Here is a 115,343-nt window from a genome sequence, read left to right as displayed (position 1 = left end):
AAAGAGAGAAGGGGAAGAGATGACAGAAAAATATAGCAGCCAGCCCGGACATTCAAATCAACCTCCAAGGAAAACAAGCATTACCCAGTTAAGGGCAGCAATCGGCGGAAATGCTTATGGCCATGTGCTGGAAATTGGATCCGGCACAGGTGCGAACTTTCCTTTTTATAAAAATGCGTTAAGGGTAGATGCCATTGAACCGGATGAAAAGAGAATTAACCGGTCGCGCAATCAAGTTAATAAGGCAAAAGCGCCTATACACCTCCATATTGCGGGAGCAGAACGCTTGCCTTTTAATGAGAATGTGTTTGATACAGTAGTAGCGACTCTCGTATTTTGTACAATTCCTGAACCTCAAAAGGCGCTTGAGGAAATTCAGCGTGTAGCGAAACCTGGTGCAAGGATCTTTTTTCTTGAACATGTGCGGATGCCGCAGCCAATAATGGGAAAAGCACAGGATTTGATGACGCCGCTTTGGAAAAAAGTATTTGGCGGTTGTCATTTAAACCGGGATACACTAGCGTTGATACAAAATTCGAAACTGTCGATAACAGAAATAGAAACGTATTATAAAGGCTGGGTTTTGAAAATTGACTGTTTAAACGACTCTCTGCCTTTACAGTGAAATACAAAAAAGGCTGCCGGCGTATTCGCGGACAGCCTTTTTTAAGTTACTCGCGATGTTCTTTATATCGGTCTTGTTTGGTGATGCTCCTGGCCTGCTTAATTTGTTCAGGTGACACAGCCGTTTCATAGGCTTGCAATGTAGCATCTATTTGAGAAGGGGAACTGGCGCCTGCGACGACGGAAGCGATGGCGGGCTGCTCCAGCACAGAATGCAACGAGAGGGCATGGAGGTTCGGATGGATACCCATCAATTCCTCAACCATATTCACAAGTTGTCCTTCTTGATAAGTCAGATAGCTGCCTGCTTTTGTTGCACGCTTCAACCCTTCGCTGGTCAAAATTCCTTTTGCAAGGCTGCCGCGTGTAACGACAGAACGGCCAGCCGACTCGATATCCTCTAAATATTCCTCAGGTCTCCGGTCCAAAAGACTGTATTGCATCATGATCGAGGCGATATTACTTTTTTCAAGATAACGCTTTATAACATTCGGCCGGATAGATGAAATGCCATATTCCCGAATCAAACCTTCTTTTTTCAACGATTCGAACGCTTCAATTGTTTCATCGATATGATCTGTAATCATTCCGCCGTGAAGTTGATAAAGATCGATATAATCCGTTTGGAGGCGTCGCAAGCTATTATGCACTTGCTCCAAAATATAGGATTTAGTGGCGTTCCATTTCACATCGTCTGAACCGGGTTCCCACTGATTGCCGACTTTGGTTGCAAGGACAATGTTCTGACGGTGAGGTTTTAACAAGTTGCCGACTAACTCCTCGTTTTTGCCTTTATTGTACAAATCAGCCGTGTCAAAATAATTGATGCCGGAAGAAACAGCTGCGTCGATAATGGCCCCAGCTTCTTGCTGATTCTGCGGCAATGACATACAGCCAAAACCGATCTCGCTCACTTGGATGTTGCTTGACCCTAAAGTTCTTTTCTTCATCGTTACACCTCGTTTAATTTGTTGTTTTCCTTATGGTATACTTTGCCATAGAGAAATCACAAATGAAAAGAGGCAAAGCATGAGTAAATTTGAAGAAAAAACGATCCAATCCGAAAGAATTTACGAAGGGAAAATCATTAACTTGAAAGTTGATGATGTTATTTTGCCGAATGGCAACCAGTCGAAGCGGGAACTGATCGAGCATCCAGGGGCCGTCGCGTTAGTGGCCATTACGGAAGAACATAAAATAATTATGGTAGAGCAATTCCGGAAAGCACTCGAACGGACCATCATCGAAATTCCGGCTGGGAAAATTGAAAAAGGCGAAGATCCGAAATACACAGCGATGCGTGAATTGGAAGAAGAAACCGGATATTCTGCAGATAACCTTGAACTGATCCAATCATTTTCGACTTCACCAGGATTCGCAGATGAAGTGATTCATCTCTACTCCGCAACAGGTTTAAAGAAATCGACTTCAGGCGCGGTTTTAGATGAGGATGAATTTGTGGAACTATTAGAAGTGACAATTGAAGAAGCAGAGCAATTGATGAAAGAGAATCGGATTTACGATGCTAAAACAGCCTTTGCTGTATTATGGGCAAAACAGAAAATCGCAAATGAGAATTGAACTCCTTCTTATTTATAATCATTCTTAATAAAGAATGGTTGTATCTGTTGTAAATGAGAACTGTCTTTTGATATAATGAAGACAGTTTAGGGGAGGGCGTCGCATGGAAACTAGGATTGACCGTATAAAAAAACAGTTGCACGCTGCGAGTTACAAACTGACGCCACAGCGTGAAGCAACTGTCCGAATCTTGTTAAACCATGAAGAAGACCATTTGAGTGCAGAAGACGTCTACCTATTAGTGAAAGACATAGCACCGGAAATCGGATTGGCCACTGTGTATCGGACATTGGAATTACTCACAGAGTTGAAAATTGTCGATAAAATCAATTTTGGTGACGGAGTTTCACGCTACGACTTACGCCAAGAAGGCGCAGCGCACTTCCATCACCATTTAGTTTGTATAGAGTGCGGAGCAGTAGACGAAATACAAGAAGATTTGCTTGAAGATGTGGAGGCCGTTGTAGAAAAACGGTGGAATTTCCAAATTAAAGACCACCGTCTCACGTTTCATGGCATTTGCTGGCGTTGCCATGACCGCAACTCACAAGATTCGTCCCAATGATTAGTGAGAAAAGGAAGGACGGCCGTTTACAGGTCATCCTTCCTTTTCTATTTTGGATTAGGAGGGGAAAAGATGAAATATGCACAAGATGCGTTAGACGATTATTTGCATTTCCTGCGGGTAGAACGGCAGCTGGCAGCGAATACGCTGGTTTCATACGAACGTGATTTAAAAAGCTATTTGCATTATTTAAAAGAAGTCGAGCAATTGGATTCTTTAAGAAAAGTGGAACGCGTACATATCTTAAACCATTTGCGCCATTTGAAAGAAAATACGAAAACGTCTAGGACGGTTGCCCGCCACATTTCTTCAATCCGGTCATTCCATCAATTTCTAATTAGGGAACGGGTGGTCGACAACGATCCCACCGTCCATTTAGAAATGCCGCAAATGGATAAAAAATTGCCGAACGTCTTATCTATTGAAGAAGTGGATGCGTTGATCCAAGCGCCGGATACAAAAAAAGCGAATGGAATCCGCGATCAGGCGATGTTGGAACTTCTCTACGGAAGCGGCATGCGGGTCAGTGAATGCATAAATTTAAATATAGACGACATCAATCTGACGATGGGGTTTGTCCGTTGCTTTGGCAAAGGCGGAAAAGAACGAATCATTCCATTGGGGAAATCAGCCTTAAGTGCTTGTAAAGTTTATTTAGATGGACCGCGCCAAGAACTTGTGAAAGCGGAAACAAAAACCGATGCGCTCTTCATCAATCAACGCGGGAAACGCTTAACTCGCCAAGGGTTTTGGAAACTGCTCAAGCAGCATGCCCAAAAAGCCGGCATCCAAAAAGAGTTGACGCCGCATACGCTTAGGCATTCATTTGCGACTCATTTAATTGAAAATGGGGCGGATTTGCGGGCAGTTCAGGAAATGCTTGGACATGCAGATATTTCTACTACACAAATCTATACGCATGTCAGCAAAACGAGATTAAAAGACGTGTATACGCAATTTCATCCTCGTGCTTAAAAGTATAGGTCAGACTTCTGACAATACAAGAAAATATGTTACTATAGAATCGTAAACAAGGAGGAAGAAATATGACTAATAAACCGTTTAATCGCATACATTTAATCGTACTTGATTCTGTAGGAATTGGCGAAGCGCCTGATGCTGAAGCTTTTGGCGATGTAGGCTCTAATACGGTAGGCCACATAGCAGAAGCTATAGGCGGGCTTACTATGCCAAACATGGAAAAATTGGGCCTTGCCAACATTGTTCCTGTAAAAGGGTTGGAAGCTTCTGAAAGCCCTTCCGCTTACTTTGGGAAATTACAAGAAGCCTCTGTAGGCAAAGATACAATGACAGGCCACTGGGAAATCATGGGCTTAAATATTGATACCCCTTTCAAAGTGTATCCTGAAGGTTTCCCGGAAACCTTGATCAAGCAATTAGAAGAAAAAACAGGGCGCAAAGTGATCGGCAATAAACCGGCCAGCGGCACTGAAATTTTGGATGAGCTTGGCGAAGAGCATATGGAAACAGGAGCAATCATCGTTTATACTTCTGCAGATCCGGTTTTGCAAATAGCGGCTCATGAAGAAATCATTCCGTTGGAAGAACTGTATAAGATTTGTGAAATTGCGCGAGAATTGACGCTTTCTCCTGAATTTTTGGTTGGACGAGTTATCGCACGCCCATTCTTAGGGGAAAAAGGCGCATTCAAACGTACTTCAAATCGCCACGACTATGCGTTGAAGCCATTTGAACGTACAGTAATGAACGAAATGAAAGATATCGGCAAAGATGTCATCGCAATCGGCAAGATCAACGATATCTATAACGGTGAAGGTGTAACCAAAGCCATCCGTACGAAAGACAATATGGACGGAATGGATAAGCTCGTCGAGGTGGTAAAAGAAGACTTTAACGGCTTAAGCTTCTTGAACTTAGTGGATTTTGATGCGCTTTACGGCCATAGAAGAAACCCGGAAGGCTACGGAGAAGCTCTTGAAGCTTTCGATAAGCGCCTGCCGGAAGTGCTTGAGCAAATGAAAGAGGATGATCTATTGATCATTACTGCTGACCACGGCAACGATCCGACGTTCCCGGGCACTGACCATACACGTGAATACGTTCCGCTTCTTGCTTATTCTCCGCGCTTTAATGGTGGAAAAGAGCTCGAACTAGGAAAAACTTTTGCAGATATCGGAGCAACGATTGCAGAGAATTTTGCGGCGCCGATGCCGAAATTCGGTTCAAGCTTCTTATCTAAACTAAACTAAAAAAGGCGGTAATCGTTCATGAGAATGGTTGATTTAATTGAAAAGAAAAGAGACGGTTTTGAACTGTCCACTGAAGAAATCCAGCATATTATTACAGGCTATACAGCGGGAGATATTCCCGATTATCAAATGAGTGCTTTCCTTATGGCTATCTATTTTAAAAACATGACAGACCGCGAACGTGCCGACTTGACACTCGCTATGGCCGGTTCAGGGGATCAAATTGACTTGTCGGCTATTGAAGGCATTAAAGTTGATAAGCATTCAACTGGCGGAGTCGGCGACACAACCACTTTAGTGCTGGGTCCTTTAGTAGCGGCTTGCGGCGTTCCGGTTGCAAAAATGAGCGGACGGGGCCTTGGCCATACAGGCGGTACGATTGATAAATTAGAAGCAATTGAAGGCTTCCATGTTGAATTGTCAACTGAAGAATTCATCAAGCAAGTAAATGATATTAAATTGGCGGTAATTGGCCAAAGCGGAAATTTGACGCCTGCAGATAAGAAATTGTATGCACTTCGCGATGTAACCGCGACAGTCAACAGCATTCCTCTAATCGCGAGTTCAATCATGAGCAAGAAAATTGCTGCTGGTGCAGATGCAATCGTCCTTGATGTTAAAACGGGTGAAGGCGCATTCATGAAGACGGCGGAAGACGCTAAGGAACTGGCGCATGCCATGGTTGGAATCGGTAATGCGACTGGGCGTAAAACAATGGCCATCATTTCAGATATGAGCCAGCCGCTTGGATTTGCAATCGGCAATGCGCTTGAAGTTAAAGAAGCGATTGAAACATTGCAAGGAAACGGTCCAGAAGATTTAACGGAATTATGCTTAGTTCTCGGCAGCCAGATGGTAGTAGTCGGCGGAAAAGCGGAAACTTTGGAAGAAGCCCGTGCGATGCTTGAAGAAGTGATTGCGAACGGCGAAGCCTTGAAAATCATGAAACAATTCATCGAGAACCAAGGTGGAAACCCTGCGATTGTCGATGATGTCAGCTTATTGCCGCAAGCAAAATATGTGAATGAAGTTCCTTCGGAAAAAGAAGGCTATATTTCATTCATGGAAGCGGATGAAATCGGAACGGCTGCAATGGTTCTTGGAGCTGGACGTGCGACGAAAGAATCGGAAATTGATTTGGCTGTCGGCATTGTGTTGAATAAAAAAGTGGGAGATTTCGTGAAAAAAGGCGAATCGATTGCTACAATTTATTCGAACACGGAAGAACTCGCAGAATGCATGAAGATGATATATAATAGTATCGAATATACAAGCGAACCGGTTGAAACGACGCCGCTGATTTCAGCGCTGATCACCGATTGACAAATCTTGCTGAGATTATTCTCAGCAAGGTTTTTTAACATCCGCCATTCGCGCAACAGGAGGGAAATCATGTATCTATACGGAACACAAACGATTAACGAAGAAGGACATTTAACAATCGGAGGCACAGATTCTATCGATCTAGTGAAAGAATATGGAACACCGTTGTATGTATACGATATTCAATTATTCCGTGACCGTGCAAAAGCATTCCAGAAAACATTCGAAGAAGCCGGCATTGGCTATCAAGTGGCATATGCGAGTAAAGCATTTTCGACAATCGCGATCTACCAAGTGGCGGCTGAAGAAAATTTATCGCTTGATGTCGTTTCTGCCGGAGAATTATATACAGCCATCAAAGCCGGGTTTCCAAAACAAAAAATCCATTTCCATGGCAACAACAAAAGTTTTGAAGAGCTGCAGATGGCATTTGAAGAAGGCATCGGCTGCATCGTCGTCGACAACTTTTATGAGATTGAATCGTTAAAAAGACTGTCAGAACAACGTCAGCAGCGGATGAATATTTTGCTTCGCGTAACTCCAGGAATTGAAGCGCATACCCATGATTACATTACGACTGGCCAAGAAGACTCGAAATTCGGGTTTGATTTAATGAATGGCCAAGCAGATCAAGCTTTTCAGGAAGTTTATCAGCATGAATTTTTGAATTTGCTGGGCTTGCATTGCCATATAGGATCCCAAATATTTGATACCGCAGCGTTCCGTTTAGCTGCTGAGAAATTGGTCGGGAAAATGGGGCACTGGAAATCGGAATTCGGTTACACATGCCCTGTCCTGAATTTGGGCGGCGGTTTCGGCATCCGTTACACAGAAGATGACGAGCCATTAGAACCTTCTGTTTATGTGAAGGAAATGATTGAAACTGTAAAAGATACGACAAAGGCAATGGATTTTCCAATCCCTGAAATCTGGATTGAACCCGGCCGTTCATTGATCGGCGATGCCGGGACCACGCTTTATACCATCGGTTCCATGAAAGAAGTTCCTGGAACGCGGAAGTATGCGGCAGTGGACGGAGGCATGTCGGACAATATTCGTCCGGCATTATACGGGGCGAAATACAGTTCGATCCTGGCGAATAAAGCCGATCAAGCGATTAATGAGCAATATACAATTGCCGGGAAATGCTGTGAATCGGGTGATAAATTAATCGAACAAGCAGATCTGCCGAAAGTTGAGTCTGGAGACATACTGGGTGTTTTCTGTACGGGTGCATACGGCTATTCGATGGCAAGTAATTATAACCGCATTGCCCGCCCTGCAGTGGTTTTTGCAGAAAATGGTGAACATCAATTAGTCGTTAGACGGGAAAACTTAGACGATTTGATCAAACAGGACATGTCTTATAAACAACAGGTGAAACGTTAATGAGAAAAACCAATATCCTCTTGATGATCTTGCTTTTAGCTATGGCAATTGGATGGGGCGTCATCTACTGGCTATTCTTTGCAGACGGCGTCATCAACGGATAGTGCTGACCGAACTTGAGTTATTTCCGAGTTTATAGTAGGATAAAAAAAGCCGCTTAAACATGAAAATGAGGGATCGGATATGTTATTCAGATATAAGAAATCATTTGAGAAAATCGCTATGGGTCTGTTATCGTTCATGCCGAAAGAGCGAGAGTTGAAGAAACTGCAGCAAACGATGCATATATATGAAGAGAATCCGGATTGGCAGCTATACCTCTGGAAAAAAGGCGAAGATTTTGTCGGGCTTTTAGGTGTTGAAGTGCAAGAAGATTACTTTGTTATCCACCATGTTTCAGTAAATCCGTCACATAGGGGCGATGGAATCGGCCGGGCAATGGTTGAGAAAATCCAGCAAACCATGCAAGGCAAAGAAATGCGGGCAACAGAAGAAACCCAGTCTTTTTTAGAAAAATGCCCTGAAAAAAAAGCTGAGTTATAAGTTAAGCGGTTTTCTAAAAACAGAATAGAATAAAAAAGAAAGTGCTGGTGATGCACTTTCTTTTTTTATGGTAATTATTATATCTATAAAATGTTTACAGCCGTTTTTAACCAAATAAAAAAGCACTGCTGAGATAGCGCGTGCATTTTCTAGTAAAAAAGATTCAACAACTGACTATATTAAAATCATTAAAGTTCTAAATTTCTGCGCTTGCGTTGTTCGCGAAGGTTGATGATGGAGGAGCGGTCGCGCAGGCGATGCTTATGCATGAGATAATAAGGGTCTTGAGCAGCATTTGGATGCTGTTGCCGGTACTCTGACACTGCATTTTCAAGCTCTTTTGATGTGATGGCTACCTTGAATGGAGCAAAAGGTTTTCGTTCTGTGACGGCATCTATCGCATGTGTCAGGCAATCAATCAATTGTTGTTCGTCGAATCCCTCTGTCCAGACGCCAGCGCCTGTAAGTTTTACCCTAGAGCGGATAAATGAGCGCAATGCCCCTGGATAATTGCTTCTTCTCCAATGGTACATCCCGACTGCCAATTGGATCCAGCCGGTCAAGGGGTGCGTTTTATCTTTCGGAGCTACTGTTTTCCAATACTCTTCTCCTACTTCATGGCATTCGAAATAATCTTCTTCATAATTGAAATGGATAATAAATTCAATAAAAAGTGTATGGTGGAGTGGGTGCATTTTAATCCCCTTTCTACTATAATATAATGAAGTTGATTGAATCGAAATGCAACTTCATTTATATGGATTAGGCGCTAGCCGTAAGCAATCTATTTATTCAATATTACTGAAATTAACAGTCAGGTGGTCAATCATGTCTTATGAAGTGAAAGTAGAGGCTTTTGAAGGTCCTCTTGATTTATTATTGCATTTAATACACCGTTTGGAAATCGATATTTACGATATTCCAGTTTCTGAGATCACTTCTCAGTATATGGAACACATTCGCGCGCTCCAAGTCCTTGAATTAAATGAGGCGAGCGAGTACTTAGTAATGGCCGCTACATTGCTGGCAATCAAAAGTAAAATGCTGCTGCCGGTCCACGAAGGGGACATAGAAGAGATTGACTACGAATTCGATGAGCAAGACCCGCGGGATGAGCTGGTTTCCAGGTTGATCGAATACCGCAGATTCAAAGAAGCTTCCATAAAGTTAAAAGAGCTGGAAGCGAATCGGTCGGCCATTTATACAAAAGCGCCGATGGATTTAAACGAACTTCAACCAAACCTTTCCAATGAGAATGTAGATTTGGAAGTCAACGCCTATGATATGCTTGGTGCATTCCAAAAAATGCTTCGCCGCAAGCAGCTTAAAGCACCGCTCTCGGCCCGGGTCACACGCCAAGAAGTATCTATTAAAGATCAAATGGGGTCGATTGTCAATCGGCTGAAGAAAGCGAATGGCCGGACCAACTTTGCCGATCTTTTTTCTTCCGATGATAAAACGGTATTGGTAGTATCGTTTCTCTCTATTTTGGAATTGATGAAACGGCAAGTGGTAAAAGTAGAACAAGAGAAGAATTTCACCGATTTAATGGTGGAATTAAAAAAGGAGACGTGGGATTATGATGACGACTCTTTCGAGTAAAATAGAAGCATTGTTGTTTGTGACAGGTGATGATGGCTTGACCATGAAGCAGCTTCAATTTTTGACAGAGGCTGAAGAAAATGAAATTCAAGAAAGTGTCGAGGAATTGACACATAAATATAACAAGGACGATTCAGGAATCATGCTGAAAGAATTAGCTGGAGTTTATCAGCTCGTAACCAAACCGGAAGTGGCAGAAACGATCCAGAAACTGGTCGAAAATCCGACTAGCCAAGCGCTTTCGCAAGCGTCACTAGAAGTATTGGCGATTGTTGCTTACAAACAGCCGTTGACACGGTTGGAAGTGGAAGATTTGCGGGGAGTGAAAAGCGAAAAGCCGCTGCATACATTGGCAGCAAAAGGGTTGATTCAGGAAGTGGGCCGTGCTGAAGGCGCGGGTAGAGCGATTCTTTACGGCACAACCAAAGAATTTCTAAATTATTTCGGCTTGAAAGACATCAGCGAATTGCCGGCATTGCCGGAAGAGGCAAATGAAAGCCAAGATGAAGAAACAGACCTGTTTATGACAAGATTCCAAGACGCTTTTAAAGAAGAAGTAAAAGCATAATGGGTTTGAGGCGGCCGATATTCGGCCGCCATTTTTTGTTCGTTCAAAAAAGCGGCAACTGTGGTTTTCTTTTGATGGAATGGCATTCAAAAGCTCACATCGCATTTTTTAGGCGGCTATCGACCTCATTTTCTTGTTAGCCGCAATGCGGAGCACTTTCTCTTTTCTTCGAAATGTGACATAATTCCGAGTGAGACTACGGGAACAAGAGTGTGCGAAAGCAGGCGCTTCCGCTTTTCAATGTCTAGTTGCAGCGCCTAGCTCCTCGGGATCTTAAGGCAATACACTCCGGAAATCAAGATTTCTTTCGTGTATTGCCTTAAGCCTGTCGGAGCTGACCAGGCGCTTCCGCTTTTCAAAATATATCAATGAGGTGAACTTATGGAGAGATTACAGAAAATGCTTGCGCATGCAGGCGTTGCTTCAAGACGGAAGTCGGAGCAATTGATTTTAGATGGCAAAGTACGGGTTAATGGAAAAGTGGTAAAAGAATTGGGCACTAAAGTTTCCCAATCAGACACTATTGAAGTAGAAGGCGTTCAATTGGAAAAAGAGCAAAAAGTTTATTATCTACTATACAAACCACGCGGTGTGATTTCAGCAGTAAGCGATGACAAGAACCGCAAAGTAGTGACGGATTTCTTTGATGATATCGATAAACGGATTTATCCGGTAGGGCGTCTGGATTACGATACTTCTGGACTATTGCTGATGACAAATGACGGCGAATTTGCCAACATTCTTACGCATCCTAAATTTGAAATCGATAAAACATACGTAGCCCGCTTGAAAGGAATCCCGACAAAAGAGGATTTACAGAAATTAGAGCGCGGCATCAAACTGGAAGACGGTATGACAGCACCAGCGAAAGTTAAATTATTGTCCGGGGATAAAAAGACAGGCAAAGCGATTGTTCAAATTACCATCCATGAAGGACGGAACCGACAAGTGAGAAGAATGTTCGATGCAATTGGTTTCCCGGTCCAAAAATTGAGCCGTGAACAATTCGCGTTTTTGACATTAAAAGGTTTGAATGCAGGCGAATCAAGAGAGTTGTCTGCTCATGAAGTAAAACTGCTGCGTGTAATGGCAGAGACTGGTAAGCGCCACTAACGTTCACAAACCCTTCAAAACTCCATCCATTACAAGTATGAAACTTTGCTATAATTGGATTTGCATTCTAAACCTCGAAGGAGGAATAAAATTGAACGAAAAGAAAAACAAGAAGAAGCAAAATAGGCTCATCATGAGATCGGCTATTTTGCTTGTTTTAATCGCTGCAATCGGCTATACCATATACAATAGTGCGACAGCAGACGACGTGACCGTACTGGAAGTTGGGGATAAAGCTCCTGATTTCGCATTAGCGGACCTAGAAGGCAATGACCATAAATTGTCCGATTACAAAGGGCAAGGGGTATTCTTGAATTTCTGGGGAACTTGGTGCAAACCGTGCGCCAAAGAAATGCCGGCGATGGATAGACAGTTTGATGTATTTAAAGACCAAGGCGTTCAAGTGTTGGCTGTGAATATAGCACAGTCCGATTTTGAGGTGCAGTCTTTTTCAGATCAATACGGCTTATCATTTCCGATTGTGATCGATAAAACCAAAAGTGTCATGACCGCTTATAATATCCGGCCGTTGCCGACAACGGTGCTAATCAATCCAGAAGGTGAAATTGAACGGATCGTCACGGGTGAAATGACGGAAGAGGATATCAAAGGTTTTATGGAAGAAATCAAACCTGAATAAGGAGTTTTTTTCGGATGGAGAAAATGCAATGTCAATGCGGTCATCTAAATCCGCCCGGAACAGTATTGTGTGAAGCGTGCGGACGCTCGTTGACTGAAAAAGAACAGAACAGCAAGCTTGTGGATATGAGATATGAAGGAACTGCCAGAAGATCGCAAACTTACAATAAGTCGATAATCGATAAAATCTGGAATTTCTTTTCCAGTGTTAAAGTAGGAGTCAGTTTAATTGTTCTCTTGCTTGTTGCAGCGGCAATCGGAACCATTTTGCCTCAAAAAGCTTATATTCCGGCTACAACAGCAGCGGATATTAAAGATTACTATGCAGATGTCTATGGAAGCGTTGGACGTGTTTACCATTTTCTCGGATTCCATGACATGTACAGTTCTTTCTGGTTCATCCTTTTAGTCGGTTTACTGGCAATTTCATTGATTGTAGCGAGCCTGGACCGTTTCGTTCCGCTCTACCGCTCATTAAAGAATCAGCGTGTGCTGCGGCATATCAGTTTCATGAACAAACAGCGGATTTTCGCAGACGGCCCTGGAGCTGAAGACAGCTTGCAAAAAGCCGAAGCGAAGCTGAAAGAACTTAAATACAAGGTCACCACAGACAAAAATGGTTTACTGGCTGAAAAAGGCCGGTTTTCTAGATGGGGCCCTTATGTCAACCATATCGGTTTAATCATTTTCCTTTTCGGGGTCATGCTGCGGATGATGCCGGGCTTTTATGTGGATGAAAGTCTTTGGCTGCGTGAAGGAGAGACAAGAGCCATTCCGGAAGCACCGGGTTATTCCTTGGAAAGCAAAGGCTTTGAAATGGAGACTTATACAGGTGAAGATGACGAAGCGGTCTTTAATGAAGCAATCGACCGTGTCGGTTCGGTAGCGAAAAACTATCAAACGGACATCGTTCTTTATCAGAAGCCTGAAGATAGCTTGCCCGGTGCAACAGATCTTGAAAAAGTGAAAGAATCCTCTATCCGCGTTAACGAACCGTTAAAATTTGATGGATATGCAATTTATCAAATGGATTTCCGTTTAGATGAGCTGAAAGCCATGAACTTTGAGTTAACAAACAAAGAGACAGAAGAATCACTAGGGGAATTGACGATCGATTTGATCAACCCTGAAAAAATATATGAATTTGAAAATGGCGCTACTGTGAATTTATTGGGTTATTATCCGGACTTTTCGGGCTTTGAAAATGGAGAACCCCAAACTGCCACGCCATTGCCAAATAATCCAGGGTTTTTAGTAGAAATGAAAACACCCGAAACCCCTGATGGGGAAACCAGTTTTATCACGATTAAAAATACAGTAGAACCTTTTGGGGAAAACAAATATAAACTTACTTTCCAAGCAGCGGAAACTCGTGATGTCTCCGGATTGACCATCCGTAAAGACCGCACTTTGCCGATTCTCGGTTTAGGTGGGCTGATCTTTATGATCGGGGTTGCACAAGGGATGTACTTTAACCACCGCCGTTTCTGGATTCAGCAAAAAGCGGATGGCGAAATCATTCTAGCAGGCCATACCAATAAAAACTGGTTCGGCTTGAAGAAAGATCTTGACCAAGTGACGGAATATGCATCGCTTCCTGCGTATGTAGACCAGCAGGAGGAAATCGAGAAAGCAGAGAAATTGGAAAGTGAGGAACAGTCATGAGTTTAACTGATTTAAGCGCAAACCTTTTATATGTCGCATTTTTTGCTTATTTAATTGCGGCAATCGTATTTGGGGGAGCAGTAAAAGGAAACAAAGAAGGTTCATTTAAATCCGAAGGCCGATGGGGCAAGATCGCTTTCATCATTACCCTCGTCGGCTTTATCGCCAACTTAGGTTATTTCTTTACCCGTTGGGGCGCGACGGGACATGCGCCATTGAGCAATATGTTCGAATTTACGACAGCATTCGGTATGACGCTTGTCGCGGGATTCATCGTGATCTATGCATTATATAAAACACCGGTTGTCGGGATGGTCGTATTGCCTGTCGCATTATTGATCATCGCATTCGCAAGCATGTTCCCGAGTGAAGTCAGCCCGTTGATCCCGGCGCTTCAGTCTAACTGGTTGGCAATCCATGTCAGCACCGTAGTTCTTGCCGAAGGGGTGCTGGCGATCAGCGCTGCTGCCGGATTGATTTACTTGTTGAAAGTGGTTGATCTCAATAAAAAATCCAAGCAGCGATTTTGGCTGGAAGCCATTATGTATTCATTGGTCCTTGTTATCGGATTTGTTGTAGCAAGTTCGTATTTTTCATTAACAGGCTATGAATCAGATTTCACTTATGTGGATAAAGAAGGGTCAGCTGCTGAAATTACGTATCACATGCCGGCCATTTTCGGAATGCATGAATACGAGCAACTGTCTGCAGACAAAATGACGCCGTTGATTGAAACTCCTGCAGTAGTAAATGCCGGCAAATTGACGACTGTTACTTGGTCCTTTATTGTCGGAACGATCATTTACTGGTTGATCCGATTAATTGCACGGAAAAGAATTGCAGCAATCTTCAAGCCATTTGTTAAAAATGTCAACTTGCAATTAATGGATGAAATCGGATACCGTGCCGTAATTATCGGTTTCCCGCTCTTCTCGTTAGGTGCATTGATCTTTGCTATGATTTGGGCGCAAATCGCTTGGTCCCGCTTCTGGGGTTGGGACCCGAAAGAAGTATGGGCACTCGTTACTTGGTTATTCTATGCAGCGTATCTCCATCTCCGCCTAGGAAAAGGCTGGCACGGAGAAAAATCAGCATGGCTTGGTGTGGTCGGTTTTGCCATCATCATGTTCAACTTAGTCGCAGTAAACTTAATCATTGCTGGTTTGCATTCTTACGCATAACAAAGAAAAGCGGAAACAGCCGATTAGGTTCGACAGGCATAAGTCGAGCTGGCGAAGCGGCGTACTTTGCCGCACAGCCAGAATGGCTTATGCCCCGAGAACCTGGCTGTTAGAGTCTGGACAAAGAAAAGCGGAAACAGCCGATTAGGTTCGACAGGCATAAGTCGAGCTGGCGAAGCGGCGTACTTTGCCGCACAGCCAGAATGGCTTATGACCCGAGAACGTGGCTGTTGGAGTCTGGACAAAGAAAAGCGGAAACGCTTGGAATACTCAGCAACCTTACAATAAAAAGCCTTTTCCGCCTTGGAAAAGGCTTTTTATTTATTTTTACAAATGTTGACGGTACAATGAAAACTAAGAGACAAAAGTTGGAGGGATTACGATGTCAGAAGAAATTACGATTTTGGTGGTAGATGACGAAGAAAGAATCCGAAGATTGTTGAAAATGTATTTAGAGCGTGAAGGCTATATTGTAGAAGAAGCTGAAAACGGCGTGCAAGCGCTGGAAATGGCTTTCGAAAAAGATTACCATTGCATCTTGCTTGATTTGATGATGCCGGAAAAAGACGGCATTGAAGTGAGTACGGAATTGCGCGAGAAAAAAATGACCCCGATTATCATGCTGACGGCAAAAGGGGAAGAGGCTAATCGTGTGGAAGGTTTTGAATCGGGCGCAGATGATTACATAGTCAAACCTTTCAGCCCTCGTGAAGTTGTACTGCGGGTGAAAGCGATTCTGCGCCGATCTTCTGCTTATTCTCCGGTGGCGAATTCATCTGTCTCGAAAGATCTGGTTGTCTTCCCTCATTTAACGATTGACCATGATGCGCACCGTGTCACGGCGGATAATGTGGAAGTGAATCTGACGCCGAAAGAATATGAATTGCTTTATTTCCTGGCAAAATCACCGGACAAAGTATTTGACCGCGAACATTTGCTGAAAGAAGTTTGGCATTATGATTTCTTTGGTGATCTGCGCACGGTGGATACCCATGTTAAACGGTTAAGAGAAAAATTGAACCGGGTCTCTGAATCCGCAGCGAAAATGATTGTAACGGTTTGGGGCGTCGGTTATAAATTCGAGGTAAATAATGAATAGAATATGGAATAGTGTCGTCGGGAAGCTGTGGATCACCATACTGCTTCTCGTTTCATTTGTCCTGTTTATTGTAACGGTTCTGTTGCTCGAGTTTTTGGGGAATTACCACAGCGAAGCGGTGGAAGAAACCTTGAACAAAGAAGCGGCCACCATTGCCAGGATTTTTAACGACCATGGAAATCTGAACATCTCGCTTACGATTATAGAAGATATTTTAGGTCCTGAAACGAATGCGGTAATTGCCGAAGTGCCTTATGAAAGCTCTTATTTTATCCATGATGGCAAAAATGGTGATGAAACAAGGGAGAAAATCCTTAACGAACCAGCCTTCCAAAAAGTTTTTGAAACGGATGAAACCGTGATGAAAGAAATGCTTTTGCCATCACTGACTGAAGAAAAACGGATGGAATCCTATATCGTATTAGCTAGTCCGCTTCAAACGGGCGATGAAGTCCATGGCACTGTCTTTATCTATCAGTCGTTAGAAGTGATGGACCGTACAGCTAGCCGCACAACCAATATTGTTTTTCTTTCGGCTTTTATCGCATTTATTCTAACAACTTTTTTTGCATTCTTTTTATCATCCAGAATCACATCTCCCCTCCGCAAAATGCGCGAAGGTGCATTTGAACTTGCGAAAGGGAATTTTGATACAAAAGTCCAAGCCACTTCACGAGATGAGATCGGCCAGTTGGCGACGGCCTTTAACCAGATGGGGCAACAATTAAAGCATCATCTTGAAGTGATCGGACAAGAGAAAGAACAATTATCAAGTATATTAACGTCAATGGCGGATGCCGTCATCACCTTTAACCAAGACCGCACAATTTTGCTGAGCAATCCGCCGGCTGAAAAATTATTGCAGCATTGGCTCTTTAAAAACGGCCCTGAAAAAGGACAGCCGCTTCCAGCTGAATTGCTTCATATGCTTGAGCATGTGCTCGATTTCGAAGAAGAAATTGAAGAGGAACTGGAAATTAAAGGCGCATATTATGGCGTTTCTTTCAGTCCGTTATATAGCGGGGAATCTATTCGCGGAGCGGTAGCCGTCTTGCACAATATGACGGAACAGCATCGCTTGGAAAAACTGAGAGAAGATTTTATCGCCAACGTTTCGCACGAATTGCGTACGCCGATTGCCATGCTGCAAGGCTATAGCGAAGCGATCCTCGACGATGTCGGAGCCTCCGAGGAAGATCGCCGCGAAATGACGAAAATCATTTACGAAGAATCTCAGCGGATGGGTCGTCTGGTTACCGATCTCTTGAATTTGGCCCGGATGGAATCCGGCCATATGCGATTGTATAAAGAGTTGGTTCAATTGAACGGAATTGTGGAACGAATGACGATGAAGTTTTCGCAAGTAGCAAAAGAAAACGGCATCCATTTATCTTTTGAAACGGACATGGACGATTGGGCGGCAGCTGAACTTGATGAAGACCGCATTGAACAAGTCATGACGAATCTGATCGATAATGCGATGCGCCACACTCCTGAAGGCGGAGATGTCGTCGTAAAAGTCGAACAAGAACAGGGCTATGCCAAAATCTCGGTGAATGATACCGGCGTCGGAATCCCGGAAGAAGATCTGCAATATGTCTTTGAACGGTTCTACAAAGCCGATAAGGCTCGTACATTAGGCAAAGGCGGAACCGGCTTAGGTTTAGCGATTGCCAGCAATATCATTGACTCCCATGGAGGCAAGATTTATGCAGAGAGCAAAGTGGGTGAAGGTACTTCTTTCATTTTCTTATTGCCTTTGAAAAAAATGTAACTTTGCTGGACTGAAAAACGACTAATCTAAGAACGGGGGGAGCATATGAATGACTCCGTTTTCCATCGGCTTTACGATGAGTACCATCAGGATGTCTTTCAATTTCTAATATACTTAGTGAAAAACCGCCATCTGTCGGAAGATTTGATGCATGAAGTCTATATACGCGTCTTTAAAGCATATGACCGGTTTGAAGGGAAAAGCTCTGAAAAAACGTGGCTTTTTTCGATTGCGAAAAATGTAGCGATTGATCATTTCCGAAAAGTTGCGGTGCGCCAGAAGCATTCGATGGAACATTTCGATTGGGAAACCCAGCAATTGGTTTCCCCGGAGAAAATACCGGAAGAAGTTTCGTTATTGAATGAAGATAAGATTTTACTGTATAAAACTTTGGATTTGTGTACAGGCGATCAGAAAATGGTTATCATTATGCGCTTTTTCCAAGATCTATCGATCGCTGAAACGGCGGAAGTCCTCGGCTGGACCGAAGGCAAAGTAAAGACGACGCAACACCGTGCAATTAAGTCGCTCCGTGAAAAATTATCCTCTATGGAAGGGGGAGAAGCGCATGCCGAATAAGCAATGGGACGATGACCAGATTGAAAGTATGCTGAGGGAGTTCCCGCAGATTAAAGACGAACGGTCTAAAGAAGAAGTTTATATGCGCTTAAACCAGGTCGCACCTGTGAAGAAAAAACCAAAGCGGTGGCTGCCATTTTTGGTCGCGGCTTTGGCATTTATCACGGTTGGCGTTTTAATCGCCTCCATTATCAGCCAAAATGGCATGAATAGCGCATCTGATTCCAGCGGTTCGGAAAGTTCAAAAGATGAAGCGGTCACATCGGATGTAAACAATGTAAACGAACAGGCTATACCGGAAGCGGAAAGTTCAGAAGGTGCCAGTTCAATCGAAAGTTTCGGTGTAGAAGAAAGCGGAGAAGCTGCCGGAACACAGGCAATATATGAAGATGATTTGAACGGCAACACGCTGTTTACGATCGGCTTGACCGAAAATGCATTTGTTATCCCAGTGTCTTTCCTAATTCCGGACGAACAGATTGCCCAGGATTTTTCGCAGGAAAACCCTTCATCCATTGACTTGTATAACAGCTATGCGAACCAATTGGATGAGCAGGCTTTAGGATTTGATGAGTACCATCCTTTGCTTGGCGAACTTTCTGCAAATGGAAGAGTGGCAGAGCACGTGCTGCCGGCCGATCACCAATACGATATGGCCTCGGCAAGCATCGAAGTCTACACACGAACCCTCAAGGAAACTTTTAAAGACATGGATGAAATTCGGGTGACTGATGAGCAAGGGAACCCTGCTGAGTTCAGTCAGGTAGGAGCCATGGAGCCGATTCAGACGGCTCTGAAAAAGCATGCCTATTATTCTTATACGGCTGCTGACGGCAAGGTCTATTCTGTACCCGATTATGGAGTGGTCTATGAGTCAGCTTCTGAAGCGCTAGCTGCACTTGGAAATTCACCGAATGATTTTCTCGAAAACCCCATTTTGCGAGATGTGGAATATGAAGCTTTAGAAAATGAAGAATCGATAACGGTCAATTTTTCTGAGTTGCTGGATTTGAATAGCTTCGATGAACAGGCCGTTCGGAAAATGATTGAGAATTTGTCATTGACTGTGAAATCGTTCGGAAAACCAGTTGAATTAGTGGGAGTAGAGCAAAGCGAGTGGCAGGAGTTTAATTTGCAGGAGCCGCTTCCCGTACCGGAAGCGCCTAACCACCTTCAATGGACCTTGAATTAAAAGAAAAAATAAATAAAAAGGCATAATGTGAAGCATTTCTGTTTACATTATGCCTTTTTTCTACTAATATTAGGACATAACAAAATATCGATTCATCTTCGGGGCAGGGTGCAATTCCCTACCGGCGGTAATTGGACAGCAGTCCTTAAGCCCGCGAGCCGTAAAACGCAGGATTTGGTGAGATTCCAAAGCCGACAGTATAGTCTGGATGGGAGAAGGTGAAGGTGCGGACGTGTATCGTTTACATATAAACGGAACGCTATTTTAAGTGTGCCTTTTCTCCCTTAAGTGAAGTTTGCTTAAGGGATTTTATATGTGGCAGCATAGTCCAAGCCTTTCTTCTGGTGAATCACGACAAGGAGAGAGGAATATGAAGAACAAAAAATTACAATCCATGATTGTAATCGGAATGTTGAGCAGTATTTCATTTATTTTGATGCTCTTTAACTTTCCATTACCAGCATTACCCGCATTTTTGAAAGTTGATTTCAGTGATGTGCCGGCTTTGATTGCCGCAATCACAATGGGTCCGGTTGCCGGAATCCTAGTGGCGTTTTTCAAAAACGTACTGGACTGGTTATTTGCAGGAAGCCCGACAGGAGTGCCGGTTGGCCATTTGGCAAACTTTGCGACAAGCATTCTGTTCATTACACCTGTTTATGTGATTTACCGCAGAATTGCTTCTAAAAAAGGCATGATCCTCGGTTTAACTGCTGGAACATTATCCATGGCTATCGGTATGAGCCTCTTGAATTATTTGGTTTTCTTGCCGATGTACACTTACTTCTTAAATATGCCGGCTGAAACAGGCAATGCCCTATTCGGCACAATCGTGCTCGGTATCCTGCCTTTCAATCTGATTAAAGGAATTGCACTTGCTGCTGTTGTCTTATTGATTTTTAATAGCATGTACTCCTGGATTGAGAAACAGCGGCTTTATTACCAATCATAAATCATAGAAAAGCAGGAAACCATTGACCGAAGCTTGCGAGGTCAGTGGCTTCCCTGCTTTTTTTACTGCAAAAAAAAACGCATGCAAGGCAAAAGCCTTACATGCGCGTATTTATAATCAGTCTTCGTATTTTAATGGATTGCCTTCAAACGGGGCATCCGCAACTTTAATGGAGTCAGTTGGGCAGCCTTCAAATGCATCTTCCATGTCTTCTTCCAATTCGTCTGGAACTTGCTCAGTCCCCATGTTATCATCTAGAATAACAAACGCAATTCCTTCGTCGTCGTAGTCATAAATGTCAGGTGCAGCAGCTCCGCAAGCGCCGCAAGCGATACATGTATCCTTATCGACAATGGTATACTTAGCCATAATTATTTTCCTCTCCTTTATCTCCGAACAAGTTCAGTTATACTATCGTATTCATTCTAAAGGTGTTTGTGAAGATTTTCAACCAAAAACGCTAGGGGGACCGCTCTTGTTATTTGATGAACTTGTAATTGCCATCATGAAAACCATAAATCTGGAGCGGACGTTATCAGCTCCTTACCATATTATTAAAGGGAAAAAGTCAGGTCAAACAATTCAAGATGTCGGTTATTATAAATTGCATCCTTATTTTGGCTTGATGCCAAAGTTGGAGAAAAAGGTCTACGATCAAGTAGTAAAAGGTTTGATCAGCAAAAAATACATACGCTTCAATGAAGATGTCATTGATTTGACTGAACAGGCATTGACCCTTCCGCTGCCTGCTACAAGCTTAAATGGCTGGAAGTACAGAGGAAATGAGATGATTTTCTTCAATCGCCTGTCTTTGGTGATCCAGACTCTTTCCCATACGAGCCAATCGATCAATAAATTCGATCCGATTGACAATTCTGACGACATCCAAGGATGGGTGAAAAGGTATTTAAAGGCTATCCATTTCCGTGACTTGGGATCCGTTGCTAAGTTAAAGGCAGAAATTCTAGATAGCCTTCAAGCCCTTGAAGTAAGCGATGGCCATAAAAACGCGCTGATGCAGCGTTTAAGCGGTTTCGGATGGAGTGGGCTTACTTGGGAGCAAATAGCGGATATCCAAGGGATACATGTCTTAGATGCCCGATTAGCGGTGATTGAAACCTTGCATGCTTGGCTGGAAATGATAGAAGAAAAGCGGCATCCCTTATTAAGTAGGATGAAAGAAAATATTGTCGAATTATCAGCATTGACAGAATCCACGAGAAGAACGGAGAAACTGTTCAAAGAAGGGCACTCACTGGCTGAAATAGCTTCAATCCGGCAGTTGAAAACCAGTACCATTGAAGATCATTTTGTTGAACTCGCTATGAACGATCCGCTATTTGATTATTCGGCGTTCCTGAGCCCAGAATTGTACGGGGAAATTACAGAAATCAGCAAAGCCGAACAGACAAAGAGATTGCGGAATATAAAAGACAAGGTTCCTGCAGCCAGTTATTTTCAAATTCGTCTAGCTTTAGCTATAAAGGAGGAAGTGAAATGAAACTGGAGGAATTGCTCCATCAGACATACGGATTCACATCTTTTCGGCCTGGCCAAAAAGAAATCATCGAACAAGTGGTGGCAGGAAACGATGTGATCGCTTTACTGCCTACTGGGATGGGTAAATCGATGTGCTATCAATTGCCCGCCTATCTGCTGCCCGGCAGTGTTCTTATTGTGTCGCCGCTCTTGTCGCTAATGCAAGACCAAGTCGCCCAGTTGAAAAAAATGGGCGAAAAATCAGTGGTGGCCCTCAATTCATTTTTGAAACGGGAAGACAAAGAAAAAATCTGGCAATCGCTGAACCAATACCGCTTTATTTTTATTTCGCCTGAGATGCTTGTTCAGCCTTTTGTCAAAAGACAATTGGAGCAGCTTAACATTTCCTTGCTAGTGGCGGATGAGGCGCATTGCATCTCGCAATGGGGCTTTGATTTCCGTCCTGACTATCTGCGGATCTCTGAAATTTTGCCTGTGCTGGGCAATCCCCAGGTGTTGGCATTAACCGCAACAGCCACTGCCAAAGTCACCAATGAAATAAAAACTTATTTGAAAATTGACGAACCGTTTGTCTATACCCATCCGATGGACCGGAAAAATATCGCCTATGACATCAAGCGTTTTGAAAATACGGGAGAAAAGCTCCAATGGCTTCAGGATTTTGTACGGAAATTTGAAGGGCCCGGAATCATTTACGCGGGCACACGCAAGAAATCGCAGGAACTCGCAGCTCTCTTAAATGAATCCGGGATTTCGGCAGCCTACTATCATGGAGGCATGGAGCACCAGGACCGGATATTCGTCCAGCAGCAATTCCAAAATAAAGAATTGGAGTGGGTTTGTTCGACAAATGCATTTGGAATGGGTGTCCACATTCCGGATATTCGACACGTAATCCATTTTCAGTTGCCGACTTCAATCGAAGGCTATGTCCAGGAAGTCGGAAGGGCAGGACGCGACGGCAAACAAGCGCTTGCGACTTTATTGCTGGCGCCTGGCGACGAAGGGCTTATGGAAAGCATCGTGCTAGAAGATCTTCCGACCAGAAACGAAATATATGAGGTCCATCAATCGAACGATCCAAAACGGTTAGTAAGCGATGGGATTGTACGTGAAACGGCTTACCGGGTCATTGACTATTGGTTAAAGCAATTGTCGGTCGAAGAGACATACAAGCGAATAGAAATGCTTCAACAAGAAAAAGTGAAACAAGCCGGAAAAATAAAAAAGCTCGTAACCATTACATCCTGTATTCGTCAATATCTAATAGAGAGCTTTGATCAGGAAATGACTCAAAAACCGGAAAGCTGCTGCGTGAATGACCGCATCGATTATGAAGCTTTTGAGCTGCGCAATGAAACGGTTAAAAAGAGGGATCCGTTAAGTTGGCAAAATCGGCTAAATGCACTATTGCCTTTATGACAAACTATGGAAGCCTCATTTACAAACTGGATATTTTTCGGCATAATAAAGATATTAGTTAAGATAGGGGTAGTCTACTATGGGAAAACAGAATTATCGTGAATCAGTTGAAAAAGACCGACAGGAAATTGCCGTAGAACGAGGCTCCGCTCCTTCAAGACGAGCGCAGCGAAATGCAGTCAAAGAAAAACCGAAGAAGACCAAGAATATGTTATTGCCGGCTTTATTTTTCATCTTCATTTTAATCCCTGTTACCATCCTGTTTTATGTGGCCTTCTTATTTGAACCCGATGATACATTGCCGATGGATGAAACTGCGAACGAAGTAAGTGTTGAATCAGGATCGGCTTCGCCGGATACTGCTGCGATTCCTGGTGAAGATGAAGAACAGGATGAAACTTCAGCTGCAGATGAGCAGGCTGAAAAAGAAGCAGCGGCGAAAGCGCAGGCTGAAAAAGAAGCGGCGGCGAAAGCGCAGGCTGAAAAAGAAGCGGCGGCGAAAGCGCAGGCTGAAAAAGAAGCGGCAGCGAAAGCCCAAGCGGAAAAAGAAGCGGCAGCGAAAGCCCAGGCTGAAAAAGAAGCGGCAGCGAAAGCCCAGGCTGAAAAAGAAGCAGCTGCGAAAGCCCAGGCTGAAAAAGAAGCGGCAGCAAGAGCGCAGGCTGAAAAAGAAGCAGCTCAAAAGCCAACACCGCCAGCATCTTCAAAGTCCCATACAGTTCAAGCAGGTGAAACTTTATACCGCATAGCTGTAAATACTTACGGAGCAGCCGGAGCCAGCGTGGGAGTAGAAAAAATCAAACAAGCAAATGGATTGCCTTCGAACGAAATCAGTGTTGGCCAGACTTTAGTCTTGCCGTAAAAAGGAATTCCAGCGGTACACGTCGAAATATAATTAAAGAGAGACAAGAATCTAAAGTAGAGGTGAACTGCATGTTTGTGAAAAGCGTGATGGTCAAGAGAGAGAAATGCATAACAGTGACAATGGATGATTCCATTGAAAAAGGAATGGATTTGCTCGAAAAGCATACAATAGATGCACTTCCGGTCATAGATGGAGTAGAATATAAGGGAATCTTTACGTGGTACCATGCTTACCGTGCATTTTTCCACTCAGGGAAGACGAAGGAAGAATTTATTAAAACAGCTAAAGTCAGCGACGTTGTCGTTAATCAGGACGTGTATTTAGGAATAGATGATGTCTACGAAAAAGCGATCCTTGAATTGAATGATTTTCCGATTATTGCGGTAGTCGAAAAATCAGAATTTCTAGGAATCGTTACACGTTTTGATATTATGAACCAATTGCAAAGTGCATTCGGCATGAACAAAGAAGGCGTCCGCATCACTTTCACGTCTGTTGAGTCAGAAGGCCGAATTGGCCGTCTCGGCGAAATCATTGAAAAACACAAAGAGTCGGTTATTTCATTAGTGACATTTGATGAAACGGACAAATTGGTCCGCCGGATCGTTTTAAAAGTACGCAAAAAAGACAATGTCGATAAATTTAGAAAAGAGTTGGAGAAATCCGGATTCCGGGTACTCGATGTTTCAGAAGATTGATCTTATAAAATAATAGTTAAAGAGGCGGAAGCAGAGCTTTGCTTGTGCCTCTTTATTGATTAGAAAGGATTCTTTAAGTGAAACTGATTTTGAAATTCGGGTTGGCGGCTATGGGGCTGCTTCTTTTTATGTTCAGGAACGCCCATGTCCATACCTTAAAGCGACAAACTCTTTACCTGAAAGCAAAACAGCCGTTCAAACCGTTTGAAATGGTTTTTATTTCAGATATTCATCATCGGGTCCTTTCTGAAAAGATGATTGATTTTCCTGTCGATCTTATTGTCATCGGTGGCGATATTGCTGAAAAAGGAGTACCGTTAAAAAAAGTGGAACATAATTTAAAGGTTTTAAGCTCTCTTGCACCGGTATATTTCATATGGGGCAATAATGACCGGGAAGTCGATGAAACGGAGTTGAGAAGCTTATTCGAGCGTTATCATGTGCGGTTGCTGGAAAATGAAGCGGTCCCGCTTTTTGGAAATAGCCGACTTAAATTAGTGGGCTTGGATTATTTCGCTTTCAGGGAAAACCCATTGGATTCAAGCTTTGAGAATGTGGATCCTGATGACACGGTCATTTTTGTTTCGCACACGCCTTTCATTTTTCCGCGGGTGAAGGCGGATTATCCAGTAGACTTCATGCTGGCTGGCCATACACATGGCGGCCAGATCCGGCTCGGGAAGTGGGGACTCTATAAAAAAGGCAGCCTTACAGAAGAAGACGGGGTTTACCGGCTTGTCAGCAATGGCTATGGTACGACCCATCTGCCGCTGCGTTTAGGGGCGGAAGCTGAATATCATTTATTTACTATTAAACCAAAAGAAAGCACCAAATCGATTTAAATCCGGGAGATGTTAGATGTGGAAACAAAAGACGTTGTAATTATTGGTGGGGGTCCTTGTGGTCTCGCTGCAGCTATTGCGATACAAAAAATCGGATTGCAGCCAGTCGTAATTGAAAAGGGCAATATTGTAAATGCCATTTATCATTACCCGACCCATCAGACTTTTTTTAGTTCCAGTGAAAAACTTTCAATCGGCGATATTCCGTTTATTACAGAAGACCGAAAAGCGAAGCGCAACCAGGCTTTAGTCTATTACCGAGAAGTTGTGAGACGGAGCGGAATCGATGTCCGGCCGTTTGAAAAAGTGTTGGGCGTTACTAAAGATGGTCTCTTTAAAGTGGAAACAACGAAAGGCGTATACGAAGCGAAATATGTAATTGCTGCTACAGGCTACTATGATCAGCCAAACCAACTGGACGTAGAAGGGGCAAAGTTGCCAAAAGTTATGCATTATTTCAAAGAAGGCCATCCGTATTTTGACCAAAACGTGCTGGTAATCGGCGGCAAAAACTCTGCGGTTGATGCAGCGCTTGAACTGCATAAAGCGGGCAGCCATGTTACCGTGTCTTATCACGGGACAAGTTACTCGAAAAGCATCAAGCCTTGGATTTTGCCCGAATTCGATAGTTTAGTACGCAAAGGCGAAATTACAATGTTATTCGATTCGATTGTGGACCGAATCTCAGAAACCGAAGTTGAGCTTACGGTAAACGACCAAAAAGAAGTGATTCCAAACGACTTTGTTTTTGCGATGATCGGCTATCATCCGGATCATGAGTTTTTGACGAAACTTGGCATTACGATCGATGGAGCAACAGGCCGCCCGGAAATCAACGAAGAAACATTGGAAACCGGAGTGGCAGATCTCTACATAGCGGGGGTCATTGCAGCTGGCAATAATGCCAATGAAATCTTCATTGAAAACGGGCGATTTCATGGCGATCAGATTGCCCAGTCCATAGCGAGTAAAGAAAAACTCATTTAAAACTGTATATGTTACTTAAACTTTAGGGTGAGCTTTAAGGTTCTGGAATTTTCCAGAACCTTTTTCTATTTATTTCATGAAGAAAGCCTTTTTTGCCATCTGGAATAGTGTAAAATATAGGGGGGAAAGGGTGTATATACGATGAATAAAAAAGTTTCTTTGATCACTACAGGGGGAACAATCGCGAGTAAGGAAATTTCGAAAGGGTTGTTGAAGTCCGGTGCTATATCCGGTAGGGAATTAGCGGCATTATGCCAGTTGCCGGAAGAAATCGAAGTAAATGTAATCGATGTTTTCCAATTGCCGAGCATGCATATCGGCTTTGAGGAAATGGAAATAATTAAACAAGCGATCGATAAAGAATTGCAAGATGAGAATGTGGATGGAGTAGTAGTGACGCACGGTACGGATACATTAGAGGAGACTTCTTACTTTTTGGATTTGACGGTGGACGATGAACGTTCGGTAGTTGTGACGGGTTCGCAGCGTTCACCGGATGATGTCGGAACAGATGTCTATTCGAATCTGCGGAATTCCATTTACGTGTCAGTCGATGAAACTTTGCGCGGTGTCGGAACGGTAGTCGTCTTTAATGAACGGATCTATTCAGCGAAATACGTTAAAAAAGTCCATTCGAGCAACCTTCAAGGATTTGACTCTTTCGGACACGGCTATTTAGGGATAATTGATAATGATGTTGTGAGTGTTTATCAAAAGCCGATTTCACGGGAAGTCCATTCCTTAAACGGGGTTCTCCCGAAAGTGGATATTGTAAAATGCTATTCAGGCCAAGACGGCCGTCTGGTTGATTTATTGGTTGAAAGCGGTTCTAAGGGGATTATTCTGGAAGCGGCAGGAAGAGGCCAAGTATCGCCGCATATGGTCGATGCAATAGAACGTGCTGTGAAAAAAGGCGTAATAGTAGTTTTAACAACGAGTGCCGAAGAAGGAAATGCTTATCCAAGTTACGGCTATCCAGGAAGTGCACATGACTTGTTGTTAAAAGGCGTTCTTTTGGGAAGTGATTATGACAGTAAAAAAGCAAGGATTAAATTAGCGGTAATGCTGTCTGAGAAGAAAGAAATAGATATCAATAGCTTTACTTATTGAATTTCAACTAGGACAGATTCGGCTAAAATTTTCCAGTGAATCGTGTTATACTAAAGAGACTTTAAGCAAAGGAGCAGGCGTATGATTATTTTACTGACAGTTGCAATTGCTCCCAGTTTAGCTTTGTTTAGTTATTTTTATCTCCGCGATCAATTTTCGAGTGAGCCATCACGGCTTTTGCTGAATTGCTTTATTTACGGCGCAGTCCTAACTTTTCCAATCATGTTTATCCAATATGTTTTCCAGACTGAAGGCGTTTTTACCCATTTGTTTGCTCAAAATGTTCTTTTCGCAAGTGCTGTAGAAGAGTTTTTTAAATGGCTGGTATTGATTATAGCAGTTTACCGGCATATTGATTTTGAAGACCCGTATGACGGAATTCTTTACGGAGCAAGTGTCTCTCTTGGGTTCGCGACGGTTGAAAATGTGCTTTACCTGTTGGAATTCGGATTACAGACAGCTTTTATACGGGCTTTCCTTCCGGTTTCAAGCCATGCGCTATTCGGAGTAGTGATGGGCTATTATTTAGGAAGAGCAAAATTTACAAATTTAAATGATGGCCGCAAATGGCTTTTCTGGAGTTTATTGGCTTCATTGGTGCTCCACATTCTTTATAATTCAATCTTGTATTCAAATACGAGTTGGTCGTATGGAGTTATTCCGTTCATGTTGTTCCTTTGGTGGTTTGGCCTCCGGAAAGTCAAGCAAGCGCATCAACTGTCTTTAACGCATTATCACGACAATACTTCGCTGCATCCTTAAATTCGGATGCGGCGATTTTTTTATTTTCCTTGGAAGTCTATCTAGCTATAATGGGCGCTTGCACTTTTTAACTTTCTGGACTCAGGCGCCTTCGCTTTTCTTGTCTAGCTCCAGCGCCCAGATTCTCTAGGTCATAAGCCAATCCCTCTATGCGGCTGAAGAGACGCCGCTTCGAGCAATTGTCTTATGCTCGTCGAATCTACACGGGCACTTGCGCTTTTCTTGTCTAGCTCCAGCGCCCAGATTCTCTAGGTCATAAGCCAATCCCTCTATGTGGCTGAAGAGACGCCGCTTCGAGCAATTGTCTTATGCTCGTCGAATCTACACGGGCACTTGCGCTTTTCTTGTCTAGACTCAGACTGCCTAGCCCCTCGAGACGCTTCGGACTTTCAGTTAATGGCAAAAAGCGCCATTAACTGAAAGTCCTCCAGCGCTAGTCGGTGCTGGATAGGCGCCTTCGCTTTTCTATGTTAAAATAAATCGAATACATATGATGAGGTGACTGTTTTGGCTAAACCGATACAAATTGCGATCGACGGACCTGCGGCGGCAGGAAAAAGTACGATTGCTAAAATTGTGGCAGAGAAATTAGGGTATATATATATTGATACGGGAGCGATGTACCGTGCGATTACGCTGAAAGCGATCAATCAAGGCATTGATCTTTCGAGCAATGAAGAAGCGGGCGCTTTGCTGTTGGAAACGGCAATTGATCTTCAGCCTTCAACGAACGGACAGCTAGTATTTTTAGATCGAAAAAATGTGACGGAAGAAATCCGGACGCAAGTTGTGACACAAGCCGTATCGCAGATGTCTGCACACGGGCTTGTACGTGAGCGCATGGTTGAGTTGCAGCAGCAATTGGCTGAAGGGCGCGGTGTCGTAATGGACGGCCGTGATATCGGCACACATGTGCTGCCGAATGCTCCGCTGAAAATCTTCATGTCAGCAAGTGTAGAAGAACGTGCAGCGAGAAGATTCAAGGAAAACAAAACGCGCGGAATCGAAACGCCGCTTCATGAGCTTCAGGCTGAAATTGCCAAACGCGATAAAATGGACAGCGAACGCGAAGTGGCGCCTTTGAAAAAAGCGGAAGATGCTATTTTCTTGGATACCACCACTTTAACGATACAAGAAGCGGCTTCAGAAATATTGAAATTGGCAGAAGAAAGGTTGAGTTAAAGTGAACTTATATGCATTTGGTAAAGCATTGGTTAAAACAGCATTAACTCCTTTGTACCGATTTGAAGTGATCGGTGCTGAAAAATTCCCTAAAGAAGGTGGAATCCTGCTTTGCTCGAATCATATTCATGCACTGGATCCGCCGGTCGTCGGCATGACAGCTCCACGAACTGTCCATTTCATGGCTAAGGAAGAATTATTTAAGCTGCCGGTGCTTGGCGGCATTTTGCCGAAAGTAAATGCTTTTCCTGTGAAGCGCGGAATGAGCGACCGGGAAGCGATGCGGACAGCATTAAAAGTGCTGAAAAGCGGAGAAGTGGTCGGCCTTTTTCCGGAAGGCACCCGGTCAACTGACGGGGTTTTGAAAAAAGGCTTGAGCGGGGCAGGTTTCTTTGCTCTGAGAGGCGATGCAGACGTGATGCCGTGTGCGATTATCGGACCTTATAAAACGTTTAGAAAAGTGAAAGTGGTCTACGGTGAACCGATTCAAATGGCCCCGTATCGAGAAAGAAAAGCTTCAGCTGATGAAGTGACCGAAGTGATAATGGCAAGCATCCAAGATATTCTAAATGAATACAGTAAAAATAAGTGATTATTTTTGTTTTTATTAGAGAATTCGAATAAAATAGGAAGTGGATAGTTTGTGAAGGAGGGCTACTTATGTCTGAGGAAATGAATATGATGGAAAACAGTGATTTCCAAGTCGGAAGTCATGTAAAAGGTATAGTTGCTAAAATCGAAGAAAAAGCAGTAACCGTGACAATCGAAGGAGCACCTTTTGATGGGGTTATACCGATTAGCGAATTGTCGAGCCTCCACATTGAAAAAGCATCAGATTCAGTACAAGTAGGTGATGAACTGGAATTGCTCATCACAAAAGTCGAAGATGAGAACTTCGTATTGTCCAAGCGCAAAGTCGATGCCGAACAGGCATGGGACGACTTGGAGAAAAAGTTCGAATCCGGCGAAATCATCGAGTCGGAAGTGAAGGATGTCGTAAAAGGCGGATTGGTCGTAGATCTTGGCGTCCGCGGATTTGTGCCAGCTTCACTGGTTGAAGATTATTTCGTCGAGTCCTTCGAGGACTATAAAGGGAAAGTCATGACTTTTAAAATTGTTGAGATGGAAAAGGAAAATAACCGTTTGATCCTTTCCCACCGCGCAGTAGTAGAGTCTGAAAAAGAATCCCAAAAAGTTGAAGTGATGGAAACCATCCATGCTGGGGATGTGTTGACTGGCAAAGTCCAGCGCATCGCTTCATTCGGCGCTTTTGTGGACATTGGAGGAGTAGATGGCCTTGTCCATATCTCTCAATTGTCGCACGAGCATGTCGAAAAAGTTTCAGACGTCGTTACAGAAGGCCAAGAAGTGCAAGTAAAAGTGCTTTCTGTTGACCGTGATTCAGAACGGATTTCTTTATCAATTAAAGATACGCTTCCTGGACCGTGGGATTCAATTGAAGAAAAAGCCCCGAAAGGTTCGGTCCATGACGGCAAAGTGAAGCGTCTGGTGAGTTACGGAGCATTCGTAGAAGTGTTGCCAGGGGTAGAAGGCCTTGTGCATATTTCTCAAATTGCCCATAAGCACATCGGAACGCCGCATGAAGTGCTGTCTGAAGGCCAGGAAGTCCAAGTGAAAGTTCTGGATGTTAACAAAGAGGATAAACGCCTATCCCTTAGCATCAAGGAACTTCAGGAAAAAGAGCAGGAACAAGATTTTTCTAATTATGAAATGCCTGAAGAGTCAAGCGGATTTTCCATTAGCGATGTCATCGGCGACAAATTAAAAGGATTTAAATCTGAATAATATGTCGAGAGCAGAAAGAAAGATGGATCATATTCAATTTGCGCTGTCCACTGGCCAAAGCGATGAGACAATGTTCGAGGATATTCGCTTCGTTCATTCTGCGTTGCCTGGGGTTGGCCTATCGGACGTCAGCATTCATATGGAAACAGGTGATTTGCAATTCGAATCACCTGTTTTTATTAATGCCATGACAGGTGGCGGCGGCAGTGAAACTGCAAAATTAAACGGCATGCTTGCAAGAGCTGCAAAAGAAACTGGTCTAGCCATGGCGGTAGGCTCACAAATGGCTGCCTTAAAAGATCCCAGTGAAAGGGCAAGCTACGAAATTGTCCGTAAGGAAAACCCGTCTGGTTTTATCATGGGCAATCTCGGAAGTGAAGCAAGCATTCAACAGGCGCAGGAAGCAATTGAAATGCTCGAAGCAAATGCACTCCAAATCCATTTGAATGTAATTCAGGAATTGACCATGCCAGAAGGGGATCGGGATTTCAAAGGTGCATTGGAACGTATCGGCTTAATCGCTGAGTCCGTAGAAGTGCCGATCATCGTCAAAGAAACCGGGTTTGGCATTTCTAAAGAAACAGCAGAATTGCTGGCGTCAACACAAATTGCTGCTATTGATGTCAGCGGTTACGGCGGAACGAATTTTGCTTCGATTGAAAACGAGCGCCGTCAGCGCAAATTATCGTATTTTCAGGATTGGGGCATTCCGACTGCAGCGGCGATTGTTGAAGCGAAATCGGTCTTCCCAAAAACGGTTCTTGCTTCCGGGGGCATCCGCAATGCGCAAGAGATGATCAAGTCTTTCGCGCTTGGGGCTTCAGCAGCCGGTCTTGCCGGATCTTTTTTAAAGACGGCCTACCATAAAGGGGAAACAAGTTTAATAGAAGAAATTCAACTGTTGCTGGAAGATCTTAAAATGATGATGACTGCATTAGGGGCAAAAAAATTGAGTGATCTTGAAAAATGTCCGTTAATTATTTCGGGAGAACTTTATCATTACCTTGAAATTCGGGGATTAGATCCCAAATCTTTTGCAAGGCGTAAGAAAAACTGAATATTACACCTTTTAAGGTGATGGACATTTACAAGATGCCATCACCTTTTTCGTGTATAATAGGCATATCAGAAGTGGAAGGATGAACTAATTATGTCAAAACCGGTAGTAGCAATCGTTGGCCGGCCGAACGTTGGGAAATCGACAATCTTTAATCGGATTGTTGGAGAACGCGTTTCTATAGTGGAAGATATTCCAGGAGTAACACGTGACCGTATCTATAGTTCGGCAGATTGGCTGACACATGAATTCAATATCATCGATACAGGCGGAATCGACCTTCGGGACGAACCGTTCTTAGAACAGATCCGCCAGCAAGCGGAAATCGCAATGGATGAGGCAGATGTTATCATCTTCCTTGTAAACGGACGCGATGGCGTCACAGCTCAAGACGAGCAAGTGGCGAAAATTTTATACCGCACAAAAAAGCCAGTCATTTTGGCTGTCAATAAAATTGACAACCCGGATATGCGCCACATGATTTATGACTTCTATACTTTAGGAGCAGGCGAACCATTCCCGATTTCCGGTTCACATGGGCTAGGACTTGGAGATTTATTAGATGAAGTAGCTAAAAACTTCCCGAAAGAAGATGAAGAGGAATATCCGGAAAACGTGATTAAATTCTCTTTAATCGGACGTCCGAATGTCGGCAAATCATCACTTGTTAATGCATTTTTAGGTGAAGAACGCGTCATCGTCAGCGATGTTGCCGGAACGACGCGAGATGCGATCGATACACAGTATACGTATGAAGACCAGCCTTATGTCATCATTGATACTGCCGGCATGCGCAAAAAAGGGAAAGTCTACGAAACAACAGAAAAGTACAGCGTGCTTCGCGCACTTCGCGCAATTGAACGTTCTGACGTTGTTTTAGTCGTTTTAAACGCGGAAGAAGGCATTCAGGAACAAGACAAGAAAATTGCCGGATATGCGCATGAAGCAGGGAAAGCAATTGTTATTATCGTCAATAAATGGGATGCGATTGAAAAAGATGAGAAAACGATGAATGTCATGACGCGTAAAATACGTGAACATTTCTTATTCTTGGATTATGCTCCGATTATGTTTGTTTCAGCAATTAGCGGAAAACGTGTCCACAATATTTTGGAAGTTGTCAATAAAGTCAATGACAACCACTCACGCCGCATCCAGTCCAGCATTTTGAATGAGGTTATCGAAGATGCAGTGGCCATGAACCCGGCACCATCTGACAAAGGCCGTCGTCTGCGCCTTTATTATGCGACGCAAGTGGCTATTCAGCCGCCGACATTTGTCGTGTTTGTCAATGAACCTGAATTGATGCACTTTAGTTATGAACGCTTCCTGCAAAACCGCATTCGCGAAAGTTTTGATTTCGAAGGAACACCGCTCCGACTGATCACGCGTGCTCGGACATAATTGTTTAAAGGTGGTGCGATAAGATGGAAAAAGTATCTGTATATGGTGCTGGAAGCTGGGGTACAGCGTTAAGTTTTGTTCTTGCTCAAAATGGCCACGACGTTCTGCTTTGGACTCACCGTGCCGAGCAAGCTGATGAAATTAATGGACATTCGAATGAGAAGTATCTGAAAGGGATCAAATTGCCTGTCAATCTAAAGGCGACGAGTGACTTGGCAGAAACCGTCCATCATTCGAAAGTTTTTGTCTTAGCAGTTCCTACGAAAGCAATCAGAGAAGTTTGCTTAAAAATAAAAGAAAACTTAACCGAAAAGGTTTTATTTGTCCATGTCTCTAAAGGCATTGAACCTGACTCGTTAAAACGCATCAGTGAAATGGTCCGTGAAGAAATTCCGGAACAATGGATTGAAGACGTTGTCGTTCTTTCGGGGCCAAGCCATGCAGAAGAAGTGGTGCTTGAACATCCGACGACTGTGACTGCTGCCTGTGAGAATACGGCTTCAGCTGAATTTGTGCAAGATCTGTTCATGAACCACTACTTCCGTGTTTATACGAATACGGATGTCATCGGTGTTGAAATTGGCGGGGCTTTGAAGAATATCATCGCCTTGGCTGTCGGGATTACGGACGGCCTTGGATACGGCGATAATGCCAAAGCGGCTTTAATGACCCGTGGCCTTGCGGAAATTGCCCGTCTAGGAGTGAAGATGGGGGCCACGCCACTCACTTTCTCCGGACTATCCGGCGTCGGCGACTTGATCGTTACATGCACCAGTCCGCATTCCCGGAACTGGCGGGCAGGCAATATGCTCGGCAAAGGCAAAACGATTGAAGAGGTTCTTGAAGAAATGGGAATGGTGGTAGAAGGCATTCGGACGACGAAAGCGGCATTTCAGCTAGCGAAAGCCTATGATGTCCCAATGCCGATCACTGCGGCTCTTTATGCCGTCCTGTTTGAAGAAGTATCGACCAATGAAGCTGCTGAAAAGCTAATGGGCAGAATGAAGAAGAATGAAATGGAAGATTTAATCAACTTGCTTTAACCGCTAAAAGAGAAGAGCTGCAATATTGCGGACTCTTCTTTTTTTGTTGCAGAGAAATTTAAGGGGGCTTGGGGCATGCGGAAATAGGAGAGTTTTTCTGGATGCGGAAATTGTCCCAAGGCCGTCAAATCTGAGCAGGCACCTGTGCATTTCTTATGCTATACTATGGACTGAAACTGAACGAAAGGCGGGCAATTATGAGTTCTTTAGACAAGATGTGGGTCTCTTTTGCAGGAATTGCTTTTTTAATGATTTCCATGGGAATGATTTACTTGAGCAGATACAAGCTGAATAACGGCTTCTTAAAATTTATTTTCGCGTTGATTGCATATATTTTGCTGATCTTAGGATTCTTCATTATGGTATTTATTATATTCAGCGGGCCGACAGGCGGCGCTTGAGGTGATAAAAATGAAAAAAGTTTCAATGCTCATTATGTTTACGATTATTGCACTGCTTTTGAGTGGCTGCATGTTTCCTGAAAGCGAACGGGCTGAAAATCAGATTCCTTATGAGGAACAAGTTAATTCCGTACAAAATGCAGTCAAACAGTATCAAGAGGAAAGCGGCGGATTATTGCCGATTAAGACGAGAGATATGGATGTGGACCAATACATCAAATATCCAATCGATTTCTCGAAAATCGTTCCGAAATATTTAGCTGAAATTCCTTCCAATGCTTTTGAAACAGGCGGAATCTTTCAGTATGTGTTGATGGATGTGGAAGAAAATCCGATGGTGAAATTGGTCGATCTGCAAGTGGCTGAAACGATTCGTTCCATCAACGTCCGAAAAAGCGCTAACGGCGGTCAAGCTCCAATCTCTGAAATTATTGCAGATAATGTTTACCGGTTAAACTATACAGCAATGGGATTCAGGGAAGAGCAAGTGGCTGTGAGCCCTTATAGCGGCCGCAATTTGCCGTTGGTGGTCACTGGTAAAGGCGATGTTTACGTCGATTACTCCATGGATTTGTATACGGAATTGCAGGAATACGAAGGAACGATTGAAGAGGGGCAGGATATCCGGTTCTTGTTATACGATGACAGCCCGATTGTCCCCGCCTATTCGCTTCCGTACACCGTCAACGAAGAAATGGAACCGATCTTTAATAACGAGTAATTTATTGATTTAACAAGATTTCTGCTAAAAAAGAGCCGCATTTAGAATATTTTGTAAGTATTTTACTGTTTAATTGCTAAAGCGCTCTATTAGTTGTTGCTATGCGATTTTCGATATGATACTCTTTTTACAGGATTGATGGTTTGCATCCCCTTTGAGAGGAGGTGAATGGCATGAACAAAACAGAATTAGTGAACTCTGTTGCTGAAGCAGCTGAGCTTTCTCGTAAAGATGCTGCGAAAGCAGTTGACGCTGCATTTGAAGCGATTCAAGACGCTCTAACTAAAGGTGACAAAGTCCAATTGATTGGATTCGGTAACTTTGAAGTACGCGAACGCGCAGCCCGCAAAGGACGCAACCCGCAAACTGGTGCTGAGATCGAAATCGCAGCTAGCAAAGTACCTGCATTTAAACCAGGTAAAGCGCTTAAAGACGCAGTGAAATAATCTACAGTGCAGTACATAGAATGGCTTTTGTGTGATTTGTCACGCAAAAGCCATTCTTTTTTTAAGCATACATTTTTGCGAATCCCGAACGTATATGCTACGATTCATGTGAGAAAAGCGGAAGCGCCTGTTTGGTCCCGACAAGCTTAAGGCAGAGCACGTAGGAAATTCTGATTTCCGAAGTGGGCGGACTTAAGACCTCGAGGGACTAGGCGCTGGAGCTGGACAGAGAAAAGCGCAGGCGCATGAACTAGACTAGAGAAAAGCGGAAAGAGCCGCTTAGGTTCAGCCAATTTGAAATAGAGCCGATTAAATCATGAACATATGATACTTAATAACAGAATTCAAAATAAAGAAGCTGCTAACGGGTAGACCGAATCCGTTTATACAGGAGGAAACAGAGTGATCGATTTAGATACGCAAAAAGTGGACTTAGATAAAATTGAAAAAGCGGTAACAATGATATTGGAGGCTGTGGGTGAAGACCCGGGCCGTGAAGGTTTGCTTGATACCCCGAAGCGGGTTGCTAAAATGTATGCGGAAATCTTCTCAGGCTTAAAAGAAGACCCAAAGGAATATTTCAAGACGGTTTTCCATGAAGGGCATGAAGAGCTTGTATTAGTGAAGGACATTCCATTTTACTCTACTTGTGAGCATCATTTAGTTCCATTCTTCGGGAAAGCGCATATCGCTTATATTCCTCGGGACGGAGTGGTGACGGGCCTAAGCAAATTAGCGAGGGCAGTTGAAACGGTAGCAAAACGTCCGCAGCTGCAAGAACGCATTACTTCGACCATTGCAGATTCTTTAATGGAGACGTTGAATCCCCACGGCGTCTATGTAATGATTGAAGCTGAGCATATGTGCATGACGATGAGAGGCATTAAAAAGCCTGGAGCGAAGACCGTAACGGCTGTGTCGAGAGGCATCTACGAAACGGACGATGTAAAGCGTGCTGAAGTTATGACTTATATTAATATGAATTGAAAATTACAGAAAAAGCAGGTGTGGAAATGGCTCAACCAGAATACATTGTGATCCGTGCGCAGGAAGACGGCGTAAATGTGATCGGATTGACACGGGGAAACGATACGAAATTCCATCATACAGAAAAGCTGGATAAAGGCGAAGTGATGATCGCCCAATTTACGGAACACACGTCAGCGATGAAAATTCGCGGAAAAGCGGAGATTCAAACTGCTCATGGCGTTATTGAAAGCGAAACGAAAAAATAGGGTCATTTGGGTGAAGGCAAGGCTTTGCCTGTGATATAATAGTCTAGTATGGCTAAATCATGAATGGAGCAAGCAGTATGAATGAACAACAAATACATTCGAAAATTACTTCCCTGGAAATCGAAGTCTTAAAAGCTGTAAAACAGCGGACACTCGAAAAGTACACGGAAGGTCCATCCGTCGAGCGGGAGCGTTTGTTTTTCTTGCTGCTGCCATTTTTAGACGGAAAGCAATGGTCTGCAGACATAGAACAGACGGCTAAAACCGTATCTATCGTCTATGCGGCGTTGCATGCCCATGACCAAGTAAAAGAAGATGTTCTGGCTTCGAAAAAACAGCAGCTGACCGTTTTGGCTGGTGATTTCTATAGCGGAATTTATTACCAAATGCTTTCGAACATGGAGAACTTGACAATGATTAAGCACTTGGCTTCGGCAATCATTAGTGTGAGCGAAAGAAAGGCTTCTTTTTACGACGAAGTGGTGCGCCCAATTAAACTCGTCGATGAGCAAATCCAAAAAAATGAAATTGAATTGATTGAAACGTTCTACAACTTCTATGGGTATCAAGAATATACGAAGTTGGCAAAAGCAATGCTGAGCTACGTCAGATACGAAGAAGAATTGAAATGTTTGAAAGAAGGCGGAAAAAGCCGCATTCTTCAAGTATTAAACAAGTCTCTCCAGTATTCTGTCGATACAGAGGCATGGCTTTTGGAGAAATTGGACGTTCTGCATGATCAAGTGATTGAAACTGTGAGAGACGCTAAATTTGATTATGAATTAAAGAATTTCATGCTCCATAAAATAACCCCGCACCAGCATAGAGCTGAGCAGCTAACCCGAGAAGGATGACTGATATGCAAAAAACAAAAGAACAGAAAGTCCACGAAGTTTTTGAGAAAATTTCCGACAATTACGACCACATGAATTCTGTTATCAGTTTTCAACAACATAGCAAATGGCGTAAAGATACAATGCAGAAGCTTCAAGTGCCAAGAGGCGCTTCTGTACTTGATGTCTGCTGCGGCACTGGAGACTGGACAATCGCACATGCAGAAGCGACAGGTGAACAAGGCCATGTAGTGGGGCTGGATTTCAGCCAGAACATGTTGAATGTAGGGATTGAAAAAACAAAGCATCTTCCTCAAGTGAAAATGATCCAGGGCAATGCGATGTCCTTGCCTTTCCCTGATAATTCATTTGACTTTGCCACGATCGGTTTTGGCTTGCGGAATGTACCGGATTATCGCCAAGTCCTTTCTGAAATGCATCGAGTGCTTAAGCCGGGCGGCGTAATCGCTTGCCTCGAAACTTCCCAGCCGAATAATTTATTGTTCAAACCCGTCTTTAGGTTCTATTTCAGATTCATCATGCCCGTATTCGGCAAATTATTCGCAAAAAGCTATAAAGAGTATTCTTGGCTGCAAGAATCGGCTAAAGATTTCCCGGGGATGAAACCATTGGCAAAATTGTTCACCCAGGTAGGATTTGTAAAAGTTAAGTATAAGCCCTATACCGGAGGAGCTGCAGCTCTTCATTTAGGGATGAAAAAAGTAAATTAGCGGGAGAAGGTTATTTAGTGGAAAAGGTGAAGTTGAAATTGCTCTATTCCGATATCAAGCCGGAATTGGATATGATCGAAAAAGAATTAGAACAGGCAGTGGATTCCGAATCTCCCTTACTAAATGATGCTTCTCTTCATCTATTGCAGGCTGGAGGAAAACGAATCCGACCTGTTTTTGTTTTGCTTGCCGGCAAATTTGGAACTTACAATATTGATGTGATGAAGCGTGTCGCTGTACCTTTAGAGCTGATCCATATGGCTTCATTGGTGCACGATGACGTAATCGATGATTCTGAGCTTAGAAGAGGCAAACCGACAGTTAAAGCGGAATGGAATAATAGCGTCGCAATGTATACAGGAGATTTCATTTTAGCTCGGGCATTGGAATATATTACAGAAATTGAAGATCCAAAACTTCATCAAATTTTGTCGAAGACTATGATTGAAGTATGCCGCGGCGAAATTATCCAAATTGAAGACAAGTTCAAACTGGATCAGAATTTGCGTGATTACTTGCGCCGAATCAAACGGAAGACGGCTTTGCTCATTTCTTCCAGCTGTGAACTCGGTGCCTTGGTTTCTGGAGCAGATTTAAAAACGGTTGCCCACTTGAGAAGGTTTGGCTATTTTATCGGCATGTCGTTTCAGATTATTGATGATATTTTGGACTTCACTTCTTCGGATGAAGAATTGGGAAAACCAGCCGGAAGCGATTTTATGCAAGGCAATATGACGTTGCCGGTTCTATGTGCCCGTAAAGATCCAGAGACCTACGAGCTATTGAAGAAAAATCTTCAAAAGGAAATGTCTGATGAAGAGAGGCTGAATATTGTCAGAACGATTCGCAACAGCCCCGCAATTGAAGAAGCAAAGGAAATCAGTGAGAAATATTTAGAAAAAGCATTAGAAGAATTATCCTATTTGCCGAAAAGCTCAGCCAGCAAAACGATGCGCAAAATCGCGTTCTTCATTGGCAAGAGAAAGTTTTAGAACAGAGTTGACAAATAGGTTCAAACTGATAGTATTTTTTAAGGTGGGCAAAAATGCCTGAGCTTTTAATAGAGGAGTGTTCATAATGGAAAAAACTTTCTTGATGGTTAAACCAGACGGAGTACAACGCAATGTAATCGGTGAAATCGTAGCACGTTTTGAGAAAAAAGGTTATCACTTGGTTGGCGCTAAATTGATGCAAATCCCAACTGAATTGGCTGAACAGCATTACGGCGAACATAAAGAGCGTCCGTTCTTCGGCGAATTAGTTGACTTCATCACTTCAGGTCCTGTATTTGCAATGGTATGGGAAGGCGAAAACGTTATTTTGACTGCACGTCAAATGATGGGCGCTACAAACCCTAAAGATGCAGCTCCAGGAACAATCCGTGGAGATTTCGCTGTAACTGTAGGCAAAAACATGATTCACGGTTCTGACTCTGCTGAGAGCGCTGAGCGTGAAATTGGCTTGTTCTTCAAAGAAGAAGAATTGGTAACTTACGAAAAAACAATGAACAACTGGGTTAACTAATCCAGCTTCTGAAAAAAAGCGGCGTATGCTGCTTTTTTTTTTGCTCATTTTTGTTTTTGCCTAATAATTTTTGGACAGTTTAGTTTTATCTAAATTTAAGATAGAATTGAGGAAATGCAATATGTTATAGTGATACATAAATACTTTAGTGCGTTGAAGGGAGAAAGTGCAGATGCGTTATTTAACAGCAGGAGAATCACATGGGCCACAGCTTACAGCTATTATTGAGGGGTTGCCGGCACAAATGCCTTTAACGGCAGAAATGATTAACAAAGAGCTTAAAAGGCGACAAGGCGGCCATGGCCGCGGTAGACGCATGCAAATTGAGAAGGACACAGTGGAAATCGTATCAGGAGTGCGCCACGGGAAAACGCTGGGTTCTCCTGTCGCTTTAGTCGTTAAGAATGATGACTGGAAGCATTGGACGAATATCATGGGAATCGAACCGATTGATGAAACCGATGAAGTAAAACGTCAAATTTCACGTCCACGTCCCGGACATGCAGACCTTAATGGCGGTATGAAATATGGCCACCGGGATCTTCGGAACGTTCTAGAACGCTCGTCTGCGCGGGAAACAACGGTTCGTGTAGCTGTTGGTGCAGTAGCCAAACAATTGCTTTCACAATTAGGAATAGAGATTGTTTCCCATGTAACGGAAATTGGCGGCATAAAAACGAATCCGGAAAGCTATACCGGAAAATCAGCAGCAGAAATTCGGGAAATCGTTGAAAACGATGCGGTTTACTGTGCAGATCCGTCCGTTACAAAACAAATGACTGATTTAATAGATGAAACGAAAAAGAATGGCGATTCGATAGGCGGTACGGTTGAAGTTATCGTTGAAGGAATGCCGCCTGGAATCGGCAGCTACGTCCATTATGACCGGAAGCTGGATGCCAAAATTGCGGCTTCGGTTATGAGCATCAATGCATTTAAAGGCGTGGAATTCGGCCTTGGATTTGAAATGGCGAGAAAACCTGGCAGCCAAGTCCATGATGAAATCCTATGGTCAGAAGAACAGGGCTATACGCGCAAAACAAATAATTTAGGCGGTTTTGAAGGCGGTATGACGACGGGCATGCCAATTATCGTCAGAGGCGTCATGAAGCCGATTCCGACTTTGTACAAACCGCTTCAAAGCATTGATATTGAAACGAAAGAGCCTTTCCAGGCAAGCATCGAACGCTCCGACAGCTGTGCAGTTCCAGCTGCGTCGATTGTGGCGGAACATGTTGTTGCATGGGAAGCTGCTAATGCGCTATTAGAGCAATTTGATGCAGATCAGCTTCCGAGGCTCAAAGAAAACTTGCAGAATTACTTAGATTATACAAAGGGGTTCTGATTATGCCGACCATTCGAGTAGAAGCCGGACGGCCCTACAGTGTACATATTGGAACGGATGTCTTTGATTTATTTAATACCGAATACCATGAATTGCTTGGATCTGCCGACCGTATTATTGTAATTGCGGATGAAAAAGTTGCTTCACTTCATTTAGACCGATTATTGCCGTATTTAGAATCATATAAAGTGGATGTTTTTAAAGTGCCTGCAGGTGAACAGGCAAAGTCAATTGACGTTTTCATGGACTGCCATAGCTTTTTGCTAGCAGAGGGCTGTTCAAGAAAAACCTTGATCCTTGCTTTTGGTGGAGGTGCGACAGGCGACCTTTCCGGTTTTGTCGCATCCACATTTATGCGCGGCATCCCTTATATTCAAGTGCCTACGACTATTTTGGCTCATGACAGCGCGGTTGGCGGCAAAACAGCGATTAACCATGCTTTAGGGAAAAATATGATTGGCACTTTTTATCAGCCTGAAACGGTTCTTTACAATGTCCAGTTGTTAAAAACTTTACCGGATCACGAATGGCGGTCGGGCATGGCAGAAGTCATCAAACATGCTTTTATTTCAAATGGACAATGGTTGGATGAGTTACTGGCTGTGGAGTCTTTCAAAGATTTAACCGAACAGCAATTAATAGCGCATCTTGAAAAAGGCATTGCGGTCAAAGCTGCTATTGTAGAAGAAGATGAATTTGAAAATGGGATGAGAAAGTTTTTGAATTTTGGGCACACCTTGGCACACGCTTTAGAAGCGCATCTTGGCTACGGAAAAATCACGCACGGAGAAGCTGTCGTGCTAGGCATGGCCTATGCCCTTCATCTATCAGGCAACGATAAGTTCGCTGTATTTTTGGAGTGGGGATTCCGGCATGGCTATCCATTTGAGAAGATAGTGGAAATTTCGTTTGAAGACTTGCTGCCTTATATGAAAAAAGACAAAAAGTCATCGAATGGAAACTTGAATTTTGTCATGCTTCACCAAATCGCGCAGCCTCAAATGGAAAAAATCGAAGAGCAATTTGCTGCAAAAAGTTATGAAGAATTACGTTTGAAGATTGGAGAGATGACGAAATGATTCGTGGAATTCGAGGAGCCATCACGGTTTCAGCAGATAAGCCTGAGGAAATTTTAATGGAAACAAAAAAACTTGTCACAGAGATGGCCATGGAAAACCGAATCGATCCGGATGCTGTAGCATCGGTCATTATTTCAACAACTACTGACATCTCCTCCGCTTTTCCCGCAAAAGCTGTACGGACTCTTGAAAATTGGACCTATGTTCCAGTAATGTGCACGCATGAAATGGATGTTCCCGGAAGTTTGCCATTATGCATCCGTGTCATGATGCACGTGAATACGGAAGTCGCTCAAAATGAAATCCAGCATATTTACTTGAATGATGCAGTTAAGCTTAGACCGGATCTAGTGAAGAAAAGCCAGGTGGAAGCGAAATGAACGTTCATGTCCTAATCATCGGCCTCGGATTGATTGGCGGGTCGTTGGCAAAGGCCCTTCAACGCCATCCAGAAGCGCATATTTCCGGATACGATGCGGATGCTCTGACAGCTAGAAAAGCTTATAAAATGGGAATCATACATAGTTCTCCACCATCTGTGGAAATTGCAGCCAAGGAAGCGGATGTGATCATTTTTGCGACGCCGGTGGCGACAACCTTGAAATTGATGGAGCAAAGCAAGTACTGGGATTTGAAAAATGGCGTTATCTTGACGGATACCGGCAGTACGAAAAAAACGATCATGGAAGCGGCAAAAAATCTTGATCGCATCTTTATCGGAGGACATCCCATGGCGGGATCCCATAAAAGCGGAGTGGAAGCAGCAAAGGAAGTGCTATTCGAAAATGCATTTTATGTGCTGACGCCAAACGAAGGAACTTCAACGGAAAGCATTGCGTTTTTGAAAGAACTTCTTTCGGTCACGAAAGCAAAAATTGAAGTTCTGTCAGCAAAAGACCACGATCATATGACGGCCATTGTCAGCCACTTCCCGCATCTGATTGCTGCATCGCTTGTGCACCAATTGGCGAAAGAAGAAGAATATCCTTTTACTCGTCAACTGGCTGCGGGCGGATTCCGCGACATTACGAGAATCGCTTCGTCGAATCCAGAAATGTGGCGGGACATCACAACTCAAAATAATGCAATGATTGTACAGCAAATGGATAATTGGATGGCGGAAATGGCGGAGCTTCGGGAGTTGTTGGTCGAAAATGAAGAAACCGCCATTCAACATTATTTCCAAGAAGCAAAATCATTCCGCGACGAATTGCCGATTGCAGGGCATGGGGCATTATACAGTGCATATGATTTGTATATCGACATTCCGGATATTCCCGGTATTCTTTCTGAAATTACGGGTTATTTAGCTGAAGAGCAGATCAGCATAGTCAATCTGCGGATCATCGAGACCCGTGAAGATGTCTTCGGTATCCTCGTCATCAGTTTCCAGACACCGGAAGATCGGGAAAAGGCTCGGGCTTGTTTTAATAGAAGAACATCTTATGATTCTTATATTTCGTAAAAGGAGGCGGCATTGTGGCATTGACTTTAACTTTTTCAAAACCATCATTAAAAGGTGAAATTCAAGTACCAGGCGACAAATCCATCTCCCATCGTGCCATCATGTTCGGTTCGATTGCAGAAGGTACGACGACAGTCGAAGGGTTTTTGCTCGGGGATGACTGTTTGAGCACCATCAGTTGCTTCCGGAAGATGGGGGTGGAAATTGAGCTGAACGGAAAGTCGGTCAGCATTAAAAGTGGAGGCGAGGCATCTTGGAAGGAACCTTCAGAAGTTTTAGATACGGGAAACTCTGGAACCACGACCCGCTTAATGCTGGGGCTGCTTGCCAGTTCTTCGTTCCATTCAGTCGTAGCAGGAGATGAATCGATTGCAAAACGGCCGATGAAGCGGATCATCAACCCGCTGCGTGAGATGGGGGCGGATATAAGAGGCCGCCAGGATGGCCAATTTACGCCTTTAGCCATCCAAGGCACCCAGTTAAAAGCGATCGAATACACCTTGCCTGTAGCAAGTGCCCAAGTCAAATCGGCTATATTGCTTGCAGCATTGAAAGCAGAAGGCAAGACGGTCGTCATAGAACCGATGCCGACGCGTGACCATACAGAAATTATGCTGGAGCATTTCGGAGCGAGCATCAACCGAACAGCAGACGGCCGCATCGAAATCGAAGGCGGGCAAAAGCTGACAGCCGCGCATGTTGAAGTGCCAGGTGATATTTCGTCAGCTGCATTTATGATCGGAGCAGCCTTAATCACGGATAAGAGTACAGTGAAATTGACAAATGTGGGAGTAAATCCGACACGTACAGGGATTCTCGATGTGATTGGACAGATGGGTGCCGACTTTGATGTCGAAGAACTTGAAACGGCAGGTGAACCAGCTGCAGACTTGACAATCCGCTCATCCCGCTTGAAAGGGATTGAAATCGGCGGTGATTTGATTCCCCGCTTGATCGACGAAATTCCGTTGATTGCTTTGATTGCAACCCAAGCTGAAGGACAGACGGTCATTAAAGATGCTGAAGAACTTCGGGTAAAAGAGACTGACCGCATTTCGGCGGTTGTCGCAGAATTGTCTAAAATGGGTGCAGATATTACCGCTACGGAAGATGGCATGATTATTAACGGTCCGAGCAAATTGCACGGTGCGTCCATGAAGTCATATGGAGATCACCGCCTTGGCATGATGGCTGCTGTCGCAGCATTGATTGCTGATGGAGAGGTGGCAATTGACGACCCGGATTGCATCGCTGTGTCGTTTCCAAATTTTGTCGAAGAGATGAATTCTTTGCTCCAATAACTCTCCTTAGGGGGAGTTTTTTATTATGATTCGAACAAACTTTCGTGTAGGATGGAAGTATGAAACTGAAAAGAATAGGTGATTGCATGGCAAGTATAAAGGATATTCAAAAAGCGGTGGAACTGGGAGATCCTGATTCCGTCAATAATTTACTGGAGGCTTATCTGCTCAGCGGAGATCCCGATGAACAATACGGATTGGCCGAATGGCTGGCGGAAATCGGCTACGTAGAAGAAGCGATAAAAGTGCTGGAGCATCTTCAGTACATTTTCCCTGAAGAAGGGCAGCTTAAGATTGACCGCGCCAATCTCTTGATCGAAATCGACAGGGAAGATGAAGCGCTGAATAGTTTGATGGAAGTTTCAAAAGAAGATGAATTGTATCCACAAGCGCTTGTTACGCTTGCCGATCTATTCCAATTGCAAGGGTTGCTGGAAGCTGCAGAAAGCCGGCTGAACGAAGCAATCGACTTGCTGCCGGATGAGCCTTTGCTTATGCAGGCGAAAGCGGAATTATTGCTGGATTCAGGAAGGTACCTTGAATCAGCTAAAATTTATCAGGATTTAAAAGATCAGGAAGTTGTGATAGAAGGCATCGATCTGTCTGAAAGGCTGGCTGAAGTTTACAGCGCTGGAGCTGCATACGAAGAAGCGCTGCCCCATTACCAGGCAGCTTTAAAACAGCAAGTACAGCCGGATGTATTGTACCGTGCAGCTTTCGCTGCGTTTCAGACGAAACAATACGAACTGGCCGTGCGCCAGCTGAATGAACTGCTTGAAATTGATCCGGATTATTTCTCTGCCTATCTGCTTCGGGCGCAGAGCTATAATTTGGCCGAAGATTATGAAGCGGCTTATAAGGCGAGTCTAGAAGGGATAGCCCGGGATGAGTTTGGCAAAGAACTTTATTTATTCGCCGGAAAATTAGCCATGAAGCTTGGGCATACAGAAGATGGTGTGAAGTATTTGCGTGAAGCCATTGCGTTAGACCCGGAATACATGGAAGCCATTTATACGCTGATTTCATACTTCCTTGCGGAAGAATTGGATGAGGATGTATTGGAGCTGGCGGAAAATGTCATTGCCAACGAAGATGATTGGGCCGGACTTTATCCTATGCTCGCTGAATCTTATGAACGGACTGAACAATTCAATCAAGCAACGGTATATTATGAAAAAGCCTATCCTGCTTTTCAAGATGATCCGAACTTCCTTGAAAAATTCGCACGCTTTTTAATTGAAGAAGGGAAAAGGGAGCGAGCTCTCGAAATCATTAAAGAGCTGCAGGTTTTAGAACCTGAAAACCCTGAATGGTTTGACTGGCAGCAGTCATTCGAATGAAAGGAGGTTGGCCAATGACCGCTTATATCTCTGTTGGGGAGAAAAAGCAATTCGTCAAATGGTTTTTGCAATCCTACAAGATGAAGAGAAGGGAATGCATCTGGATTCTTAACTATATGCTAAGCAATGAAGAGCTTCTGGAAAAAACACATTTTGTGGAAGAAGCGCATTATTGTCCACGTGCTATGGTGATGTCTTCTACAGAATCCGAAGAAATTCCTTTCCGTTTTTATAAAGGCAATCTCATGACGGCTGATGCTGAGAAATCTTTTCATGATTTGCGGCTGAATCCCAATGAAGATCTGTATGTGCAATTGAACTTTCCGAACCGTCCGCCTTCGCCTCTCTATATATCGGTGCTTGAAGAAAATCCGTATATGCCGAAGAATGCGTCGATTACGGATCAGGACCGCCTAATTGCAGAAAAAGTTCTTGAAGAAAGCATGTCTACATTCCAGGAGGAGAAAATCCTCCAGCAAATTGATGAAGCATTGGATTCGAATGACCGGGAACGTTTTTTTGAATTGTCTGCTTTGCTTCATTCTGTCAAGACTTTAAAGAAAATGGAGAGTGAATGAGCTTTATGCATTTTACAGGTAAAGATATGGATCAATACGTACAGCAAAAAGAGTATGTCGATACTGCTGTTGTGCCTTTGGTTCAGTTGGACCTTAGCCCAGGCGGATTAAAGCCTAGCGCTAGCGCCTCCGACTATTTGCAATCATTGACCAATCTATTAGAAAAACAATTTAAAGGACGTGTGCTGCTTTTTCCGCCGCTTTCCTACAGCAAAACTTCAGACCGATCCCGGCTTGCTGCGGAGATTTCCGCTGAAATAAACCACACAGAATTTAAACATGTATTTTATGTCACAACTGACCCGGAATGGCGAGCCATTGAAACTGCGCCAAATGTCATCTGGCTTCCAGCCATTCCGACGGAAAACATGGATCAATCTTTCAAGCTATCGGTCATGGAAGACCAACTGCGCCAGGTATTGCCTGTTTTCTTAAAAGAATGGTCGAAGCCTTCATGAAATGTTCACAAACTGTCATATTCGCTTCATTGCGATATTGACCTTAACATTTGATTGATATATCATTAGGTTGTCCTAGTAATTATATTTGAAATGAGTATGTCCATTGGACTGACCTTGAATGTTAGAGGGGGGATAAGGATGAGTAATAATCGTGTATCACGACGTCAATTTTTGGGCTATACGTTAACAGGTGTTGGCGGATTTATGGCGGCAGGTATGCTAATGCCAATGGTTCGTTTTGCAGTTGACCCAATTCTCCAACAGCACGATGCTGGAGATTTCATATTGACTGACACAGCAGTAGCTGATTTATCAGAAGAACCTGTACGCGTTGACTTCGCTTATGAACAAGTAGATGCATGGTATACATCTGAAGTAACTAGTTCAGCGTGGGTGTACAAAGAGGGAGATAAAATCGTTGCCCTTTCACCAGTCTGCAAACACTTAGGATGCACAGTAAACTGGGCAGCCGACCCGGAACACCCGACCCAATTCTTCTGCCCATGCCACGCAGGGCGCTATGAGAAAAATGGTCAAAACGTCGCTGGAACACCGCCACTTGGGCCGCTCGATGAATTCGAAGTTGAAGACAGAGATGGTTTTGTGGCTCTAGGGGCAGTAAAAGCGAACACAATAGTTTAATAGTTAGGGGGTACGACACCAGTGCTAAACAAGTTATATGATTGGGTTGATGAGCGATTGGATATAACGCCTATCTGGCGCGATATCGCTGACCATGAAGTACCGGAACATGTTAACCCCGCACACCACTTCTCAGCATTCGTTTACTGTTTCGGAGGACTTACGTTCTTCATCACAGTAATTCAGATTCTATCTGGTATGTTCTTGACAATGTATTACGTACCTGATATTGAAAATGCTTGGCAGTCGGTTTATTATCTTCAAAACGAAGTCGCTTTTGGAGAAATTGTGCGTGGGATGCACCACTGGGGAGCTTCTCTTGTAGTTGTAATGATTTTCCTACATACACTACGAGTATTCTTTACGGGTTCTTACAAAAAACCGCGTGAATTGAACTGGATCGTCGGCGTAATGCTATTTGCCGTTATCCTTGGTTTAAGTTTCACTGGTTACTTGCTTCCATGGGATATGAAAGCATTGTTCGCAACAAAAGTTGGTATTGAAATTGCCGCTTCTGTACCGGTTATCGGTGAGTCAATCAAAATTTTGCTTGCTGGGGATTCAACAATCCTTGGTGCTCAAACATTGACACGATTCTTCGCGATCCATGTATTCTTCTTGCCAGCTGCTTTGCTTGGGTTGCTTGCAGCGCATTTTATCATGATCAGAAGACAAGGTATTTCTGGCCCGCTATAAGACTAGCGGCCACAAGGATTTATTTAAGGAGGGGACACTATGCATCGCGGAAAAGGGATGAAATTCGTTGGGGACTCCCGTGTTAAAGGCTTACAGCATCGTATGCCGAACGTTCCCAAAGATTACTCCGAATATCCTGGCAAAACAGAAGCTTTCTGGCCAAACTTCCTTTTGAAAGAATGGATGATTGGTGCTGTCTTCTTAATTGGTTATTTGCTATTGACTGTCGCACACCCGTCACCTCTTGAAGGCCAAGCGGATCCGACAGATACAGGCTATATTCCATTGCCAGACTGGTATTTCTTATTCTTATACCAATTATTAAAGTATGAATTTGCATCTGGTCCATTCAACATCGTCGGTGCCATCATTATGCCAGGTCTTGCATTTGGTGCGTTGGCTCTTGCGCCGTTCTTGGATCCAGGTCCAGAAAGACGCCCTTCAAAACGTCCGCTTCCAACAGGATTTATGCTTCTTGCAGTGGCTTCAATCGTTTTCCTTACTTGGGAATCTGTTGCGAACCATGACTGGGAAGCTGCTGAAGCACAAGGACAAATCGTGGAAGAAGTGGAAATCGATACAGCCGACCCGGGGTATGAAATTTACTCAGGCGCCGCTTGCATCAGTTGCCATGGCGATAATTTAGAAGGTGCAGTTGGACCGGCTCTTACTGCTACTGGCCTTTCAGCTGAAGAAATTGCTGAAATCGCTGTAAACGGTATTGAAGAAGATGGAGAACAAAAAATGCCGCCGTCTTGGGATGGTTCAGAAGAAGACCTTAAAGTCATGACTGAATTCATCGCTGGACTTGGCGGAGAAGAATAATAGCGAAAAAGAGCCGGGAAACCGGCTCTTTTTTTCTATCTGAAGGGGTGAGCCAGTTGATATCGTTTATGCAAAAAATTTCTGCATGGCTGATGTTCCGGCCATTTTTGTTCTTAGTATTTCTGATTAACTTAGGCGGGACTGTCTATGGCTTCATTTGGTATAAATGGCAATTGGACATCACCGAGCCCAAATTCCTTATTTTCGTGCCAGACAGTCCAACCGCGAGTATGTTCTTTACCATTGTCTTAGGGCTTTGGCTCATTGGCAAAAGGAATGGCTTGATCGAGGCTTTAGCGGTAGTCACATTGATTAAATATGGTTTGTGGGCAGTTGTGATGAATCTGCTTACACTGGTTGAAACCGGTTCGATCGGCTGGATGGGATGGATGCTGATCGGTTCGCATTTTGCTATGGCACTTCAAGCTGTATTGTATATTGACCATTATCGCTTCGGCTGGATTTCTGCTTCGCTCGCTGCCATTTGGACATTGCATAACGATGTTATAGATTATGTCTTTGGCCAGATGCCCATTTATCGCAGTTTAGATGCCTATAGTGCCCAGATTGGCTACTTCACTTTCTGGCTTTCGATTGCATGCATCGCCTTTGCATTTTTCGTTGTGAACCTCAATAAACCTCGCGCCGTATCAGTTGACCATAGCTGACCAATCCTTGTAAAATAAGGAGAGAGGAATAAAAGAGAGGTGTGATAATTAGATGGGTTTTATCGTCTATTTTATAATTTTGCTGATTATTCCAATGTGGGCACAGTTTAAATTAAAACGGACCTACGGTAAATATTCAAAAATACGGTCAACTTCCGGGATTACTGGGGCACAAGTTGCACGAACTATATTAGACCGCAACGGATTAACGGATGTACAAGTAATTGAAAGCCGCGGAATGTTAAGTGACCATTATAATCCACTCACAAAAGTTGTTGCGTTAAGCAGCCATAACTATCACGACGCTTCTGTAGCGGGTACAGCAGTTGCTGCGCACGAAGTGGGTCACGCGATCCAAGATGCTGAAGATTATTCATTCTTGAGATTGCGCCATCGTTTAGTTCCGATTGTAAATATTTCGTCGAATATGTCATGGGTCTTCATCATGATCGGTTTGTTTACTTATTGGAGCGGGGGTTTGCTGATCGGAATCATCTTGTTGGCAGCTGGGGTATTATTCCAATTGATTACGTTGCCGGTAGAATTCAACGCATCTAGCCGGGCGATGGACCAGCTATTGGAGCATAATATCATCCGCAACGACGAGGAACGCCATGCGAAGAAAGTATTGAGTGCCGCTGCCATGACCTATGTCGCAGCCACTGCAGTAGCTGTATTGGAACTTGCACGGTTATTGCTTATTTACACAAATATGAACAGATCTTAATAGAAAAAGCCGGCCCGAGAATGGGCCGGCTTTTTCTATGTTCAGCCAATTGGCTGTTTTTGTTCGTCCAGCGTGAATCCTTCACCCATGACGTCATGGACTTCCGTCAAGGAAACAAATGCATGGGGGTCGACGCTGTTGATAATATTCTTAAGCCGGACAATTTCGTTTTTAGCTACAACACAATAGAGCACTTCCCGCTCTTCTTTTGTGAAGTGGCCATAGCCGCGGAGAATGGTGATGCCTCGATCCATTTCATTCGCAATGCGCATGGCGATTTCTTCTTGGGAATTTGAAATGATCATGGCCCCACGTCCGGAATAAGCGCCTTCCTGTACAAAGTCGATGACGCGTGCCCCGACAAAAACGGCGACTAAGGTATACATCATCGTCCGGTTATCGAGGAACGTCAAGCGTGAAAGGACGATAACACAGGCATCGAATAGAAACATCGTTTTTCCCATGCTCCAGCCGCTGTATTTCTGCACCAAACGGGCAATGATATCCACTCCGCCCGTAGTCCCGCCGTAGCGGAAAATGATGCCAAGGCCGACACCGACAAACACTCCGGCAAATAAAGTAGCCAAGAACAGATCATTATGCAAATCGATTTGGATTTCGTAGACCAAAAAGATTTTTAAGAACACCGAAACCGCAACCGTGCCGATGATCGTATAAAGGAAAACCTTCCTTCCAAGAAGTTTCCAACCGATGAAGAATAAAGGGATGTTTAATAATAAGTTCATCAACGCAGGGTCCCAATTAAAAAGGAAAAATAAAATCAAGGTAATTCCGGCAAATCCTCCTTCACCCAATTCATTCTGGATATTGAAATGGACAAAACCGAAACTATAAATAGCTGCACCAAGCAAAATGAAGAATATATTCTTCAACTGTAAACCTTTCATGACACCGAACCAACTCCTTTTGGAAAAACTCAACTTCTGTATTATCGTTTATTATTCTGATTTTGACAACAACTCTAGTTTTCTTTACGATGAGATGAGGAGTGTGATGATATGAGCGGAGATAAATCAATGAGACAATTGCAGCAAGATGTGGATAATTATATTGGACAATTCAAAGAAGGGTATTTCACCCCGATGGAAATGATGGCACGGATGACAGAAGAGCTTGGAGAGTTGTCACGCGAAGTCATGCATCAATTCGGCCCGAAGAAAAAGAAATCCTCCGAACAAAAGAATTCCATTGAAGAAGAAATGGGCGATGTTCTATTTGTCCTGATCTGCATGGCGAATTCAATGGATATCGATTTGGCAAAAGCCCATGACGGTGTCATGGAGAAATTCAATACGCGGGATAAAGACCGTTGGACGAGAAAGGAAGGAAATTAATGGCAATTCGAGTAGCGATAGCAGGTGCCCGAGGGAAAATGGGCCAGGAAGCTGTACATACGGTCATGAAAAATGAAAATATGGAATTGGTAGCCGCTTTGGATTACAAAGAAATCGGCGAAAGTTTGGCGGATACGTCTTTATTTCCGGATACTTATCAAGTTCCCGTTTATGTGGATTTGGAAAAATTGCATGCCGAAACAAAACCGGATGTACTAGTGGATTTGACTTCTCCCGAATCCGTCTATGAACATACGAAAACGGCGCTGCAGCTAAATATTCGCCCAGTGGTCGGGACTACGGGTTTCTCGGATGAGGAATTGGACGAACTTACCCAATTGGCAAAAGAGGAGAAAATTGGCTGCATTATTGCGCCAAACTTTGCAGTAGGTGCTGTTCTGATGATGAAATTTGCGGAACAGGCAGCTAAATATCTGCCGGACATCGAAATTATCGAAATGCATCATGACCAAAAATTAGATGCCCCTTCAGGTACTGCGATGAAGACAGCGCATTTGATTTCCGATCAGCGCCCGGTTCATGGACAGGGCCATCCGAAAGAAAAAGAGACTTTAAGAGGCGCTAGAGGTGCTGATTATGACGGCATGCGAATCCACAGCGTCCGATTGCCAGGATTGGTTGCCCATCAACAAGTATTGCTTGGAGGAGAAGGGCAATTGCTGACAATAAGACACGATTCTTTTAATCGCGGCTCGTTTATGTCCGGCGTTGTTCTTTCAATAGAAACAGTGATGGAAAAAGAAGAATTGATCTACGGTTTGGAACATATCATTTAAAAGGGGAAGATTTAATGAAAATCGCTTTAATTGCTCATGACCGGAAAAAAGACGATTTAATTCAATTTGTTACAGCCTACAAACCGATTTTAACCGAACATACATTATATGCAACGGGCACTACAGGTAAGCGCATTATAGACGGAACAGGACTGGATGTCATCCGTTTCCAATCCGGCCCTCTAGGCGGCGACCAGCAGATTGGAGCCATGATCGCAAAAGATGATATGGACATGGTGATTTTTTTCAGAGATCCGTTGACAGCACAGCCGCATGAACCGGATGTAACCGCATTGATCCGTTTGTGTGATGTTTATAATGTTCCCCTTGCAACCAATATGGGCACGGCTGAAGTTTTGCTGCAAGGCTTAAAAGAGGGATTTGTGGATTGGCGCCTGATACAAGGGCGCAGAAACTAGGGGGAGATACAGGTGCGAAAAATGAAAATTGGGATTACCTGCTACCCAACTGTAGGGGGTTCTGGAGTAGTTGCGACAGAACTGGGGAAAATGCTTGCAGAAAAAGGGCATGAAATCCACTTTATCACCTCTAGTACCCCATTCCGTTTGAACGGAATGGATGCGAATATTTATAGCCATCAAGTAGATGTCAATAGTTATTCGGTATTTCAGTATGCCCCTTATGACATCGCTTTGGCTACGAAAATTGCAGAAGTGATCAAAAATGAAAATTTGGATTTGATGCATGTGCATTATGCGATTCCGCATGCGGTATGTGCGATTCTCGGCCGGGATATGGCCGGATCGGATATCGGCATCGTGACCACTTTGCATGGGACGGATATTACAGTGCTTGGAACGGATTCTTCATTAAAAGAAGCAATCCGCTATGGCATTGAGAAATCCGACGTTGTGACAGCTGTATCGGATTCGTTAAAAAATCAAACCTATGAAATGATTAATCCCGATAAAGAGATTCAAACCGTTTACAATTTTGTCGACGAAAGGGAATACAGCCCGAAAGATTCAAGTGGGCTAAAAGCGGACTTGGGACTAAGCGAAGAAGCGAAAATTCTAATCCATGTATCTAATTTCCGGAAAGTAAAACGGGTTATGGATGTTGTTGAAACTTTTTCTAAAGTAAGCCGGGAGATGGACACGCGATTATTGCTGGTTGGAGATGGACCGGAGATGGGCCGGATTGTCCAGCAGGTAAGAGAGTTAAACCTTGAAAAACAGGTCCTGTTTTTAGGGAAGCGGGACAACCTCTCGGAACTTTATAGTTTAAGCGATGCCAAATTATTATTATCTGAGAAAGAAGCGTTTGGCCTCGTGTTATTGGAAGCGATGGCTTGCGGGGTTCCTTGTGTGGGATCTTCTATCGGCGGGATTCCTGAAATCATCAACCACGGAGAAAATGGCTTTTTGGTGGAGTTGGGTGATACGGACCAGGCTGCAGAATTCATCATAAGTATGCTGAAAAACGAAGAGATGCACAGAAAGATGAAGTTGGCGGCTTACGCTACCGTCAAAGAACGTTTCCATTCGGAACAGATACTGCAGCAATATGAAAAAATCTATGAGCATTTATTAGATAGAAGGAAGTTGCAATGAAAACAGCCATTAAAGTGATTGAACAGCTTGAGAAAGCAGGGTTTGAAGCATATATGGTAGGCGGTGCGGTACGGGATTATTTGCTTGAAAAGACGCCGCATGATATTGATGTGGCAACCAATGCTTCACCGGAGCAAGTGAAATCCCTATTCGAAAAAACGGTTGATACCGGCATTGAACATGGAACCGTTCTTGTTTTAAAAGATGGAAACGGGATTGAAGTGACGACATACCGGACGGAAGGAACCTATTCCGATAACCGGCGGCCCGACTCTGTGGAATTTGTCCAATCGTTGGAAGAGGATTTGAAAAGGCGCGATTTCACCATTAATGCCATGGCTATGGATAAAAAAATGGACATCACAGATCCTTTTGGCGGAGCACATGATTTAGAAAAAGGGTTGATCCGGGCCGTTGGGAATCCGGATGAACGATTTCAAGAAGATGCGCTTCGTATGCTGCGGGCCATCCGGTTCTCCAGCCAATTGGATTTTCAAATCGACCCGGCTACCTTAACTTCCATTGGGCATCAGGCACATTTAATCGAATCGATTGCGATTGAACGCATCAAGAGTGAAATCGATAAGATTATGCTCCATGAGAAAGCTTGGCGAAGTTTCGATTATTTAACGGATACTGGGTTAGCGCAGCATCTGCCTTCAGGTTATTTGTTCAAGGCCGATTGGACGAAGTTTCGTCCAGTTGATGCGGCTGTTGCCGGCTGGTCATTTATGCTATTTGAGCACATGAAAAACATAGAAGAAATTTTACCGTATCGTTTTTCCAACGAAGAAAAACAGACGATCAAAAGGGCATTAGAAGCCGCTCGCCTTCCGGAATGGAATGAGTGGGTTTTTTACAGTTATACAGCTCCGCAGTTAACGATTGCCGCTTCACTGCAAGGTCGTAAAGAGGACATTGCTCAGGAGAAATCCAAGTTGCCGATCCGAAATAAGGCGGATATGGCGGTAAATGGTTCTGATTTAATGAAGTGGAACAGCCAAAAGCAAGGTCCCTGGATAAAACAATGGCTCGCACAAATCGAGCGGATGATTGTCTTTGGGGAGTTGGCCAACGATAAAGAACTCATAAAGGATTGGTTCATGCATGAATATCACAATCACCAATAAATTAGCAGAGCGATTAATAGAAGCCCAAGGCGAACCGATTTCGGGACAGCAGCTCGCCGATGAATTCGGTGTCTCACGGACAGCAATTTGGAAGCATATTAAAGAGCTAGTGGAGCAAGGATATGGCATCGAGTCCATTAAGAAAAAAGGCTATTATTTAACTTCCGCCCCGGACACGCTCGATGCAACGGCGATTGGTGCAGGACTTAATACAAAGAAGCTCGGACAAGTTATCCACTACGTGGAATCTTGTCCATCCACTCAGATCATAGCGCATCAACTCGCTCAAGAAGGTACCCTTGGTGGAACCATCGTGTTGACGGAAGAGCAGACAGCCGGAAGAGGAAGATTGGCGCGGAAATGGGATTCTGCCGCTAAAAAAGGGATTTGGATGAGTGTCGTCCTGCGTCCGGATGTCGTGCCGCAAAAAGCGCCTCAATTTACATTAGTCGCAGCCGTTGCAGTCGTTCGGGCGATTGAAGAGGTGACCGGCTTAAAACCGGAAATTAAATGGCCCAATGATATTCTGATAAAAGGCAAAAAAAGTACGGGAATCTTGACGGAATTGCAATCGGATGCTGACGGCATACAAGCATTGATCATCGGCATCGGGCTGAACGTCAATCAGTCGCTCCAGGATTTTCCGGAAGAATTGCAGGACATTGCCACATCACTAAGTATTGAAAGCGGAATGCCGGTAAATCGGCAAGAATTGGTACGGTCGCTTCTTCATCACCTTGAAATTTATACGGATCTGTACATCGAAACCGGATTTGGTGTGCTGAAAGTGTTATGGGAAAGCTATTCATCGACCATCGGCAAAACGGTGCGTGCAAGAATGGCAAAAGAGACTTTGACTGGCATCGCAGAAGGCATCACAGAAGATGGCGTGCTCCAGCTCCGCACGGCTGATGGCAAATTGCATGGGATCTATTCTGCGGATATCGAAATGACAAACTGAAGTGTTTTGTTTTTTTAACATTTCTGCTATAGTATTTTTAGTTGGATGAACGGGCAGTATCGCTTGCGAACTGCACCTGAAATCTAGGGCTATTTTGCAAGAAAATACAATTTGATAATCAACATCTGCCTTGATCTACTATATGACAGGGACGGAGGAAACCACACTCGAATTTACTGTCCTTCTGTCTTTTTTTTGATGGAAGGGCTTTTTATATGGTTTTCTTCCCGAGAGGAGAGAAAAGTTTTGCGTACAATCAATACCGTCACAGAATTGAAAAAATGGGTCCGCGATCAAAAAAACGATGGGCGATCTATTGGCCTTGTTCCCACAATGGGCTTTTTGCACGAAGGGCATTTATCGCTCGTCGAAAAAGCGAAAGCTGAAAATGATTTGGTCGTCATGAGCATCTTCGTCAATCCGGCTCAGTTTGGACCGAATGAAGATTTCGACCGTTACCCAAGAGATTTGGAGCGTGATCAGCAGCTGGCTGCTTCAGCAGGAACAGATATCATTTTTGCGCCATCGGTCGAAGAAATGTATCCAAAAGAATCATCGATTTCATTTTCTGCAGGAAAATTGGCTGATACGATGTGCGGGGCCTCCCGTCCTGGCCATTTCGACGGCGTTTTAAAAGTGGTCACGAAATTATTTCATTTAACTGAAGCGGACCGGGCATATTTCGGCCAAAAAGATGCACAGCAACTGGCCATTATTGAATCACTCGTTTCAGACTATAATTTCCCGGTTGAAATTCGCCGGGGCGAAACAGTACGGGAAGAGGATGGCCTAGCCAAAAGCTCGCGAAATGTTTATTTGAGTGAAACAGAGCGCAATGAAGCGCCTCATCTGAATAAAGCGCTGCAAGCTGGAAAACAAGCGGCTTTAGCAGGCGAAGACCCGAAAGCGGCAGTATCAGCCTATTTTCAACAGCATACATCCGGCAAAATTGATTATATTGAATTCTTATCATATCCGGCTTTAACTTCAGCCATTGAAGGGGAGGCCATTTTGGCCCTGGCTGTCCAATTTAAAAAAGCTCGTTTGATCGACAATATTATTTTTAATCCAAAGGGGAACTGAACATGTTACGTATGATGTTAAATTCGAAAATCCACCGCGCGACAGTTACGCAAGCAGACTTGAATTATGTGGGAAGCATCACGATCGACCAGGATCTGCTGGATGAAGTCGGCATGCTGCCAAATGAAAAAGTGCATGTCGTCAACAATAACAATGGCGCACGCTTTGAAACGTATATCATTGCCGGCGAACGCGGCAGCGGAGTAATCTGTGTGAACGGTGCAGCAGCCCGCCTCGTGCAAAAAGGCGATATCGTGATCATTTTGACATACGGCTATGTCATGGATGAAAATGCGAGAAGCCATAAACCGACAGTAGCCATCATGGATGAGAACAATAAAATCCGGGAGATCATCAATTATGAACCTGAAGCTACAGTGATGTAAACATCTAAGGTTCAAAAAGGCTGATCCAAAGCCAAGGGGGAAAAGCATTGCTTTTCTTCTTTGGCTTTTTCTGATTTTTTTGTTCACGTACCTGTAAAGAGAATGTCGGTTGAATTAGCCAGTCCGTAAGACGGAATGCGCCTGGATATGTTACAATTTTTGAAGAGAGAATCACCCGAGAAAGAGGGCTTGTGATGAACACGCAAAAATATGTCGTTGTCGATATTGAAACTACAGGCCATTCCCCTGCTAAAGGTGACCGGATTATTCAAATAGCGATGGTAACGATTGAAAACGATAAAATTATTGATACATATACTGAATTTATCAATCCGGAAAGAAAAATTCCGTTGTTTATTCAGGATTTGACGAATATTACGGACGCTGATGTGTCAGGTGCACTTCCATTCGAAGCCCATGCTGACACCATTTTCGATAAAATGCGCGATGCGATTTTCATTGCCCATAATACGAATTTTGATCTGCCATTCCTGCAGTCGGAATTCAAGCGCAGCGGATTGCCGGCTTGGCAAGGATTGACGATGGATACAGTCGAACTTGCCCGTTTGATGTATCCGACATCATTCAGCTATAAATTGCAGGATATCACTTCGGAGCTTGGCATCCCTCTCCAAAGTGCCCACCGCGCAGATGATGACGCCATGGCAACAGCGCTTTTGTATTTACAGGCGAAAAAAGATATGCACCGGCTGCCTTATGAAACCTTAGCGCTTTTGCACAGACGCTCGTTTCAATTAAAATCTGATTTGTCCCGGCTCTTTTTCGAAATGACCCAGCAAAAACGAAATGGGCAAAGTGAAGCTTTTGAAAACTTCAAAGGCGTCCCCTTAAAAGTCCGTACGAATTATTCACCGACTTCAGAAAAAGCCTATTCTGCGGTATTTGACTGGGAAGAGCGCCTGGAAACGGCCTTTCCGCATTTTGAACGGAGACAAAGCCAGTTCGATATGATGGCTTCCATCCAATCGGCTCTTCAAAATAAAGAAGAATTGGTCATTGAAGCTTCCACGGGCATGGGAAAAACGATCGGTTATTTATTGCCGGCTGTGAATCATTCCATTCAGACTGGAAAACAAGTTCTTATCAGTACGTACACGACGCATCTGCAAGACCAGCTGGTCCAAAAAGAAGGCGGGATTGTTGAACAGCTGGTCGGCGGGCCGGTGCGCATTTCACTTATCAAAGGCTTGAGCCATTACATCGATCTGGGCCGTTTTACGGAATTGCTGCAGGGAGAAGATGAATCTTACGATGAAACGTTCACCATCATGCAAGTATTGGTGTGGTTGACTTCGACGGAAACCGGTGACTTGAATGAGTTGAATACTTCGAGCGGTGGACAGTTCGTCTTGGATAAAATCCGGCGCTCGCATTTGCGCAAATTGTCTCGAGAAGAAAAAGCGATTGATTTTTATGAATACGCACTGGAACGTTCTAAAAACGCTCATGTCATCGTGACAAATCATGCATTTTTGTTAAACCAGCGAATGACCAACCAAAGCATTTTGGAGAACGTCGATGCCTATATTTGGGATGAAGCGCATCAGGTGGTGCAAGCAGCTGTTTCCCAATACGAAAAGACCTTTGTCTATACACAGTGGAAATATATATTCGGCCAATTGGGAACGTACGATGATCAGCAATTATTCTACGAACTTTATCAAGCGGCAGAAACGAGTGGATTTTCCAATGTCCCTGAAATGCTGCATCTAGAAGCGCTATTCAATAAATTCACGGCCATTTTTGATGAGTTGGCCTTATCGCTGACTGCTGCTTTCCAAAAACGGTTCCAAGGGAGCCGCCATAAGAAATGTGCTTCGCTGTTGGCGGAACTTCCTTATGAGAAAGATCGTTTTATGGATATGCTTCGCTTTTTGAATGAATGGATCGATTTATCGCAATTGATTCTTCAAAAAGCTGAGCGCTTGACAGAAACGACCATTCAAGATCGCTTGACGATTACAGACTGGCGTTATTGGACAGAAGAGTTGATGGTCAAAGCAGTCGAGTTCAGTGAAATCTTTGTGTTCCCGCTGGAAGATGAAGTCAGTTGGATTGAAGGAGATTTGAGAAGCCTTCCAACGAGTCTGTCCTTATACAAACAGCCGTTTGAAGTGACTTCGATTGTTCAGCGCATCGTTGCCCCGATACGGGGTGAAAAAGCGGTAATTTGGTTATCCGGCACCATGAGCGTGCCATCAAACGAACGCTTTATCGTCAATCAGCTCGGCATTCCTTATGAAGTGCCGATAACGAAATTTGAACCGCCGAAAGAGTTTTACCAAGGAGCCCGGGTTTTTGTCGTCGAAGACATGCCAGACATCCAGCAAGTTTCACAAGTCGAATACATTGAATCAGTAGCTGATGCGGTCATTCAGACCGTGCTTGTCACCGAAGGCCGTTGTTTTGTTTTATTCACTTCGCAAGACATGCTGCGAAAAACGGTGGACTTGATCCAAGACACCGGGCTTCTCGATGAATACATGCTGTTTGCCCAAGGAATTTCTTCCGGCAGCCGTATGAGACTGTTGAAATCATTCCAGCGCTTCCAGAAATCTGTACTATTTGGAACGAATAGCTTTTGGGAAGGCGTGGATGTGCCGGGGGATGCGCTCCGTGCTGTTGTCGTTGTTCGCCTTCCGTTCACATCTCCGGATGAACCGATCTTCAAAGCGAAATCCGAAATGATTTCCAGGGAAGGCATCAATCCTTTCATGCATTACGCATTGCCGGAAGCAGTATTGCGTCTGCGCCAAGGATTTGGACGTTTGATCCGTTCAAAAAACGACCAAGGAATGTTCATTGTCCTTGATCGGCGAATTGAAACGAAGTCGTATGGAAAAGAATTTTTAAATGCATTGCCGAAAGTGAAAGTCTCGAAAGTGTCTTTAGAAAAGATGGTAACCGATATTGAACATTGGTATAATAAGCAATGAAATAAAGAACGGCATATAGAGCCAAAGCTTTATCAGCTAAACACAGCAGACAAAATGAAAGGAAGGTCGCTTTGCATGGAATCGAAAATAGAAGTGCTCTCCACTGTAAATGTGAAATACCAGCCAGATTTGTATAAAGTGGTTGATGCTTTAAATCGAACGTTAAAACACAACGATCTGATGTTTGGACTTGCATTGGATAAGGAAGATCCGGAACAAGCGATCTTTACAATTTATAAGACTTAGGTGATCAAATGAAGCAATGGGTTACTTTTATACTTGGATTTTTATCTTTTTTGGCTGTCGCTTTAATGATCATTGTCATTGTAGCTGGCAATAAGCCGTATTCCGATGTGGAACAGCGAGCGATTGAACGGGTCAAAGATGAAAATTTGCTGGCAGAAGTGAAACAGGCTTATGTGTATGCCAATAAGCAAACTTCTGTAACCGTAATTGGAACTGATGCCAAAGGAAAACTAAATGCCATTTTTGTACCAACTGGCGAAGGGGAATTGAAAATTGCTTCGCTTGACGATGCAGTGACGGCAAAACAGGCCCGAAAAGCAGTGGCTGAAGAAGCGGATGTCGAAGAATTCCTGCATACGCGGCTCGGCATGGAAAAAGACGGTGCCGTTTGGGAAGTCGCTTATAAAGATAAAGAAGACCAGTTGAATTATATTTATATTATGGCGAGTGATGGAAAACAGTGGAAGAAGATTTTGAATTTGTGAAAGGGTTGAACAACTTTGATTAACTTAGCAAATCGTGTACAGACTTTAACGCCTTCAACTACTCTAGCGATCACAGCAAAAGCGAATGAGCTGAAAGCCAAAGGCGTTGATGTGATTGGATTAGGAGCAGGAGAACCGGATTACAACACTCCTGAAAATATCTTATTGGCTGCTTATGAGTCGATGAAGGAAGGGAAAACGAAATATACGCCTTCTGGCGGACTTCCGGCATTGAAAAAAGCGATCATCGATAAACTTCAGCGCGATCAGCAATTAAGCTATCAGCCAAACGAAATCATGGTCGGCATCGGTGCAAAACACGTGCTTTATACGCTGTTTCAAGTATTGCTCAATGAAGGCGATGAAGTCATCATTCCGATTCCTTATTGGGTCAGCTATCCTGAACAGGTGAAATTGGCTCAAGGTGTTCCTGTATACATAGAAGCTACAGCCAGCCAGGAATATAAAATTACTGCCCAGCAGCTGCGCGAAGCGATTACAGACCGGACAAAAGCGATTATCTTGAATACGCCAAGCAACCCGACGGGCATGATTTACACAAAAGAGGAATTGGCGCAACTAGCGGAAGTTTGCCGTGAATTCGATATTTTAATCGTTTCGGATGAAATTTATGAAAAGCTGATTTACGGAGAAGCGAGCCATACATCCGTTGCCGAATTGTCAGATGATGCGAAAAAACGGACAATCGTCATTAATGGCGTTTCGAAATCCCATTCAATGACAGGATGGCGCATTGGCTATGCAGCAGGAGATGCGGCAATCATCAAAGCGATGACAGACCTTGCAAGCCACTCGACATCAAATCCGACAACGACTTCCCAATACGCTGCAATTGAAGCATATAACGGGACGCAAGAACCTGTAGAAGAAATGAGAAAAGCGTTTGAGAGCCGTTTGGAAACGATTTTCCCGAAAGTCGCAGCCATTCCAGGATTTAAAGTGCTTCGTCCGCAAGGCGCTTTCTACCTCTTGCCGGATGTTTCGGAAGCAGCGCAAAAAACTGGCTATAGTTCGGTAGATGATTTTGCAACTGCATTGTTGACTGAAGCGAATGTAGCCGTAATTCCAGGTTCTGGATTCGGTTCGCATTCAACAATCCGCCTGTCCTATGCGACGTCGCTTGAAGCACTTGAAAAAGCGGTTGGACGCATTCACGAATTTGTCCAATCAAAATGGAACGATTAAACGACAACTATTGACTTAAATTTTTGGAGGCTATGATGAAAAAGATTACAATTGCCGAGATGGCTAAATATAATGGACAAACAGTAAAATTAGGCGCTTGGGTCGCTAACAAACGCTCAAGCGGAAAAATCGCTTTTCTTCAATTGCGCGACGGATCTGGATTCGTTCAAGCAGTTGTTGTAAAAGAAGAAGTTGGAGAAGAGCTTTTTGCAACAGCAAAAGGGTTGACTCAAGAAACTTCATTGTATGTAACAGGTGAAGTAAAAGAAGACACACGTTCATCTTTCGGCTATGAACTGGCTGTAAGCGGCATTGAAGTTCTTCACGAAGCGAAAGATTTCCCGATTACGCCAAAAGAGCATGGTACGGAATTCTTGATGGACAACCGCCATTTGTGGCTGCGTTCGCGCAAGCAGCATGCCATCATGAAAATCCGCAATGAAATCATCCGTGCTACGTATGAATTCTTTAACGACAACGGATTTGTGAAAGTGGATCCACCGATCTTAACAGGATCTGCACCAGAAGGAACTTCTGAACTTTTTGCGACGAAGTATTTTGATGAAGACGCATACCTTTCGCAATCCGGCCAACTTTATATGGAAGCTGCTGCCATGGCATTAGGAAAAGTATTTTCATTCGGTCCGACGTTCCGTGCTGAAAAGTCAAAAACACGTCGCCACTTGATCGAATTCTGGATGATCGAGCCGGAAATGGCTTTTGTTGAGCATGCGGAAAGCTTGGAAGTCCAAGAGCAATTTGTCGCTCATCTTGTACAGTCCGTATTGAAAAACTGCAAATTGGAATTAGAGCGCCTTGGCCGTGATACATCGAAACTTGAAAACATAAAAGCACCATTCCCGCGCATCACTTATGATGACGCCATCAAATGGTTAAACAATAACGGCCATGATGATATCAAATGGGGAGACGATTTCGGAGCACCGCATGAAACAGCAATTGCTGAAAGCTATGACATGCCGGTATTCATCATCAATTACCCGATCGGCATCAAACCATTCTACATGCAGCCGCATCCAGAACGCGATGACGTCGTGCTTTGTGCAGATCTTATTGCACCGGAAGGGTACGGAGAAATCATCGGAGGTTCGGAGCGTATTTATGACTACGAATTGATGAAGCAGCGCATCCAAGAGCATGGCCTCGATGAAAAGGCATACGCTTGGTATTTGGAGCTGAGCAAATACGGAGCTGTACCGCATTCCGGATTTGGATTAGGACTTGAACGCACAGTGGCTTGGATCAGTGGCGCAGAACACGTCAGAGAATCGATTCCATTCCCGCGTTTATTGAACCGTCTATACCCGTAATAACCTTTGGAATAACAGATAGAAGTTCGAATGAAACAGAATAGAAAGGTGGTTGGGATATGAAACAGCCGGATCGACTACAAACTTGGATCGAGCAGGGGAATGTTACCATTTCCCAGCTTTTTTTTCGATTCTATAAAGAATTGAAAATAACAGATGAAGAAGCCATGTTAATCATGCATGTCCATGCTTTTCTGGAAGCCGGAAATCCATTTCCGACGCCAGACGAAATTGGCAGCCGCATGATGACTTCTCAAAACCATGTAACCACTATGATTCAAAAATTGATGCAGCAAGGCTATTTGGCCATCGAACAGGAAAATGACAAAGAATTGATTACAGAGCATATTTCCTTGCAGCCTCTATGGGAGCGCTTATTGGATTGTGTCTATAAAGAAAAGCAGGAAGAAAAAGAACTTTCCCAAAAAGCATTGGAAGGCGAAGTATTCCAGTTGTTTGAACAAGAATTCGGCCGCTTTCTTTCACCGATGGAAATTGAAACGATTTCGATGTGGATGGACCAGGACGGCCACAGTCCGGCAATTATCCGCATGGCGTTAAAAGAAGCGGTCATTTCTCAAAAAATCAGCCTCCGCTACGTGGACCGCATCCTATTTGAATGGAAAAAGAAAAACATCAAAACATCAATGGAAGTATCACGCCATGCAACTTCGTTCAGAGAGAAAAATATCCAGCTTCAGCCAGCAGCGAGCACAACAAAAAAAGTTCAATTTTACAATTGGTTGGAGGACCGGAATTAGTAGGTGAATGCAATTGATGACGAAAAAAGAATGGCTCCTATGCCTGGAAGAAATGGATCGCATGTTTCCGGATGCGCATTGCGAATTGATCCACCGGAACCCTTTCGATCTGTTGATCGCTACATTATTGTCTGCCCAGTGCACCGATAAACTGGTCAATAAAGTCACTGCGACGCTTTTCCAGAAATACGAAACTCCGGAAGACTATATTTCCGTGCCACTAGAAGAGCTTCAGCAAGACATCCGTTCTATCGGCCTTTTCCGGAACAAAGCTAAAAACATCCAAGCGCTCAGCCGGATATTGATTGACCAGTACGGCAGTGAGGTTCCGCCAGACCGCGACTTGTTAATGACGCTGCCGGGAGTTGGGCGCAAAACGGCCAATGTCGTCGTGTCGGTGGCCTTTGGCATACCTGCACTTGCAGTCGATACCCACGTCGAGCGCGTCGCAAAAAGGCTGGGGTTGAACCGTTGGAAAGACAATCCGCTTCAAGTAGAAGAAACGATCATGAAAAAAACGCCAGCGGAAGACTGGTCGAAGACCCATCATCAAATTATCTTTTTTGGCCGCTACCACTGCAAATCCCAAAACCCGGGATGCCATATCTGTCCGCTGTTCGAGCGCTGCAGAGAAGGGAAGAAACGGGAAAACAAAGGATTGGTCAAGCGTGAAATTATCACAGAAGTTAACTAAAGAATCCGTCTCTCCGTATTTTGATCAATGGGCTGTATTAACTGCAGAGATTTCAAGCCTGCATCAAAATCGCAGCAATCAAACAGCAGCGCAAATGCTGCAAGGCTTGGAATTGTTTAAAGCGCTGCTCGCTCATTGTGAAAATCAAATTCTTCCGATGAACGGTCACGAGCGAATTCACTTTATCGAACAGCATCTGGCAAACTACGCCGCTTTTCGCCAATTGGATGAATTGTTTTCCGAGATGAAAAAGAAAATAGCTGCGAAAAGGATTCAAATGAAAAACGGATTAGTGTAATGCAGGACCTGCTGAAAGTCAGCAGGTCTTTTATTATAGGATTCAAATGATAAGGCAGAGCAGAATTTGCTTTTTTCTCCTGGTCATCATTTGGCATGGTAAATGAGGTGTACGGAGAAGCCCTGGTCCCGTACGAAGAATTGAAGCTGAACATTGAATGTTACGTCCACTACTACAATCACGAACGCATCAAGCAAAAATTGGCCGGCATGAGCCCGGTGAACTACCGAATTCATGCCAGCCAATTCGCTGCATAACTAAAACTCTAACTTTAAGGGGTCACTACCCTATGTGCTTTGTCTTTTTGCTTTAAGGAAATTAAGAATTTCCGCCGTTGCTGTTTTCTCCGCCTTTTCGGCCAGCTTCTTCTTTGCTCATTTTGCCATCATTGGAGTTGTTTCCGCTATTATTACTGCTGTTTTGGCCGCCGCTATTGCTGTTCTGGCCACCTTTAGAACCGATTTCTTCATAGAATTCCTTGCCGTGGCTGTCAGATGTTGCTTCACCGCCCATGCGGCCAGCTTCTTCTCTGCTCATTTTGTTATCATCGTTTTGATTTGCCATTTCAATTCCTCCTAAAATCGTATTTTGTTACATTAATTATCTACCTCAAATAAATTACATTAAAACACAATAATTGAATTTGTTACCAATTTGTAATAATTTCCACCAGTATGTCCTCATTTTGCGGAAAACGAATTCTTAAACTTTTTTTAAGCCTATTTCTCCAAACTTTCTTTTAACGGATATTGATTTGCCCAACATTTTTCAAGAAAATCTTTCGTCTCATGTGTGGAACACATTGCCAATGTCTCATGCAGCTGTTGAACTTTTTCAATCATTTTTTGGCCAATTCCTTCATTTCTGAATGATGGATTAACGGCCGCGTGGTGGACCGTGAAAGTCAATTCGTCTAACTCGATCCCAATGACTCCGACCAAATCTTCGTCTTGTTTCCACAGATATAATTGCCAGTTAGGGTCCTCTGTGTATCTATCCATTGAATTCTGTAAAGTTTGCAAATCATGTTCGCGGGGCATAAAAGAAAGCAGCCCCATTGCGATTTTCTCATTTAATTTTTTATATTTAACTAGCAAATTAACATCCTCCAGGTACTTAAAATTGAAAATCATTTATAAGAGCTATGGGCAGGAAATAAAAAAACGCCAAAAAGAATGGAACATTCTTTTTGGCGTTATTGCCAGCACTATTGTCTGGAATACACTGCCTGCAGTTTATGGAATTGATCTAGTCATAAATCATGAACCAACTTTTGCTTATAATGATTTTGCGAGTCGGCTCTGTACATCTTATTCAAGACCATAATACCTATCTTCATTTATGAAGTAAAGTAAAACGCTTGTCATAAGTTTTTAAGAATCGATGCATGGATGATGGTAAACTGATAGTAATGAGCCAATTGAGGTTTCACTTGAGCCGCTGGAAGGAATACGGGTAGCAAATGAAGCCAGAGGCTCTAGAAATGGAGAACTATCATGAAGAAATTTGGATGGATACTGGCTGGACTTGTAGCTGCAGTAATATTGATACTATTTTTAAACAGTAGAGCGTGTCTCTTCAACTGCGCTTTATTAGCCGAACCGGAAAATATTGATGCAAACTATGAACTGAAACTTGTGTTGGATAAAGAAGACAATGTGAGAGTTGATGCTTCCATCACCGTCACTAATTCATCTGACCAGTCTTTAAAAGATATCGGCTTTTTTTTGGTGCCAAATGCGATGAATTCAAAAGAAACACCTTTTTACGAATACGATGATGCCGCTCTTAAGCTTGCTTCAGTTTCAGTTAATGGGAAAAAGGCAGAGTATCAATTAGACAATAATGGCTTGCTGGTAGAATTGGACCAAAACCTGGAACCACAGTCGACAGTCGTAGTGGATATCAACTACAGAATGCGTCTGCCCGAATATGGCATGCGGTTATCCCAAATAGAGAATAATTTTTATTTGGCCCATTGGTATCCGATGCTTGCGATTTATAAAGATGGATGGGTAATAGAGGATTACGACCCAAAAGGGGAATCCTATAATACGGGCTACGGGAATTACCTAGTCAGTTACCGTTTGCCGGAAGAATATTTGGTCGCCACTTCTGCAGAAGACGGCCAAATGGCACCGGCCGATTCAGGAACAGTGAGAGGTGAAAATATCAAGGATTTTTATTTGGCATTACTGGATCCCGATGATTGGGAAACGCAGACCATCACAGCCAATGACACAGAACTAAGGGTGTTTGCGCCGATGGGTGCTGGAATTCTCGAAACAACGGCTGAAATGGCTGCGGACGCCTATATATATTTTGAAGAACAGATTGGCGATAATCCGAACGGTGAATTGGATATTATCGCAAATGACGGCTACATGGAATATCCGAACATTATTGAAGTGGCATCCGAACAGGAAGCGCTTGAATCCGTGTTGATCCATGAAATTGCCCATCAATGGTTTTATTACCTCGTCACGAATGACCCTTTCCGGGAATCATGGCTTGATGAGAGTTTAACGGAGTTTAGCAGTGCGTTGTATATTAGCGAACAGAACGGGGATGCAGACAGCGGATTTGATGACGCCGCGTTTGCCGAAGCGGCTTACCCGACAGAAAAATATGCCAATATTCCATTGGACGATTTTGAAGAACCGACCTATTATTCCACGATTTACGGTAAAGTCCCGATGCTCTTCAAAGAGTTTTTTGATGCGAATGGAGGGACGGAAGCAGCATTTGGATTTTTATCTGCCTATTACAAGGAATTTCAATTCAAGCAAGTCGACAGCGAAACGTTCAAACAGTTTTTTGAAGCCTATTTTGAAGGGGATCAAAGTGAGTTCTTGGACAGCTGGCTGAAATAAAAAATTTAAGATGATAGTAAAAGACGACCGGAAAAGGATTCCGGTCGTCTTTTTCGTATTATGGATTTTAAAGTTGCTGCGGACGACACAAGAGGACTCTGCCTTTAAAGGCGATCAATCCAACAACCAAGAGCAGAAAGCTGGAAAGCATAAATACAGCGCGAATCCCGAAGGCATCTGCGATGATTCCCATCAAAAGAGATGCGATGCCGAATGTGCCTGTCCCAATCGCACCTAGAGTGGTGAAAACAGTCGGCAAGTCGGATTCAGATGTGCTGGATTGAATCAGCGTCTGTTGCGGGATATTTTTGATTTGACCGGCCACTCCTACCAAAAAAGAAAAAAGCAAAGCCAGGACAGGAAAACCGGATAAACCGAAAAGAAACGTCGTGATGCTGCTGATAAAAGTGCCTAAAAAAATGAACCAACTTAATTTCTCCTCGAATACTCGAGAAAACGACAGGCATAATAGGCTGCCAACGATCAAGCCAAGGAAAAAAGAGCCGTTAATGAATCCCCACCATGCCTCACCCTTCAAAAGGGCCTCTTGAACGAATACTAAAAGAAGGGCGGCAATCCAGACAGTGCCTGCTGCCGTTTCCAAAAAATCCATCCAAGCAATACGCTTTAAAAGAGGCGATTTCGCTACGAGCTTCCAGCCATGGCTAATTTGCTGCCAGTTAGTTTGGCCGCTGTCCGGCTTATGAGCAACAGGAGACAAGCAGCAGAGCAACACGCTTGAAATTGAAAATAAGCCGGCAGACAGCCAAAGAATGTCATTTGCAGCCAACCAAAACAATAGGGAACCGCCGATAAACCACATCACGGTCTGAATCGATTGGGTGATGGCATCATTCACACCATTCGTTCTTAGGAGCCGCGTTTTCTCCACATAAATAGGAATCAGCGATTGGGTGGCTGGGCTCGCGCAGCCGTCCAATAAAGAGATTAACCCGATAATGAAGAAAACGAAATAATAATTGGAAAGTGAAAACAGCGGCATCCCATAGGCTAATCCAAACAATAGCGCTGTTTTGCCGATCTGCGAGCCTGCAAGCAGCCATTTTAAGTTAAAGCGTTGCATGAGAAGAGGCGTCAAGGCATTGGAAACAAACATGGAACTGGTGATAATAAAAGGAACAAACGCAGCAGATGCTGCAGAGCCGATCAATTCATAAATCACATAAATAATGCTGACCATATAAAGCACATCGCCAATATTGGCGAAAGATTGGCCGGTTAAAAGAATGTTGAAATTGCGATTCAGTTTCATTAATAATCCCCCAAGAATTCATTTCTTAACTGAAATTCTAATTAAGAGGGGAAATCAAATTGGACGTTTCATTGGCAGCGGCTTCCTTTCTATGTTGAGACAAATCCAGGGGGGATTCAGATTTATCAAACTACTTCTAGATTGTATTATACGCATAATCAGAAAAAACGGAAAGAACTGCTTTGACATGAAAGAAAAGACATGTTATTCTAATTATAGACAATGAGAGTCTTTAATATCTTTTATTGTAAGGAGGAGTAAAAATTGAAGTATTCAAATGCGACTAATTACGCACTTCATACGATGGTCCATTTAATGCGTGTTCCAAAAGAGAATGCTGTAGGGGTACAGGAATTGGCTGAAATGCAGAAGCTGTCGCCAACCTATCTTTCAAAGATTTTAACCAAGCTGACAAAAGCGGGGTTAATCGAATCGACACCAGGTGCGAAAGGGGGATATAAAATCGCTCGAAATCAAACCGATGCCTCTTTTTTTGATGTGATCAAAGCAATTGAAGGAGATGCGAATCTCTTTGATTGCACAATTCATCATGAAGGCTGCCTGATTGAGAAAACGATGCGGGAAGCGGAAGAGAATATGAAACTAGAGCTTCAGGAGAAGCGCTTGTCTGATCTTGTAAAGGAAAGTGAACAACATAAAAAAGCTTAGAGGAGATGATGAGATGTTATTGGATTGTGCAGTAGTAGGGGGAGGTCCGGCCGGGTTGAGCGCTTCGCTTGTCCTTGGCCAGGCCCGTAGAAAAACCATCCTTTTTGATGACAACAAACCAAGAAATGCCGTGACAAATGAAGCCCATGGCTATTTGACAAGAGATGGCATCAACCCTCAGGAAATGAAAAAAATCGCTCATGCCGAACTGAGCCATTATCCAGATGTACGGATCGAAAAGCAGCGTGTTGAGGAAGTCAAAAAGGTAAATGGGCTATTTCATCTCACAACGGAGGATGGAGAAAGTTTTCAATCGAAAAAGCTGATATTGGCAACAGGATTAAAGGAAATTCTGCCGGCAGTAAAGCATGTGGAAGAGTTTTACGGAACGAGTCTATTCAATTGTCCGTATTGCGACGGATGGGAACTGAAAGACCAGCCGCTTGCCATCATTTCTGAAAGCCAATGGGCATTCCATATGGCTAAGATGGTCTCGAATTGGTCAAATGATCTTATTGTTTGCACGAATGGTAAGTCGAAGCTGACAGATGAAGAGAAAAGGATTCTAGAAAGCCAGGGAATTATCATCAGGGAAGAAAAAATCAAATCGTTAAGCGGAAAATCTGGGAAGCTGGAAGAGATTGAATTTGATGGTGGACAAAAAATTCAGCGTACAGGTGGATTCGTTACACCGGACTGGAAACAAGCTTCTTCTATTGGAGAATCACTCGGATGCCGTCTAAATGATAGAGGCGGAATCGAGGTTGATTCTTTCAAACGAACTACAATTGATGGTGTTTTTGCTTGCGGAGACACAGTGATCGAAGGACCGGCACAATTGATCATCGCTGCTTCGGAAGGCAGCATGGCCGCTTTTGGTGTAAACGCGGATCTTGTGGAAGAAAAATTCGCTAAAAAAGAAGGAGCTGGCATTAATGGAAAATAATTTTTCGAAATCTAAGCATACCCATCATCACGGTGGAAAAATCGCTTATTTGGAAAGTGCAGCTAGAAAAGCGGAGCTTTCCCTTGAACGATTAATGGATATAATCCCCCTCAAGAAAGCTGACCAAATCTTGGATTTCGGAGCTGGAACAGGCTATTTCACGCTGCCATTCGCTAAAAAGGTGGAAGGGATGGTCTATGCGCTCGATATCGATCAAACCATGCTCGAAATGATTCGTTCAAAAGCAGAGCAGGAACACATCACCAATATCCAACTTATTCGGGGTGGAAGTGATAGCATACCTCTGCCAGACGCTTCAATTGATGTAATCATGGCGTCCTTAGTGCTCCATGAAGTGAATCCACTGGAGAAGACCTTGCAGCAATTCATGAACGTTTTGAAAAGAAACGGCCATCTTATCTGCATTGAACTTGAACCAAAACAAGCAAGCGAAAGAGCACCACGGATCACCTGTGCAAAAATGGAAGAAAAATTGGTGAAAAGTGGCATGCAGATCATCGAAAAAAAATTCCTGACCGAATTTCTCTACATTCTTATCGCTAAGAAACAATAAATTTTTTTATGTATATTATAGATATCATGAATCTTTAATAGATTTTATTGGAATAGAAAAGCGTCCCTTCATCATAGAAAGGACGCTTTTTTTCGGTTAACTTGCTGCACCAACAGAAACTGGCTTTTCTATGGCAACAGGTTCTGAATCCAGTTGGAAATAGCGTTTATGCCAGATCAGGAAAGTGAAGATGGTCCAGATTTTACGGCCGTTATTGGCTTTTCCTTCGTAATGGTCATTCAGCAGCTGCATGATGTCTTCAATACTGAAAAATTCTTCTGCTTCTGCACTTGTGAAATATGTTTTAATCTGGCGATAAAACCGTTCATCGCGGATCCAGTTGCGGATTGGCACCGGAAAACCGATTTTCTTTCTGGCAGCAGATGCTTCCGGCAAGGCTTTTCTTGCAGCCAACCGCATCGCGTGTTTCGTTTCTGTCCCATTGATGCGGTAGGAAGCGGGTATTTTTGAAGCAATTGCCATGACATGCTTGTCTAGGAACGGAACACGTACTTCCAGTGAATGGGCCATGCTCATCTTATCTGCTTTCAACAAGATGTCTCCAACGAGCCAAAGGTTCATGTCCAAAAATTGTTTTTTCGTCAAGTCGTCCTGTCCTTTTACTTGATTGTAATAGGGGGTGACGATGTCCTGGATTGAAGGGGCTTGATGAAAAGCTTCTTTTACAATTTTTTTGGCTTCAGCTTCACGGAACACTTTTGCTTGTCCGATAAACCATTCTTCTACCGGCAACCCGCCGTGCATCAGGAATTGCTTGCCGCGCATTTCAGGAAGCTTAGCGGCGGTTTTTGCTGCTAGTGTCCGGATGAAGCGCGGGACTTTTTGATATTTTTTCATCCCAGCAGACAAATCATAGGCTTCGTAGCCGCCAAATAATTCATCGGCTCCTTCCCCCGACAAAATTACGGTAACGTCTTTCTTGGCCAGTTCCGCTAAGAAATACAAAGGAACAATTGAAGGATCGGAATGCGGTTCATCCATCAAATATTGGATGGTCTCTAACTTTTCAAAACATCGATCGGCATTTAAAATTGAATGCTTATTTTCGATATTGAGCTCATCGGAAAGTAGTTTCGCGTTATCAATTTCAGAGAAATTCTCATCGCTGAAGCCGACAGTAAAGGTCTGGTCAGGCTTTAAAACAGAGGCTACATAACTGCTGTCAACGCCGCTTGATAAAAAAGATCCGACTTTGACGTCGCTGATGCGGTGGCTCAAGATAGATTCCTGGATGGTCTCGTCGATTTCTTCTACTAGATGGCTAAGTTTCAGATCTTTTTCTTTGAATTCCGGAGCCCAATATCGCTTAAGCGTAGTTTTGCCTTTTTGATGGATTAAATAATGCGCAGGCGGCAACTTGAATATGCCTTTGAAAAACGTTTCTTCCAAAACGGAATATTGGAATGATAGGTAAGGCATCAATGCCTCTTTATTTAATTCTTTTTGAAAACTGGGGTGGGGCAGGAAACTTTTGATTTCCGATCCAAAGAAAAACGTATTATTCATTTGGCCATAGTAGAGAGGCTTAATGCCGAACATGTCACGGCCTGCGAATAATTGTTTCTTTTTTCGGTCCCAAATGACAAAAGCGAACATACCGCGCAGTTTGGAAAGAATCCCTTCACCATATTCTTCGTAGCCATGAAGGATCACTTCACAATCAGATTCGGTTTGAAAGACGTGTCCTTTGTTGATCAATGTACGGCGAAGTTCGATAAAATTATAAATTTCTCCGTTCACCATGGCGACTAGACATCCGTCTTCACTGTAAAAAGGCTGTCCGCCGGTTTCCAATCCAATGATGCTTAATCGACGAAATCCGAGCGCTGCTTCTCCTTCAACGAATTCACCTGCTGAATCGGGTCCTCTATGAATAATGCGATCCATCATCTTATGTAAAACCATTTCTGGCTGTTCGACTGCTCCTAAAAACCCTGTAAATCCACACATACTTATGCACCTCTTCAATGAAATTTATGAGCAATAAGACGGAAAATGATCAGAAATTTCATCCGCTTTTGCTTACTTTGGATAGACGCTTGAAGGGGTAAAAAGTATCGGTAATTTGACAAAAAAAGAATGCTCAATAAGAGCATTCAGAAATTGCAAATCATGTTTTTAGCCGCAGAAAAATTTAAAATAAAGGGAATCGACATTAACTCTCTCTAGAGGGATGAACTCCTTCAAGATGCCATGTTCTTATGCTCGGAGTCGAATGGAATTTAAAAAATCGATTGAGGAACTTAAAGTTCCGGGTTTGCGTCTGATTGACTAGAGAAGTAAAGCACATGAATTAGACAGAAATGCGGCGGGACAAGTGTTAGATGTTCTCTAAAATCGTCACGCTTAAGCCTTCTGGATCTTCAAATTCAATATCCTGAAGTTTCCCGCCATCTCCAAATTTAGCGATGCCCGCCATTGGGAAGTTTTCGGAAACGCCAAAGCTATTGGTAAATTCAACTTGGAAATCAATTTGGTATTGGGACGGTGCGTCATTGGTTTTTTTGATTTCTACAGATCCCAGCGTGAATTGATAAGAAGAGGACTCTTCTCCTAAATGATAGAAATAGGCATACGGCACGAAATTATCAAAGCCGCTTTCCGTGAAGTAAGGTCCATATGTTTTTTCAAGAAATTCATATAGATAAACGGTGTCAGAATCCTCGGCAGATGTGGAGCTCCCATTTAAAACATTGGCGGGATTGGTTTTAAGCTTTATAAATTCCTTGTTCGGGCCATTAAATTCTTCGTTTAGTACGTGAGTGATTGCGCGTTCTTCCATTTCATTAGGAGTGCCGACGCCTGATTGGCTATCCAGAGCAGGGGATTCGCCTGTAGTAAATGTCAAAAAAAGAAGAGCCGCGACAATCAGCATGCCAAATGAAATGAAGGCAGGGGCCAAATGGAATTTCTTTTTCTTTTGCACGCGTGCCCGTAGTTTCACTAAACCTTCTTGCCGCGCTTTTTTAGACCGGTCGACTTCTTTCATTTGCTGAAAAAGGTCATCGAGTTGTTTGTTCGGATCCATGCAAGCCACCATCCTTTCCGATAAGTTCCTTTTTTAAGGACTCGAGTGCACGTGAAGTTTTTGTTTTCACTTTTGCCTCAGTCCATCCCAATATGTAGGCAGTCTCTTTAATGGAGCATTCGTTTATTTTTCGGAGAAGCAATACTTCCTGGTAATCCTTTTTCAAGGTTTTCATCGCTTTGTATAATTGGCTAGTTTGTTCTTTCTGTTCAACCAAGTCTTCAAGAGCGGGAAGGTTGCCATTTAGATCATCTTCGTTTTCCATACTGAAAAAACGGATAATCTTTTTTCTTCTCAAAAAATCATACGTGACATTGCGCGCTATTTTCAATAGCCAAGTGGAAACGGATGATTGGTGGTTGAATGACTTTAAGTTTTTAAACGCTTTATAAAATGTTTCTTGTGTTAAGTCTTCTGCATTTTCTTTATGTCTGATCAGCAAAAAAATATAGCGGTAAACCCGATCGCTGTGATCAAGGTATAATTGTTCAATTTCTTCTTCCATAAATTTCACTCCCCGTGTAAATAATAGACGAAGATCACAAAAAAAAGTATCGTTTTTTAATTAAATTGCTAAATGGAAAGAAACTGTTTATATTTGATTCGATAGGAATAAACAGAACAAAAGTAACGATTTACCCGTTGGAGGTCCGTATGAAAAAAATTATTTATCTACTTATCGCTGCAGGATTACTGAGCGGATGCAGCGATACCGGAAAAGACAATGTTGAAACACTGCCAGCTGAAGAAATTCCTGCAGAAACGGCAGAGCCGGCAGAAGAAAATCTCGCTATACCGCTTACCGAAAATCAATCAACCAAGCGGGCACCTATGGATGAAAATCCAAAAGTCTATTACTTGCTGGAACTTGAACGGATTGACTTAGCCCTTACGAAACTTGAGAATTCGTATAAGAACGGCTCAACCGCTGCTTTGAAGGCAGGAGAGGCAGAATCGCTTAGAAGATGGGATAAAGCTTTAAATGAAATCTACGGCGTGCTTAAAACCCAATTAACTTCAGAAGAAATGGAAGATTTGCGGCTTAAGCAATTGGACTGGATTTCACTGCGCGACCAGGAAGCGGCAGAAGCCGCGGCTGAGTTTGCCGACGGCACGCTTGAAAGCGTTGCAGAGCTTTCTAAAGCCCGAGAATTGACAAAAGAAAGATGTTTTTTCCTCGCGAATACGTACTTGAAAGAAGAAGCGAGCTAAAGTGCAATGCCAGTGTTTCGAGAGTAAATGTATGCAGCTGAAAAAAAGACCGGCCAGATCTGCTTTTGCAGATTGGCCGGTCTTTTTCAATTTAATTCTTATGGCTGGTCATTTTCTTCAGGAGGGGTTGCATCTGGAACAGAGGCCGGATTGGCATCTCCTTCGCCATCATCGTCTTCAGGTGGTGGTGGAGGGACATCGCCATTGCCATTTCCATTCCCGTTGCCATTATTCCCGCCATTGCCGTTATTGTTCCCGTTGCCATTGCCATTGTTTCCGCCATTGCCATTATTCTGGCCATTGCCGTTATTATTCTCATTGCCGTTCGAATTGCCGTTGCCATTATTGCCGTTTTCATTGCCGTCCGGATTTTCATCTTCCGGCGTTTCTACTGGCTCTTCCGGCTCTTCAACCGGCTCTTCTTCTACGGGTTCTTCTTCTTCGACTTCTTCTTCAGGAGCGCCAGCAACTTCTACTGCGACAGAAGCGGGATCGCTTCGAAGATCATCGCTGACCGCTGTTACGCGGAATGTATAAGTTTTGCCTTCTTCGAGGCCGCTGAATGAATAAGCACGGTCGCCGGTTGTGGTCAACACGGAACTATTGCCATCCACTTCAACCGCCACTTCGAATGCGACTCCTTCGGTATTGTCGTAATTCCAAGAGAGGTTAGCCGTTTGGCCCTCTACAGTTGCTCGGAGGCCAGAAGGTGTGTCCAACTCTTCTTGGACGAATTGTTCGGATACTTGCGTCGGTTCAGTGCCGCGTACGAACAATTCAGTGGATCTTAAATTATAAGGCGTGAATGCACTTGCCAATCTTAATGGTGAACTTCCTGCTTCAATTTCAAGCTCGACAACAGATTCCGGTTTTTTGAAATTGTCTGTATCGGCACTTGAAGAGATTTTGGACATCGCACTCGTAAATAAACGCTGTGCGAGTAACCGTTCATTTGAAGCGGTATCGATTCCAATCTCTCGAGTAGGGTAGCCGCTCCATACTGAAACGGAATATTTAGATGTATAGCCTGCGAACCAGACATCCGGTGCAGAAGAGGAATCCAGCCCATATTTAGCTAAATCGTCTGCTGAATAGTTGGATGTACCGGTTTTGCCGGCAAGGTCTAATCCGCTAAGAGCGGCTTCTTTTCCGGTCGCTCCAGGTACATTCAAGTCCACAACATCACGGAGCATATCTGTCACCATGTAAGCGGTACTGTCTTTCATTGCCGGAATCGATTCAGGTTTTACTACTTCTTCGGTCGTGCCGTCACGGAAAACGAGTTTCGTGATCGTATGCGGTTTTGTATAGATGCCGTCATTTCCAAAGGCTGCAAATGCACCTGCAAGATCGACTGTCGAGATGCCGTCAGAACCAAGGGCAGTGGATTCGAAGACTTCGATATCCAGTCCAAGTTTACGGACAAAATCTTTTGCATCTTCAGCGCCGACTTCTTTCAAGGTTTTGACCGCTGGGATATTGCGTGAGCGGTAAAGCGCTTCACGGATCGTCATTCCGCCAAGGAAATTGCCATCAACGTTGCGAATTTGTTTTCCGTCTTCATAAGAATACGGTTCGTCGACAATCGGCTGACCGGTCGACCAGTCTAAATATTCAATTGCCGGTCCGTAAGCGATTAGCGGTTTGATGGTTGAACCGATGACCCGATCGCGTGATGTAGCGTAATTGATGCGGACATCGCCGGAATAGTCGCGGCCAGCCCCAATTGCTCGGATTGCACCCGTTTGCGTATCCACAATTGTCATCGCTGATTCGACTTTGTCGTCAAAGAATAAATCGGATGACATTGTTTCATTGACTGCTTTTTGGACGTCGGGTTCAAGTGTTGTATAAATGGTCAATCCTTCATCAAGCGAGTAATCGCCGCTCAATGATTCCAATTCACTTTGGACCATTTCCATGAATGCTGTATATTCACCCGTTGGTGCTTTCGGTCGGTTTTCTTCCGCCAGCAGCATTTCAGTCACAGGTGCTGCTTGAGCTTCTTCTTTTTGTGCAGTGGTGATTTTTTCATGCTGCTCCATTAAGCTAAGCACAATATTGCGACGCTTTTCTGCAGCTTCCGGATGGTTGAAAGGGTTGTAGTTGTTTGGGCTTTGCGGCATGCCGGCAAGCAAAGCCATTTCAGGCAATCCCAATTCAGAAAGGGGCTTGCCATAAAAATGTTCTGCCGCAGTACCGAAGCCGTACGTATTGCCGGACATCAGGATTTTGTTGAAATACATCTCGAAAATTTCTTCTTTCGTGTATTCCTGTTCAAGTTTATAGGCGAGGTAAGCTTCTTGGGCTTTTCGCTTCAAGGTTTTTTCGTTGGATAAAAACGAGTTTTTGATGACTTGCTGGGTAATGGTACTTGCACCCTGTGACCCGAAGCCGCCTGTAATATTCGCAATCACAGCGCCGCCTAAACGGATCACATCAATTCCGGAGTGTTCATAGAAACGGTTATCTTCAGTTGCGAGAATGGCAGCTTCCATCTCTTTCGGAATTTCTTCGTAATTGACATAGGTTCGGTCCTCTACCGTCATAAATGGAATTTCCGTTTTGCCGTCAGCGGCTAAAAATTTCGGGCTAATCGGGTCCCGCAGCAATTCTTCGTCGAGATCCGGAGCTCCGCTCGCGTAATATGCGAATAATCCTAAACCGGATAACAATCCGACGACGCCAATCAAGACGATGGCTAGGACAATCCGTTTAATCCAGCTTGTGCCGGAAGAGGCTTTCTTTTTCTTTGGGCCTGGCTTTTTTCGTGCTGTTTTCTTTTGTTGCTCGAGTGCTTTTCTGCGTTGTTCACGCGAAACTGGTTTTTCGCTCACAATCGGTTCCTCACTTTCGTAAATGCTTGCATTTAAAGATTTTGCAGAATAGGCAGGTAATCCAGGCGCGGGAAAGCGCCGGGTTTTACTTCTATTGCAGTTGCTTCCAATTCATCTAAGGCGATGGATTTTCTTCCACCTGTAATCATCCGGTTCCAAAAAACTTCGAGATCTTCAAAGCGAATGATGAAGTAACGCTGCAATGAAGAGAATCGGATGATCATGAAGGCCACCCCTTTTTGTTTGACGACTTGGGCCATATGATGAATTTGGTGATCATGGATGTTTTTCAAAGGAAAGGACGTTTTATTTTCAGTTTCTTTCGCTTCGAAATCGATATATTTGCCGTTCCAAACGCCATTGTAATCAGTGGTAGAAGGGGCTCTGAAATAGGCCTCGCGAATAACCGCTGCACTCCTGGACGGATATTCCACTTTTACAATCTGGACTGGCACCGGCTTTTTATGGATGACGGCTAGACCCATTTGCAAGTAATAGTCATTTGTTTCGTTTAATTCATCCTCTAATGTCTTACCCCGGTTACTGAAGGAAAAATCCTTCTTCTTTTTGGCGACAGGCTTTTCTTTAGAAGGAATGAACTTTTTTCCGTTTGGATAATTTATTGCCATCGTGATACACCTCACTCCATCTATCATATCACACGGATTTAGACGCTGCCGATGTGGAAAGGTTTCAAAAATTGCTAGACTTATAATAGCGGAACTCTTCCCAAATGCCAACTGAAAAGAATGTCTGTTCGATAATATTCGTCTGCCTAAAAGGAATATGATAAACTATTGGCAACGGAGGTGGCAGATTTATGACAGTAAGAGAACTTTCTTCCACGCTATTCGATGAATGCGGGAAATGCCAAGACCGGTTTTTTGACATGCGCGAACGCGATGCCGAGCCGGATTTTTATAACGATGTAAAACCATATGCCGATCACTGGCATGAATTGATAAATGAGTGGCAGCGGGAGTCGCTGCTCTATATACAGCAGGAACGGCCGAAGCATGTCCACAAGCCGCAAATCGACACGGCAGCAGAAGGGATGACGCAATTTTTTGTCCAAAGCTTTTATAAAGATACCAGCAAAAAGCGTTTTATCCAAACCATACAAGCTGCCCAGTATACTTTGCAGACATTTATACGAGCGATAGACGAAAAGGGCGACCGCAATGATTAAACGAAAAAAGCTTCCCGAGTTGATGGAAGAATGGAAAACGGAACCTGATATGATGGAGCGCATCGTCCATTGGCATACAAAAGAGGAAAAGCCGGCGATGTATGCGGAATTTCCAGAAGCAATGCATGACAGTTTAAAACAGGCGCTAAAGAAAAAAGGGGTGGATAAATTATACACCCACCAGCGTGAAGCGTTTGACCTCGCTGTGAGCGGCAAGTCATTTACTGCAGTTACGCCAACTGCTTCCGGCAAATCGTATTGCTATCATTTGCCGGTGATCCACAAAATTTTAAATGATCCAGGCGCACGTGCCCTTTATCTTTTCCCCACAAAGGCGCTGGCGCAAGATCAGAAAAGCGATCTCCACGATTTGATCGAAAAAATGGACCAAGATATTTTATCGTATACCTACGACGGCGATACGGCACCGGCAATCCGGACGAAAGTCAGAAAAGCGGGCCAAATCGTCATTACGAATCCGGATATGCTCCATTCAGCGATATTGCCGCACCATACAAAATGGGTTTCATTATTTGAAAACCTTCATTATATAGTTATTGACGAACTTCATACGTATAAAGGGGTGTTCGGAACGCATGTAGCGCATGTCATCCGACGCTTAAAGCGGATTTGTGAATTTTACGGCAGCAATCCGGTCTTTATCTGCACATCGGCAACGATTGCAAACCCGAAAGAACTTGCAGAGAATCTGACAAATACGGAGCATGTGCTCATCGACCAAAACGGAGCCCCGTCCGGTAAAAAACACATCGTATTCTATAATCCGCCAATCATCCATCCAACATTCGGAGTGAGAAGAAGCGCAGTGCTCGAAGTTCGGGATTTGGCGACGCATCTCGTCAAACAAAATATCCAAACAATCGTTTTTGCAAAAAGCCGGGTGCGGGTGGAAATGCTCGTCACGTATCTAAAAGCCATTACAAAAACGAAGCTTCAAGACGAATCCATAAAAGGCTACCGTGGAGGTTACTTGCCGACTGAGCGGAGAGCCATCGAAAAAGGGCTGCGCGACGGGACGATCAAATGCGTCGTTTCCACAAATGCACTTGAATTGGGAGTGGATATCGGACAGCTGCAAGCGTGTATTATGACCGGTTATCCTGGAAATATCGCAAGCGCCTGGCAGCAAGCTGGACGGGCAGGGAGAAGGCAGGATGAATCGCTTGTGGTTTATGTGGCGCAATCCACTGCACTCGACCAATACATCATCAACCATCCTGAATACTTGCTGGATCAGACGCCGGAAGAAGCGAGGATCCATCCGGAGAACATCATCATTCTCATGGATCATCTGAAATGTGCTTCTTTTGAATTGCCTTTTTCGACAGATGACCAATACGGAGAATTTGATGTCCAGGAATTGCTGGAATATTTGCAGGAAGAAGGGGTCCTTGTCCGGACTTCTGATCGCTGGCATTGGATGAGCGACCGTTTTCCTGCCCATGACATTTCACTGCGCTCGGCTTCTCAGGAAAATGTGGTCATCATCGATCAATCGATTCCTGCCAATACAAAAGTAATCGGGGAAATGGACCGTTTCAGCGCAATGACTTTATTGCACGAAGAGGCCATTTACCTTCATCAAGGAACCCAATTCCAAGTGGAGATTCTGGATTGGGAAGAAAAGAAAGCCTACGTCCGTGAAGTGGACGTAGATTATTTTACCGATGCGAATTTAGCGGTTGAATTGAAAGTGATGAGTGAAGACAAAACACGGAAACTGCATACTGCTGATGTCCAATTCGGTGATATTGCCGTTCTTGCGATGCCGACGATCTTCAAAAAAATACGTTTCGACAGCCATGATAATATCGGTTCCGGACCTATTTCATTGCCTGCCGAAGAATTGCATACTTCTTCTACATGGCTAAGCTTTGAAAAGCCGGTAGACTTTTCCGATTCCGAACTGTCGGACACGATGACCGGCGCTGCATATGCCATTGAATCGTTTATCCCGATTTTCGTCCAATGCGACCGCAGGGACGTTCATGTGGTGCCTCAAGTGAAATCGCCGCATAACGGCATGCCGTCTTTCTTTATCCATGATTCCTATCCGGGCGGCATCGGCATCAGCGAAAGAATTTACGATCTCTGGCAGCCGCTGCTCGACAAAGCCCAGCAGCATGTGGAAGAATGCCCATGCCTTGATGGATGCCCGGCATGCATCGGCGCGCAGGAAGCGGCCATCAGCATGAAGAGCCACGTAATCGATTTACTGAGCGAGCTCCGCAAAGAGAGGTGAGCAGCGAATGTCATTTGAAAGCAAACTACTCCAGATGAAAGGCATGCTGAAAAAGCAGCCAGTGAAAAAGAAACAGCCGACAGCAAACGAGCGTCCGCTGCACGAAGAGAAATGGAACAGCATCGGATTAAAACTGAAAGAAAATAAATTCGGATTTGTTTACGAGAAAAAAATCACGTACCCTTTAGATACACAGCATGGCAAAGTGAAGCTCAACGAACTTGACCGGGTGCTTAAGGCATGGGAAGACGTTTCTTTCGATCATCCATTTAAATTGAATGTGGATGACAAGATTGTTTTCTTCGATACGGAAACAACCGGACTTAGCGGAACAGGCGCCTATATTTTTTTGATCGGCTTATTGGTTAAAAAAGAGAATTGTTTCGAAATGATTCAATACATTATGCCCGATCCATCCAATGAAGCGGCATTTCTTTATGAAACAAGGCTGTGGGAAGAAGAACAGCCCATCATCTTTTCCTACAACGGGAAAAGTTTTGACTGGCCGCAATTGATGTCGCGCTGGACGATGCATCGCCAAATTTTGCCGAAGCTCCCGACGCCGGTCCAGATCGACTTATTCCATGGCACAAAACGGATATGGAAAAATGAACTGGAACGAATGAAGCTGAGTACGATTGAAGAAGAGAAGTTGGGCTTTGCCAGAGAAGGAGACGTCCCGGGCTATCTGATCCCGCCGATTTATCTTGATGCTGTGAAAAGCGGCTATCCGGAAGGCTTAGGAAAAGTTCTTTTCCACAATGAATTGGATATCTTGTCGTTGGTTTCTTTATACGTTTTGTCGTCGGATCTGTTAATGGAAGATTTTGAAACGGAGACGAGCGGCGCCTACACGAACATCGGCAAATGGTATGCGGATTTAAAACAATACGACCAAAGCGCAGCTTATCTTGAACACGTCGCTTTAGAACGTGGAAGTTCTGCTGCGATGGCCAGATACCTGCTCGCCATCCAGAAAAAGAGATCCGGCCTATACGAAGAGGCCGTCCGCTTATTTAAAGAAGCAGCGCCTCATTTAAGAGGCACAGTCGAAGTGGAAGCTTGGATCCATGCGGCAAAATTGTATGAGCATCAACTGAAGGACCTTCAGCAAGCGGCGATTATGGCAGGCTTTGCCAAAGAAGCGAGTGAACATACGAAAGTGCGCAATTCGATTGTCCTTGATCTGATCAAACGGCAAGTGCGTCTGGAAGAAAAACTTCGAAAAAAACGTCCCGAAGTGAAGAAGATATAAAGACCTATAACTTGCCTTATGCTATACTTAGCGTATGGCAGGCTTTTTACGGAAGGACGATTAAAATGGACAATAAATTTACAGCTAAAGATATCTTAGAAAAAGATTTTAAAACAGGCATGCGCGGTTATAACCAAGACGAAGTAGACCATTTCCTAGATGAAATCATCCAGGACTATGAAATTTTCGCAAAAAAAATCGAGCAATTGCAAAATGAAAACAAACGCTTAAAAGCAGAATTAGAAGACATGCCGCGGAAGCAGGCGACACCAGCTCCTGGGACAACGAATTTTGATATCCTTCGCCGGTTATCCCATTTAGAAAACCATGTGTTTGGCAACAAATTGAATAACGAGTAATTTCGTTGTAATCTTTCCCAGAATAACGTATACTAGTAAAGCCATTTGAAATTCTGGCAATCGCTCCGGATCCTATCCGGAGAGGAAAGTCCATGCTCACACGGACCTGCGATGGCCGTAGTGATCGCGCTTAGCGAAACAATAAGCTAAGGCAGCTTTACAGCTGACGGCGGGTAGAACGCCTAAGTCTTCGGATATGGCCGAAATACCCTGAAGGTGCCACAGTGACGGAGCTGTATAAGAAATTATACAGGTGGAACGAGGTAAACCCCGCGAGTGAGAAACCCAAATTATGGTAGGGGCACTTTTCTGAAGGAATTGAACTGAGGAAGAGGCAGGCTTAAGCTTGCAGATAGATGGTTGCCGTCCACTAGTACGAGGGTCAAACCGTTCGAGTACGTGGAAGACAAAACATGGCTTATAGAATTTCTTTTGGCTTTAAATTGCTTATTAAAAGCTCTCCGGAAGGGGAGCTTTTCTTCTTATACTATTAGAATCGTGGTGCATGATTTTGGTCGAACAAGCTTTCATCAAAAACTCCGCAATTTCAATTTCCAAATTCCCTCAAGATTTGCCTGAGAAAGTTTTTACTAAAGTTTCAGAAGGTATTATGGTGACGGACCTCCACAAACGCATTGTGCATGTGAATCCCGCATTTGAACTTGTCACTGGATTTGAACGGGAAGAAGTTTTAGGCAAGACACCTAAAGTCCTTCAGTCTGGCATTCATAAACAAGATTTTTATCAAACCATGTGGGAAAAGATGAATACAGATGGTGAATGGAGCGGGGAAATATGGAATCGCCGGAAAAATGGCGAAATCTATCCAGAATGGTTGAACATCACCGCGATAACAGATGAAAATGGAATTGTCCGGAATTACTGCGGGATCTTTTCTGATTTGACCGACCGGAAAACTTCCGAGGACGAATTAAAGAAAATGGCGCTGACAGATTCGCTGACGGGCACGTCAAATCGCTATGATTTTACAGAGCGGATGCAGCAATTGATCAAGACTTCCCAAAAATATGAACTTAGCCACGCCCTCTTATTCCTGGATTTGGATCGTTTTAAACAGATCAATGATTCTTTAGGACATGATATTGGGGATTTATTGTTGATGAGCGTTGCAGAACGGATTAGAGGGCTCTTGAAAAACAAGGATATTTTAGCACGTTATGGGGGAGACGAGTTTGTCGTTGCCTTGACTGCTATCAAACACCCCCGCGAAGCGGCCAATATGGCTGAAAAAATTATAGAAGTTCTTGAAACACCGTTCCACTTGGCGGATGAAGAAATCTACATTTCGACAAGCATCGGAATCAGCCTTTATCCGATAGATGGCATGACTTTGGATGATATGCTCCGGAAAGCTGATAAGGCAATGTATTATGCCAAACAAAATGGCAGAAACCAATACTGTTTTTATTTCGATGATTTAAAAACAGCATCGAAGCGCCTCGTCTTAATGGAGGCTGAATTGCGAAAAGCGATTGAAAATCGGACATTTATGATGCATTATCAGCCAAAAGTCGATATTCAGACAAAGCGAGTGACTGGATTTGAATCGTTGATCCGGTGGGAAAGCGAAAAGCTCGGAGTAGTGGCGCCTTCTGAATTCATCCCATTTGCGGAAGAAACCGGACTGATCATTTCTCTCAGCGAAGCGATTATTGAAACAGTTTGCCGGGATTTTATTGTCATGAATTTCAATGACAGCTTGAATGTTCCGATTTCCATCAATATTTCCAGCCTGCATTTTCAGCAGCCCAACTTCGTCGCTTCGATAAAAATGATTTTTGAAAAGATGAATTGCCAACCGAGTTTTTTTGAACTCGAATTGACTGAACATACCATTATGGACAATGTGGCAGAAACTACAGTAAAACTCCAGGAATTAAGAGATCTTGGATTTTCCATAGCTGTGGATGATTTTGGGACCGGTTATTCGTCTTTAAGTTATTTAAGCCGTTTTCCGATTGATCAATTGAAAGTGGATAGCAGCTTTGTGAAGGAAATTGTCTCCATCAAAGAAAACGAATTCATTGTAGATGCCATCATCAATTTGGCGCATAGCCTCCGTTTAACCGTTGTAGCAGAAGGGGTGGAAACGCCTGAACAAGTGCAACTGCTGACGGAACTCGGCTGTGATATGATACAAGGATATATCTACAGTAAAGCAATGGCAGCAGAAGAACTGCTCGCATTTATCGAAATTTGGAATATTAAGCAACAGGAAAGGGCGTCAATATGACCACATTTAAATTACTGGCTACGGCTGCAATGGGGCTAGAATCAATTGTAGCGGATGAAGTGAAAGAATTAGGATATGAAACACAAACAGATAACGGCAAAGTGTTTTTCGAGGGCGAAGAACGCGATATCGCAAAAGCCAACCTTTGGCTGCGTACAGCTGACCGTGTGAAAATCATTGCAGGGGAATTCAATGCCTATACGTTTGATGAATTGTTCGAACGCACCAAAGCGATTGAATGGGAGAAATTCCTTCCGGTCGATGCGAACTTCCCGGTGCAAGGGAAATCAGTGAAATCTAAATTATACAGTGTGCCGGACTGCCAGTCGATCGTCAAGAAAGCAATTGTTGAGCGCTTAAAAAAAGCGTATCACCGCAACTCATTCTTGGACGAATCAGGCCCGCGCTTTAAAATTGAAGTTTCTATTTTAAAAGATAAAGTGCAGCTTTCGATCGATACGAGCGGAGCCGGCCTTCATAAGCGCGGTTACCGGTTGGACCAAGGGGAGGCGCCGCTGAAAGAAACTTTGGCTGCGGCTCTTGTGAAATTATCGCGCTGGACACCGGACCGTCCCTTTATCGATCCGTTCTGCGGTTCAGGTACGATCGCTATTGAGGCGGCCATGATCGGGCAAAATATTGCACCGGGCTATAACCGGGAGTTCGACAGCGAGCATTGGCCGTGGATGAAACCGCAAATGTGGGAAGAAGTGCGCAATGAAGCGGAAGAACTGGCAAATTACGATCAGCCATTGGATATATTAGGGACTGACATTGATCATCGCATGGTGAAAATCGCAGAAGCGAATGCGTTAGAAGCTGGCTTCGGCGACTTGATCCAATTCCAGCAGCGCCAGCTGAAAGATTTCACAGCGCATGGTGAAAATGGAGTCGTTGTCGGCAACCCGCCATATGGTGAGCGGATCGGAGAAATTGAGGAAATTGAAGAAATGATCGGCGATATGGGGCGGATTTTTGCCAAATATCCGTCATGGTCCGTTTATATGCTGTCATCAATGCCGCGTTTTGAGACATTGTACGGACAGCCTGCTACCAAGAAAAGAAAATTATTCAACGGATTTATCCGCACCGATTTATTCCAATTCTGGGGCGAGCGTCCAAAAAATAAATGACAGGATAACGGAAGGGCGATAGCCCTTCCGTTTATCTGTGAGGAGAATATATGAGACAACCTATACCATTTCCGTTATCGAAAGATAAAACTTTCTTTGAATCCTTGAATGATTGGATCGGCGATATTTTTTATGATGAACTTCCGGACAAAGGTTTCGACCTTCGGGATGAACAAATTTTCATGGCTTTTCAAATTGAACAGGCGTTAAAAGAAAAATCGTTGTTATTTGCGGAAGCGGGAGTAGGGACTGGAAAAACACTCGCTTATCTTTTGCCTGCAATTGCATATGCTCGCTACACGGGTAAACCGGCACTCATCTCTTGTGCAGACGAGACTTTAATCGAGCAGCTCGTGAAAAAAGGCGGCGACATCGATCGCTTGAACTCCTTATTCGATCTGAAAATGGATGTCAGGCTCGCTAAATCGAGAGACCAGTATCTATGCCTTCAGCGCCTTGAAGGAGCCCAGAAGCGCAGCGATGCGGATTTCTTGGACGATATCGAGTTCAGTCTGCCGGAATTCGTCAACAAAACTTATTCGATGCAAAACACCTACCCTTATGGCGAACGCTCAAGCTATCCGGATGTGACCGATGAAGAATGGCAGCAAGTCAATTACCATCCCATCCAGAATTGTGCAGCTTGCGAGCTGCGCAATAAATGCGGACAGACGATACACCGCAACCATTACCGCCAGGCGACCGATTTGGTTATTTGTTCGCATGATTTCCTAATGGAGCATATTTGGACAAAAGAAACACGGACGCGGGAAGGCCAAACGCCGCTGCTTCCGGAAACGTCATTGATCGTTCTTGATGAAGGGCATTTGCTTGAATTTGCAGCGCAGCGTGCTTTGACGTATGAAGTGCAGGAAATGACGCTGTTAAATGTGACAGAACGTATCATGGTCGACGGTGTCCGTGAAAAAACCTTGAGTATGATTGAGCGGACAATCGATTTGCACAATGAATTTTTCCGGGAACTTCGAAATTGTGCCATTCCAAGCGATGAAGACCGCCAAGGCATCCGTAAAACGGGTTCGCTTCTAGGATTAGGAAAAGAATTGATTGCGCTCATTGATGATTTGATGGAAGAATTCGTATTTGAAAGTGAGCTCTATACCATCCCGGAATACGATTTGAAAATCGCAGAAGAATATTTCGAGCTCTATAATTTCTCGATGCGTCTATTTGTAGAAGAGGGCGACGCTGTCAACTGGCTGGAAGTCAAAGATGAAATTGAAACTTTGGTCATCATGCCTCGTCTCGTAACCGATATTTTGGACGAAAAATTGTTTGATGGAAAAACGCCGATCATCTTCTCATCTGCGACTTTATCGGTTCAAAAAGATTTCACTTATATCGCAGATAGCCTTGGAATCGATGATTTCCAATCATTTTCTGTTCCATCACCTTTTGAATACGAAGAAGTGATGGAAATCGTCAAACACCCACTTCAGCAAACAGATAAATTTGAACGGGTATATGATTTGTTTTCATCAGGAGACCAAACACTCGTGCTTTTCAAATCGAAGATCGATATGGAGCATTTCAAGCAATCCTTGCCGCTCGATCATCAATATGCGATTGAATTCGAAGGAGACCGGGAATTATCGACGGTCGTCAAAGAATTCCAAGAAGGCAAATTCCAAGTGTTGTGTTCGTACCACCTTTGGGAAGGACTGGATCTGCCAGGAGAAGCATTGACGAAAGTGATCATCGTCGATTTGCCGTTTCCGCCGAAAGATCCGGTATATGAAGCGAAACGCAATTTCAGCTTGAATCCGTTGGAGGAAATCGATTTGCCATTCATGCAGCTGCGCATCCAACAAGGCATCGGCCGATTGATCCGTACGTCAAACGATCACGGGGAAATCCATTTGTTGCTGAATGAAGATGAGCTGGCAGTAGAGCATCTATGGCAAGGGATTTTGCCAGTTGCAGCGGAAAATTTCTAATCCCTTCTTCCTGCTTATGATACAATTATTAGGCAAAGAAGATGTGGGGGGATTATGTTGACACTTGAAAAACAGTATAAAGACCATGTAAGTAAAATGCAGGCGTACAATGAAGCACTGTCCTTATTGTATTGGGATCTCCGTACCGGAGCGCCTAAAAAAGGAACGGATCTTCGTTCTGAAACAATCGGGACTTTGTCTTCTGAATTATTCGCTTTATCAACATCTGATGAGTTCGGACAATTATTGGCTGATTTGGAAGCAGATAAAGCGAAACTGAGCCATGTGATGCAGCGATCAGTTGAAGAGTCGCGCAAGGAATACGATTTAAGCAAAAAAATTCCACCTGAAGAATACAAGAAATTCGTCATTTTGCAGTCCAAAGCGGAGTCGGTTTGGGAAGATGCAAAAGCAGCTGCTGATTTTTCTTTATTTGAGCCTTATTTAGAAGATTTGGTGTCGATGACAAAGAAAATGATCGGCTATTGGGGCGAAAAGAACGGCAGCGCTTATAATACGCTGCTTGATCAATACGAGCCGGGCATGACGACAGAAATTCTTGATGAAGTTTTCGGCAAGCTGCGAAACCGCATCGTGCCATTGGTGCAAAAAATAGCTGCTTCTGAACATAAACCGGAGACCGGTTTCCTTTATGGACATTTCCCAAAAGAAGCGCAGCGGGGTTTAAGCATCGAAGTATTGGAGCAATTAGGCTATGATTTTGAAGCTGGCCGTTTGGATGAAACAGTCCATCCATTCATGACCACAATCAACCGCCGAGACGTTCGGGTCACGACGAAATACGATGAAAACGATTTCCGAACAGCTGTTTTTGGAACGATCCATGAAGGCGGCCATGCTCTTTACGACCAGAACCTGGGAGCGGACCTTTCCGGTCTTGCGATTGAAGACGGGGCTTCGATGGGAATCCACGAATCCCAATCGCTTTTCTTCGAGAACTTCATCGGCCGCAACGAAAGCTTTTGGACAAGCAATTATGATTTATTGAAAAAATACGCTCCGAAGCAATTCGAATCTGTGAGCCTAGAAGATTACGTGCGGGCAATCAATGAATCGAAGCCTTCCTTGATCCGGATTGAAGCGGATGAGCTGACTTATGCACTGCATATCATGATCCGTTATGAGCTTGAAAAAGGGTTGTTCAATGGAGATTTAGCTGTCAAGGATTTGCCGAAGCTTTGGAATGACAAATACGAAGAATATTTAGGCGTGCGTCCATCAAATGATGCCGAAGGCGTATTGCAGGATGTGCACTGGGCAGGAGGAAGCTTCGGCTATTTCCCTTCCTATGCACTCGGCTATATGTATGCAGCCCAGTTTAAAAATGCCATGCTAAAAGATTTGCCGAATTTTGACGAGTTGCTTTCAGCAGGCAATATCACACCGATCCGCGAATGGCTGACTCAAAACGTGCATCAATACGGCATGTCGAAAAAGCCGCTGGAAATCCTGAAAGACGCCACCGGCGAAGGATTGAACGCTGATTACCTAGCAGCTTATCTGGAAGAGAAATATTCAAAGATTTATCAGTTGAATTAAGATGGAAAGTGAGCCCGAAAGCATATGCTTTCGGGCTTTATTATTTTCCATCAGCCAATTCCAAAGAATTTTGATTATAATAAATGCAGGAGGGGTTATATGTTAAAATCATTCAGTTTAGAAGGCAAGACAGCGATCGTTACAGGCGCAGGAAAAGGAATCGGGAAAGCGATCGCTTTGGCAGTGGCTGAAGCGGGGGCAAACCTGATGCTGGTTGCGAGAACAGAGGAAGATTTGAAGGCTGTCCAACAAGAAATCAATAACGGCCGGACGTATTATACAGTAGCTGATATTACTTCAAGGGAACAAATTCAGCAAGCAGTGGAAAAAACAGTGGAACGTTTCGGCAAACTTGATGTCCTTGTAAACAATGCCGGCATGAATATCCGTTCTTCTTTAATGGAAGCGACTGACGGCGAATGGCAAAAAATCATGGATACGAACGCCCATAGCGTTTTCATGTTTTCTCAAGAAGCGGCCAATCAAATGGAATACGGCGGCTCAATCATCAATATCAGCTCAGTTGGCGGGGAGCGAGCGCTAAAAACAGGCGTTGTGTACGCAGCTTCAAAAGCAGCGATTATACAAATGACGAAAGTGATGGCGATGGAATGGGGAACAAAGAACATCCGCGTCAATGCGATCGGCCCTTGGTATTTTAAAACACCGTTGACGGAAAAAATATTGGCGGACGAAGAATACTTAAATTCCATTCTGGCTGTAACGCCGATGAAGCGGGTGGGGGAACTGCCGGAAGTGGCGTCGCCAGTCGTTTTCCTGGCTTCAGACGCGGCAAGCTATATCACCGGACAAACTTTATTTGTCGACGGCGGCATGTCCATCCACGGATTTTCGTGAGGCGTCTGCAGGGGCTAACCAATAAGTCTTTACTAGACTTATTGGTTAGCCCTTTTGTTTCGATTAAAGCGCTGCGCCAGCTTCACCGAAAAAGGAGTTGTTCCAATTATATTTGGGGAAACTCCTTTTTTCGTTGGACGTAAAAAAATGTTATGATTAAAGCAGTATCTGAAGAAGGGGTTATCAAATGACAGCACATGACCATCAAAAAGATTTAATTGAAACAGCGAGGCTTTATAAAATATTTGCAGATAATGAAGACACAGAACGCGCATCAAAAGCGGAATTGTTTGCAAAGAAGATATTAAAGAATAATTTTATTATTGGATTTGCCGGACATTTTTCTTCAGGGAAATCGTCGATGATCAATGCGTTGACAGGTGAGACCTTATTGCCTTCGAGTCCGATTCCGACGAGCGCAAATATCGTAAATGTGCAAAAAGCGCCTTCCGATTTTGCGATCGTCAACCGCAAAAACAAAAAACCGGTTTATTTTCCGGAGAATTACGATTTTGATGTGGTAAAGGCATTCTGCAAAAGCGGAGATGTGACACAAGTTGATATTGGCCATCAAGACTCTGTGCTTCCGGAAGGCATCACGGTCATGGACACTCCGGGAGTCGACTCGACAGACGATGCCCACCGTTTGTCCACGGAATCTGCACTGCATGTTGCAGACATGGTCTTTTATGTGATGGATTACAATCATGTCCAGTCCGAGTTGAATTTCAATTTCACCCGTGAGCTGCAGAAATACACCGAGCTCTATTTGATTGTCAATCAAATAGACAAGCATCAGGCTAGTGAATTGCCTTTCGAGGACTTTAAAAAATCGGTTTATGATTCATTTGCCGCATGGGGAGTCGAACCGAATGGGATTTTCTTTACATCCTTAAAAGACTTTGCGTTTCCAGGCAATGACTTCGAGCAAGTCAAAGAATTGGTGGCTTCTACAATGGCAGGATGGCAAGGCCATGTTGGGGAAGCGACCGATGCAGCTTTGCAGCAATTGAAAGATGAACATCTCCGTTTCTTGGAAGAAGAACAACAGGAGCGGCTGCAGGCATTTTCATCCGTTTTAACTGAAGACGAATGGGAAAGCCGTGAAGATATCAAACATGAAAATATGAAAGTGGCGAATCGCCGATCGGTTCTTGATTTTGAAAAATGGCAGGCTAAATTCGAAAAAGACCGAAAAGAATTAGTTGAAAACGCCAATATCATGCCGTATGAATTGCGGAATGCCCTAACGAATTATGTCGAGTCCGTCCAGCCTAATTTCAAGGTCGGTTTGTTGTTCAGCGGCAAAAAAACGGAAGAAGAGCGGGCATTGCGGAAAAAAGAAGTAGTGGAAAGGCTCGATACGGTCGTTCCATCGCAAATCACGAATCATCTGAAAAAACTGATGAAAAATTCGTTGAAAGACGCAGGGCTCTTAACCGATGACGAGTCGATTTCAATTGACGAAAAAAAGTTTTCTCCTCCGTTTTCGCTGATCGAAGAACAACTTCCGAAAAGCGGTCCGATCACGAGCGATGCGATCCTGAATTTTGCGAAGAATATCACTGTTTCCATTCAGCGTTGGTTCATTAAAGAAACAGAAGGCTGGAAAAAGGCACAAGAAGAAAAGTTCACTTCGTTATCCGATGATGCCAATACCGAAATAGATATGAAAGCCCAATTGCTGGATCAAAAACTGTTGGCCATCACAACTTTAGAAGAGATGGATGAACGGATTGATAAAGTGAAAAAATCTTTTTCTGCGATGCTTCCTAGCCAGAAAGTCGAAGCTGAGCAAAAAGTGGATCACTGGCAGCATGAGTTTTCAATTTCGATGGAGGAAATGGTGGAATTTGATGAATCCATGCTCGAGCAGAAAGCCGCATCGAACCGGGAAGACCGTGACCAGCTCACTTCGTCGAATGTAAACCAGTTTGATGAAAATGCGGTAATTGGAAGAGCCAATCAAACGGTTTTGGCCCTCACTTCGATTAAAGGATTTGCGGAAACAGCTGAATACTTGAAGCGAAAAGCAGCACGTTTAGAGAAACAGGAGTTTACAATTGCGCTATTCGGTGCATTCAGTGCGGGGAAATCTTCTTTTTCAAACGCATTGATGGGTGAAACGGTTCTGCCGGTTTCCCCTAATCCGACGACCGCGACCATTAACCGGATCCGTCCTGTGACTAAGGACCATCCGCATGAAACGGCAGATGTCCGCTTGAAAACGGTCGCTCAGATGACAGAGGATGTTAGAAATTCCTTTAAGGTCTTAGGTGTAGAAGTCCACACGCTAGAGGAAGCTTTCGCTAAAGCCGGAACACTTTCTCAAGAAGGTTCATCAGAGCAGCAAGTCCATAAATCGTTTATCGACGCGTTCCAAAAAGGCTATCCGGAATTCAAGGAACATCTCGGGGAGACGCTCCGAACCAATCGTGAAGAGTTTGGACTTTATGTAGCGAAAGAAGAACGCAGCTGTTTTGTTGATGAAATCGACTTCTACTACGATTGTGAATTAACAAGAAGCGGCGTCACTTTAGTAGACACTCCAGGAGCTGACTCGATCAATGCCCGGCATACGAATGTCGCTTTCGAATATATCCGAAATGCCGATGCCGTCTTGTTCATCACTTACTATAACCATGCATTTGCCAGAGCTGACCGGGAATTCCTCATACAGCTTGGACGTGTAAAAGATGCATTTGAAATGGATAAGATGTTTTTTGTCGTCAATGCAATCGATTTAGCGAATAATGAAGAGGAAAAAGACGCTGTCATTACTTATGTTCAAGATGAACTTCAGCGTTTTGGCATCCGTTTTCCAAGGCTTTATGGAGTTTCAAGCTTACTTGCGTTAAGAGACAAGGCAGTTTCAGGGATGCCGGAATTCGAAGAAGCTTTCCAGCATTTCTTGAAAGATGAAATCAAGGGGATGGCTGTTCAATCCTTGGCAGAGGAAGAGCAAAAAGCGGTTGACCGTTTTAGCGCGTTGATCGCCCAAACCGAAAAGAATTTGATGCGTAAAGATGAACGTCTAGCAGAGCTGAAACAGATCGAGCAGCAATTGCGCATCTTGTTCAGTGCATCTGCTGCGCGGATTTTCACAAAAGAAGCCATGCAGGAATTGGATGAATTGCTGTATTACGTAAATCAGCGTGTATTCTACCGCTTCAATGATTTCTTCAAAGAAGCCTTTAATCCATCAGCATTCAATGGAAAATCAGCTCAACAGGCACTCGACACCGCAATCGACGATATCGTTGAAATGACGGCATTCGACTTTGCCCAGGAATTGCGCGTGACGCATTTCCGGTTAGCCCAGTTTATCGAAAAACGGATTTCAAACCGTTTCAAAGATGACAGCGCGAAACTAAAAGAGATGAATCCGGATTTCTCGCTGACTCCTTATGAAGTGGAAGAGTCAGCGGCAATTGAACCGGATCAGGCTTTTGTGGGGACATCTTATACATCTGTGAAATCCTATTACAAAAATAATAAAAGCTTTTTCGAGAAGAATGAAAAAGAGAAATTACGGAATGCTTTGCAGGCTTTGATGGAGCCGGATGCCTTAAAGTATCTCGACCGAGAAAAAGTAAAAATTAGCCATTGGGCGGATAATTGGATCGAACAGGAAGCGGAAGGCTTGCGGCAGCACATGCTTCGCCAAGCTATCGATCAAATCGAATCAGAACGAATTGTGCTCCAGCAACAGGAAATTTTGGCACAGTGGAAAGACTTGTTTTCAAATCTCGTAGCTGAAAGGGTGTAAGGAATGACAGTATTCAAGAATATTGACCAAACACAAAACTATCGATGGGTTGATGCACGATTCGATTTGAAGGATCCGAATTGGGGAGAAAAAGCCTATCTTGAAGAACATATTGAAGGAGCTGTCTACTGGGACCTTGAAAAAGATCTATCAGATATGGAAGCGGCAGGTGGGCGGCATCCGATGCCTTCAAAAGAGAAATTAAGCGGGTTGATTGAAAAAAGCGGGCTTGATCCGAAAGACGAGATCATGATCTACGACCAAGGCGGAGCTCCCTATGCAGCACGTGCTTGGTGGCTATTGAAATACGCTGGATTTGAAAATGCCTATATCAGCAAAAAAGGATTCGAATCGCTGAAAAAAGAAGGGTTGGAAACGAGTAAAACGGTTCCTGAGCCTGCCGCTGCCAAAGTAGAGCTTTCTTTTGATGAATCGATTTATGCCGACCAAACTTACGTTAAGCAAATTATCGATGGAGAAGAGCTCGGAATCTTGTTAGATGCCCGGTCTGCTGAACGCTATGCAGGGATTTCAGAACCGATTGATCCGGTTGCTGGCAGAATTCCCGGCGCCCGCAACTTCGACTGGGAACAGTTGATTGACCACCGGGGTGAATTCACGGAAGAAGTGGATTTTTCGGGTGTACTCCAGAAAAGCGAACCCGCAGTGGTTTATTGCGGAAGCGGCGTAACTGCTGCCGCCTTGTATGCGATGCTAGCGCATAAAGGCCATCAATCGCTCCGCTTATATGCAGGAAGTTTCTCAGACTGGATAACGGATGAAAAGAATGTCGTTGAAATTGACGCGAATGATCAATCCGCTGAAATGGGCGATGCAGCAAAAGCTGTCTTAGCAAAATTGATCGAAGAAGGCTATAGCGGCGAAATGCTCATGAAGAAATTTGAATACGAAAAATCCTTGCTCGAGAAAAAATGAATAGAAAACCCCCGCTCAATTTGAGCGGGGGTTTTTCATGTTTTATTCGCTGACTTCCTTAGCCAGCGAAATGTCTTTTTTCGGTTGTTTGCGCGTTAGCTGAACCATGATGATCTGGTGGTTTTCCATTTCCCGCACAGTAATGACATGGGTCGGCAGATGCACAGTGCCGCCTTCAGTGATGTCTGTGTTTTTGAGCTGGACCCAACCGCCTATCGTATCTACGTCTTCGCTGTCATCAAAAACGATGGCGAAACGGTCTTCCAAATCTGAAAGGAGGACACGTCCGTTCACAAGGTAATTGAGCGGATCGAGTGCTTTGATTTCGTCCCGTTCGTCATCATCAAATTCATCGCGGATTTCCCCGACGATTTCTTCCAGAATGTCTTCCATTGTAATGACGCCGGAAGTGCCGCCGTATTCATCAATGACAATGGCCATATGGACTTGCTGCCTTTGCATCGTTAAAAGTACGTCCTGGATAGGCGCTAACTCCAATACAAAAGGGATGTCATGGACAATTATACTTTTGGTCAAACTTCCATTTATCGTGAAATTCGTCAACAGTTCCTTAATATTTACAAACCCGATAATGTCATCCTTATCGCCATTTTCAGTTACAGGATAGCGGGTATATTGATGGTCTCTGACGATTTCCATCAAATCATTCTCATCCATTTCCAAAGAGATCGTTTCCATCTGTGTGCGTGGAAGCATGATGTCTTTTGCAACACGTTCGTCGAATGAGAAGATGTTTTGCATATACGAAAGTTCGGTCTTATTGATTTCACCGCTTTGGTAGCTTTCGTTCATAATGATCTTTAACTCTTCTTCCGAATGGGCTTGTTCATGTCCGGCAGGTTCGACTCCGAACATGCGCAGCAATAGGCGTGCAGAACCGTTCATGAGCCAGATGAACGGGTTTAAAATCTTTCCGAAAATAACCAACGGCTTTGAAAAGAATAAAGCCATCGCTTCAGCATATTGGATTGCCAAGGTTTTTGGAGCCAGTTCTCCAAGCACTACATGAAGAAATGTCACAACCGCAAATGCAATCCCGAAGGAAAGGATGGAAGCTGTGGGGTCCACGATGCCGAAATTTTCAAAAACGGGATGCAGGATTCGTTCAACCGTCGGTTCCCCGAGCCACCCAAGCCCTAAGGCTGTCATGGTAATGCCGAGTTGGCAAGCCGATAAATAATAATCCAGGTTATCCACGATTTTTCTGGTGCGCATTGCGTTTTTATTGCCTTCTAAAATCAGTTGGTCAATACGGGAAGTTCTCACTTTAATGATCGAAAATTCCGAGCCAACAAATAATGCGGTCAAAGCAATTAATAAAGCCACTAAAAACAAATTCAAGATAAGTATACTGTCCAATTCGTCCCTCCGGTTTGGAGGGTTCACCTCTGCTTTCTAAAATGTCCATTAATTATACCATAACTGAAAGCCACTTTCTTTAGGGAACTTCTCGCAAAAAATTTTGAGTATTCCGATTGAATAAAGTTGTCACCCAGCAGAAATGGAATTATGATTAACAATGAGAAAAGGAGTGACATTATGAGAACTTTATGGCATGGCGGTAAAATCTATACAATGGCGAGTGAAGGAGAAACCGTAGAAGCAGTTTTGGTTTCTAATGGCAAAATTGAAAAGATCGGTACATATGAAGAATTAAAAGAGTCAGCAGATAAAGAAATGGATTTGAAAGGGAAAGTCATGTATCCGGGATTTGTGGATAGCCATATGCACATGATCGGACACGGCGAGAAATTGCTGCGGGTGGACCTTTCTAAAATTGAATCATCAGAAGAAATGAAAGAACAGTTGATCCGTTCAACGAAAGATTTGGCTCCGGAAAACTGGTTTATCGGGGAAGGATGGAATGAAAACAATTTCCCCGATCGGAAAATCTTCCATCGTCTTGAACTCGATGAAATTTCCGAGTCGCCCATGATGTTGAAACGCGTATGCCGGCATGCCGTCTTAGCGAATTCGAGTGCGCTGAAATTGGCGGGCATCACAAAAGACACACCAGACCCGGAAGGCGGAGTCATCGTCCGGGACAATGACGGAGAGCCGACAGGCTATTTGCTGGATGCAGCACAAGACCTGGTGGCCAATCAAATTCCGGAAGTCAGCGTTAAGTATTTAACGCATGCCCTACAAACTTCTGTAGAAAACTTATTGTCACTGGGTTTGACTGGAGCCCACACAGAAGATATGGGGTATTACGGCCATGATTACAAGAAACCGCTCCAGGCATTTAAAAATGTAATCGGCGGAAAAATAAAATTCCGTGCGAACTTGCTTCGTGCGCATAGCCAATTTGAAGCGATGATGGAAAATGCCAGCTACTTGGAACCCTTCATCGATCCCGGCGCAATGAAAATCTTTGCAGATGGTTCTATCGGCGGAAAAACGGCGCTATTAAGCAAACCGTATAATGATGATCCATCTACGAGCGGGGTTGCCATCCATTCGGATGAAGAATTGCAACGCTTGGTCGCAATGGCGCGGAAGCACGGCGAAGCTATAGCGATCCATGTAATCGGTGATTTGGCCATGGAAAAAGCGCTGGATGCAATTGAAGCCCATCCGGTAGCTGAAGGGAAGCGCGACCGATTGATCCATGCGATGATTCTCCGTGAAGATTTAGTGGAACGCATGGAAAAATTAGCAGTCATCCTAGACTTGCAGCCAAGTTTCGTCAGTTCGGATTTCCCGTGGGTCATTGAACGATTGGGAGAAGAACGGATTAAATGGTCCTATGCGTGGAAGAGCTTAGTAGACCGCGGCCTTATCTGTGCAGGAGGATCGGATGCGCCGATTGAAGAGGTGGATCCGCTGCAAGGCATCTATGCGGCAGTGGCACGAAGAAAGCCGTATGAAACACATGAAGGCTATATGCCGCAGGAGAAATTGAGCCGATTTGAAGCCATTCAGCTATACACCAGCGGAAGCGCTGCGGCAATTTGCAAAGAGCATGAACGCGGTGTGATTGCTGAAAACTTCGATGCGGATTTCTCGGTATTTGACCGTGACTTGTTTGAAGGGGAACTTGAACAGATCATCGAAGCCGAAGTTGAACTGACGATCGTAGCAGGAGAGATTATGTATCAAATAGAGAGAAGTGAATAGAAGTGAAAGCTGTACCAGAAGAAATTTTAGCGGAATTGGCGCTTGCAGAACAAGCCGGCATCGATATGAAAAGCCCGAAAGCGGTAGTTACCCATATGCTCGGCAAAGGCGAAAAAGAATCGATTTTGTATTTCTATAAGCCTGGAACGATTGAATTTGATTTTGATAAATATGATTTTGCCGTCAAAGAAATGCGGAAGCGCAATTCATAAGTCCATATGAACATCCGTAAAAAAATCCCCCGCTGCTAGTTATGCAGCGGGGGATTTGGTGCTTTAAGATTATTTGCCGCCGAGCATGTTGAACAATCCGCCAGCGATACTTCCTTCTCCTTGCGATTTGCCTGCAGGATTTTGCGGCGCCGCAGCAAACACGCGGCTAGCTAAGCGGCTAAATGGCATCGACTGGACCCAGACACTGCCAGGGCCGCGTAAAGTGGCAAAGAACAGTCCTTCACCGCCGAACAAGGCAGTTTTTACACCGGAAACCATTTCTATATTGTAATCGACATCGGGGGTCATTGCGACTAAGCATCCGGTATCAACGCGAAGAACTTCTCCTTTTTGAAGATTCTTTCGGTGGAGAGTGCCTCCTGCATGGACAAAAGCCATTCCATCGCCTTCAAGCTTCTGCATGATAAACCCTTCACCGCCAAAAAAACCGGTCCCAAGTTTCCGCTGAAATTCAACGCCAATGGAAACACCTTTAGCCGCTGCTAAAAAGGCATCTTTCTGGCAGATGATTTTGCCGCCAAGCATGCTGAGATCCATCGGAATGATTTTTCCTGGATAGGGCGAAGCGAAAGAAACATGGCGCTTGCCGATTCCTTGGTTTGTAAAAGTCGTCATAAATAGGCTTTCACCAGTAATGATCCTTTTTCCGGCACCCATCAATTTCCCCATGATGCCAGAGCCGCCGCTATTCGATCCGTCACCGAAAATGGTTTCCATGACGATGCCATCTTCCATCATCATCAAAGCACCGGCTTCTGCAATGACTGTTTCGTTCGGGTCCAATTCCACTTCCACAAACTGCATGTCGTCCCCGTAAAGTTTAAAATCGATTTCATGATTATTCATCTGTTTTCCTCCTTGGAAAGACTGTTATATAATGAATACGTGAAAAAAATTTAAAAGTTTCAAAAATAATAAATTAATTTACGGGTAATAATATTGTTATGTAAACTTATAATTGAAATTGGAGGAATTGAAAATCGAAGCAAAACAGTGGATTGAATTTTTACAAATGGAAAAGCATCCGGAAGGCGGCTATTACAAATCTTCTTTCACGTCAATAAACCAGATGGAATTTGCTACGCATGACGGTGAAAGACCGCTGTACACGAGCATTTATTTTTTGTTGAGATCCGAGGACTTTTCTCATTTCCATCGATTGAAGTCGGATGAACTTTGGTATTTTCATGCGGGCAGTGCATTGACTGTGCACATGATCGACGAAAAAGGGCACTATCGGCAAGAGCGATTGGGGATTGGAATCGCGGACGGGGAAAAACCGCAAGTGCTAGTTAAAAAAGGCAGTATTTTCGGCTCGACAGTGGACAGTGAAAATTCATTTTCTCTCGTAGGGTGCATGGTAGCACCTGGTTTCGATTTTAAAGATTTCGAACTCTTTACCCAACAGCAATTGATGCAGTATTATCCGCAGCATCAGGAAATCATCGAACGCTTAGCTTACGAAGACATTCCATAAGCGAAAGACTATATCGAATTATTTGAAAATATGCTATTCTAAGGGAAATGAGAGAAAAATGAGGTCGAGTTATGGAAATGGTTTTATCATTATTGATCATCGCAGTAGCCATATTTGCCGGAATTTCCTTAAAGAAATTTTACGATAAGCCGTATATCGTTAATTTTGCTTTATCTGCAATGCTGCTTCTGATTGTTTTGCGCACAGTCCTGCAGCAGCCGATTACCAATTTGGGATGGGCAGCAATTGTCATTTGTTCTATTGCATTCGTTTTCCAAGTGGTTTTAGGGATAAAAAACCTGAAAGTGAAAGAACAAGTGCAGGCATAAAAAACGGATCTCATTGAGAGATCCGTTTTTTTATAGGCGATTTAATGCTTCTTCTATTTCGTCATCGCCAGAGATGATTTCAAATGTTTTATTGAATACATGGAGATTGTCGAGTGAGTGCAAAAGGACTTTTGCAACATCTTCTCTTGGGATCGGCCCGGCGTCTACATATTCGGTCGCTTTGATGCGTCCGGTACCCGGATCATTGGTTAAAAGGCCCGGGCGGATGATGGTATAGGTCAATCCGCTTGCACGCAGGATATTATCTGCATGGTGCTTCGCTACGTAGTAAGGCGCAATGTCATCGCCCCACATTTCCCGCCGGTCAGCATGGATTGCACTGATCATCAGGAAGCGGTCGGTTCCTGTCTGGCTTGCCGCTTCAATGGTTTTTGCAGCGCCGTCAAGATCAATGAGCAAGGTTTTGTCAGCGCCTGTACCGCCGCCGCTGCCGGCAGTGAAAACGACAGCGTCGCAGCCTTCCATGGCTGAAGCAATCTCCTCCACACTGCCCTCTAAACTCGTCACGACCGTTTCGACATTCAAACTATTAAAATAGCTGATTTGTTCTTCCATACGAATCATCGCAATTGGCGTATGGTCGGGGCTGTCTGCCAATAGTTTAACAAAATGCCTGCCGATCTGGCCGTTTGCTCCTACAACTAATACTTTCATTGCGTTTCCTCCTTTAAAGATCTGCGTTTACTCTTTCCATACCCTCCATGATTTTCTTTAATCTGCTGAACCACAATTCATTTATCGTGAATTTCGTAAAATTTTTCTTTATATCTAAAGTGTCTTTAGTATAATGTAACTAATCTCTTTTTTTTGACAATAAACGATTTCTGGAGGTACTAAATGAACTCGGAAAATGCAAAAAAGAATGTGAAATTCAATAAACATAATGATTCATCAGGCCTTTCCTTTGGCGTAGCACACATGAGCGGTAAACCTTTGGATAAAGAAAAAAGCCCTTTTTGGGACTTTATTACTCAAACTTTCTTATTTATCTTAGGCGGAGTTATCCTTTGCGGAATGCTGTATCTACTCGTATCATTTACATAACGACAAATTTAAAAGGAGATTCGCTATGATTCGATATCCAGCACGGGAAATTAAAGTGATCGGTGTTACTGCCCCTTCGTCAGGAGTGGGGCCGGATGATCATGAAGTTCTTCGATCGGCGATTGAGCGATTAGAGGAACGGAATTTCAAATTGAAAGTCGGAGAGACGGCTTGGACTCAATCAGAAGCCAAGTCTGCAGATGCAGAAACACGGGCCGAAGAGCTCATGGAAATGCTCAACGATGAAACGGTGGATTTGATCATGCCGCCATGGGGCGGTGAATTGCTGATTGAGGTGCTTGAACATCTGGATTTCGAGGCGCTCCCTGAAAAGTGGGTGATGGGATATTCGGATATCAGCTTGCTGCTGCTCGCGATTACCTTGAAGACAGGGTTGGCAACTGCACATGGCACCAACCTCATCGATTTGCGCGGTCCGGAATCCGATGACACGACAGCGAAATGGCTCAAGGTGCTTCAAACTAAAAAAGACGGTTCCATCAGCCAAGTTTCATCAGAAAAATTTCAGGAGAAATGGGATCATGAGGATCCATCGCCGGTCGTTTTTCATTTAACTGAACCTACGGCTTGGAAAACGGTGTCTGGAGAAGCGGAACAATTTTCAGGACGGCTTCTAGGAGGCTGTATCGACGTTATTCGCCATATAATCGGCACGCCTTATGGAAATATTGAGGCTTTTAGGGAAGCGCACATTCCAGGAGAGCCAGTCATATGGTATTTGGAAAACTGTGAAATGAACGTAGCGGATCTAAAGCGTTCTTTGACGCAGATGAAATATGCAGGATGGTTTAACCATATCTCCGGCATCGTCTTTGGAAGAAGTGCTGCAAACGAAGCAGTCGGCGGCTATACCATTGAAAAATTATACGAAGACCTGTCAGATGAGCTAGGCGTTCCGATTGCCTACGATATCGATTTAGGACATGTTCCCCCGCAAATTACATTCGTCAATGGAGCTTATGCCGTTATCGATGTTGAAAATGGAAAAGGTAAAGTTACTCAGGAATTCAAGTGAAAAGGACGGAAATGAATGGAAATCCGAATTTTAACAGCAGAAGATGCCGAATTTTACCGTGAACTTCGCATCGAGGCATTGATGCTGGCACCGGATGCATTTGGTGCAACATTAGAAGAAGCGCTGGATAAACCGGTCGAGATGACAGCGGAGCAGCTTTCTTCGCCTTCAGCCACCACTTTCGGCGCTTTTGTCGGGGGCAGGTTATTAGGGAATGTCACGTTAAAGCGCCATACAGCGGCTAAGCTGCAGCATCGTGCAAATGTAGTCGCGGTGTACGTTACGCCTTCTGCTAGAGGCCGGAGGATTGCGAGCCGGTTGATGGATGCGTTGATTGAACATGCGAAAAGCTTAGAAGGCTTAGAACAATTATACTTAGCGGTCGTTACAGATAACGAATCCGCCATCGAATTATGCAAACGCAGCGGATTTGAAAAATACGGTACCGAATATCGTTCGATGAAAGTGGAAAGCCGTTATATTGATGAAGACCTCATGGTGAAATTTTTGTAAGGAAAAAGAGTGGACACAACGATGAAAAAATCGCTGGGTCCACTCTTTTTATTTTGCAAATTCTGATCTTGGAAACAGCTGGTAAAGTTTATCATCACCTTCTGTCGGGGTTCCGCGGCCGTCCGTATTATTCGTAATGAAATAAAGGGCTTCACCATCTGAAAATACATCGCGTACGCGGCCAAAGCCTTCGAGGGAATCAACCAGTTCGTTTGTTTCCAAGTCAAGAATTTTGATAGCCGTGCCCCTCAAAGCGGCAATGTACAATAAGCCATTGTGGGCCGTAATGCCGCTCGGTGCCCAAGTTTCGTCATCGCCGGTCGTAAATAATGGGGTTTCAAGCCCGCTTTCCGTTTCCATTCCTTCAATGAACGGCCAACCATAATTCTTGCCTTCTTCAATTTGATTGATTTCATCATTTGCTGACTGGCCATGTTCAGCAGCGAACATATTGCCATCATGCCAGGCAATGCCTTGGGGATTGCGATGGCCGAGTGTATAAATTTCAAATTCGCCTGATTCATTAAGCTTTAAGATTTTGCCGTTTACAGCGTCCGGATCCTGTGCCAAATCCGGATTGGATGCATCGCCGATTGTAGCAAAAAGTGTGCCATCTTCGTCGAATTCAAGCCGGCCGCTGTGGTGGACATTGCCGGTCGGGATGTCCTCGAGTAAAATGGCAGTTTCGCTCCAGACATCTCCTTCGAGCTTCAACTGAACGATCTTATTATACGAATCCCCGTCTTGTTCATAAACGTAATAGCCATAGGCTTCCTTGGAATCCACAAAATCCGGTGACAGGGCAAATCCGAGAAATCCTGCTTCAGCTGCAGATGAAAGCGGATCTGAAAAATCGACTTCCTGGCGAGTTAACGTGCCTTCTTCGTCAATATGAGCGATGGTTCCAGGACGCTCGGAAATGTAAAAGGCCTCTCCCGTTTTATTGATGGACCAAGGGGTTTCAAGATTGGCAGCAATTTCATCAAACGGCACGTCCGCTTCATCTGTATTTGCTGGTGCATCTTGGCAGGCGGCTAGTATAATGAGGGGAAGCAAGGAAAAAAGAATTTTTTTCATAACAAAACCTCCTTTTGTCCATCATAAGCGAAGGGGCCGTGCAAAAGGAATTAGAAAGGAGGGAGGCAAGCGCATGTCCTTAATGAAAGACGTTAAAGAAGAAGCGGAAATCCGCAAAAAACGAAATCAGATCCGCATTGCTACTTGGGTGATCGTTGCCATCGTTCTAATTTTGGTATGGTATTTCACCAAATAAAAAAACCGTCATTGCGACGGTTTTTTTCGGTTCTGCATTATTTCCAGAATTACTGCAGCTAAGGTGATGGCAATCAACACGTTAACTAGCGTGACGTTCAAAAATTGATCTCTAAAAATTGTGGCTACAGCCAATACATAGAATAAGCCTTGCGAAATTTTAGCAATTCCCGGCACGGCATTTTTTTGATAGCGGAGCTGTGCAAGCTGGAACATCAAGAATGCCAGCAAAAGCACCAAATAATAGGGCCAGGAAAACTCGCCGATCAAATTATTGATGACGCCAAAAATAAGGAGCGGAACAAAATAAAACAGTAATGAATTCAAGAAAACTCACCTTTTCACTTTTTATTGGAATTCTTTCGCTGCCTGTCGGTAATCGCCTTATAAAGGTTGGCTACAGAAAAAACGAGTGCCAGCGTAACGATGATGATCGAAATGACGGGATAGGCGGAAACGCCATTTTCCAAGATCTCAAGCACACGTGTGTAAAGAATCCACGGTCCAATCAATAGAATGAAAATATCGAGTGCCGTTCCTAAATTGAATTTCATCTAATTCCTCCAATAGACATGCTGAGTTAAGTTTAGCAGAATTATTTTCACACGTCTTTAGGCAAGTCGAAAAGAAAAACCGCTATCACAAGGATAGCGGCCGAAAAACGAATAATAACTTTCAAATTACTTGTTTGCACGCAACTCTTTTCTCGCCAAGTCGTCCGCTGCGCGGTTTTGGGAGTCTGGAATCCATTTGATGAAGCAGTATTCGAAAGAACCGGACAATTGAAGTGCTTGTTCGAGCAGAGGCTTGAATTTCGGGTTCTTTATGAACCCCCGTTCAAACGCTTCGACAGCCACTTGTGAATCCGATTTAATGGAGACCATGCCGCTCGTCAATTCTTTGGCTAGTTCAAGCCCTTTCACCAACGCGGTAAACTCTGCAGTATGGTTATCCATTTCCCCGATATAGCCGCTCCATTTGATCAAATGACCTTCACCCCGGATGAAAACGCCGACCGCGCTGACTTGTGGAGACCCGGCAGTAGCAGCATCGATAAACACTTCAAGCATGGAATCACCTACTTTTCGTCAATGGGGGTAATTGCTTTTGCGATATATCCAAAAGGCGTATCAAGAACGGATACGATAAATTTCAGTATATAAGTTGAGATGAAAATTTGAAGCCAAACATCGAACGGAAACACGCCGTAAAAAGCGATGCTCGTAAAAATCAGCGTATCAAGCAGCTGGCTGATCAGCGTTGAGCCGTTATTCCGGATCCAGAACTGGCTGTCTTTCGGAAATACTTTCCGGAGAGCCGTAAAGATCAAGACATCCAAATGTTGGCTTGTGAGATATGCGATCATACTGGCAATGGCAATTTGAGGAACCAAACCGAAAATCGTCTGAAGCGCTTCATTGGCAATATCGCTTTCATCCGGAATGAATTTGATGCCCAGCTGCATAACGATAACCATGATCAGCAAAGATGAAAATCCAAGCCAAACCGCTTTTTTCGCTTCTTTCTTGCCGTATTTTTCATTCAGGATATCGGTTGCAAGAAACGTTGAGGCATATAGGCTATTGCCGAGTGTTGCTGTCAAACCGATGATTTCGATCGTTTTGGTTACTTGGATATTCGCGAGCACCGTTGAAATCGCTACCCAGGCAAATAATCCGGTCTTGCCGAAGAATTTGTACATAATCAGCAGCAAGACAAAGTTGACCACGGCAAAGCCGAGGCCTAAAAACTCGTTAAACAACATAATTTCCTCCTTAGTTTTGGTAAAGCGGGAGTTTACGAACCGCTAACACATAAAAAATGTCCTTTGCCAGTATAACGATTGTTGCAAAAAAAGACAAATTAGGAGTAAAATAAACGAATGGCATTTTGAAGGGGTGACAGTTTGAACAAGCTTTCAATAATCAATGAGATTGATGAAATGATGGAAACTTATTGCGAAGGATGTTTCGTTCGCAAGCAAATACGCAAAGAGCAGGGCAAGACAGCTGCCCACCGTTTTTGCATCAGCCATTGTTCAGTCGGGACACAGCTGCAGTTTTTAGGGAATGAGTTAAATAAGATCGGCACGGAACATAAATCGTAAGTTTATTGGATAAATCACAAAAAAGCCGGGATGCGAACCACTTCGCTCCCGGCTTTTCTATGGCTTTGACAAAGAAAAAAGGCCTTAAACCGGCCTTCCATATTAAACATAGTAATAGTCAACTTTCAATTTCAATTACATTAGCGGCTTGGGGCCCGCGATTCCCATCAATAATTTCAAAGGAGACGGTCTTGCCTTCTTGCAGTGTACGAAAGCCATCGCCTTGAATGCCGGTAAAATGGACGAACACGTCATCGCCATCATTATACTCGATAAAGCCATAACCCTTTTCCGTATTAAACCATTTCACTGTTCCCTGGTGCATGCACGTTCCCCCTATTATTGATATTGTAGCGGTACCATGAAAAAACCGGTTTCGGTTGGATTAAACTATACAGGAAGCGGTATAAATCGTCAATCTTTCGCCAAGTAGCGGGCAAAGGAAGCGGAGAAAAGCTATAATAGAAGAAAAGGGGTCCACCAATCGATGCAAAAGTTAATAGAGCAATGTGAGAATCAAGTTAAAACAATTTATGAAAATTTTGATGCAAGCCATGATTGGCAGCATATTGAACGGGTTCGGCAAAATGCCAGATTGCTGATGGAAAAAGAGCAAGCGGATGCTTTGATCGTTGAAATGGCAGTGCTGCTTCATGATGTATCAGATCCGAAATATAGAAAACCTGGAGAAGACCTGGAATCGGAAATTTTGCAGGGCCTCGATTTGACAGCTGGCCAGCGGGAAAAAATAAAGGCCGTGATTGATTCGGTATCCTTCAAAGGAGGGAACGGTGTAGAGGCGGCGTCAATTGAAGCGGAAATCGTCCAGGATGCGGACCGGCTTGATGCGATCGGGGCTGTCGGCATTGCCAGAACCTTTGCATATGGCGGTGCAAAAGGGCGCAGATTGTATGATTGGGAAGAGCAGCCAAGGCACAAAATGACCGAAGAAGAGTACCGGTCAAAACCGACAAGCAGCGCCACCCATTTTTACGAGAAATTATTATTGCTGAAAGACCATATGAATACGGAAACCGGGAAGCATATCGCTGAAGAACGCCATCAGTTTATGATATCCTTTTTAGAGCAACTTAAAAAAGAAACGGATGGGAATCAATGAGCCATTTAATTATCAATAATTTAACAAAAACAGTAGGAGCGAAAACGCTTTTTAAAAACGTAGAGTTTTCTTTGTATCCGGGTGAGCGCGCCGGATTGATCGGCGTCAATGGAACAGGGAAGTCCACGCTAATGTCCATTTTGGCAGGTGAAATGGAAGCTGATTCCTTGTCGATGGACCACCCGAAAAAATACCAGATCACGTATTTGAAACAAGAGCCGGAATTCGACGAATCGCTGACGGTTTTGGAAACCGTGTTTTCCGGGGATTCGCCGATTCTTGCCTTAAACCGTTCTTATGAACGGGCATTGAAAAACATGATGGTTGATTCCAGTTCGACTGAGCTGCAGGATGAACTGATGAAGATACAGGAAGGCATGGAGCAGGAAAATGCTTGGGACATCAACGCATTGGCTAAAACGGCATTGACGAAGCTTGGCATCGATATGTTCGATGCGCCGGTCGGCGAATTGTCGGGCGGCCAGAAAAAGCGTGTAGCTTTGGCAAAAGCGTTGATTGAACCGGCTGATTTGATCTTGCTGGATGAGCCGACCAACCATCTTGATGCGATTTCGACCGAGTGGCTGCAGGAAACGCTTCTGCGGATGGGCAGCGCGATGCTGTTTGTTACACACGACCGTTATTTCCTCGATGCCGTTTCTACCCATATTTTCGAACTGGCAGATCAGACGATGTATACCCATAAAGGGAATTACGGGGACTATCTTGAAAATAAAGCGATTAGGGACGAAATGGCAGCGAGTTCCCAGCAAAAGCTGGAAAACCGGTTCCGTTCTGAATTGAAGTGGATTCGCCGCGGCGCAAAAGCGCGCTCGACGAAACAAAAAGCCCGTATCCAGCGCTTTGAGGAAATCAAAGAAAATGTCCAAAAAGAGAATGACAATACTTCGCTTGAATTATCGATGCAAAGCCAGCGGCTCGGCAAGAAAATCATTGAAGGCGAAAATCTTTCGATGGCATTCGGCGATAAAGTCATTTTCCGGAATTTCGATTTTCTTTTGCAAGGCGGCGACCGCATCGGAATTGTCGGACCAAATGGCGCCGGCAAATCGACATTATTGAAGATTTTGGCAGGAGAGTATGAACCGACAGAAGGCAAAATCGAATACGGAAGTACGGTGAAGATTGCCCACTTCACGCAGCATTTGCCGGAAATGGATGAATCCCAGCGCATGATCGAATACATCCAGGAAATTTCAAGCGATTATGAAGCGGCAAAAGGCGTGCGCTTGTCTGCCACACAGATGCTGGAACGGTTTTTATTCCCTTCCAATGCCCATGGGACACAGATCGGCAAATTGTCCGGCGGTGAGCGGAAGCGCCTGTATTTGCTTAAACTATTGATGGAGCAGCCAAACATTCTACTGCTCGATGAGCCGACGAATGACTTGGATATCCAGACGCTTTCAGTACTCGAAGACTTTCTGGAAAACTTCCCAGGCGTCGTTATTACGATTTCCCACGATAGGTTCTTCCTGGACCGGATCGCCCGGAAACTATGGACAACCGGTACTGGTCAAATTCTCGAATACCAAGGTTTGTATTCCGACTTTATCAAAGAAAAAGCGGAACCGGCAGCCGAGGTTCCGGAATTTGTAGAACCGGTTGAACAAGAGGCGCCTAAAAAACAGCAGCCAAAAAAGAAATTGACGTTCAATGAGCAGCGGGAATACAACGGAATTCTTGACGAAATTGCAGAAATTGAAGCGAAAATCGAAAGCTGCGAAGAAGAAATGGCCACAGCCGGAGCGGATTTTGAAAAATTGAACCGCTTGACGTTGGAAGTGGATGAACTAACTGCGAAATACGACGAAAAGATTGAGCGATGGACTTATCTTCAGGAAATCGCTGAATCCTAATGGAATAAATGCAGGAGGGATACTTTGTGAAGATTATTACAATTGAACCGACACCAAGCCCGAATACGATGAAAGTGATCATCGATCAGGAATTGCCGTTCGGCAAAAGCCATAATTACAATAAAGATAATTCAGAAGGTGCACCGGCAGAGATCCAGCAAATTTTGGCCATCGACGGCGTGAAAGGCGTTTATCATGTAGCCGACTTTCTGGCAGTTGAACGTCTTTCCAAATTTGACTGGGAAAACATTTTAGCGGCTGTCCGCAATGTTTTCGGCGGCACGAACAGTACCACGAATGATGAAATCGAAATAGATGAACATTACGGCGAAGTCTATGTCCATGTCCAGCAATTCAAAGGCATTCCGCTGCAAGTGAAAGTTTTTGACAGTGCATCAGAAAAGCGTTTTGCGATGGCGGAACGCTTTGTGACTGCCATGAGTACAGTTATGGATCCAACGGAAGAAAATTACTTATTGCAGCGGAAGTGGGCAGACTACGGCGTCCGCTACGGCGACAAAGAAGAGATCGGCAAGCAAGTGGTAGAAGAATTGGAAGCGGCTTATCCTCAGGAGAGGCTTGAAGCGATCATCGAGAAAGACCGGTCCTCTGAACAAGTGGAGCCGGTTGCCCGCGGCAGAAAAGTGTCTTTGGAGGAATTCGATACACCGGACTGGCAAACGCGCTTCCAATTGCTCGAGCAGATGAACGAAGGGGAGCTCAGCGATTTGCCGCTATTGGAACGAGCTTTGCAGGACGAAAAAATGTCCATTCGCCGGCAAGCAGCGATTTTCCTCGGAGACATCAAGGATAAAGCGGTGGTCCCTTATCTGGAGCTTGCGATGAGAGACAAAAGCTGGGCGGTCCGCAGAACAGCGGGAGACACGATCAGCGACCTCGGCTTCGAAGAGTTTGAGCCGATTATGATGGAAATCTTAAAAGATAAAAACAAATTGGTCCGCTGGCGTGCGGCAATGTTCCTTTACGAAACTGGAACGGAAGCGGCATTGCCCGCTTTAAAAGAAGCGGAGAACGACCCGGAATTTGAAGTGAAACTTCAAATCAAAATGGCAATTGCCCGCATCGAACAAGGCGAAGATGCAAAAGGCTCAGTTTGGAAACAAATGACCGAAGCTAGACAGGCGATGAAAGAAGAAAAATAAAAATAGGAGCCGGAAGTGCGTCTGCCAAGCAGATTGAGCTTCCGGCTCCTTTTTTATCAGGATTCGAGGTTTTCAACTCCAGAGTAAGAGGTAAACTGCAAGTAATACTAGAATGGGCAATCAATTATAACAGTCAATCAAATGGGGGCGAGCCAATGGGAGAAGATATCTATTCAATCGAATTATTGCACCAAGGCAAATACGAATCATGGGATTTTGGCGGTGAGGAAAAGCGCAACGAATTCTACGAGGATGTAAAAAACAAGTTCAAAGGACATGAAATCGAAGACCGAGATAATGTAGAAGATACACGCATCGTCCAACTATCTGCAACAAGCCTGCAGATTAAAAAAGACGGCGTTTCACAAACCGTTCCTTATGAATGGTATGATGCAGAGTCCTATGAAAAAATTCTGGAATACATCAATAATAATTACAGCGAGTAAAAAGCGTCTCCTTGGGAGATGCTTTTTTCATTCGCAGAAATAAATGAGAAAACTTAAATATGATGATAGGTAAATTTAAGCTATTTTTCTAAATTTTGTGAAGTGCTATACTTGTTATAGGAGAGGGGCGATAGAAAATGAGCGTTCTAAAAAATTTGTTGATCAGTATCGGAATCTTCTCGTTCTTGATAATGGCTCCTGATTGGCTAGTAGTATCTGAAGCACCGCGCCTTGATAACGATTCGGCTCTATCGAACTTTATTGGTATGTACAGAAACTTAGGAATTGCAATAGCCTCCATAGAGAATTATGCCTCGGCGGCCCTTTTAATTAGTATAGTCGGAATTATATTGACCCAAGCGCTTTCAAAAAAGGCGCATTAAGTAAAATTATAGGTCTCCATTTGGAATGGCGGGAGATTTTAAAAACCTTACTGTAAGCAAGAAAAAGTGAATCCTGTGATCAAGTAAGTTAGAATGGAAGAGAATATAAGAAACAGGGGGTATCTGAAATGAACGCATATGATGAATACATGAAAGGCATCGTTGTGCCGATGCGGCAAGAATTGACGTCTCATGGCTTTAAAGAACTATTGACTGCAGAACAAGTAAATGAACATATGAGTGAAGCCGAAGGAACAAGCTTAGTGGTGATCAATTCGGTATGCGGTTGTGCAGCAGGTCTTGCACGTCCCGCGGTGATCGAAGCATTGCAGCAGACAGATGCCAAACCGAATCACTTAGTGACAGTGTTTGCTGGACAGGACAAAGAAGCGACTGCACAGATGCGCAATTATTTTGAAGATGTACCGCCTTCTTCACCTTCAATTGCGGTTGTGAAAGATGGGCAACTCGCTTATTTCATTCCGCGCGAGCAAATTGAAGATCATGATGTTGAGCATATCCGCGACCATTTGACGCAAGTGCTTGAGCAGGTTGCTGGCGAGTGAAGACGATTGTGACCACTGCATACCGGCCGAATCAAAAGACGGATGAACTGGCAGCGCAGGTAGCGTCC

Annotated in this window: 124 protein-coding genes, 1 other RNA gene and 1 riboswitch (1 of these 126 only partly in view); of the genes, 104 read left to right on the top strand and 21 right to left on the bottom strand. The window is 43.9% G+C overall.

Annotated elements, in window-relative coordinates:
- Nucleotides 1-19 precede the first annotated feature (19 nt).
- The gene (locus NFU07_RS02380) at nt 20-625 is read left to right on the top strand and encodes a class I SAM-dependent methyltransferase (protein ID WP_251474089.1); all 606 of its coding nucleotides are present in this window, start codon (nt 20-22) and stop codon (nt 623-625) included.
- A 46-nt stretch (nt 626-671) separates the two neighbouring features.
- On the opposite strand, the gene NFU07_RS02375 is transcribed toward NFU07_RS02380, so the two are convergent.
- Entirely contained in the window at nt 672-1,574 is a 903-nt protein-coding gene (locus NFU07_RS02375) for an aldo/keto reductase (protein ID WP_251474086.1), read from the bottom strand.
- Between the two features lie 79 nt (nt 1,575-1,653).
- Here NFU07_RS02375 and NFU07_RS02370 point away from each other — a divergent pair, with 79 nt between their 5' ends.
- The 7 genes from NFU07_RS02370 to NFU07_RS02340 all read left to right on the top strand — a co-directional run bounded on the left by NFU07_RS02370 (nt 1,654) and on the right by NFU07_RS02340 (nt 8,256).
- Entirely contained in the window at nt 1,654-2,205 is a 552-nt protein-coding gene (locus NFU07_RS02370) for an NUDIX hydrolase (RefSeq protein ID WP_251474083.1), read from the top strand.
- Nucleotides 2,206-2,308: 103 nt separating this feature from the next.
- Nucleotides 2,309-2,770, top strand: a complete 462-nt coding sequence (fur, locus tag NFU07_RS02365; RefSeq protein WP_235196498.1) for a ferric iron uptake transcriptional regulator — start codon at nt 2,309-2,311, stop codon at nt 2,768-2,770.
- A 72-nt stretch (nt 2,771-2,842) separates the two neighbouring features.
- Nucleotides 2,843-3,745 carry a site-specific tyrosine recombinase XerD gene (xerD, locus tag NFU07_RS02360; protein WP_251474080.1) on the top strand — a complete coding sequence of 301 codons (903 nt, stop codon included), beginning with the start codon at nt 2,843-2,845 and terminating at the stop codon, nt 3,743-3,745.
- 71 nt (nt 3,746-3,816) lie between these two features.
- Nucleotides 3,817-5,001, top strand: a complete 1,185-nt coding sequence (gene deoB, locus NFU07_RS02355; protein WP_251474076.1) for a phosphopentomutase — start codon at nt 3,817-3,819, stop codon at nt 4,999-5,001.
- A gap of 18 nt (nt 5,002-5,019) precedes the next feature.
- Complete coding sequence (locus tag NFU07_RS02350; RefSeq protein ID WP_251474073.1) at nt 5,020-6,324, top strand: pyrimidine-nucleoside phosphorylase; 1,305 nt, start codon at nt 5,020-5,022, stop codon at nt 6,322-6,324.
- A 69-nt stretch (nt 6,325-6,393) separates the two neighbouring features.
- On the top strand, nt 6,394-7,713 hold the full coding sequence (gene lysA / locus NFU07_RS02345; RefSeq protein ID WP_251474071.1) for a diaminopimelate decarboxylase: 1,320 nt from the start codon (nt 6,394-6,396) through the stop codon (nt 7,711-7,713).
- Between the two features lie 183 nt (nt 7,714-7,896).
- A complete protein-coding gene (locus NFU07_RS02340; protein WP_251474069.1) occupies nt 7,897-8,256 on the top strand; it encodes a GNAT family N-acetyltransferase in 360 nt (119 codons plus the stop codon).
- 188 nt (nt 8,257-8,444) lie between these two features.
- Here the strand turns inward: NFU07_RS02340 and NFU07_RS02335 are convergent, their stop codons facing one another.
- The gene (locus tag NFU07_RS02335) at nt 8,445-8,951 is read right to left on the bottom strand and encodes a DUF309 domain-containing protein (RefSeq protein ID WP_251474067.1); all 507 of its coding nucleotides are present in this window, start codon (nt 8,949-8,951) and stop codon (nt 8,445-8,447) included.
- A 133-nt stretch (nt 8,952-9,084) separates the two neighbouring features.
- On the opposite strand from NFU07_RS02335, the gene NFU07_RS02330 reads away from it, so the two are divergent.
- The 11 genes from NFU07_RS02330 (at nt 9,085) to NFU07_RS02280 (ending at nt 20,620) form a co-directional block, all read left to right on the top strand.
- Entirely contained in the window at nt 9,085-9,858 is a 774-nt protein-coding gene (locus NFU07_RS02330; RefSeq protein ID WP_251474065.1) for a segregation/condensation protein A, read from the top strand.
- On the top strand, nt 9,836-10,426 hold the full coding sequence (scpB, locus tag NFU07_RS02325; RefSeq protein WP_251474063.1) for an SMC-Scp complex subunit ScpB: 591 nt from the start codon (nt 9,836-9,838) through the stop codon (nt 10,424-10,426). Before NFU07_RS02330 ends, scpB begins: the two co-directional genes overlap by 23 nt.
- 381 nt (nt 10,427-10,807) lie before the next feature.
- Nucleotides 10,808-11,539 (top strand): pseudouridine synthase, encoded by a 732-nt coding sequence (locus NFU07_RS02320; protein ID WP_251474047.1) that lies wholly within the window; start codon nt 10,808-10,810, stop codon nt 11,537-11,539.
- Between the two features lie 37 nt (nt 11,540-11,576).
- A complete protein-coding gene (resA, locus tag NFU07_RS02315) occupies nt 11,577-12,179 on the top strand; it encodes a thiol-disulfide oxidoreductase ResA (protein WP_260107330.1) in 603 nt (200 codons plus the stop codon).
- Nucleotides 12,180-12,193: 14 nt separating this feature from the next.
- Nucleotides 12,194-13,843 (top strand): cytochrome c biogenesis ResB family protein, encoded by a 1,650-nt coding sequence (locus NFU07_RS02310; RefSeq protein ID WP_251474043.1) that lies wholly within the window; start codon nt 12,194-12,196, stop codon nt 13,841-13,843.
- Entirely contained in the window at nt 13,840-15,024 is a 1,185-nt protein-coding gene (gene ccsB, locus NFU07_RS02305; RefSeq protein WP_251474040.1) for a c-type cytochrome biogenesis protein CcsB, read from the top strand. Before NFU07_RS02310 ends, ccsB begins: the two co-directional genes overlap by 4 nt.
- Before the next feature lie 382 nt (nt 15,025-15,406).
- Entirely contained in the window at nt 15,407-16,123 is a 717-nt protein-coding gene (locus tag NFU07_RS02300; RefSeq protein ID WP_251474037.1) for a response regulator transcription factor, read from the top strand.
- On the top strand, nt 16,116-17,897 hold the full coding sequence (locus NFU07_RS02295) for an ATP-binding protein (protein ID WP_251474035.1): 1,782 nt from the start codon (nt 16,116-16,118) through the stop codon (nt 17,895-17,897). The genes NFU07_RS02300 and NFU07_RS02295 overlap by 8 nt, the downstream gene beginning before the upstream one ends.
- Nucleotides 17,898-17,942: 45 nt before the next feature.
- Nucleotides 17,943-18,476 (top strand): RNA polymerase sigma factor SigX, encoded by a 534-nt coding sequence (gene sigX, locus NFU07_RS02290; protein ID WP_251474030.1) that lies wholly within the window; start codon nt 17,943-17,945, stop codon nt 18,474-18,476.
- On the top strand, nt 18,466-19,668 hold the full coding sequence (locus NFU07_RS02285) for a hypothetical protein (RefSeq protein ID WP_251474024.1): 1,203 nt from the start codon (nt 18,466-18,468) through the stop codon (nt 19,666-19,668). The genes sigX and NFU07_RS02285 overlap by 11 nt, the downstream gene beginning before the upstream one ends.
- A gap of 90 nt (nt 19,669-19,758) precedes the next feature.
- A riboswitch (FMN riboswitch) is annotated at nt 19,759-19,892 on the top strand.
- Between the two features lie 146 nt (nt 19,893-20,038).
- Nucleotides 20,039-20,620, top strand: coding sequence for an ECF transporter S component (locus tag NFU07_RS02280; RefSeq protein WP_251474022.1), 582 nt, complete (start codon nt 20,039-20,041; stop codon nt 20,618-20,620).
- A gap of 117 nt (nt 20,621-20,737) precedes the next feature.
- Here NFU07_RS02280 and NFU07_RS02275 read toward each other — a convergent pair whose 3' ends face one another.
- A complete protein-coding gene (locus NFU07_RS02275) occupies nt 20,738-20,989 on the bottom strand; it encodes a ferredoxin (RefSeq protein WP_052654464.1) in 252 nt (83 codons plus the stop codon).
- Between the two features lie 106 nt (nt 20,990-21,095).
- Here NFU07_RS02275 and NFU07_RS02270 point away from each other — a divergent pair, with 106 nt between their 5' ends.
- The 36 genes from NFU07_RS02270 (at nt 21,096) to NFU07_RS02095 (ending at nt 52,313) form a co-directional block, all read left to right on the top strand.
- Nucleotides 21,096-22,121 carry a YpbB family protein gene (locus NFU07_RS02270; RefSeq protein WP_251474010.1) on the top strand — a complete coding sequence of 342 codons (1,026 nt, stop codon included), beginning with the start codon at nt 21,096-21,098 and terminating at the stop codon, nt 22,119-22,121.
- A complete protein-coding gene (locus tag NFU07_RS02265; protein WP_251474008.1) occupies nt 22,118-23,542 on the top strand; it encodes a RecQ family ATP-dependent DNA helicase in 1,425 nt (474 codons plus the stop codon). Before NFU07_RS02270 ends, NFU07_RS02265 begins: the two co-directional genes overlap by 4 nt.
- Before the next feature lie 79 nt (nt 23,543-23,621).
- Nucleotides 23,622-24,401: a LysM peptidoglycan-binding domain-containing protein gene (locus NFU07_RS02260; protein ID WP_251474005.1), complete on the top strand. Its 780-nt coding sequence runs from the start codon at nt 23,622-23,624 to the stop codon at nt 24,399-24,401.
- 71 nt (nt 24,402-24,472) lie between these two features.
- A complete protein-coding gene (locus NFU07_RS02255) occupies nt 24,473-25,102 on the top strand; it encodes a CBS domain-containing protein (protein ID WP_235196478.1) in 630 nt (209 codons plus the stop codon).
- A gap of 77 nt (nt 25,103-25,179) precedes the next feature.
- Nucleotides 25,180-25,944, top strand: coding sequence for a metallophosphoesterase (locus NFU07_RS02250; protein ID WP_251473998.1), 765 nt, complete (start codon nt 25,180-25,182; stop codon nt 25,942-25,944).
- An 18-nt stretch (nt 25,945-25,962) separates the two neighbouring features.
- On the top strand, nt 25,963-26,931 hold the full coding sequence (locus tag NFU07_RS02245; RefSeq protein ID WP_251473996.1) for a YpdA family putative bacillithiol disulfide reductase: 969 nt from the start codon (nt 25,963-25,965) through the stop codon (nt 26,929-26,931).
- Nucleotides 26,932-27,072: 141 nt separating this feature from the next.
- Entirely contained in the window at nt 27,073-28,041 is a 969-nt protein-coding gene (locus tag NFU07_RS02240; RefSeq protein ID WP_251473993.1) for an asparaginase, read from the top strand.
- A gap of 81 nt (nt 28,042-28,122) precedes the next feature.
- On the top strand, nt 28,123-28,803 hold the full coding sequence (gene prsW / locus NFU07_RS02235; RefSeq protein ID WP_251473991.1) for a glutamic-type intramembrane protease PrsW: 681 nt from the start codon (nt 28,123-28,125) through the stop codon (nt 28,801-28,803).
- Between the two features lie 507 nt (nt 28,804-29,310).
- The gene (cmk, locus tag NFU07_RS02230) at nt 29,311-29,985 is read left to right on the top strand and encodes a (d)CMP kinase (protein WP_235196468.1); all 675 of its coding nucleotides are present in this window, start codon (nt 29,311-29,313) and stop codon (nt 29,983-29,985) included.
- 1 nt (nt 29,986) lies between these two features.
- Nucleotides 29,987-30,577, top strand: coding sequence for a lysophospholipid acyltransferase family protein (locus NFU07_RS02225; protein ID WP_251473990.1), 591 nt, complete (start codon nt 29,987-29,989; stop codon nt 30,575-30,577).
- Nucleotides 30,578-30,645: 68 nt separating this feature from the next.
- Complete coding sequence (gene rpsA / locus NFU07_RS02220; RefSeq protein ID WP_251473988.1) at nt 30,646-31,791, top strand: 30S ribosomal protein S1; 1,146 nt, start codon at nt 30,646-30,648, stop codon at nt 31,789-31,791.
- Between the two features lie 22 nt (nt 31,792-31,813).
- Complete coding sequence (fni, locus tag NFU07_RS02215; RefSeq protein ID WP_285835924.1) at nt 31,814-32,848, top strand: type 2 isopentenyl-diphosphate Delta-isomerase; 1,035 nt, start codon at nt 31,814-31,816, stop codon at nt 32,846-32,848.
- Between the two features lie 93 nt (nt 32,849-32,941).
- Nucleotides 32,942-34,252 carry a ribosome biogenesis GTPase Der gene (der, locus tag NFU07_RS02210; protein ID WP_251473984.1) on the top strand — a complete coding sequence of 437 codons (1,311 nt, stop codon included), beginning with the start codon at nt 32,942-32,944 and terminating at the stop codon, nt 34,250-34,252.
- A 23-nt stretch (nt 34,253-34,275) separates the two neighbouring features.
- The gene (locus NFU07_RS02205) at nt 34,276-35,295 is read left to right on the top strand and encodes an NAD(P)H-dependent glycerol-3-phosphate dehydrogenase (protein WP_251473983.1); all 1,020 of its coding nucleotides are present in this window, start codon (nt 34,276-34,278) and stop codon (nt 35,293-35,295) included.
- A 197-nt stretch (nt 35,296-35,492) separates the two neighbouring features.
- Nucleotides 35,493-35,696, top strand: coding sequence for a DUF2768 domain-containing protein (locus NFU07_RS02200; RefSeq protein ID WP_052651391.1), 204 nt, complete (start codon nt 35,493-35,495; stop codon nt 35,694-35,696).
- Nucleotides 35,697-35,706: 10 nt separating this feature from the next.
- Complete coding sequence (locus NFU07_RS02195; protein ID WP_251473979.1) at nt 35,707-36,417, top strand: hypothetical protein; 711 nt, start codon at nt 35,707-35,709, stop codon at nt 36,415-36,417.
- 173 nt (nt 36,418-36,590) lie between these two features.
- On the top strand, nt 36,591-36,863 hold the full coding sequence (locus NFU07_RS02190; protein WP_052651392.1) for an HU family DNA-binding protein: 273 nt from the start codon (nt 36,591-36,593) through the stop codon (nt 36,861-36,863).
- Nucleotides 36,864-37,265: 402 nt separating this feature from the next.
- Complete coding sequence (gene folE / locus NFU07_RS02185; RefSeq protein WP_285835923.1) at nt 37,266-37,850, top strand: GTP cyclohydrolase I FolE; 585 nt, start codon at nt 37,266-37,268, stop codon at nt 37,848-37,850.
- Nucleotides 37,851-37,876: 26 nt separating this feature from the next.
- On the top strand, nt 37,877-38,098 hold the full coding sequence (gene mtrB / locus NFU07_RS02180) for a trp RNA-binding attenuation protein MtrB (protein ID WP_052654470.1): 222 nt from the start codon (nt 37,877-37,879) through the stop codon (nt 38,096-38,098).
- Nucleotides 38,099-38,175: 77 nt separating this feature from the next.
- Nucleotides 38,176-38,952: a heptaprenyl diphosphate synthase component 1 gene (locus NFU07_RS02175; protein WP_251473977.1), complete on the top strand. Its 777-nt coding sequence runs from the start codon at nt 38,176-38,178 to the stop codon at nt 38,950-38,952.
- Nucleotides 38,953-38,957: 5 nt separating this feature from the next.
- The gene (locus tag NFU07_RS02170; protein ID WP_251473975.1) at nt 38,958-39,662 is read left to right on the top strand and encodes a demethylmenaquinone methyltransferase; all 705 of its coding nucleotides are present in this window, start codon (nt 38,958-38,960) and stop codon (nt 39,660-39,662) included.
- Nucleotides 39,663-39,679: 17 nt separating this feature from the next.
- Nucleotides 39,680-40,654, top strand: a complete 975-nt coding sequence (gene hepT, locus NFU07_RS02165; RefSeq protein ID WP_251473973.1) for a heptaprenyl diphosphate synthase component II — start codon at nt 39,680-39,682, stop codon at nt 40,652-40,654.
- Nucleotides 40,655-40,739: 85 nt separating this feature from the next.
- On the top strand, nt 40,740-41,186 hold the full coding sequence (gene ndk / locus NFU07_RS02160; RefSeq protein WP_052651396.1) for a nucleoside-diphosphate kinase: 447 nt from the start codon (nt 40,740-40,742) through the stop codon (nt 41,184-41,186).
- Nucleotides 41,187-41,358: 172 nt separating this feature from the next.
- Nucleotides 41,359-42,531, top strand: a complete 1,173-nt coding sequence (aroC, locus tag NFU07_RS02155; protein ID WP_251473971.1) for a chorismate synthase — start codon at nt 41,359-41,361, stop codon at nt 42,529-42,531.
- 2 nt (nt 42,532-42,533) lie between these two features.
- The gene (gene aroB, locus NFU07_RS02150; protein WP_251473969.1) at nt 42,534-43,610 is read left to right on the top strand and encodes a 3-dehydroquinate synthase; all 1,077 of its coding nucleotides are present in this window, start codon (nt 42,534-42,536) and stop codon (nt 43,608-43,610) included.
- Nucleotides 43,607-43,990 carry a chorismate mutase gene (gene aroH, locus NFU07_RS02145; RefSeq protein ID WP_251473968.1) on the top strand — a complete coding sequence of 128 codons (384 nt, stop codon included), beginning with the start codon at nt 43,607-43,609 and terminating at the stop codon, nt 43,988-43,990. The genes aroB and aroH overlap by 4 nt, the downstream gene beginning before the upstream one ends.
- Nucleotides 43,987-45,075, top strand: coding sequence for a prephenate dehydrogenase (locus NFU07_RS02140; protein ID WP_251473967.1), 1,089 nt, complete (start codon nt 43,987-43,989; stop codon nt 45,073-45,075). The genes aroH and NFU07_RS02140 overlap by 4 nt, the downstream gene beginning before the upstream one ends.
- A gap of 14 nt (nt 45,076-45,089) precedes the next feature.
- On the top strand, nt 45,090-46,376 hold the full coding sequence (gene aroA, locus NFU07_RS02135; RefSeq protein ID WP_251473965.1) for a 3-phosphoshikimate 1-carboxyvinyltransferase: 1,287 nt from the start codon (nt 45,090-45,092) through the stop codon (nt 46,374-46,376).
- Between the two features lie 86 nt (nt 46,377-46,462).
- Entirely contained in the window at nt 46,463-47,716 is a 1,254-nt protein-coding gene (locus NFU07_RS02130; protein ID WP_251473962.1) for a tetratricopeptide repeat protein, read from the top strand.
- Nucleotides 47,717-47,730: 14 nt separating this feature from the next.
- A complete protein-coding gene (locus NFU07_RS02125; protein ID WP_251473960.1) occupies nt 47,731-48,294 on the top strand; it encodes a ReoY family proteolytic degradation factor in 564 nt (187 codons plus the stop codon).
- Nucleotides 48,291-48,752 (top strand): DUF2487 family protein, encoded by a 462-nt coding sequence (locus tag NFU07_RS02120; protein WP_251473958.1) that lies wholly within the window; start codon nt 48,291-48,293, stop codon nt 48,750-48,752. The genes NFU07_RS02125 and NFU07_RS02120 overlap by 4 nt, the downstream gene beginning before the upstream one ends.
- A gap of 141 nt (nt 48,753-48,893) precedes the next feature.
- Nucleotides 48,894-49,397: a QcrA and Rieske domain-containing protein gene (locus NFU07_RS02115; protein ID WP_235196440.1), complete on the top strand. Its 504-nt coding sequence runs from the start codon at nt 48,894-48,896 to the stop codon at nt 49,395-49,397.
- Between the two features lie 21 nt (nt 49,398-49,418).
- Nucleotides 49,419-50,093, top strand: coding sequence for a menaquinol-cytochrome c reductase cytochrome b subunit (gene qcrB, locus NFU07_RS02110; RefSeq protein WP_235196439.1), 675 nt, complete (start codon nt 49,419-49,421; stop codon nt 50,091-50,093).
- A gap of 39 nt (nt 50,094-50,132) precedes the next feature.
- Nucleotides 50,133-50,918, top strand: a complete 786-nt coding sequence (locus tag NFU07_RS02105; RefSeq protein ID WP_251473956.1) for a menaquinol-cytochrome c reductase cytochrome b/c subunit — start codon at nt 50,133-50,135, stop codon at nt 50,916-50,918.
- Nucleotides 50,919-50,974: 56 nt separating this feature from the next.
- Nucleotides 50,975-51,586: a lipoprotein heptaprenylglyceryl N-acetyltransferase LhaT gene (gene lhaT, locus NFU07_RS02100; protein ID WP_397443693.1), complete on the top strand. Its 612-nt coding sequence runs from the start codon at nt 50,975-50,977 to the stop codon at nt 51,584-51,586.
- 52 nt (nt 51,587-51,638) lie between these two features.
- Complete coding sequence (locus NFU07_RS02095) at nt 51,639-52,313, top strand: zinc metallopeptidase (RefSeq protein WP_235196435.1); 675 nt, start codon at nt 51,639-51,641, stop codon at nt 52,311-52,313.
- A 41-nt stretch (nt 52,314-52,354) separates the two neighbouring features.
- Here NFU07_RS02095 and NFU07_RS02090 read toward each other — a convergent pair whose 3' ends face one another.
- Nucleotides 52,355-53,221 (bottom strand): YitT family protein, encoded by an 867-nt coding sequence (locus NFU07_RS02090; RefSeq protein ID WP_235196434.1) that lies wholly within the window; start codon nt 53,219-53,221, stop codon nt 52,355-52,357.
- A gap of 111 nt (nt 53,222-53,332) precedes the next feature.
- On the opposite strand from NFU07_RS02090, the gene NFU07_RS02085 reads away from it, so the two are divergent.
- The 17 genes from NFU07_RS02085 (at nt 53,333) to NFU07_RS02005 (ending at nt 67,834) form a co-directional block, all read left to right on the top strand.
- Nucleotides 53,333-53,668 carry a nucleotide pyrophosphohydrolase gene (locus NFU07_RS02085; protein ID WP_251473954.1) on the top strand — a complete coding sequence of 112 codons (336 nt, stop codon included), beginning with the start codon at nt 53,333-53,335 and terminating at the stop codon, nt 53,666-53,668.
- On the top strand, nt 53,668-54,465 hold the full coding sequence (dapB, locus tag NFU07_RS02080) for a 4-hydroxy-tetrahydrodipicolinate reductase (protein ID WP_251473951.1): 798 nt from the start codon (nt 53,668-53,670) through the stop codon (nt 54,463-54,465). Before NFU07_RS02085 ends, dapB begins: the two co-directional genes overlap by 1 nt.
- A 14-nt stretch (nt 54,466-54,479) precedes the next feature.
- Nucleotides 54,480-54,884 (top strand): methylglyoxal synthase, encoded by a 405-nt coding sequence (mgsA, locus tag NFU07_RS02075; protein ID WP_251473948.1) that lies wholly within the window; start codon nt 54,480-54,482, stop codon nt 54,882-54,884.
- Nucleotides 54,885-54,905: 21 nt separating this feature from the next.
- Complete coding sequence (gene bshA, locus NFU07_RS02070; RefSeq protein WP_251477039.1) at nt 54,906-56,039, top strand: N-acetyl-alpha-D-glucosaminyl L-malate synthase BshA; 1,134 nt, start codon at nt 54,906-54,908, stop codon at nt 56,037-56,039.
- Nucleotides 56,036-57,169 (top strand): CCA tRNA nucleotidyltransferase, encoded by a 1,134-nt coding sequence (locus tag NFU07_RS02065; RefSeq protein WP_251473945.1) that lies wholly within the window; start codon nt 56,036-56,038, stop codon nt 57,167-57,169. Before bshA ends, NFU07_RS02065 begins: the two co-directional genes overlap by 4 nt.
- Nucleotides 57,147-58,130, top strand: coding sequence for a biotin--[acetyl-CoA-carboxylase] ligase (locus NFU07_RS02060; protein WP_251473942.1), 984 nt, complete (start codon nt 57,147-57,149; stop codon nt 58,128-58,130). Before NFU07_RS02065 ends, NFU07_RS02060 begins: the two co-directional genes overlap by 23 nt.
- A gap of 246 nt (nt 58,131-58,376) precedes the next feature.
- Entirely contained in the window at nt 58,377-59,213 is an 837-nt protein-coding gene (panC, locus tag NFU07_RS02055; protein ID WP_251473940.1) for a pantoate--beta-alanine ligase, read from the top strand.
- Nucleotides 59,214-59,215: 2 nt separating this feature from the next.
- On the top strand, nt 59,216-59,599 hold the full coding sequence (gene panD, locus NFU07_RS02050) for an aspartate 1-decarboxylase (protein WP_235196422.1): 384 nt from the start codon (nt 59,216-59,218) through the stop codon (nt 59,597-59,599).
- A 194-nt stretch (nt 59,600-59,793) separates the two neighbouring features.
- Nucleotides 59,794-62,556 carry an ATP-dependent DNA helicase DinG gene (gene dinG, locus NFU07_RS02045; protein ID WP_251473935.1) on the top strand — a complete coding sequence of 921 codons (2,763 nt, stop codon included), beginning with the start codon at nt 59,794-59,796 and terminating at the stop codon, nt 62,554-62,556.
- A gap of 75 nt (nt 62,557-62,631) precedes the next feature.
- On the top strand, nt 62,632-62,802 hold the full coding sequence (locus NFU07_RS02040) for a YpmA family protein (RefSeq protein ID WP_110925597.1): 171 nt from the start codon (nt 62,632-62,634) through the stop codon (nt 62,800-62,802).
- Nucleotides 62,803-62,810: 8 nt separating this feature from the next.
- Entirely contained in the window at nt 62,811-63,287 is a 477-nt protein-coding gene (locus tag NFU07_RS02035) for a cell wall elongation regulator TseB-like domain-containing protein (RefSeq protein ID WP_235196420.1), read from the top strand.
- A gap of 15 nt (nt 63,288-63,302) precedes the next feature.
- On the top strand, nt 63,303-64,493 hold the full coding sequence (locus NFU07_RS02030; protein ID WP_285835922.1) for a pyridoxal phosphate-dependent aminotransferase: 1,191 nt from the start codon (nt 63,303-63,305) through the stop codon (nt 64,491-64,493).
- 35 nt (nt 64,494-64,528) lie between these two features.
- Nucleotides 64,529-65,824, top strand: coding sequence for an asparagine--tRNA ligase (gene asnS / locus NFU07_RS02025; protein ID WP_251473933.1), 1,296 nt, complete (start codon nt 64,529-64,531; stop codon nt 65,822-65,824).
- A 59-nt stretch (nt 65,825-65,883) separates the two neighbouring features.
- A complete protein-coding gene (locus NFU07_RS02020; protein ID WP_235196418.1) occupies nt 65,884-66,585 on the top strand; it encodes a DnaD domain-containing protein in 702 nt (233 codons plus the stop codon).
- 13 nt (nt 66,586-66,598) lie between these two features.
- Nucleotides 66,599-67,279, top strand: a complete 681-nt coding sequence (gene nth / locus NFU07_RS02015; protein WP_235196416.1) for an endonuclease III — start codon at nt 66,599-66,601, stop codon at nt 67,277-67,279.
- On the top strand, nt 67,254-67,577 hold the full coding sequence (locus NFU07_RS02010; RefSeq protein WP_251473931.1) for a YpoC family protein: 324 nt from the start codon (nt 67,254-67,256) through the stop codon (nt 67,575-67,577). The genes nth and NFU07_RS02010 overlap by 26 nt, the downstream gene beginning before the upstream one ends.
- 107 nt (nt 67,578-67,684) lie before the next feature.
- On the top strand, nt 67,685-67,834 hold the full coding sequence (locus NFU07_RS02005; protein ID WP_285835946.1) for an IS3 family transposase: 150 nt from the start codon (nt 67,685-67,687) through the stop codon (nt 67,832-67,834).
- 61 nt (nt 67,835-67,895) lie between these two features.
- On the opposite strand, the gene NFU07_RS02000 is transcribed toward NFU07_RS02005, so the two are convergent.
- Together NFU07_RS02000 and NFU07_RS01995 are read right to left on the bottom strand one after the other, a co-directional pair.
- Nucleotides 67,896-68,141, bottom strand: a complete 246-nt coding sequence (locus NFU07_RS02000; protein WP_251473930.1) for a KGG domain-containing protein — start codon at nt 68,139-68,141, stop codon at nt 67,896-67,898.
- A gap of 155 nt (nt 68,142-68,296) precedes the next feature.
- Nucleotides 68,297-68,674 (bottom strand): GNAT family N-acetyltransferase, encoded by a 378-nt coding sequence (locus tag NFU07_RS01995; protein WP_251473929.1) that lies wholly within the window; start codon nt 68,672-68,674, stop codon nt 68,297-68,299.
- Nucleotides 68,675-69,073: 399 nt separating this feature from the next.
- On the opposite strand from NFU07_RS01995, the gene NFU07_RS01990 reads away from it, so the two are divergent.
- The gene (locus NFU07_RS01990; RefSeq protein ID WP_251473928.1) at nt 69,074-70,450 is read left to right on the top strand and encodes a M1 family metallopeptidase; all 1,377 of its coding nucleotides are present in this window, start codon (nt 69,074-69,076) and stop codon (nt 70,448-70,450) included.
- Nucleotides 70,451-70,517: 67 nt separating this feature from the next.
- Here NFU07_RS01990 and NFU07_RS01985 read toward each other — a convergent pair whose 3' ends face one another.
- Nucleotides 70,518-71,723: an MFS transporter gene (locus NFU07_RS01985; protein WP_251473927.1), complete on the bottom strand. Its 1,206-nt coding sequence runs from the start codon at nt 71,721-71,723 to the stop codon at nt 70,518-70,520.
- Nucleotides 71,724-71,987: 264 nt separating this feature from the next.
- On the opposite strand from NFU07_RS01985, the gene NFU07_RS01980 reads away from it, so the two are divergent.
- Genes NFU07_RS01980 through NFU07_RS01970 form a run of 3 tightly spaced genes read left to right on the top strand, consistent with a single transcriptional unit; the run spans nt 71,988 to nt 73,912 of the window.
- Complete coding sequence (locus NFU07_RS01980; protein ID WP_251473925.1) at nt 71,988-72,392, top strand: Rrf2 family transcriptional regulator; 405 nt, start codon at nt 71,988-71,990, stop codon at nt 72,390-72,392.
- 13 nt (nt 72,393-72,405) lie between these two features.
- Nucleotides 72,406-73,338: an NAD(P)/FAD-dependent oxidoreductase gene (locus tag NFU07_RS01975; RefSeq protein WP_251473922.1), complete on the top strand. Its 933-nt coding sequence runs from the start codon at nt 72,406-72,408 to the stop codon at nt 73,336-73,338.
- Entirely contained in the window at nt 73,328-73,912 is a 585-nt protein-coding gene (locus NFU07_RS01970) for a class I SAM-dependent methyltransferase (RefSeq protein ID WP_251473913.1), read from the top strand. Before NFU07_RS01975 ends, NFU07_RS01970 begins: the two co-directional genes overlap by 11 nt.
- 96 nt (nt 73,913-74,008) lie before the next feature.
- On the opposite strand, the gene asnB is transcribed toward NFU07_RS01970, so the two are convergent.
- The 3 genes from asnB to NFU07_RS01955 all read right to left on the bottom strand — a co-directional run bounded on the left by asnB (nt 74,009) and on the right by NFU07_RS01955 (nt 77,466).
- Entirely contained in the window at nt 74,009-75,883 is a 1,875-nt protein-coding gene (gene asnB, locus NFU07_RS01965; protein WP_251473910.1) for an asparagine synthase (glutamine-hydrolyzing), read from the bottom strand.
- 370 nt (nt 75,884-76,253) lie between these two features.
- Nucleotides 76,254-76,961, bottom strand: a complete 708-nt coding sequence (locus tag NFU07_RS01960; RefSeq protein WP_251473907.1) for a hypothetical protein — start codon at nt 76,959-76,961, stop codon at nt 76,254-76,256.
- On the bottom strand, nt 76,936-77,466 hold the full coding sequence (locus NFU07_RS01955; RefSeq protein WP_251473905.1) for an RNA polymerase sigma factor: 531 nt from the start codon (nt 77,464-77,466) through the stop codon (nt 76,936-76,938). The genes NFU07_RS01960 and NFU07_RS01955 overlap by 26 nt, the downstream gene beginning before the upstream one ends.
- Nucleotides 77,467-77,615: 149 nt before the next feature.
- Between NFU07_RS01955 and NFU07_RS01950 the strand changes: the two genes are divergently transcribed.
- Nucleotides 77,616-78,173, top strand: coding sequence for a lysozyme inhibitor LprI family protein (locus tag NFU07_RS01950; RefSeq protein WP_251473902.1), 558 nt, complete (start codon nt 77,616-77,618; stop codon nt 78,171-78,173).
- A 98-nt stretch (nt 78,174-78,271) separates the two neighbouring features.
- Here the strand turns inward: NFU07_RS01950 and NFU07_RS01945 are convergent, their stop codons facing one another.
- Both NFU07_RS01945 and recU read right to left on the bottom strand, forming a co-directional pair.
- On the bottom strand, nt 78,272-81,010 hold the full coding sequence (locus NFU07_RS01945; protein ID WP_251473899.1) for a penicillin-binding protein 1A: 2,739 nt from the start codon (nt 81,008-81,010) through the stop codon (nt 78,272-78,274).
- 32 nt (nt 81,011-81,042) lie between these two features.
- Entirely contained in the window at nt 81,043-81,639 is a 597-nt protein-coding gene (recU, locus tag NFU07_RS01940; protein ID WP_251473896.1) for a Holliday junction resolvase RecU, read from the bottom strand.
- Nucleotides 81,640-81,830: 191 nt separating this feature from the next.
- Between recU and NFU07_RS01935 the strand changes: the two genes are divergently transcribed.
- The 12 genes from NFU07_RS01935 (at nt 81,831) to NFU07_RS01880 (ending at nt 98,544) form a co-directional block, all read left to right on the top strand.
- Nucleotides 81,831-82,199: a YppE family protein gene (locus NFU07_RS01935; protein ID WP_251473887.1), complete on the top strand. Its 369-nt coding sequence runs from the start codon at nt 81,831-81,833 to the stop codon at nt 82,197-82,199.
- Entirely contained in the window at nt 82,192-84,462 is a 2,271-nt protein-coding gene (locus tag NFU07_RS01930; RefSeq protein WP_285835921.1) for a DEAD/DEAH box helicase, read from the top strand. Before NFU07_RS01935 ends, NFU07_RS01930 begins: the two co-directional genes overlap by 8 nt.
- A 7-nt stretch (nt 84,463-84,469) precedes the next feature.
- Nucleotides 84,470-85,717 (top strand): ribonuclease H-like domain-containing protein, encoded by a 1,248-nt coding sequence (locus NFU07_RS01925; protein ID WP_251473883.1) that lies wholly within the window; start codon nt 84,470-84,472, stop codon nt 85,715-85,717.
- A 65-nt stretch (nt 85,718-85,782) separates the two neighbouring features.
- The gene (gpsB, locus tag NFU07_RS01920; protein ID WP_052651436.1) at nt 85,783-86,076 is read left to right on the top strand and encodes a cell division regulator GpsB; all 294 of its coding nucleotides are present in this window, start codon (nt 85,783-85,785) and stop codon (nt 86,074-86,076) included.
- 48 nt (nt 86,077-86,124) lie between these two features.
- An RNA gene (rnpB, locus tag NFU07_RS01915) (RNase P RNA component class B) lies at nt 86,125-86,502 on the top strand.
- A 79-nt stretch (nt 86,503-86,581) separates the two neighbouring features.
- The gene (locus NFU07_RS01910; RefSeq protein WP_285835920.1) at nt 86,582-88,330 is read left to right on the top strand and encodes a putative bifunctional diguanylate cyclase/phosphodiesterase; all 1,749 of its coding nucleotides are present in this window, start codon (nt 86,582-86,584) and stop codon (nt 88,328-88,330) included.
- Nucleotides 88,327-89,463, top strand: a complete 1,137-nt coding sequence (locus NFU07_RS01905; protein ID WP_251473880.1) for a THUMP domain-containing class I SAM-dependent RNA methyltransferase — start codon at nt 88,327-88,329, stop codon at nt 89,461-89,463. The genes NFU07_RS01910 and NFU07_RS01905 overlap by 4 nt, the downstream gene beginning before the upstream one ends.
- 50 nt (nt 89,464-89,513) lie before the next feature.
- Nucleotides 89,514-91,421 (top strand): ATP-dependent DNA helicase, encoded by a 1,908-nt coding sequence (locus NFU07_RS01900; protein ID WP_251473877.1) that lies wholly within the window; start codon nt 89,514-89,516, stop codon nt 91,419-91,421.
- A gap of 54 nt (nt 91,422-91,475) precedes the next feature.
- On the top strand, nt 91,476-92,981 hold the full coding sequence (locus NFU07_RS01895; RefSeq protein ID WP_251473874.1) for a carboxypeptidase M32: 1,506 nt from the start codon (nt 91,476-91,478) through the stop codon (nt 92,979-92,981).
- A gap of 99 nt (nt 92,982-93,080) precedes the next feature.
- A complete protein-coding gene (locus tag NFU07_RS01890; RefSeq protein WP_251473871.1) occupies nt 93,081-93,839 on the top strand; it encodes an SDR family NAD(P)-dependent oxidoreductase in 759 nt (252 codons plus the stop codon).
- Between the two features lie 187 nt (nt 93,840-94,026).
- A complete protein-coding gene (locus NFU07_RS01885; RefSeq protein WP_251473869.1) occupies nt 94,027-97,608 on the top strand; it encodes a dynamin family protein in 3,582 nt (1,193 codons plus the stop codon).
- Between the two features lie 3 nt (nt 97,609-97,611).
- Entirely contained in the window at nt 97,612-98,544 is a 933-nt protein-coding gene (locus tag NFU07_RS01880; protein WP_251473868.1) for a sulfurtransferase, read from the top strand.
- Nucleotides 98,545-98,586: 42 nt separating this feature from the next.
- On the opposite strand, the gene NFU07_RS01875 is transcribed toward NFU07_RS01880, so the two are convergent.
- Complete coding sequence (locus NFU07_RS01875) at nt 98,587-99,924, bottom strand: hemolysin family protein (RefSeq protein WP_251473866.1); 1,338 nt, start codon at nt 99,922-99,924, stop codon at nt 98,587-98,589.
- Nucleotides 99,925-100,104: 180 nt separating this feature from the next.
- On the opposite strand from NFU07_RS01875, the gene NFU07_RS01870 reads away from it, so the two are divergent.
- Nucleotides 100,105-101,685: an amidohydrolase gene (locus NFU07_RS01870; protein ID WP_251473865.1), complete on the top strand. Its 1,581-nt coding sequence runs from the start codon at nt 100,105-100,107 to the stop codon at nt 101,683-101,685.
- A gap of 2 nt (nt 101,686-101,687) precedes the next feature.
- Nucleotides 101,688-101,897 carry a hypothetical protein gene (locus NFU07_RS01865; RefSeq protein ID WP_251473864.1) on the top strand — a complete coding sequence of 70 codons (210 nt, stop codon included), beginning with the start codon at nt 101,688-101,690 and terminating at the stop codon, nt 101,895-101,897.
- A 69-nt stretch (nt 101,898-101,966) separates the two neighbouring features.
- On the opposite strand, the gene NFU07_RS01860 is transcribed toward NFU07_RS01865, so the two are convergent.
- Nucleotides 101,967-102,764 carry a TIGR00266 family protein gene (locus NFU07_RS01860; protein ID WP_235196389.1) on the bottom strand — a complete coding sequence of 266 codons (798 nt, stop codon included), beginning with the start codon at nt 102,762-102,764 and terminating at the stop codon, nt 101,967-101,969.
- 127 nt (nt 102,765-102,891) lie between these two features.
- Between NFU07_RS01860 and NFU07_RS01855 the strand changes: the two genes are divergently transcribed.
- Nucleotides 102,892-103,395, top strand: coding sequence for a cupin domain-containing protein (locus NFU07_RS01855; protein WP_285835919.1), 504 nt, complete (start codon nt 102,892-102,894; stop codon nt 103,393-103,395).
- Nucleotides 103,396-103,466: 71 nt separating this feature from the next.
- Nucleotides 103,467-103,724 (top strand): hypothetical protein, encoded by a 258-nt coding sequence (locus NFU07_RS01850; protein WP_251473863.1) that lies wholly within the window; start codon nt 103,467-103,469, stop codon nt 103,722-103,724.
- 30 nt (nt 103,725-103,754) lie between these two features.
- Here NFU07_RS01850 and NFU07_RS01845 read toward each other — a convergent pair whose 3' ends face one another.
- Nucleotides 103,755-104,399, bottom strand: a complete 645-nt coding sequence (locus tag NFU07_RS01845) for an SDR family oxidoreductase (protein ID WP_251473862.1) — start codon at nt 104,397-104,399, stop codon at nt 103,755-103,757.
- Nucleotides 104,400-104,582: 183 nt separating this feature from the next.
- Here NFU07_RS01845 and NFU07_RS01840 point away from each other — a divergent pair, with 183 nt between their 5' ends.
- From NFU07_RS01840 to NFU07_RS01830, 3 genes are read left to right on the top strand one after another with little or no spacing between them, the layout of a single operon-like run.
- Nucleotides 104,583-104,789 carry a hypothetical protein gene (locus tag NFU07_RS01840; RefSeq protein WP_251473861.1) on the top strand — a complete coding sequence of 69 codons (207 nt, stop codon included), beginning with the start codon at nt 104,583-104,585 and terminating at the stop codon, nt 104,787-104,789.
- Nucleotides 104,790-104,814: 25 nt separating this feature from the next.
- Complete coding sequence (locus tag NFU07_RS01835; RefSeq protein WP_251473859.1) at nt 104,815-105,825, top strand: S66 family peptidase; 1,011 nt, start codon at nt 104,815-104,817, stop codon at nt 105,823-105,825.
- A gap of 15 nt (nt 105,826-105,840) precedes the next feature.
- Nucleotides 105,841-106,338 carry a GNAT family N-acetyltransferase gene (locus tag NFU07_RS01830; RefSeq protein ID WP_251473857.1) on the top strand — a complete coding sequence of 166 codons (498 nt, stop codon included), beginning with the start codon at nt 105,841-105,843 and terminating at the stop codon, nt 106,336-106,338.
- 48 nt (nt 106,339-106,386) lie between these two features.
- Here the strand turns inward: NFU07_RS01830 and NFU07_RS01825 are convergent, their stop codons facing one another.
- On the bottom strand, nt 106,387-107,415 hold the full coding sequence (locus NFU07_RS01825) for a PQQ-dependent sugar dehydrogenase (RefSeq protein WP_251473854.1): 1,029 nt from the start codon (nt 107,413-107,415) through the stop codon (nt 106,387-106,389).
- A 73-nt stretch (nt 107,416-107,488) separates the two neighbouring features.
- Here NFU07_RS01825 and NFU07_RS17685 point away from each other — a divergent pair, with 73 nt between their 5' ends.
- On the top strand, nt 107,489-107,611 hold the full coding sequence (locus NFU07_RS17685) for a hypothetical protein (protein ID WP_285835918.1): 123 nt from the start codon (nt 107,489-107,491) through the stop codon (nt 107,609-107,611).
- Between the two features lie 8 nt (nt 107,612-107,619).
- Here the strand turns inward: NFU07_RS17685 and NFU07_RS01820 are convergent, their stop codons facing one another.
- The 4 genes from NFU07_RS01820 to NFU07_RS01805 all read right to left on the bottom strand — a co-directional run bounded on the left by NFU07_RS01820 (nt 107,620) and on the right by NFU07_RS01805 (nt 109,372).
- On the bottom strand, nt 107,620-107,937 hold the full coding sequence (locus tag NFU07_RS01820; RefSeq protein WP_251473852.1) for a hypothetical protein: 318 nt from the start codon (nt 107,935-107,937) through the stop codon (nt 107,620-107,622).
- A gap of 14 nt (nt 107,938-107,951) precedes the next feature.
- On the bottom strand, nt 107,952-108,164 hold the full coding sequence (locus tag NFU07_RS01815; protein WP_235196381.1) for a hypothetical protein: 213 nt from the start codon (nt 108,162-108,164) through the stop codon (nt 107,952-107,954).
- A 126-nt stretch (nt 108,165-108,290) separates the two neighbouring features.
- Nucleotides 108,291-108,680: a ribonuclease HI family protein gene (locus NFU07_RS01810; protein ID WP_251473850.1), complete on the bottom strand. Its 390-nt coding sequence runs from the start codon at nt 108,678-108,680 to the stop codon at nt 108,291-108,293.
- Between the two features lie 8 nt (nt 108,681-108,688).
- Nucleotides 108,689-109,372, bottom strand: coding sequence for a queuosine precursor transporter (locus NFU07_RS01805; RefSeq protein ID WP_251477025.1), 684 nt, complete (start codon nt 109,370-109,372; stop codon nt 108,689-108,691).
- A 144-nt stretch (nt 109,373-109,516) separates the two neighbouring features.
- Here NFU07_RS01805 and NFU07_RS01800 point away from each other — a divergent pair, with 144 nt between their 5' ends.
- Nucleotides 109,517-109,717: a zinc-finger domain-containing protein gene (locus NFU07_RS01800; protein ID WP_235196378.1), complete on the top strand. Its 201-nt coding sequence runs from the start codon at nt 109,517-109,519 to the stop codon at nt 109,715-109,717.
- A 118-nt stretch (nt 109,718-109,835) separates the two neighbouring features.
- On the opposite strand, the gene NFU07_RS01795 is transcribed toward NFU07_RS01800, so the two are convergent.
- Nucleotides 109,836-110,042 carry a cold shock domain-containing protein gene (locus NFU07_RS01795; RefSeq protein ID WP_235196377.1) on the bottom strand — a complete coding sequence of 69 codons (207 nt, stop codon included), beginning with the start codon at nt 110,040-110,042 and terminating at the stop codon, nt 109,836-109,838.
- Nucleotides 110,043-110,204: 162 nt separating this feature from the next.
- Here NFU07_RS01795 and NFU07_RS01790 point away from each other — a divergent pair, with 162 nt between their 5' ends.
- The 6 genes from NFU07_RS01790 to NFU07_RS01765 form a co-directional block, all read left to right on the top strand.
- Nucleotides 110,205-110,837: an HD domain-containing protein gene (locus NFU07_RS01790; RefSeq protein WP_251473848.1), complete on the top strand. Its 633-nt coding sequence runs from the start codon at nt 110,205-110,207 to the stop codon at nt 110,835-110,837.
- Nucleotides 110,834-112,717 carry an ABC-F family ATP-binding cassette domain-containing protein gene (locus NFU07_RS01785; protein WP_235196376.1) on the top strand — a complete coding sequence of 628 codons (1,884 nt, stop codon included), beginning with the start codon at nt 110,834-110,836 and terminating at the stop codon, nt 112,715-112,717. Before NFU07_RS01790 ends, NFU07_RS01785 begins: the two co-directional genes overlap by 4 nt.
- 26 nt (nt 112,718-112,743) lie before the next feature.
- Nucleotides 112,744-113,880: a conserved virulence factor C family protein gene (locus tag NFU07_RS01780; protein ID WP_251473846.1), complete on the top strand. Its 1,137-nt coding sequence runs from the start codon at nt 112,744-112,746 to the stop codon at nt 113,878-113,880.
- Nucleotides 113,881-114,035: 155 nt separating this feature from the next.
- Nucleotides 114,036-114,326 carry a hypothetical protein gene (locus tag NFU07_RS01775; protein ID WP_251473844.1) on the top strand — a complete coding sequence of 97 codons (291 nt, stop codon included), beginning with the start codon at nt 114,036-114,038 and terminating at the stop codon, nt 114,324-114,326.
- A gap of 511 nt (nt 114,327-114,837) precedes the next feature.
- Nucleotides 114,838-115,275: a BrxA/BrxB family bacilliredoxin gene (locus NFU07_RS01770; protein WP_251473842.1), complete on the top strand. Its 438-nt coding sequence runs from the start codon at nt 114,838-114,840 to the stop codon at nt 115,273-115,275.
- On the top strand, nt 115,272-115,343 hold the 5' end (the start) of the coding sequence (locus NFU07_RS01765; RefSeq protein WP_251473839.1) for a class I SAM-dependent methyltransferase. It continues 702 nt past the right edge of the window; the window shows 72 of its 774 coding nt (coding positions 1-72); the start codon lies at nt 115,272-115,274; the stop codon falls past the right edge of the window. Before NFU07_RS01770 ends, NFU07_RS01765 begins: the two co-directional genes overlap by 4 nt.

The organism is Planococcus sp. NCCP-2050 (assembly GCF_023708025.1).
GTDB lineage: Bacteria > Bacillota > Bacilli > Bacillales_A > Planococcaceae > Planococcus.
This window is presented reverse-complemented; position numbering and strand designations above follow the sequence as displayed.

Coding starts and splice junctions, on each gene's coding strand:
- NFU07_RS02380 (WP_251474089.1), top strand. CDS start 20: ATGACAGAAAAATATAGCAGCCAGCCCGGACATTCAAATCAACCTCCA.
- NFU07_RS02375 (WP_251474086.1), bottom strand. CDS start 1,574: ATGAAGAAAAGAACTTTAGGGTCAAGCAACATCCAAGTGAGCGAGATC.
- NFU07_RS02370 (WP_251474083.1), top strand. CDS start 1,654: ATGAGTAAATTTGAAGAAAAAACGATCCAATCCGAAAGAATTTACGAA.
- fur (WP_235196498.1), top strand. CDS start 2,309: ATGGAAACTAGGATTGACCGTATAAAAAAACAGTTGCACGCTGCGAGT.
- xerD (WP_251474080.1), top strand. CDS start 2,843: ATGAAATATGCACAAGATGCGTTAGACGATTATTTGCATTTCCTGCGG.
- deoB (WP_251474076.1), top strand. CDS start 3,817: ATGACTAATAAACCGTTTAATCGCATACATTTAATCGTACTTGATTCT.
- NFU07_RS02350 (WP_251474073.1), top strand. CDS start 5,020: ATGAGAATGGTTGATTTAATTGAAAAGAAAAGAGACGGTTTTGAACTG.
- lysA (WP_251474071.1), top strand. CDS start 6,394: ATGTATCTATACGGAACACAAACGATTAACGAAGAAGGACATTTAACA.
- NFU07_RS02340 (WP_251474069.1), top strand. CDS start 7,897: ATGTTATTCAGATATAAGAAATCATTTGAGAAAATCGCTATGGGTCTG.
- NFU07_RS02335 (WP_251474067.1), bottom strand. CDS start 8,951: ATGCACCCACTCCACCATACACTTTTTATTGAATTTATTATCCATTTC.
- NFU07_RS02330 (WP_251474065.1), top strand. CDS start 9,085: ATGTCTTATGAAGTGAAAGTAGAGGCTTTTGAAGGTCCTCTTGATTTA.
- scpB (WP_251474063.1), top strand. CDS start 9,836: ATGATGACGACTCTTTCGAGTAAAATAGAAGCATTGTTGTTTGTGACA.
- NFU07_RS02320 (WP_251474047.1), top strand. CDS start 10,808: ATGGAGAGATTACAGAAAATGCTTGCGCATGCAGGCGTTGCTTCAAGA.
- resA (WP_260107330.1), top strand. CDS start 11,577: ATGAAACTTTGCTATAATTGGATTTGCATTCTAAACCTCGAAGGAGGA.
- NFU07_RS02310 (WP_251474043.1), top strand. CDS start 12,194: ATGGAGAAAATGCAATGTCAATGCGGTCATCTAAATCCGCCCGGAACA.
- ccsB (WP_251474040.1), top strand. CDS start 13,840: ATGAGTTTAACTGATTTAAGCGCAAACCTTTTATATGTCGCATTTTTT.
- NFU07_RS02300 (WP_251474037.1), top strand. CDS start 15,407: ATGTCAGAAGAAATTACGATTTTGGTGGTAGATGACGAAGAAAGAATC.
- NFU07_RS02295 (WP_251474035.1), top strand. CDS start 16,116: ATGAATAGAATATGGAATAGTGTCGTCGGGAAGCTGTGGATCACCATA.
- sigX (WP_251474030.1), top strand. CDS start 17,943: ATGAATGACTCCGTTTTCCATCGGCTTTACGATGAGTACCATCAGGAT.
- NFU07_RS02285 (WP_251474024.1), top strand. CDS start 18,466: ATGCCGAATAAGCAATGGGACGATGACCAGATTGAAAGTATGCTGAGG.
- NFU07_RS02280 (WP_251474022.1), top strand. CDS start 20,039: ATGAAGAACAAAAAATTACAATCCATGATTGTAATCGGAATGTTGAGC.
- NFU07_RS02275 (WP_052654464.1), bottom strand. CDS start 20,989: ATGGCTAAGTATACCATTGTCGATAAGGATACATGTATCGCTTGCGGC.
- NFU07_RS02265 (WP_251474008.1), top strand. CDS start 22,118: ATGAAACTGGAGGAATTGCTCCATCAGACATACGGATTCACATCTTTT.
- NFU07_RS02260 (WP_251474005.1), top strand. CDS start 23,622: ATGGGAAAACAGAATTATCGTGAATCAGTTGAAAAAGACCGACAGGAA.
- NFU07_RS02255 (WP_235196478.1), top strand. CDS start 24,473: ATGTTTGTGAAAAGCGTGATGGTCAAGAGAGAGAAATGCATAACAGTG.
- NFU07_RS02240 (WP_251473993.1), top strand. CDS start 27,073: ATGAATAAAAAAGTTTCTTTGATCACTACAGGGGGAACAATCGCGAGT.
- prsW (WP_251473991.1), top strand. CDS start 28,123: ATGATTATTTTACTGACAGTTGCAATTGCTCCCAGTTTAGCTTTGTTT.
- rpsA (WP_251473988.1), top strand. CDS start 30,646: ATGTCTGAGGAAATGAATATGATGGAAAACAGTGATTTCCAAGTCGGA.
- fni (WP_285835924.1), top strand. CDS start 31,814: ATGGATCATATTCAATTTGCGCTGTCCACTGGCCAAAGCGATGAGACA.
- der (WP_251473984.1), top strand. CDS start 32,942: ATGTCAAAACCGGTAGTAGCAATCGTTGGCCGGCCGAACGTTGGGAAA.
- NFU07_RS02205 (WP_251473983.1), top strand. CDS start 34,276: ATGGAAAAAGTATCTGTATATGGTGCTGGAAGCTGGGGTACAGCGTTA.
- NFU07_RS02200 (WP_052651391.1), top strand. CDS start 35,493: ATGAGTTCTTTAGACAAGATGTGGGTCTCTTTTGCAGGAATTGCTTTT.
- NFU07_RS02195 (WP_251473979.1), top strand. CDS start 35,707: ATGAAAAAAGTTTCAATGCTCATTATGTTTACGATTATTGCACTGCTT.
- NFU07_RS02190 (WP_052651392.1), top strand. CDS start 36,591: ATGAACAAAACAGAATTAGTGAACTCTGTTGCTGAAGCAGCTGAGCTT.
- mtrB (WP_052654470.1), top strand. CDS start 37,877: ATGGCTCAACCAGAATACATTGTGATCCGTGCGCAGGAAGACGGCGTA.
- NFU07_RS02175 (WP_251473977.1), top strand. CDS start 38,176: ATGAATGAACAACAAATACATTCGAAAATTACTTCCCTGGAAATCGAA.
- NFU07_RS02170 (WP_251473975.1), top strand. CDS start 38,958: ATGCAAAAAACAAAAGAACAGAAAGTCCACGAAGTTTTTGAGAAAATT.
- ndk (WP_052651396.1), top strand. CDS start 40,740: ATGGAAAAAACTTTCTTGATGGTTAAACCAGACGGAGTACAACGCAAT.
- aroC (WP_251473971.1), top strand. CDS start 41,359: ATGCGTTATTTAACAGCAGGAGAATCACATGGGCCACAGCTTACAGCT.
- aroB (WP_251473969.1), top strand. CDS start 42,534: ATGCCGACCATTCGAGTAGAAGCCGGACGGCCCTACAGTGTACATATT.
- aroH (WP_251473968.1), top strand. CDS start 43,607: ATGATTCGTGGAATTCGAGGAGCCATCACGGTTTCAGCAGATAAGCCT.
- NFU07_RS02140 (WP_251473967.1), top strand. CDS start 43,987: ATGAACGTTCATGTCCTAATCATCGGCCTCGGATTGATTGGCGGGTCG.
- NFU07_RS02130 (WP_251473962.1), top strand. CDS start 46,463: ATGGCAAGTATAAAGGATATTCAAAAAGCGGTGGAACTGGGAGATCCT.
- NFU07_RS02125 (WP_251473960.1), top strand. CDS start 47,731: ATGACCGCTTATATCTCTGTTGGGGAGAAAAAGCAATTCGTCAAATGG.
- NFU07_RS02120 (WP_251473958.1), top strand. CDS start 48,291: ATGAGCTTTATGCATTTTACAGGTAAAGATATGGATCAATACGTACAG.
- NFU07_RS02115 (WP_235196440.1), top strand. CDS start 48,894: ATGAGTAATAATCGTGTATCACGACGTCAATTTTTGGGCTATACGTTA.
- NFU07_RS02105 (WP_251473956.1), top strand. CDS start 50,133: ATGCATCGCGGAAAAGGGATGAAATTCGTTGGGGACTCCCGTGTTAAA.
- NFU07_RS02095 (WP_235196435.1), top strand. CDS start 51,639: ATGGGTTTTATCGTCTATTTTATAATTTTGCTGATTATTCCAATGTGG.
- NFU07_RS02090 (WP_235196434.1), bottom strand. CDS start 53,221: ATGAAAGGTTTACAGTTGAAGAATATATTCTTCATTTTGCTTGGTGCA.
- NFU07_RS02085 (WP_251473954.1), top strand. CDS start 53,333: ATGAGCGGAGATAAATCAATGAGACAATTGCAGCAAGATGTGGATAAT.
- dapB (WP_251473951.1), top strand. CDS start 53,668: ATGGCAATTCGAGTAGCGATAGCAGGTGCCCGAGGGAAAATGGGCCAG.
- mgsA (WP_251473948.1), top strand. CDS start 54,480: ATGAAAATCGCTTTAATTGCTCATGACCGGAAAAAAGACGATTTAATT.
- bshA (WP_251477039.1), top strand. CDS start 54,906: ATGAAAATTGGGATTACCTGCTACCCAACTGTAGGGGGTTCTGGAGTA.
- NFU07_RS02065 (WP_251473945.1), top strand. CDS start 56,036: ATGAAAACAGCCATTAAAGTGATTGAACAGCTTGAGAAAGCAGGGTTT.
- NFU07_RS02060 (WP_251473942.1), top strand. CDS start 57,147: ATGAATATCACAATCACCAATAAATTAGCAGAGCGATTAATAGAAGCC.
- panD (WP_235196422.1), top strand. CDS start 59,216: ATGTTACGTATGATGTTAAATTCGAAAATCCACCGCGCGACAGTTACG.
- dinG (WP_251473935.1), top strand. CDS start 59,794: ATGAACACGCAAAAATATGTCGTTGTCGATATTGAAACTACAGGCCAT.
- NFU07_RS02040 (WP_110925597.1), top strand. CDS start 62,632: ATGGAATCGAAAATAGAAGTGCTCTCCACTGTAAATGTGAAATACCAG.
- NFU07_RS02035 (WP_235196420.1), top strand. CDS start 62,811: ATGAAGCAATGGGTTACTTTTATACTTGGATTTTTATCTTTTTTGGCT.
- asnS (WP_251473933.1), top strand. CDS start 64,529: ATGAAAAAGATTACAATTGCCGAGATGGCTAAATATAATGGACAAACA.
- NFU07_RS02020 (WP_235196418.1), top strand. CDS start 65,884: ATGAAACAGCCGGATCGACTACAAACTTGGATCGAGCAGGGGAATGTT.
- NFU07_RS02000 (WP_251473930.1), bottom strand. CDS start 68,141: ATGGCAAATCAAAACGATGATAACAAAATGAGCAGAGAAGAAGCTGGC.
- NFU07_RS01990 (WP_251473928.1), top strand. CDS start 69,074: ATGAAGAAATTTGGATGGATACTGGCTGGACTTGTAGCTGCAGTAATA.
- NFU07_RS01985 (WP_251473927.1), bottom strand. CDS start 71,723: ATGAAACTGAATCGCAATTTCAACATTCTTTTAACCGGCCAATCTTTC.
- NFU07_RS01975 (WP_251473922.1), top strand. CDS start 72,406: ATGTTATTGGATTGTGCAGTAGTAGGGGGAGGTCCGGCCGGGTTGAGC.
- NFU07_RS01970 (WP_251473913.1), top strand. CDS start 73,328: ATGGAAAATAATTTTTCGAAATCTAAGCATACCCATCATCACGGTGGA.
- asnB (WP_251473910.1), bottom strand. CDS start 75,883: ATGTGTGGATTTACAGGGTTTTTAGGAGCAGTCGAACAGCCAGAAATG.
- NFU07_RS01960 (WP_251473907.1), bottom strand. CDS start 76,961: ATGGATCCGAACAAACAACTCGATGACCTTTTTCAGCAAATGAAAGAA.
- NFU07_RS01955 (WP_251473905.1), bottom strand. CDS start 77,466: ATGGAAGAAGAAATTGAACAATTATACCTTGATCACAGCGATCGGGTT.
- NFU07_RS01950 (WP_251473902.1), top strand. CDS start 77,616: ATGAAAAAAATTATTTATCTACTTATCGCTGCAGGATTACTGAGCGGA.
- recU (WP_251473896.1), bottom strand. CDS start 81,639: ATGGCAATAAATTATCCAAACGGAAAAAAGTTCATTCCTTCTAAAGAA.
- NFU07_RS01935 (WP_251473887.1), top strand. CDS start 81,831: ATGACAGTAAGAGAACTTTCTTCCACGCTATTCGATGAATGCGGGAAA.
- NFU07_RS01930 (WP_285835921.1), top strand. CDS start 82,192: ATGATTAAACGAAAAAAGCTTCCCGAGTTGATGGAAGAATGGAAAACG.
- NFU07_RS01925 (WP_251473883.1), top strand. CDS start 84,470: ATGTCATTTGAAAGCAAACTACTCCAGATGAAAGGCATGCTGAAAAAG.
- gpsB (WP_052651436.1), top strand. CDS start 85,783: ATGGACAATAAATTTACAGCTAAAGATATCTTAGAAAAAGATTTTAAA.
- NFU07_RS01910 (WP_285835920.1), top strand. CDS start 86,582: ATGATTTTGGTCGAACAAGCTTTCATCAAAAACTCCGCAATTTCAATT.
- NFU07_RS01905 (WP_251473880.1), top strand. CDS start 88,327: ATGACCACATTTAAATTACTGGCTACGGCTGCAATGGGGCTAGAATCA.
- NFU07_RS01900 (WP_251473877.1), top strand. CDS start 89,514: ATGAGACAACCTATACCATTTCCGTTATCGAAAGATAAAACTTTCTTT.
- NFU07_RS01895 (WP_251473874.1), top strand. CDS start 91,476: ATGTTGACACTTGAAAAACAGTATAAAGACCATGTAAGTAAAATGCAG.
- NFU07_RS01890 (WP_251473871.1), top strand. CDS start 93,081: ATGTTAAAATCATTCAGTTTAGAAGGCAAGACAGCGATCGTTACAGGC.
- NFU07_RS01885 (WP_251473869.1), top strand. CDS start 94,027: ATGACAGCACATGACCATCAAAAAGATTTAATTGAAACAGCGAGGCTT.
- NFU07_RS01880 (WP_251473868.1), top strand. CDS start 97,612: ATGACAGTATTCAAGAATATTGACCAAACACAAAACTATCGATGGGTT.
- NFU07_RS01870 (WP_251473865.1), top strand. CDS start 100,105: ATGAGAACTTTATGGCATGGCGGTAAAATCTATACAATGGCGAGTGAA.
- NFU07_RS01860 (WP_235196389.1), bottom strand. CDS start 102,764: ATGAATAATCATGAAATCGATTTTAAACTTTACGGGGACGACATGCAG.
- NFU07_RS01850 (WP_251473863.1), top strand. CDS start 103,467: ATGGAAATGGTTTTATCATTATTGATCATCGCAGTAGCCATATTTGCC.
- NFU07_RS01845 (WP_251473862.1), bottom strand. CDS start 104,399: ATGAAAGTATTAGTTGTAGGAGCAAACGGCCAGATCGGCAGGCATTTT.
- NFU07_RS01840 (WP_251473861.1), top strand. CDS start 104,583: ATGAACTCGGAAAATGCAAAAAAGAATGTGAAATTCAATAAACATAAT.
- NFU07_RS01835 (WP_251473859.1), top strand. CDS start 104,815: ATGATTCGATATCCAGCACGGGAAATTAAAGTGATCGGTGTTACTGCC.
- NFU07_RS01830 (WP_251473857.1), top strand. CDS start 105,841: ATGGAAATCCGAATTTTAACAGCAGAAGATGCCGAATTTTACCGTGAA.
- NFU07_RS01825 (WP_251473854.1), bottom strand. CDS start 107,415: ATGAAAAAAATTCTTTTTTCCTTGCTTCCCCTCATTATACTAGCCGCC.
- NFU07_RS17685 (WP_285835918.1), top strand. CDS start 107,489: ATGTCCTTAATGAAAGACGTTAAAGAAGAAGCGGAAATCCGCAAAAAA.
- NFU07_RS01815 (WP_235196381.1), bottom strand. CDS start 108,164: ATGAAATTCAATTTAGGAACGGCACTCGATATTTTCATTCTATTGATT.
- NFU07_RS01810 (WP_251473850.1), bottom strand. CDS start 108,680: ATGCTTGAAGTGTTTATCGATGCTGCTACTGCCGGGTCTCCACAAGTC.
- NFU07_RS01795 (WP_235196377.1), bottom strand. CDS start 110,042: ATGCACCAGGGAACAGTGAAATGGTTTAATACGGAAAAGGGTTATGGC.
- NFU07_RS01790 (WP_251473848.1), top strand. CDS start 110,205: ATGCAAAAGTTAATAGAGCAATGTGAGAATCAAGTTAAAACAATTTAT.
- NFU07_RS01785 (WP_235196376.1), top strand. CDS start 110,834: ATGAGCCATTTAATTATCAATAATTTAACAAAAACAGTAGGAGCGAAA.
- NFU07_RS01775 (WP_251473844.1), top strand. CDS start 114,036: ATGGGAGAAGATATCTATTCAATCGAATTATTGCACCAAGGCAAATAC.
- NFU07_RS01770 (WP_251473842.1), top strand. CDS start 114,838: ATGAACGCATATGATGAATACATGAAAGGCATCGTTGTGCCGATGCGG.